We start from the raw sequence: 115,343 nt of genomic DNA on the forward strand, positions 1-115,343 counted from the left end.
TGGCTCCCACAGGGTATTTGTGGTTGCAGGAGCTGCAGTGTGGAGTCCAGCAGGTTGGCTCCCACAGGGTATTTGTGGTTGCAGGAGCTGCAGTGTGGATCCCAGCAGGCAGCCTCCCACAGGGTACTTGTGGTTGCAGGGGCTGCAGTGTGGAGTCCAGCAGGCTGGCTCCCACAGGGTATTTGTGGTTGCAGGAGCTGCAGTGTGGAGTCCAGCAGGTTGGCTCCTTCTACAGAATGGTGGATCAAAGGTGATCCCCTGTGGGAGCCAGCCTGCTGGCGATGAAGCCGACGCGGTGTATCAGTCTGGCTCACACCCTTTCAACACCAACCGGATAATCGTTTGCGCTGCGGCCTCGTAATCCGCTTCGTCGAGCTTCGCTTTGCCCGTCACTGCCGAAATCTGCCAGTCGAAGTCGGCGTAGGTCTGGGTGGCGGCCCAGATGCTGAACATCAAGTGGTTGGGGTCGATGGTGGCTATCTGGCCGCGGTCGATCCAGGTCTGGATGCAGTCGATGTTGTGCTTGGCCTGGCTGTTGAGTTGCTCGACCAGGTCGGGGCTCAGGTGCGGGGCGCCGTGCATGATTTCACTGGCGAACACCTTGGAGGCGAAGGGCAAGTCGCGCGAGATACGGATTTTCGAGCGGATGTAGCCACTCAGCACTTCGCTGGGTACGCCATCCGGGTTGAAAGGGGTCGAGGCCTGCAGAATCGGCTCGATGATACTTTCCAGGACCTCGCGGTAGAGGTTCTCCTTGGATTTGAAGTAATAGTAGACGTTGGGCTTGGGCAATCCCGCCTTGGCTGCGATGTCACTGGTTTTGGTCGCAGCGAAGCCCTTGTCGGCAAATTCTTCACTGGCGGCACGCAGGATCAGTTCTTTGTTGCGCTCGCGGATAGTGCTCATAAACCAGGTGGTTCCTTGCCTGTACTGGCGGTTGCGCATGGTAGCACCGGCCTCGCGCGGCGCTCAAGAATGCCTGGTCGGGCTGCTCGTCGTATCAGTCTGTCGCCCGCCTGAACAAACGTGCCGTCGATCTGGCTGCCATCGCAGGCGCTGCTAGAGTCTAGGCAGCGATCAGGTGGGAAGTGGCAGCGATGGATAAACGCAGGCGGGGCAAGTTCTTGCTGGTTATCGGCGTGCTGCTGTTATTGGCGCTTGCCTTGTGGTTGTACCTGATCAGCGCGCAGCACAAAACCAGACCACCGCCCCCCGCCGAACCGGTGGCTGCGGTCGCCGTCAAATTGCAGGACGTGCCGGTGTACATCGACGCGCTGGGCACGGTCACACCGACCCGCAGCGTGACGGTGATCAGCCAGGTCAATGGCATTCTCAGTTCAGTCGAATTCAATGAGGGCCAGCAAGTGCGCAAAGGCCAGGTCATCGCCCGCATCGATGACCGCGCACTCAAGGCGCAACTGGCGGTGGCCAAAGGCACGCTCATGCATGATCAGGCGCTGCTGAGCAATGCGATGCGCGATCTTGCGCGTTATCGCGAGTTGATCAAGGTTGGCTCCACCACCCAGCAAACCCTCGATACCCAAGCCTCCCTGGTGCAACAACTGCAAGGCACGGTCGCCTCGGATCAGGGTAGCGTGCAGAACCTTGAGGTGCAGGTCGGTTACTGCACAATTACCTCACCGGTCGATGGCGTGGTCGGCTTGCGCGGGGTAGATCCTGGCAACTACGTCACCACCAGCAGTACGACCGGTATCGCAGTCATTACCCAGATGACCCCGGCGACGGTGATCTTCGCCGTGCCCGAAGATGACTTGGGGGCGATCAATCAGGCGATGGCCAAAGGTGCGGTCACCGTGCTGGCCTACGATCGCAACAAGCACAGTTTGCTGGCGACCGGCAGCCTGCTGGCGCTGGACAATCTGGTGGACACCAGCACCGGCACGATCAAGGTCAAGGCCCAGTTCGATGATTCGGGCACGGCGCTGTTCCCCAATCAGTTCGTCAATGCCCGGCTCAAGGCCGACACGCTGGCACAAATCACCGTGGTCCCGACCCGGGCGATCCAGCACGGCAGCAAGGGCGATTTCGTGTTTGTGGTGGTCGACCCCGGCAACAAGGTCAGCCTGCGCAACGTCAAGACCGGGCCGGCCACGGGCGACGTCTCGGCGATTCTCGACAATGGCGTGAAGCAAGGCGAGCGGGTGGTCACCGAGGGTGCGGACAAACTGGATGACGGCTCGGCGGTGAAGGTCGTCGCACAGTGAGGAAGTGCCAGTCATGAACGTCTCGCGCCCTTTTATCGAACGCCCGGTGGCCACCACACTATTGATGGTGGCGGTGTTGTTACTCGGGTTGCTCGGTTATCACCTGCTGTCAGTGTCGGCGTTGCCAGAAGTCGATTACCCGACCATCCAGGTGTTTACCCAATACCCTGGCGCCAGCCCCGAGGTCATCAGTTCGTCGATCACCGCACCGCTCGAGCGTCAGCTCGGCGAGATGCCGGGGCTCAAGTCGATGAACTCCACCAGCTCCGACGGCGCATCGGTGGTGACCCTGCAATTCGATTTGTCGTTGTCACTGGACGTCGCCGAACAGGAGGTGCAGGCCGCGATCAACGCCGCCGGCACTTTCCTGCCGGCCAACCTGCCGTATCCGCCGGTGTACAGCAAGGTCAACCCGGCCGATGCGCCGGTGCTGACGCTGTCGCTGACCTCCGACGTGTTGCCGCTCACCAAGGTCGAGGACCTGGCGGACACGCGTCTGGCGCAGAAGATTTCGCAAATTACCGGCGTTGGCCTGGTGACCATCAGTGGCGGCCAGCGCCCGGCCGTGCGGGTCGAGGCCAACACCTCGGCGCTGAACAACCTGGGGCTGTCCATTGATGACCTGCGGACCTCGCTGGGCACTGCCAACGTCAACCAGGCCAAGGGCAACATTGATGGCAAATACCAGGCGTATTCCATCGGCAGCAACGACCAGTTGCAGTCAGCCGAGGAATACCGCGACCTGGTGATCGCTTACAAAAATGGCGCGCCAATCCGTCTGTCGCAGATTGCCACTTCCACCCAAGGCCCGGAAAACCCGCGTCAGGCTGCCTGGACCGACAGCACGCCGTCGATTGTGCTCAATATCCAACGCCAACCCGGCGCCAACGTGATCGACGTGGTTGATCGGGTGCAACAACTGTTGCCCAAGCTGCGCGCCAGCCTGCCGGCCACGCTCAAAGTCGCGGTGCTCACCGACCGCACGCAAACCATCCGCGCTTCGGTCACCGATGTGCAGTACGAACTGGGCGTGGCGGTGCTGTTGGTGGTGATCGTGATTTTCCTGTTCCTGCGCAATGTCCCGGCGACGATTATTCCTGCCGTGACGGTACCGCTGACGCTGGTGGGTACGCTGGCGGTGGCCTACGGCCTGGGGTTTTCCCTGAACAACCTGACGCTGATGGCGCTGACCATCGCCATCGGTTTTGTGGTCGATGACGCCATCGTCATGATCGAAAACATCACCCGCTACATCGAGGCCGGCGACTCACCGATGGAGGCCGCGCTAAAGGGCTCGGAACAGATCGGGTTCACCATTATTTCGCTGTCCATCGCACTGATCGCGGTGATGATTCCGCTGCTGTTCATGGGCGACGTCGTAGGGCGGCTGTTTCGCGAATTCGCCATGACCGTGGCGGTGACCATTGTTATCTCGGCCCTGATTTCCCTGACGCTGACGCCGATGATGTGTTCGCGGATGCTCAAGCACAAAAAGGAAGAACGCCGGGTCGACTTTTTCGATCGCATCAATGGCTATTACGTCAAAGGCCTGGATTGGGTGCTGCTGCACCGTGGCCTGACCCTGATTTCAGTGGTGCTCACCGCGCTCCTGACGTTGTTGATTATTGTGATCATGCCCAAGGGTTTTTTCCCCGCGCAGGACACCGGGCTGATCCAGGGTATTTCCCAAGCGTCGCCGACCATTTCCTTTCAGCAGATGCAAGTTGAACAACAGCGGCTGGCGGCGCGCATTTTGAAAGATCCGGCGGTGGCGAGCCTGTCGTCTTTCGTGGGTATCGATCAGACCAACCCGACCATCAATCAGGGCAACCTGCTGATCAACCTCAAGCCACATGGTGACCGTGACAGCAGTGCGGTGGTGATTCGTCGGCTGTCCGATGCCAACGATGACGATGCCGGGATTCGCCTGTACCTGCACAGCGTGCAAGACCTGACTCTCGATGCCACGGTGTCGACCACCAGTTATCGTTTGGGCCTGCAGGCCACCGATCCTGACGAACTGGAGTTATGGACCAACAAGCTGTTGGCGGCGATCAAGCAAGACCCGATGTTCACTGACGTGCAAAGTCAGGCAATGCAGTTCGGCAATCAGATTCAGCTGAACGTCGACCGTGCCACCGCTTCACGTTTGGGCGTCACGCCGCAGGCCATCGACGATGTGCTGTACGACGCTTTTGGCCAGCGTCAGGTGTCGACCATTTACACCCAGCTCAACCAATATCACGTGGTGATCGCCACCGATCACCCGCCGCGCAATCTGGCCGACCTGCTGACCGGGCTGTACGTCGACATCCCGTCGGGTGGCGTGGCGCCGCTGTCGAGTATGGCGACCATGCAAGTGATTCGGGCGCCGGTGACCCTCAATCGACTGGGCCAATTTCCCTATGCCGATGTGTCGTTCAACCTGGCGCCGCGCCAAACCCTGGGCGCTGCCGTAACGCGGCTTCAGGACATCGAAGCCAAGGCTGGCCTGCCGCTGTCGGTGCAGGCCAATCTGGAAGGGGCGGCGGCGACGTTTGAGGCGTCGCTGTCCAATCAGGTGTTCCTGGTACTGGCTGCTGTGATCGTGGTGTACCTGATGTTGGGGGTTCTGTATGAGAGTTTCGTGCACCCGGTGACGATTCTTTCCACCTTGCTATCGGCCGCGCTGGGCGCATTGCTGGCGTTGCTGATCACCGGTACGCAGTTCGACATCATCGGTTTGATCGGCATCGTGCTGCTGATCGGTATTGTCATGAAGAACGGCATCATGATGGTCGACTTCGCCCTGGAGCTAGAACGCAAGGGCGGGTTGGACCCGGTGGCGGCGATCCGTCAGGCCGCCGAGCTGCGATTCCGGCCGATCCTGATGACCAGCATGGCCTCGTTGTTCGGCGCCGTACCGTTGGCTCTTGGCACCGGGATCGGTTCCGAACTGCGGCACCCGCTGGGGATCGCGATCATTGGTGGCCTGCTCTTGAGCCAGTTGCTGACACTGTTTTCGACGCCGGTGATCTTCCTCGCGATGCACGGCCTGGAGCGGCGTTTCAGTCGTCGGCCGACTGCGGTTGAGGCCTACCGCGATGAACCTTAGCGCGCCGTTTATCCAACGCCCGATTGCCACCACGTTATTGGCGGTCGGGCTGGCGTTGTTTGGCGTGCTGGCGTTCAACCTGTTGCCGGTGGCACCGCTGCCGGAAGTGGATTTCCCCACCATCAGCGTGCGCGCCTCATTGCCGGGCGCCGACCCGAGTACCGTGGCGTCATCGGTGGCGACGCCGCTGGAGCGTCAGTTCGGGCAGATCGCCGGGGTCACCGAGATGACCTCCGCCAGTTCACTGGGGGCGACGCGCATCACGTTGCAATTTGACCTCAGTCGCGACATCGACGGTGCCGCCCGAGACGTTCAGGCCGCGATCAATGCCGCGCGCAGTAACCTGCCCAGCGATTTGTCCGGCAACCCGACCTATCGCAAGGTCAACCCGGCCGACTCGCCGATCCTGATCCTCGCCCTGACGTCGGACAGCGCTACTCGTGGCCAAATGTATGACGTGGCCTCGACCCTGCTGGAGCAACGTCTGTTGCAGACCACCGGCGTCGGCGACGTGACGGTTGGTGGCGCGTCATTGCCAGCGGTACGCATAGACCTCAACCCGGATCGGCTCAACCGATATGGCGTCAGCCTGGAGCAAGTGCGCCAGGTGATTCAGGCGTCCAACGTCAACTTGCCCAAGGGCTCCGTGTCGGTGGGCGACCGCTCCTATGGCCTGAAAGCCAACGACATGCTTTACCAGAGCACGGACTACGGGCCGCTGGTGGTCAAGCAAAGCCATGGCGATCTGGTGCGTATCTCGGACTTGGGCGAGGTCACCGAAGACGTCGAAGACCTGCGTAACTACGGCTTGTCCAACGGTAAACCGGCGGTGCTGCTGGTGGTGTTCAAGCAACCGGGGGCCAATGTGATTGATACGGTGGACGCGGTGAAGGCCGAACTGCCGTTCTTGCAAAGTTCGATTCCGTCGGCGATCAAGATCAACACCTTGATGGACCGCACCACCACCATTCGCGCGTCGTTACGTGACGTCGAGTTGACGTTGTTGATCTCGATTGTCCTGGTCACGCTGGTGACCTTCGCGTTTTTCCGCGACTGGCGCAGCACGCTGGTGCCGGCGATTGTTGTGCCGCTGTCGCTGCTCGGCACGTTTGGCGTGATGTATTTTCTGGGCTACAGCCTGAACAACCTGTCGCTGATGGCGCTGACCATTTCCACAGGTTTTGTGGTGGATGACGCCATCGTGGTGGTCGAAAACATCATGCGCCACCTGGAAAAGGGTGAAACCCGGGTGCAAGCAGCGCTGGCCGGGGCGCGGGAGGTCGGGTTCACAGTGATGACCATCAGCGTCTCGCTGGTGGCGGTGTTTATTCCGCTGCTGCTGATGGGCGGGATTGTCGGGCGCTTGTTTCGCGAGTTTTCCATTTCACTGTCGGTGGCTATCGTTATTTCGATGGTGGTTTCACTGACGGTCACTCCGATGCTCGCAAGCGTGCTATTGCGCACCAAGGGGCAGACGGACAGTGACAGCGAACACCCTGATTCACGTTTCCACCGCTTCTACGATCGCACGCTGGGCTGGGTGATCGAGCACTCGTTTTTGATGGGCCTGACCACGTTGCTGGTGATCGTATTGGCCTGTGTCCTCTATGTGCTGGTGCCCAAGGGCTTTTTTCCGCAGGAAGACACCGGACGCATGTCTGGCAGCATCATCGCTTCGCAGAGCATCTCGTTCGGCGCGATCCAGTCGAACTTCAGCGAGATCAATCGCAAGGTGCTGACCAACCCGAATGTCGCCACGGTCGGCGGCTTTGTCGGTGGTGGCGGCGGGATCGGCGGAGCGGTCAACAGTGCGCAGTTGTTCATCACCCTAAAACCCTTGTCCGACCGCCAGGACAGTGCCGATCAGGTCATCGCCCAGGTGCGCAAGACGCTCGGTGAGATGCCCGGCACGCGCCTGTACCTGCAGTCTGCTCAGGACATCATGGTGGGCGGCCGGCAGAGCGGGGCGCAGTACCAATACACCATGACCGCCGATGACCAGAGCACACTGGATGAGTGGGTGCCCAAAGTGGTGGCGGTGCTGCACACGTTGCCGCAACTGACCGACATCAACACCGACCAGCAAGACAACAGCCTGATGGCCAGCGTGACGGTCAATCGTGATGCGGCGGCGCGGTTGGGGGTGAGCATGTCGGCCATTGACCAGACGCTGTACGACGCCTTTGGCCAGCGACAAGTGTCGACCATTTACCGTTCCGCCAACCAGTACCACGTGGTGATGGAAGTCGCACCGCCGTATTGGTCCGATCCTGCGGCGCTCAAGGGAATCTATGTGCCGGTGGGCGCAGCTACCGCCACCACCCGAGGCAGTGCCGCGGCGCCCAATCTGGGTAACACCGCCAAGCAGTTGGTGCCGTTGTCGGCAATTGCCGATTACTCGGTGGGGCGCACGGCCATTTCCATCAGCCATCAAGGCACCTTTCCGGCGGTAACGGCTTCGTTCAACCTGGCGCCGGGCGTGTCTATCGGCCAGGCCACGGGGTTGGTGTCGAATGCCGTGGCGCAGTTACGAATGCCGGCCAGCGTCGTTGGCCAGTTTGCCGGCACGGCGCAGGTGTTTCAGTCGTCGGTGGCCAGCGAGCCGTTGCTGATCGTCGCCGCGCTGCTGTCGGTGTACATCGTGCTGGGCATGCTCTACGAGAGCCTGGTTCATCCGTTGACGATTCTTTCGACGTTGCCCTCGGCGGGCGTTGGCGCGCTGATCGCATTGCTGCTGACCGGTACCGAACTGTCGATCATTGCGCTGGTGGGGGTGATATTGCTGATCGGTATCGTCAAGAAAAACGCGATCATGATGATCGACTTCGCCATTACCGAACGCCGGGAGTTTGGCTTGACCGCCAAGGAAGCGATCCGCCGCGCCTGCCTGATTCGTTTCCGGCCGATCATGATGACCACGCTGGCGGCGATTCTTGGCGCATTGCCACTGGTACTCGGCACCGGATATGGCTCCGAACTGCGGCGGCCGCTGGGCATTTCGATTATTGGCGGGTTGGTGTTCAGCCAATTGCTGACGCTGTACACCACCCCGGTGATTTACCTCTGGCTCGACCGGGCGTCGCAACGCCTGCGGCGCAAGGAGCAATAAATGAATGGTCGTAAATCCCTTGTAGCAATGGCCGAAGCCCCTGTGGGTGCGGGCTTGCTCGCGAAGGCGTCAGGTCAGGCACTACCGAAGTTGAAGGTTGATCGGCATTCGCGAGCAAGCCCGTTCCCCCATTTGATGGCGCTGATTGTTGCGATCAGCTTGAGCGGCTGCATGGTCGGGCCGGACTACCAGAAGCCCACCATCGAGTTGCCGATGACGTTCAAGGAAGGCGCGCAATGGCAGCGTGCGCAGGCCAATCCGCAAGGGGCGCTGGACAGTCAATGGTGGCAGGCCTATCAGGATCCGGTGCTTAACAACCTGATCGTGCGCTCGGCCAAGGCCAACCAGTCGATCGTTGCTGCCGAGGCGGCTTATCGATTGGCGCAGGCGCAAGTGGCGTCGAGCCGTGCCGGGTTGTGGCCGACCGTTGGCGTAGGTTTGTCTGCCGCGCGCGGTGTCGGCGGGGGCGCAAGTGGCAGCACCACCAGCGGCCTGACCGGCGTCAGTACCGGCGGTGTCGAGCAGTCGGTGAGCGCCACACTGAGCGCCAGTTGGGAACCTGATTTGTGGGGCATGGTGCGCCGGGGTATCGAGTCGAGTAACGCAACGCTGCAGTCGTCCGATGCACTGCTGGCCGGCGTCCGGTTGTCTATTGACGCCAGTGTGGCCACCAACTATCTGGCATTGCGGCAACTGGACATCGACATCGACCTGTTGCAGAAGCAGCAAACCATCAACCAACAATTGCTGGAAATGATTCAGGCGCAAACCGTTCAGGGCACGGCAACCAACGACCAGTTGCTGGTCGCGCAAGATCAATTGGCAACCGTGATTGCCGACCTGCAAACCTCGCAACGTTCCCGTGAGCAGGCCGAGCATGCGCTTGCGGTGTTGGTGGGCGTTGCGCCGGCGCAATTCAATTTGCCTGCCTTGCACAGCTACAACTTTGTGCTGCCCATGCCGCCGCCCACCCTGCCGTCGAGCCTGTTGCAGCGGCGCCCGGATGTGGTCTCTGCCGAGCGCGTGGCGGCTGCGGCTAACGCGAAAATCGGTGTCGCCGAAGCGGCGTTCTTCCCGACGCTGGACCTGACCGCCGAAGGTGGCTACCGCGGCACCGCGCTGGGTGGCCTGTTTTCCTTGCCCAACCGAATCTGGACCCTTGGCCCGGCGCTGGCCGAAACCATTTTCGACGGCGGCGCCCGGGAAGCGGCGAAGCAACAGGCGCAAGCAAGCTACGATCAGGATGTGGCCAATTACCGGGGCACGGTGCTCAGCGCACTGCAAAACGTCGAGGACAATTTGTCGGCGATTAATCATCTGCACGTACAAGCGCAATCCTATCAACAGATGTATCAGCGCAATCAGCAACTGTTCGGCAGCCAGGAGGCGCAACTGAGTGCGGGTACGGTCAGCCGGCAAGCGGTACTGACCCAACAATTGGTGTTGCTGCAAGCCGAGCAGAACTGGCGTGATACGCAAGGCCTGCTCAGCCAGGGCAGTGTGGCGCTGTTCCAGAGCCTGGGCGGCGGGTGGCAGGTGTCGGCGGATCACTGAGGCGTCTGACTTTCAGTGACCTTATGTAACGGGCATCGGGCGCGTTATGCTCCGCGCACTTTATTTGTGTAGGGAAGCCTGACCATGGCAGGAAGCAGTTTGCTGGTGCTGATCGACGACATCGCCGCAGTGCTCGACGATGTGGCGCTGATGACCAAAATGGCCGCCAAGAAAACCGCCGGGGTGCTTGGCGACGACCTGGCGCTCAATGCCCAGCAAGTCAGTGGCGTGCGCGCCGAGCGGGAAATCCCGGTGGTGTGGGCGGTAGCCAAGGGCTCGTTTCGCAACAAACTGATTCTGGTGCCGTCCGCGCTGGCCATCAGTGCTTTTATTCCGTGGCTGGTCACGCCGTTATTGATGCTCGGCGGCGCCTACCTGTGTTTCGAAGGCTTTGAAAAACTTGCCCACACGTTTTTGCACAGTAAGCACGAAGACGAGACCGGGCATGCACAACGGGTTGAGGCGGTTGCCGACCCGGCCATCGATCTGGTGGCTTTTGAACGGGACAAGATCAAGGGCGCGGTGCGGACCGATTTCATCCTCTCGGCAGAGATTATCGCCATCACCCTCGGCACCGTCGCCGGTGCCTCGCTGACTCAACAAGTCATCGTGCTGTCGGGCATTGCGATCGTCATGACTGTCGGCGTCTACGGGTTGGTGGCCGGCATCGTCAAGCTCGACGATCTGGGCCTGTGGTTGACTCACAAGCCTGGTCAGATGGCCAAAAGCATCGGCGGCGCCATACTGCGTGCGGCGCCATACATGATGAAAAGCTTGTCGGTGATCGGCACGGCGGCCATGTTTTTGGTGGGCGGCGGAATTCTCACGCATGGCGTGCCGGTGATTCATCACTGGATCGAAAGTGTCAGCGCAAGTGCGGGTGGTGCCGGATTTATCGTGCCAACACTGCTCAATGCAGTGGCGGGAATTGTGGCAGGCGCGGTGGTGCTGGCCGGTGTGATGGTGGTTAGCAAACTTTGGAAAGCCGTAAAAAGTTGATAAGAGAAAGCTACATTCCTTTCAGAATCCTCCTACAGGGTGCTTTTTAGTGCTCTCGTAACATGCGCTCCGATGTTTGGGCCTCCCTCGTTGGAATTGTTATGTTCCTGATCTCGATGGGGACGCGCGGAACTATAGGTGTAAATCGCTACGGAGCGGATCCGCAAGAGCCGAAAATTGTCCACGGCTAAGTCAGTCAGTAGAAAAAAAGGCCATTCGATTTGCATCGAATGGCCTTTTTTTGTTGCCGATAAAGTTACTCGGCGATCTGCAGTTTGCGTGACTCGGTGTACACGTAGCGCACTTTCTCGTACTCGAACGGCGAGTTCAGCTGACCATAGCGGAAACTGGTCTGGTAGCGTTTGTCGACGCCACGCAAAACCCAGATTTCCGGATGGTTTTCGCTGACTTGCGAGACGTTCAGGAAGTTGATCGCCGATTCTGCGGTGAAGTCCACTGCCAGGCCTGCAGTGTCACGCAGGTTGGATGGGCCGAGGATAGGCAATACAAAGTACGCGCCGCCCGGTACACCGTAGAAGCCCAGTGTCTGGCCGAAGTCTTCGTTCTGGCGCGGCAGGCCCATGGCGGTAGCTGGATCCCACAGGCCGGCGATGCCAACGGTGGTGTTGAGCAGCAGGCGTGCAGTGGTCTCCATCGAACGCTGCCCTTTGAACTGCAGCAAGCTGTTCAACAGGTTCGGCACGTCGCCCAGGTTGTTGAAGAAGTTGCTGACGCCTGTGCGCAGGAAGCTCGGTGTGATGTAGCGATAGCCATCGACCACCGGCAGGAACACCCATTGGTCGAAGCGATAGTTGAAGTGGTAAACCCGACGGTTCCACTCCTCCAGCGGATCGTAGACGGCCAGCGCATTGAGCGTCGAGCGCTCAAACTCGCGCTGATCCAGGCCCGGGTTGAACTTGAGTTTGCTCAGCGGTTCCTTGAAGCCGTCACTGTCCACTACAACAGGTGCGTTGGCTTTGCTGTTGTCGGCATTCGCGACGCCTGCACAGAGTAACGCTGCGATAAGCAGGAGATATTTAGCCACGGAAGAACTCCAGCATGGCGTCGCTGTTGACGCGGTAGTTAAGGTTGCCGCAATGGCCGCCGTACGGGTAAACGGTCAAGCGATCACCAAACGTTTTGCGCAGGAAACCAAGGTCGCCAGGGCCCAGGATCACGTCATCGGCGTTGTGCATCACCGATATTTTAGGGCTGTCGTGCAGGTAATCCTTGAGTGCGTACAGGCTTACCTGGTCGATCAGTTGCAGCAGGCTGCCGCCGTCAGTGCGCGCGCGCCACATCGGGATCACCTGTTCGGTGATGTAGCAGTCGAAGTCGCATTGCAGCGCACGCTTGAGGAATGGCGTGAGGCTGGTGCCTTCGGTAATCGGGTATTTCGGTGGAGTGATCAGGCCGCGGCGGTTGATCAGGTCCGAAGTAAACGCAATGTCGGCCGCCGAGAAGCGGAACGACGTGCCAATCAGCATGGCCATTTGTTCATTGGTCAGGTGCTGTTTGGACTGCTGGAAGTCATACAGCAGTGCATCGTTGAGGTCGATGTAGCCTTTCTGCTGGAAGTAGCGGGTCAGCTTGTTCAACACCAGTTCATAAAAGGTGGTGCTGTTGTTGATGCCTTTAACCTCTGTTTGCACCAGCTTGTCGAGGTTGGTGATCGAGGTGTAGAGGTTGACCGGCGGATTGAGCAACAAGACTTTCTTGAAGTTGAAGCTGCGGCGGGTTTCATCCAGGTGCGCAACAAATGCGGCGTCCAGCGCGCCCAAGCTGTAACCCGTCAAGTAGTACTCGGTCACAGGTACGGTCGGGTTTTGTGCCCGCACGGCCTGCATCACGCGGTACATGTCTTCGGCATCTTCCTTGGTGATCCCAGGTGTAGCAAAGCGTGACGCGGCACTCATGAAGTCGAAGCTGGTCGGCGACGACAGCTGCACCACGTGATAACCGGCCTTGTAGTAGAGCTTTTTCAGGTATTCGTTGAGGCTGCTGTCATAGCGTGCGCCGGTGCCGGCAATCAGGAATATCAGCGGCGCCGGTTTATCTTGAGTGGCAATGCGATAGGTGAGCTTTTTCACGGGCCAGAAGTTGTCCGGCAGTTCGAATGCTCGCTCCGGACGCAAAGTGACGCTGCGGTCGGACTGGTGGATGTCGTCGTCCAGTGGCAGTTCCGGACGCAGGTCCGGTGGTGTCGTGGCAATGGTGGCCTCGAACGGGTTGGTCAAGGGATAGCCATAACTGGCAGCGTCGATGTCGACTGCCAGTGCGGACGCACTCAAAATAAGGCCGCCAAACAGGGCGGCGAAGCGCAAGGAACGGAGCATGACTAGATCCCTTAGAGAAAGGTGCCGAATGAAGTTCGCAGGCTATGACCACCGGGTATCCGCCAAAGTGCCATGCCTCGGCACCAATCAGGCCTAATTTGGGGTAATAGTAGCTGGACGATACACTTTGCGGCTGTTTAGTGAGCAATTATCTGTGACCGGCGTTTGCTTACCGCTGGCGGGGGATTAAGCTGGCCGCCGTTTTCGCTTATTGGAGTGCTTCATGTCCCGCCGCCTGCCCGTGATTTTGTTGATTGTCTTGCTGCCTTTATGGCTGGCCGCCAGTTATGGCGCACGTTATGGCTTCATGGAAGATGCACAGTGGGTCGGCATCTGCGTCGATGAAGCAAGCCGCTGGGAATGCCAGGTTCGCTCCAACCTTGGCTTGATGATCCACTTCCAGGTACTGGGCTGGGCAGCGGTGGCCACAGCGGTGATCAGCTTCGTGCTGCCGGGCCGGGCAGGGTGGTGGCTGGCCGTGCTGGCGTTAGTGTTCGGGTTTCCGGCATTGGCGTTGTACAACACCACGCTTGCGGTGTTTGCGGTGGTGATCGCCTGGTTGCGGTTAGTCAGGGCTTCCCGTAGCGCCTGAATAGTCCGTATTCGCGAACAAGCCCGCTCCCACAATGTGAGAGCGGGCTTGCTCGCGAAGTGGCCGGAAGCCGCGCGGATCAGTCCTTGCGGACTCGCAAACTGCGCCACAACGCCGCTACCATCAGCACACTCACCAGCGCCCAGCCCCAGGCTTGCTGGTTCTGCAAGCCTTCGCGGAACAGCTGCGGCGCAATGCCAGCGCCGATAATGAAGGTCAGCAGGGCGATTTCGCGGCGCGGCACGCTCACCGGGCGGCACAGGTAAACCAGCGCCGGCAGGATGAAAGCAACCGTGGCGAAGCTGCGATAACGCGGATCGAACACCATCTCAAGCATTATCACCGCAGCGGCAAACCCGGCCGCCGTCAGCATCCAGCCTGCCCGACGCTCCAGTGCGTTGAATGCCCGACCACGCCAGCCGTTGCGCGCGCTCAACGTCAGCGCGGCATGCGCCAGGATCAACACGTTCAACACGGTCAGCAAAGCGACCCATAACCACTCACTGGCAAAACGCGTGGTCACGCGCGCCAGGTCACCCCAGGCGCCGATTGAACACGCGGCCAATGCGCCCAGAAGGGGTAGAACCAGTGCAGCGCGAGTACTGCGCACGCGGCCACCGAGAATCAACGTGCCGAGGAAAATCAAACCGCCCACCGCCAGCCATTGCGACCAATACGGTACGTTCGACACCGGGCCTGCCAGCACGCCTTTGTCCTGACGATCCGCATCGAACAACCCCCAGTAACCACCCACCGCACCCTCGCTGGCGCGTTTCCATGGCTGGTCAAAGGCTTCGATCAGGTTGTAATGCCAGCCGCGCTGTTCAGCCATGGCTACAAAACCACGAATGAACTTGGCTTCGTTAACCCGGCTCGGCAATGCTGTTTCACGCTGGCGGCCTTCGCTTGGCCAGCCGGTTTCGCCAATCATCACGTCCTTGGGCGCAAATTTATTACCGAACACCTGGCGCACTTCGGCTACATGTTGCAGAGCGGCATCGATATTCGACGGATCATCTTCCCAATACGGCAGCAAATGGATGGTCAGGAAATCGACCGCCGGCGCGACTTCCGGGTGCTTGAGCCAGAACTCCCAGACGTCGGCATAAGTGACAGGCTGCTTGATCTGGCTTTTGACCTTGTTGATCAGCGTCGCCAATTGCGCGCCAGTGACTTCTTTACGCAGCAAGGCTTCGTTGCCGACGATCACGGAAGTGACGACATCCGGGTTGGCATTGGCCGAGGCAATCAGCAAGTCGACCTCTTTGGCCGTGTCCACCGGGTTGCTGTTGACCCATGCGCCGATCATCAGCTTCAGCCCGTGCTTGCGTGCCAGGTCTGGCAGGGCTTCGAGACCGGTCATGGAATAGGTGCGGATGCATTCGAAGCGCGTCGCCAGCAACGCGAGGTCAGCGTCCATGCGTTCGGGGCGCAATTTGAACGGGACGTCGAACGGCGACTGATCCTTGTCAAACGGGGTGTACGAAGCACATTGCAATTTGTGCGTCGCGCTGGCCACGTCTGGCAGGATCACCGGTTTGCCGAGGCTATACCAGAAGCCACCCAAGGCAAAAAGCCCAAGCAGGCAAGCGAACAGATAAGCAAAAAAAGGAAAGCGTGATGTCGCGGGCATGGTCAGGCCGTCTGGGAGCAAAGCCGGGCATGTTACCTGTATTTGTCATGGGCTTGGTGCCCCGCATGATTTTGACATGCAAAGTTCGGGCGGATTGGCCGGGGTATTTTTAGTGATCGCCGTTAATGGCTTTCTGATGTCGTTTCTCGATGGCTTGAGGTCGCTGACAGAGCAGGTCGTGCGTGGCGTGAGGTTGATTATCGGGGCGTCAGTGTTCTCATTGATAAATCGCGCTAAGTATCGAACAGGTTTGCGCTGAGGTGATGGGCGCGCTGTGCACCATAACAATACGTTGACGTCGCTCGGCATCCGTCGGGCGCAGCACTTTCGGGGAAGTAACGATGAAGATGCGACGACTTTTAGGCGCAAGTGCCGCACTGGTACTTGCGATGGGCTCCACATTCGCGAATGCCGAGAGCAAAACCCTGAGCATCGGTTACGTTGACGGTTGGTCCGACAGCGTTGCTACCACTCACGTGGCCGCTGAAGTGATCAAGCAAAAACTCGGTTATGACGTGAAGCTGCAAGCCGTCGCGACCGGGATCATGTGGCAAGGTGTGGCCACCGGCAAACTCGACGCCATGCTGTCTGCCTGGTTGCCAGTAACCCATGGCGAGTACTGGGCGAAGAACAAGGACCAGGTCGTCGATTACGGCCCGAACTTCAAGGATGCAAAAATCGGCTTGATCGTGCCCGAGTACGTCAAGGCCAAGAGCATTGAAGACCTGAAAACCGACGACAGCTTCAAAGGTCGTATCGTTGGCATCGACGCTGGTTCAGGCGTCATGCTCAAGACCGACCAGGCCATCAAGGACTACGGCCTGACCAATTACACCCTCAAAGCCAGTTCCGGCGCCGGCATGATCGCCGAGCTGACCCGTGCCGAGAAGAAAAACGAATCCATCGCGGTGACTGGCTGGGTGCCACACTGGATGTTCGCAAAATGGAAGCTGCGCTTCCTGGACGACCCGAAAGGCGTTTATGGCGCTGCTGAAACCGTAAACAACATCGGCAGCAAAGAGCTGGCAACCAAAGCACCGGAAGTGGCCAAGTTCCTGAAAAACTTCCAGTGGTCGTCGAAAGACGAAATCGGCGAAGTCATGCTGGCTATTCAGGACGGCGCCAAGCCTGAAGCCGCCGCCAAGGATTGGGTGGTAAAACACCCGGATCGCGTTGCCGAATGGATCAAGTAATTTGATCTAAGGCCTCTAGTCCGCACCTTTTAAGGCCCCTTGGCATTTATGCCCGGGGGCTTTTGCGTTTTTATGTGGGAGCGGGTTTGCTCGCGATGGGGCCGTTGCATTCAACATCATCGTTGACTGTCACATTGCCTTCGCGAGCAAACCCGCTCCCTCATTTATTTATTGTGTGCTTGAAAGTGGCAAAACTGTCATGTCGTTCTAATACTAAGGTCGTCTGGAACCAGTTCCGCAGCCGCATAAAGTGGATACGTTCTAACAATAATCTGTGCTGCGAGGATAAAAACAATGAACGACAGCATTTACCTCTCGATTCAAAACAGCCCGCGCTTCAAGGAGCTGGTTAGTAAACGAGAAAAGTTCGCCTGGATTCTTTCAGCGATCATGCTTGGGCTTTACTCCGGATTCATCCTTTTGATTGCCTACGGGCCGCATATACTCGGGGCCAAAATCAGTCCTGAGTCGTCGATTACCTGGGGGATACCGATTGGTGTCGGGCTGATTCTTTCGGCCTTTGTCCTGACTGCAATCTACGTACGACGCGCCAATGGCGAATTCGACGACCTGAACAATCTGATTCTCAAGGAGGCTCAGCAATGATCCGGCGTCTATTGGCTCTATTGAGCATCGCGGCCTTCGCGCCGGGCGTCTGGGCCGCTGAAGCCCTGACTGGCGAAGTTCACAAACAACCGCTTAACGTTGCCGCGATCCTGATGTTCGTGGTGTTCGTGGGCGCAACCTTGTGCATCACTTACTGGGCTTCCAAGCGCAACAACTCGGCGGCCGACTACTATGCGGCCGGCGGCAAGATCACCGGGTTTCAGAACGGTCTGGCGATTGCCGGTGACTACATGTCCGCGGCGTCCTTCCTGGGTATTTCCGCGCTGGTGTTCACCTCTGGCTACGATGGCTTGATCTACTCGATCGGCTTCCTGGTGGGCTGGCCGATCATTCTGTTCCTGATCGCCGAACGTCTGCGTAACCTGGGCAAATACACCTTTGCCGACGTGGCGTCTTACCGCCTCGGGCAAACCCAGATCCGCACGCTGTCCGCCTGCGGCTCGTTGGTAGTGGTTGCGTTCTACCTGATTGCGCAGATGGTTGGCGCCGGCAAGCTGATTCAGCTGCTGTTCGGTCTCGACTATTACGTCGCGGTGATCCTGGTCGGTATCCTGATGTGCATGTACGTGCTGTTTGGCGGCATGTTGGCGACGACCTGGGTGCAAATCATCAAGGCAGTGTTGTTGCTGTCCGGGGCCTCGTTCATGGCGCTGATGGTGATGAAACACGTCAACTTTGACTTCAACATGCTGTTTTCCGAGGCGATCAAGGTTCACCCTAAAGGTGAGGCGATCATGAGCCCGGGCGGTCTGGTGAAAGATCCGATTTCGGCGTTTTCGCTTGGCCTGGCGCTGATGTTCGGTACCGCTGGCCTGCCGCACATTCTGATGCGCTTCTTCACCGTGAGTGACGCAAAAGAAGCTCGCAAGAGTGTGCTCTATGCAACCGGCTTCATTGGTTACTTCTACATCCTTACCTTCATCATCGGCTTCGGCGCGATCTTGCTGGTGAGCACCAACCCTGCCTTTAAAGATGCTGCTGGCGCGCTGTTGGGCGGCAACAACATGGCGGCGGTGCATTTGGCCGATGCAGTGGGCGGCAGTATTTTCCTGGGCTTCATCTCGGCAGTAGCGTTCGCGACGATTCTGGCAGTGGTGGCTGGCTTGACGCTGGCCGGTGCTTCGGCGGTGTCGCATGACCTTTATGCCAGCGTGATCAAGAAGGGCAAGGCCAACGACAAGGACGAGATCCGTGTCTCGAAAATCACCACCATTGCCTTGGCAGTATTGGCGATTGGCCTGGGCATTCTGTTCGAAAGCCAGAACATTGCGTTCATGGTCGGCCTGGCGTTCTCCATCGCGGCGAGCTGTAACTTCCCGGTGCTGCTGCTTTCCATGTACTGGAAGAAGTTGACCACGCGCGGTGCGATGATTGGTGGCTGGCTGGGACTGGTGAGTGCCGTGGGCCTGATGATCCTGGGCCCAACCATCTGGGTGCAGATCCTGCATCACGAGAAGGCGATCTTCCCGTATGAATACCCGGCGCTGTTCTCAATGGCGATTGCCTTTGTCGGGATCTGGTTCTTCTCGATCACCGACAAGTCTGCTGCCGCTGATAAGGAACGGGCATTGTTCTTCCCTCAGTTTGTGCGTTCGCAGACTGGTTTGGGGGCGAGCGGGGCGGTTTCGCACTAAGGGTTCGCAGATTCATCTTTAAGCTGCACTAACGCTCAAATGCCCTGGTCGAGAGACCGGGGCATTTTTTTGCTCGCCGTTGACTGCCGGTGCTTTTGCGACACCCCACAGGTGTGTTCCACGCAACACACTTTACCCCAAGCCTGTATAGTCCTCGGCTGTCCGTGTCAGCGCCTTCGGTTTCTGATGCAGGACTCATCTTCCGGTTATTGACCGGCTCTTGCTGCAAGCACCCGGTAAGACGTGCTAGCGCACGCCTTACCTGCAGACATGGAGCGCTCGTTGCGCGCCGTCTCTTGTCAGCCTTCACGATACCAACCCCTCGGACCTCTGTTCGATGTTACCTGCCTGTCAGGACTCCGGGTTGTTCGCGCCCTGCCGCTATCGGACTGTCGTCCCCTCTGCAGTGGCTATGGCGCGTAAAAAAGGAGAAAGGAATGTTCCAACTTTCCACCCCCACCGTTTTGCTGCTTCTGTTCTGTTTTTATGGCCTGACCTTTTTGGTGTCGTTGCGCGTGGGTCGCAAAGACGAAAACGTCGATGGCTATATGGTTTCCAATAACTCAATTGGCTTTGGCATGGCGGCTGCCAGCATGACCGCCACCTGGATCTGGGCTGCCTCATTCTATGCTTCAGCCAGTTCCGGCTATAAATTTGGTATTTCCGGAGCGTTGCATTACGGCTTCTGGGGGGCGTTGATGATTTTGTTCATCTACCCTTTTGGCCGACGCTTTCGCGCACTGGCACCCAAAGCTCATACCCTTGCAGAGATCATGCACGCCCGTCACGGGCGCTCCAGCCAGATGATTCTGGCGGGATCCAATATCGTTGGCAGCATGATCAGTTTGATGGTCAATTTCACGGCTGCCGGCGCTTTGGTAGCAGTGCTCTCGCCACTGAGCTTTATTCATGGCGTTCTAATCGCGGGTTGCGGGGTGCTCGGTTACACCATTTGGTCAGGCTTTCGCTCGTCGGTCATGACCGATTTTGGCCAACTGATCGCCATGATCTTCGCCGCAGTGGTCATCATTCCGATGATCTTCTTCCAGTTAGGTGGTCCGGAAATATTCGCCCAAGGCATGCCGAACATTACTGCGGAGCAAGCAAGTTTCTATTCGAAAACCGCCATTTTGGAGCAGGGCGCTCCCTATTTTGTTGCGGTCTTGGCCTACGCCATCGGTAATCAAACGATAGCCCAACGGCTGTTTGCGGTGCGTGAAGACTTGATGAAGTCGACCTTTATCACGGCCACTATTGGTTATGCATCGATTGTGATTGGCCTGGGTATGCTCGGCTTTCTGGCATTGCTGGCGGGTGTGCAACCCGTGGGCGGTGACTTGAACAACCTGATCCCGCAAATGGCCTCGACTTACCTGCCGCCGTTTGCCGTCGGCTTGTTTTTCATCATGGTGATTGGTTCGTTATCGTCGACTGCTGATTCGGACTTGTCAGCGCTGTCCGCGCTGGTAATGACTGACGTGTATGGGAAAAACCTGGCCAACGGCAAACCTGACCCCAAAACCATGCTGTTTGTCGGGCGCTTGACCATGGTCGTAGCAACGTTGCTGGCCGTGGTGTTTGCCAGTCTCAAGCTGGACATTCTGACCATGCTTATTTTTGTCGGCGCGTTATGGGGCGCCATCGTGTTTCCGGTCATTGCCAGCCTGTATTGGGGGCGCATCACCAACGCCGCTTTCACCAGTGCAGCCATTGCGGGTTTCTTGATGTTTTTGATTGCGCGCTTTGAGGTTCTCGAACTGGAAGGCGCGGTCGCATTGTTTTTCGAGCTGTTTGCCTCTATCGGAGGCGGCGTAGTGATTGGGTTGATGGCCTTCGGTTTCTTTGGGCGCAAAGTGGGACTCACCCTGGGCGGGCTTGCGTTCTTGGCTCTAGCGCCGTTTGCGTTCGGCTTTTTGCGAGATTACCCGGTATTGCTTAGTTCACTGACCGCCTATGGCGTCAGTACGGTGGTTTGCGTCGTGGTGAGTTTGTTGTCTGACGAAACGTTCGATTTTGACTGCATCGGCGAGCGCGTCGTGGCCTTTCACTACAACACCGATTCCGCTACTGAAGACAAAGGAGTTTCCCCATGTCCAACTTCGCATTAACCCTCTACGTATTGATCTGGCCGGCCATTGCGGCGCTGGTGATGATCACTTTGTGCGTCAGCGTGTACCGCGACATGCGAAAGGCCCGACGTAACGGCACCGATCTGGTGTAGGTCTTTTCAACGCACGCGAGCTTGAAGCGCGTCTGTTTGCGCAGCGCACAAATCAAAACGGCCTCTTCTCTTATATAAGAGTCAGAGGCCGTTTGCGTTGCAGCTTAAGACATTATCGCAAGACAGGTCTTATTTGCGGTCTTCCAGCTTGGTGATGTCACGCGACTCGTAGCCGGTGTACAGCTGGCGTGGGCGGCCAATCTTGTACGGGCTGGAGAGCATTTCTTTCCAGTGGGAGATCCAGCCAACGGTCCGCGCCAAGGCGAAGATCACGGTGAACATGCTGGTTGGAATGCCGATCGCCTTGAGGATGATCCCCGAGTAGAAGTCGACGTTCGGGTACAGCGAGCGTTCGATGAAGTAAGGGTCGGTCAGAGCGATCTCTTCCAGGCGCATGGCCAGTTCGAGTTGCGGATCGTTCTTGATGCCCAGTTCCTTCAGTACTTCATCACAGGTCTGCTTCATCACGGTGGCGCGCGGGTCACGGTTTTTGTAAACGCGGTGACCGAAGCCCATCAACTTGAACGGATCGTTCTTGTCCTTGGCCTTGGCGATGAACTTGTCGATGTTCGACACGTCGCCGATTTCATCGAGCATGCTCAACACGGCTTCGTTCGCGCCGCCGTGGGCAGGTCCCCACAGAGCAGCGATACCGGCAGCGATACAGGCGAACGGGTTGGCGCCCGAAGAACCCGCCAGACGTACGGTAGAGGTCGAAGCGTTTTGCTCGTGGTCGGCGTGGAGGATGAAAATCCGGTCCATGGCCTTGGCGAGTACCGGGCTGATCGGTTTGATCTCGCACGGGGTGTTGAACATCATGTGCAGGAAGTTTTCCGCGTACGTCAGGTCGTTGCGCGGGTACATCATGGGTTGTCCCATGGAGTACTTGTAAACCATCGCTGCCAGGGTCGGCATCTTGGCAACCAGGCGGATCGCGGAAATTTCGCGATGCTGCGGGTTATTGATGTCGAGCGAGTCGTGGTAGAAGGCCGAGAGGGCGCCGACTACGCCGCACATGACGGCCATCGGGTGGGCGTCGCGACGGAAACCGTTGAAGAAGGTCTTCAGCTGCTCGTGAACCATGGTGTGGTTCTTCACGGTGCTGACGAACTGGGCCTTCTGTTCTGCGGTCGGCAATTCGCCGTTCAGCAGCAGATAGCAGGTTTCCAGGTAGTCCGACTTTTCAGCCAGCTGTTCGATCGGGTAGCCGCGGTGCAGCAGAATGCCGTTGTCGCCGTCGATATAGGTGATTTTCGACTCGCAGGAAGCGGTCGACATGAAACCAGGGTCAAAGGTGAAACGGCCCGTGGCCGTCAGGCCCCGAACGTCGATAACATCGGGACCAACGGTGCCGGTTAAAATGGGCAGCTCGACGGGGGCTGCGCCCTCGATGATCAACTGCGCTTTTTTGTCAGCCATGTGGCCTCCTATTTATGCTTGAAATCATCAGACAGACCCCCCACGCAGGGCCCGCACCACTATAGTGAGATAAATTCGAATGTCAATTTGCCTAAAGTCTTGCTCCAGAAGGCTTTAACCGGACTTTTTCCTCGAATTTGTCTGCCATTTACGCCTTTTATCCAACTTGTGCAATGAGCTATTTGGGGTAGGTCTACGCGTTGTCATTAGTAGCCTAACTGTCTATACTCGGCCTCCGACCGCCAGGGGCTTTTGGGCCTGCTTTATTGGGGGTCGCACTCCCTGGGTGGTGGGTACCTGACCAGTGCACTCCCCAACAACTTTGCCCTGATTGTTAGGGGCTCTTCAGTGTGAAAAAAAGCCGTGAATAGCCAACGACCTGTAAACCTAGACCTAAGGACCATCAAACTCCCAGTCACTGCTTACACGTCCATTCTTCACCGAATTTCCGGTGTCATCCTCTTTGTCAGCCTGGCCATCATGCTTTATGCATTGGACAAGTCGCTGAGCTCAGAAGAAGGCTTCGGTCAGGTGAAAGCGTGTCTGACCAGTCCGCTAGCCAAGCTAGTGATTTGGGGAATCCTGTCCGCCTTGCTGTATCACTTGGTAGCCGGTGTGCGCCATTTGATCATGGACATGGGCATCGGTGAGACGCTTGAAGGCGGCAAACTGGGCTCGAAAATCGTTATCGCCGTTTCCGTGGTGGTAATCGTTCTGGCAGGAGTTTGGATATGGTAACTAACGTCACGAACCTGTCGCGTTCGGGCCTCTATGACTGGATGGCACAACGTGTGTCTGCGGTCGTTCTCGCGGCTTACTTCATTTTCCTGATCGGATACGTCGTCGCCCATCCTGGCCTCGGCTACGCCCAATGGCATGAACTGTTCGCAAACAACTGGATGCGTATTTTCAGTCTCCTGGCCCTTGTTGCCCTCGGCGCTCACGCCTGGGTCGGCATGTGGACCATCGCGACCGACTACCTGACGCCAATGGCGTTCGGCAAGTCTGCGACTGCAATACGTTTCCTCTTCCAGGCGGTATGCGGTGTCGCGATGTTCGCGTACTTCGTCTGGGGTGTGCAGATTCTTTGGGGTATCTGATTCATGTCTACTACTGTTAATACGCTTTCGTTCGACGCCATCATCATTGGCGGCGGCGGTGCTGGCATGCGCGCTGCGCTGCAACTGGCACAGGGCGGTCACAAGACTGCCGTTGTCACCAAGGTTTTCCCGACTCGCTCGCACACTGTATCCGCTCAGGGTGGCATCACCTGCGCCATCGCCTCGGCAGATCCGAACGATGACTGGCGCTGGCACATGTACGATACCGTCAAGGGTTCCGACTATATCGGTGACCAGGACGCTATCGAATACATGTGTTCCGTAGGCCCGGAAGCAGTTTTCGAGCTCGAGCACATGGGTTTGCCTTTCTCCCGTACAGAACAGGGCCGCATCTATCAGCGCCCGTTCGGCGGTCAGTCGAAAGACTTCGGTAAGGGTGGCCAGGCTGCACGTACGTGCGCCGCTGCCGACCGTACCGGTCACGCATTGCTGCACACCCTGTACCAGGCCAACCTCAAGGCTGGCACCGTGTTCCTCAATGAATACTACGGTGTCGACCTGGTCAAGAACGAAGACGGTGCCTTTGTCGGCATGATCGTCATCTGCATTGAAACCGGTGAAACTTCCTACGTCCGCGCTAACGCCACCGTATTGGCGACCGGCGGTGCAGGTCGTATCTACTCGTCCACCACCAACGCCTTGATCAACACCGGTGACGGCGTTGGCATGGCTCTGCGTGCTGGCGTGCCGGTACAAGACATCGAAATGTGGCAGTTCCACCCAACCGGCATCGCCGGCGCCGGTGTACTGGTTACCGAAGGCTGCCGCGGTGAAGGCGGTTACCTGATCAACAAGCACGGCGAGCGTTTCATGGAGCGTTATGCTCCGAACGCGAAAGACCTTGCCGGTCGTGACGTTGTTGCGCGTTCGATGGTTAAAGAAATCATCGCCGGTAACGGTTGCGGTCCGGATGGCGACCACGTGATGCTGAAACTCGATCACCTCGGTGAAGAAGTTCTGCACAGCCGTCTGCCAGGCATCATGGAATTGTCCAAGACCTTCGCTCACGTCGATCCTGCCGTAGCGCCGATCCCGGTAGTTCCAACTTGCCACTATATGATGGGCGGCGTTGCCACCAACATTCATGGCCAGGCAATCACTCAGGACGCTGAAGGCGTTGACCAGATCATTCCAGGCCTGTTCGCTGTAGGCGAAGTGGCTTGCGTATCGGTTCACGGTGCCAACCGTCTGGGCGGTAACTCGCTGCTCGACCTCGTGGTATTCGGTCGCGCTGCCGGTCTGTTCCTGGAGCAGACCCTGAAAGAAGGCGTTGATTACGCTCGTCCTCGCCAGTCCGACATCGACGCTGCCCTGGCACGTCTCGATGGCCTGAACTCGCGCACCGACGGCGAAGACGTCGCTACCCTGCGTAAAGAACTGCAAAGCTGCATGCAGAACTACTTCGGTGTGTTCCGTACCGGCGAATACATGCAGAAGGGTATCGCTCAATTGGCTGATCTGCGTGGCCGTATCGCCAACGTCAAGATCAACGACAAGAGCCAGGCGTTCAACACTGCTCGAATTGAAGCCCTTGAATTGCAGAACCTGCTGGAAGTGGCTGAAGCAACGGCCATCGCCGCAGAAATTCGCAAAGAGTCCCGCGGTGCTCACGCTCGTGAAGACTTTGAAGAGCGCGACGACGTTAACTGGCTGTGCCACACCCTGTACTTCCCGGGTGAGAAGCGCGTTGCCAAGCGTGCCGTCAACTTCTCGCCAAAAACAGTCCCGACGTTTGAACCAATGATTCGGACTTATTAAGGGTGGCCGCCATGTTGCAAGTCAGTGTTTATCGCTACAACCCTGATCAGGACGCTGCGCCGTTCATGCAGGAATTCCAGGTCAATACCAATGGTAAAGACCTGATGGTGCTGGATGTACTGGCCCTGATCAAAGAGCAGGACGAAGGTTTTTCCTATCGTCGCTCTTGCCGTGAAGGTGTGTGCGGTTCCGACGGCATGAACATCAACGGCAAAAACGGGCTGGCCTGCGTCACGCCGTTGTCTTCTGTCGTAAAAGGTAACAAGTTGATCGTTCGTCCGCTGCCAGGTTTGCCGGTTATCCGTGACCTGGTCGTCGATATGAGCATCTTCTACAAGCAATACGAGAAGGTTAAGCCATACCTGCAGAACGACACGCCGGCTCCGGCCATCGAGCGTCTGCAGTCCCCTGAAGAGCGTGAAAAGCTCGACGGTCTGTACGAGTGCATCCTGTGCGCTTGCTGCTCGACCTCTTGCCCGTCCTTCTGGTGGAACCCGGACAAGTTCCTGGGTCCAGCCGCTCTGCTGCAAGCGTATCGCTTCCTGGCAGACAGCCGTGACACCAAGACTGCCGAGCGTCTGGCTTCGCTGGATGACCCGTTCAGCGTATTCCGCTGCCGCGGGATCATGAACTGCGTCAACGTCTGTCCGAAAGGCCTGAACCCGACTAAGGCCATCGGTCACGTACGTAACATGTTGCTGCAAAGCGGCGTGTGATACAGCTGTTGTACTGCAACACCGTTGCACCGTAGATGCTACGGCGCAGGCTTCAACCGGCGCCGTAGTTTTAACCTGAGCAGCAGCCCATAAAGCTGCGGCTCTTATTTTGAAGAAATGAGACAAGCAGGGGCATCCGGGCTGGTACCCGGACTATCAGCGTGATCCTAGGTGGCTTGTTTTAGTCGCTGCATTCGGACTTCTGCAAGCGTGCTCGGTGTCGACGCCGGTGGTGTTCCCCTAACCGAGGGTGACCAAGCATGCAAGAAAGCGTGATGCAGCGCATGTGGAACAGCGCCTACCTATCCGGTAGTAACGCTGCCTATGTGGAAGAGCTCTACGAGCTCTACCTGCACGACCCTAACGCTGTGCCAGAAGAGTGGCGCACCTACTTCCAGAAGTTGCCTGCTGATGGCAACACTGCCACCGATGTTTCGCACTCCACAATTCGCGATCATTTCGTCTTGCTGGCAAAGAACCAGCGCCGCGCACAACCGGTTTCCGCCGGCAGCGTGAGCAGTGAGCACGAGAAGAAGCAAGTTGAAGTGCTGCGATTGATCCAGGCCTACCGTATGCGTGGCCACCAGGCAGCCCAGCTTGACCCGCTGGGGCTGTGGCAGCGTCCTGCACCTGCAGACCTGTCGATCAATCATTACGGCTTGACCAATGCCGATCTTGATACGACCTTCCGTGCCGGCGACCTGTTCATCGGCAAAGAGGAGGCGAGCCTACGCGAAATTCACGAAGCGTTGCAGCAGACATATTGCCGCACCATCGGCGCTGAATTTACGCACATCGTCGATTCCGAGCAGCGCCACTGGTTCCAGCAACGTCTGGAAAGCGTACGCAGCCGCCCGACGTACTCTGCCGACATCAAGAGCCATTTGCTTGAGCGCGTTACCGCCGCTGAAGGCCTGGAAAAATACCTGGGCACCAAATACCCGGGCACCAAGCGTTTCGGTCTGGAAGGTGGCGAGAGTCTGATTCCGCTGCTTGACGAGCTGATCCAGCGTTCCGGTTCCTACGGCACCAAGGAAATCGTTATCGGCATGGCCCACCGTGGCCGTCTGAACGTGCTGGTCAACACCTTCGGCAAGAACCCGCGTGAGCTGTTCGACGAGTTCGAAGGCAAGAAGAAGGTCGAGCTGGGTTCCGGTGACGTTAAATATCACCAGGGCTTCTCGTCCAACGTGATGACCACCGGCGGTGAAGTTCACCTCGCCATGGCGTTTAACCCGTCCCACCTGGAAATCGTTTCTCCAGTGGTCGAGGGTTCGGTTCGCGCCCGTCAGGATCGTCGTAACGACCCTACCGGTGAAAAAGTACTGCCAATTTCCATCCACGGTGATGCTGCGTTCGCAGGTCAGGGTGTGGTCATGGAAACCTTCCAGATGTCGCAAACCCGCGGCTTCAAGACTGGCGGTACGATCCACCTGGTCATCAACAACCAGGTCGGTTTCACCATCAGCAATCCGGAAGACTCGCGTTCTACCGAGTATTGCACCGACGTTGCGAAAATGATTCAGGCTCCGATTCTCCATGTGAATGGCGATGATCCGGAAGCCGTATTGTTCGTGACCCAGCTGGCCATCGATTACCGCATGCAGTACAAGCGCGACGTGGTAATCGATCTGGTTTGCTACCGTCGTCGTGGTCACAACGAAGCTGACGAGCCTAGCGGCACCCAGCCTCTGATGTACCAGCAGATCGCCAAGCAGCGCACGACACGTGAACTGTACGCCGAGCGCCTGATTCAGGCCGGTGTTGTTGACGATGAGCGCGTTCAGGCCAAGATCGACGAATATCGCAACGCGCTGGACAACGGCCTGCATGTTGTGAAAAGCCTGGTCAAAGAGCCGAACAAAGAGTTGTTCGTGGACTGGCGTCCGTATCTGGGCCATGCCTGGACTGCACGTCACGATACGACGTTCGACCTCAAGACCCTGCAGGAACTGTCCGCCAAGCTGCTGGAAATTCCAGAAGGCTTCGTGGTTCAGCGCCAGGTCTCGAAAATCTACGAAGACCGTCAGAAAATGCAAGTCGGCGGCCTGCCGATCAACTGGGGTTACGCCGAAACCATGGCGTACGCGACCCTGGCGTTCGAAGGTCACCCGATTCGCATGACTGGCCAGGACATCGGTCGCGGTACGTTCTCGCACCGTCACGCTGTCTTGCACAACCAGAAAGACGCAGGCAGCTACATTCCGCTGCAGAACCTGTACAAAGGTCAGCCACGTTTCGACCTGTACGATTCGCTGCTCTCTGAAGAAGCGGTTCTGGCGTTCGAATACGGTTATTCGACCACCGAGCCAAATGCCCTGGTTATCTGGGAAGCGCAGTTCGGCGACTTCGCCAACGGTGCCCAGGTGGTTATTGACCAGTTCATCACCAGCGGTGAGCACAAGTGGGGCCGTCTTTGCGGTCTGACCATGCTGCTGCCGCACGGTTATGAAGGTCAGGGCCCGGAGCACTCCTCGGCTCGTCTGGAGCGTTACCTGCAGCTGTGCGCTGAGCACAACATTCAGGTAGCCGTACCGACTACGCCGGCTCAGATCTACCACTTGCTGCGTCGTCAGGTGATTCGCCCGCTGCGCAAGCCGTTGATCGTTCTGACTCCGAAGTCGTTGCTGCGTCATAAGCTGGCCGTGTCGACCCTGGAAGATCTGGCCGAAGGTTCGTTCCAGACCGTTATTCCGGAAATCGATGTTCAAGACCCGAAAAAGGTCGAGCGCATTGTTCTGTGTAGCGGCAAGGTCTACTACGACCTGCTGGAAAAACGCCGTGCCGAAGGTCGTGATGACATCGCCATCGTGCGTATCGAGCAGCTGTACCCATTCCCTGAGGACGACTTGAACGAAGTCCTGGCTCCGTACACCAACCTTAAACATATCGTTTGGTGTCAGGAAGAGCCGATGAACCAGGGTGCCTGGTACTGCAGCCAGCACCACATGCGCCGCATCGTTGGCAATCACAACAAGTCTCTCGTACTGGAGTACGCGGGCCGTGATGCCTCTGCTGCACCTGCTTGTGGTTATGCATCGATGCACGCTGAGCAGCAGGAAAAACTGCTGCAAGACGCCTTTACTGTTTAAAGCCTTCGCGCTGACTGAAACCGAATTTTAAGGACCCACAGATAATGGCTATCGAAATCAAAGCCCCGTCATTCCCGGAATCGGTTGCCGATGGCACCGTTGCCACCTGGCACAAGAAACCAGGCGAGGCCGTCAAGCGTGACGACCTGATCGTCGACATCGAAACCGACAAAGTCGTGCTCGAAGTGTTGGCTGAAGCTGACGGCGTGCTGGGCGCAATCGTTGCCAATGAAGGCGACACCGTCCTGTCCAACCAGGTATTGGGCTCCATCGAAGCAGGCAGCGCTGCTGCCGCTCCAGCTGCTGGCGCTGCTCCGGCCGCTGCACAGGGCGCGGCTCCTGCCGCTGAAGGCGAAGACGATCCTGTTGCTGCACCGGCTGCTCGCAAGCTGGCTGAAGAAAACGGCATCAACATCGCCTCCGTTGCCGGCACCGGCAAAGGTGGTCGTGTGACCAAGGAAGACGTCGTCGCTGCCGTTGCTGCCAAGAAAGCCGCACCTGCCGCCGCGCCAGCCAAGGCTGCTGCACCTGCTGCTGCCGCTCCGGTGTTCGCTGCTGGCGATCGCATCGAGAAACGCGTACCGATGACTCGCGTACGTGCCACCGTTGCCAAGCGTCTGGTTGAAGCTCAATCGAACATGGCGATGCTGACTACTTTCAACGAAGTCGACATGACCGAAGTCATGGCTCTGCGTTCGAAGTACAAAGACCTGTTCGAGAAGTCCCACAACGGCGTGCGCCTGGGCTTCATGTCGTTCTTCGTCAAGGCTGCCACCGAAGCGCTGAAACGCTTCCCGGCTGTCAACGCGTCGATCGACGGTGCAGACATCGTTTACCACGGCTATGCCGACGTCGGTGTAGCGGTTTCCAGCGATCGCGGCCTGGTTGTTCCGGTTCTGCGTAACGCCGAACTGATGAGCCTGGCTGAAATCGAAGGCGGCATTGCCACCTTCGGCAAGAAAGCTCGCGACGGCAAACTGTCGATGGACGAAATGACCGGTGGCACGTTCACCATCACCAACGGTGGTACCTTCGGTTCGATGATGTCGACCCCGATCGTCAACCCGCCGCAAGCCGCTATCCTGGGCATGCACAACATTCTGCAGCGCCCGATGGCGATCAACGGTCAAGTCGTTATCCGTCCGATGATGTACCTGGCTCTGTCCTACGATCACCGTCTGATCGATGGCAAAGAAGCTGTGACCTTCCTGGTTACCATCAAGAACCTGCTGGAAGACCCGGCTCGTTTGCTGCTGGATATTTGATAGAAGCAGCTGCAAGTCTCACGCTAAAAGCTGCAGGTAACAGCAGCTGGGTTTGAGGCTTGCGGCTTCATGCTTGCCGCAAAAAAGAGGATTTTTGAATGTCGCAGAAATTTGACGTAGTAGTGATCGGTGCGGGCCCTGGCGGCTACGTGGCTGCCATCAAAGCAGCGCAGCTTGGTCTTACGACTGCCTGCATCGAAAAATACACCGACAAGGAAGGCAAACTGGCACTTGGCGGTACTTGCCTGAACGTCGGCTGCATTCCATCCAAGGCGCTGCTGGACAGCTCCTGGAAGTACAAGGAAGCCAAAGAAGGCTTCGCGATCCACGGTATCAATCACGCTGGCGTGACCATGGACGTGGCCGCAATGGTTGGCCGCAAAGCCAACATCGTCAAAGGCCTGACCTCCGGCGTTGCGACCCTGTTCAAGGCTAACGGCGTCACTTCCCTGCAAGGCCACGGCAAACTGCTGGCCGGCAAGAAAGTTGAACTGACCAAGCCAGACGGCACCGTCGAAATCATCGAAGCCGAGAACGTGATTCTGGCTTCGGGCTCGCGTCCTATCGACATTCCACCGGCTCCGGTTGATCAGAACGTGATCGTCGATTCGACTGGCGCTCTGGAATTTGCATCCGTACCCAAGCGTCTGGGCGTGATCGGCGCTGGCGTGATCGGTCTGGAACTGGGTTCGGTCTGGTCGCGTCTGGGTTCCGAAGTCGTGGTTCTGGAAGCCCTGGAGAAATTCCTTCCAGCGGCTGACGAAGCAGTCTCCAAGGAAGCCTACAAAACCCTGACCAAACAAGGTCTGGACATCAAGTTGGGCGCACGTGTCACCGGTTCCAAAGTGAACGGTGAAGAAGTCGTGGTCAACTACACCGATGCCAATGGCGAACAAAGCATCACGTTCGACAAGTTGATCGTTGCCGTTGGTCGCCGTCCAGTGACCACCGAACTGTTGGCTGCCGACAGCGGTGTGAACATCGACGAGCGCGGCTTCGTCTTCGTTGACGACCAGTGCGCGACCAGCGTTCCGGGCGTTTTCGCCATCGGTGACGTGGTTCGCGGCATGATGCTGGCACACAAGGCATCCGAAGAAGGCATCATGGTTGTTGAGCGCATCAAGGGCCACAAAGCTCAAATCAACTATGACCTGATCCCGTCTGTTATTTATACTCACCCGGAAATCGCGTGGGTGGGTAAAACCGAGCAGACCTTGAAAGCAGAAGGCGTTGAAGTTAACGTCGGCACTTTCCCGTTCGCAGCTTCCGGCCGTGCCATGGCCGCCAACGATACCGGTGGTTTCGTCAAGGTCATCGCAGATGCCAAGACCGACCGCGTATTGGGCGTTCACGTTATTGGTCCGAGCGCTGCAGAACTGGTTCAGCAGGGCGCGATCGGTATGGAATTCGGCACCAGCGCTGAAGACCTGGGCATGATGGTTTTCTCCCATCCGACCCTGTCTGAAGCCTTGCACGAAGCAGCTCTGGCAGTGAATGGCGGCGCCATCCACATTGCCAACCGCAAGAAGCGTTAAGCAAAGACAATAAGAAACCACGGCGGTAGCGGCCCGTCGTGAGCCTTGCATGCAAGACTCACCGCGGAAAGTCCGCTGGACGCAGTCTTGCGTAGCCACACCGGTTGTCCGCGAAGGCTACGCAAGCAGCAGTCACAGGTGGTGCGGCACTGAACAAGTGCAGCACCGAATGCGCAGTACCTAACGAAGACGGTAATAAGCATGAATCTTCACGAGTATCAGGGTAAGCAGCTGTTCGCTGAGTACGGCCTGCCAGTATCCCAGGGTTTCGCCGTAGACACCCCGGAAGCAGCAGCAGAAGCTTGCGACAAAATCGGTGGCACCGAATGGGTTGTCAAAGCCCAGGTCCACGCTGGTGGTCGCGGTAAAGCGGGCGGCGTTAAGCTGGTTCGCAGCAAAGAAGACGCTAAAGCATTTGCACAGCAGTGGCTGGGCAAGCGTCTGGTGACTTACCAGACTGATGCCAATGGCCAGCCAGTCACCAAGATCCTGGTTGAATCGTGCACTGATATCGCTAAAGAGCTGTACCTGGGCGCTGTCGTTGACCGTTCGAGCCGTCGCATCGTGTTCATGGCTTCCACCGAAGGTGGCGTGGACATCGAGAAAATCGCTCACGATACCCCTGAGAAAATTCTCAAGGCCACTATCGATCCACTGGTTGGCGCTCAGCCATTCCAGGGTCGCGAGCTGGCATTCCAGTTGGGTCTGGAAGGTAAGCAAGTCACTCAGTTCGCCAAGATCTTCGTAGGTCTGGCCAAACTGTTCAAGGATCACGACCTGGCTCTGCTGGAAGTGAACCCGCTGGTGATCAAGGCTGACGGCGATCTGCATTGCCTCGATGCCAAGATCAACATCGACGCCAACGCCATGTACCGTCAGCCTAAGCTGAAGACTTTCCACGATCCGTCGCAAGACGATCCGCGCGAAGCGCACGCTGCCAAGTTCGAACTGAACTACGTAGCACTGGAAGGCAACATCGGTTGCATGGTCAACGGTGCTGGCCTGGCCATGGGTACCATGGACATCGTCAACCTGCACGGCGGCAAACCAGCCAACTTCCTCGACGTGGGCGGCGGTGCTACCAAAGAACGCGTTACCGAAGCGTTCAAGATCATCCTGTCCGACACTAACGTCGCTGCAGTATTGGTCAACATCTTCGGCGGCATCGTTCGTTGCGACATGATTGCCGAAGGCATCATCGGCGCTGTGAAAGAAGTCGGCGTGAAAATCCCGGTTGTTGTTCGCCTTGAAGGCAACAACGCTGAGCTGGGCGCTAAAGTGCTGGCAGAGAGCGGTTTGAACATCATCGCTGCTACCAGCCTGACCGACGCTGCTCAACAAGTCGTTAAAGCTGCGGAGGGCAAGTAATGAGCGTCCTGATCAATAAAGACACCAAAGTTATCTGCCAGGGTATTACCGGTTCGCAAGGTAGTTTCCACACCCAGCAAGCCATCGAATACGGCACCAAGATGGTGGGTGGCGTTACCCCTGGCAAAGGCGGCACCGAACACCTGGGTCTGCCAGTGTTCAACACCGTGAAAGATGCTGTAGCTGCCACTGGCGCCACCGCCAGCGTGATCTACGTTCCAGCTCCTTTCTGCAAGGACTCCATCCTGGAAGCAGCATTCGGCGGCATCAAGCTGATCGTTTGCATCACTGAAGGCATTCCTACCCTGGATATGCTGGATGCCAAGGTCAAGTGCGACGAACTGGGCGTAGTCCTGATCGGTCCTAACTGCCCAGGCGTGATCACTCCAGGCGAATGCAAGATCGGCATCATGCCAGGTCACATTCACTTGCCAGGCAAGGTCGGTATCGTTTCCCGTTCCGGCACCCTGACTTACGAAGCTGTCAAGCAAACTACTGACGCCGGTTTCGGTCAGTCGACTTGCGTCGGCATCGGCGGTGACCCGATCCCGGGTTCGAACTTCATCGACATCCTGAAGCTGTTCCAGGAAGACCCGAAGACCGAAGCGATCGTTATGATCGGTGAGATCGGCGGTTCGGCTGAAGAAGAAGCGGCTGCCTACATCAAGGCACACGTGACCAAGCCAGTTGTTTCCTACATCGCTGGTGTGACTGCCCCTGCAGGCAAGCGCATGGGCCATGCAGGCGCAATCATCTCTGGCGGCAAAGGCACTGCAGACGAGAAGTTTGCTGCCCTTGAAGACGCAGGCGTTAAAACCGTGCGTTCGCTGGCAGACATCGGCAAGGCATTGTCCGAGCTGACTGGTTGGGCAATCAAATAAGCTTCGTGCTTATCTGACGCTTCACTAAACAAAGGCCACCTTCGGGTGGCCTTTGTCGTTTCCGGGGTTTGTACTGGGCCTTTGCGGTGAGGGGATTTATCCCCGTTCGGCTGCGTAGCAGTCGTCAAGTCAGCAATGTAGTGGGCCTGACGTACTGCACGTCATTTTGGGGTCGCCTCGCGACCCAACGGGATAAATCCCCTCGCCACGGGGTTCTGTTCAAGTAAATTTAATACGTAAACGCGACACAAAAATGTCGTAGATCGGATAGTCAGCCCGCTAACGGTGCGTTTATCGCCCAATTTCGTTAGGCTAGCAGCCATTTTTGCGTCCGCTGCCCACAAGGCAGTAACGCGCTAAACGGGTCAGCCTTATACGGGCCGACAGCATTTCCCTCACCCATAGGGAAATCCCCCTCTAAATTCCGATTCAGTAGTGTGGTATTTCCTTAATGAAAGTGTTGAAAGGCCAGGACATTCTGGCACTTGGTTTTATGACGTTTGCCCTGTTTGTCGGGGCTGGCAACATCATCTTCCCGCCTATCGTCGGTTTGCAGTCCGGGCCTCATGTCTGGATGGCGGCGCTGGGTTTTCTGATCACTGCCGTCGGTTTGCCGGTGATCACCGTTGTTGCGCTGGCCAAAGTCGGTGGCGCAATGGACGCCCTGAGCAGCCCGATCGGTAAAATCGCTGGTGGTTTGCTGGCCGCCGCGTGCTACCTGGCCGTGGGCCCATTGTTCGCAACACCGCGTACCGCAACCGTGTCGTTCGAAGTTGGTTTGGCGCCACTGACCGGCGAAAGCCCGCTGGCGTTGTTCCTTTATAGCTCCGTGTATTTCCTGCTGGTGTTCTTTATCTCGCTCTATCCGGGCCGTTTGCTGGATACCGTAGGACGTTTCCTCGCTCCGCTGAAGATCATTGCCTTGGCCGTGCTCGGTATCGCAGCCTTCGCATTGCCAGCCGGCGACATTGGCGTGGCGACTCCGGAATATGTAGCCGCGCCGTTCTCGCAAGGCTTCATTAGTGGTTACCTGACCATGGATACCTTGGGGGCACTGGTGTTCGGCATTGTGATCGTCAACGCCATCCGCTCGCGCGGTGTCGAGTCGCCTGCGCTGATCACGCGTTACGCGATTATTGCGGGGTTGATTGCCGGCGTGGGCCTGGCGCTGGTTTACATCAGCCTGTTCCGCCTGGGGTCGGGCAGCCATGAAGTGGCTGCCGGTGCTACGAACGGTGCGGCGGTATTGCACGCCTATGTTCAACACACCTTTGGATCATTGGGCAGTGGCTTCCTCGCGGTGCTGATTTCATTGGCCTGTCTGGTGACAGCGGTGGGTTTGACGTGCGCCTGCGCTGAATACTTCAGCCGAGTATTGCCACTGTCCTACAAGACGCTGGTGATTATCCTTGCCGCTTTTTCGCTGCTGGTGTCCAACCTGGGCCTCACCAAACTGATCGCGTTTTCGATACCGGTACTGACGGCGATTTATCCGCCGTGCATTGCGCTGGTCGCCTTGAGCTTCTGCAAGGATTTCTGGCGTGAACAGGGTCGTATCGTTGGTCCGGTGATGCTGGTGTCGTTTATCTTTGGCCTGATCGACGCCCTCAAGGGTGCGGGTCTGGCGGACTGGATGCCGGCGCAACTGTCGCACCTGCCGTTGAGCGAGCAAGGTCTGGCGTGGCTGGTACCGTCGGTGATGACTCTGGTGTTGGCCGCCGTGTGCGACCGCATGCTTGGCAAACGCGCCGAAGCGTTGGCGTAACTAGCAGCAGGGCTCGCCACAAGCGACTTCTTGAGCGATAACAGAAATGCCCCGTATCAATCGATATGGGGCATTTTTTATGGGCGTCATGCAGTGTCTTTTTCCTTAAACTGACGTCGAAACACTGCAAATCCCATGTGGAAGCGAGCCTGCTCTCCATAGCAGAGTTTCAGCCAGCACAGAGGTTACTGACCTACCGCTATCGCAAGCAGGCTCCGTCCCACAGGGGTTTGATACCGCGCACCTACATCACAAGGAATTGCATGTCGTTCATCCACGCCAACCTGATTCACCTGCTTGCCGCGTTATGGTTTGTCATCTGTTGGGGTGGCTATACCCGCTACGCCACCTGGAAGGGCCGCGATACCGCGTGCCTGGCCAGTGTGCTGCACCTGTACCGCAAAGACTGGATGCGTCGCATGCTGTTACGCGATAACCGCATCGCCGACGCCAGTGTGATCGGTAACCTGGAGCGCAACGCGTCGTTCTTCGCGTCCAGCACGCTGATTATCCTGGCGGGCATTCTCACCGTGCTTGGCGCCTCCGAGCGTGCAGTGTCTCTGCTGGCAGACATCCCGATGGTGCAACAGGCTTCGCAGGGCATGTCCGAGATCAAGTTGCTGTGCCTGGCGATGGTATTCGTCTATTCCTTCTTCACCTTCAGTTGGTGCATGCGCCAATACAACTTCGCGGCAATATTGGTGGGCTCGGCGCCGATGGTGGGTGAGCGTCACGTTTCCGAGCTGGAGCGCAAAGCCTTCGCCGGCCGTGCGGCAAGGGTTATTTCGATGGCCGCCAACCAGTTCAACTTCGGGCTGCGCTCTTATTACTTCGGCATGACCATGCTGGCCTGGTTCGTCAGTCCATGGCTGTTCATGCTCTTGAGTACCGGTGTGGTGCTGGTGTTGTATCGCCGGGAATTTCACTCAGACGTTCTCGACGTTATGGTCTATACCCCTACAGAGGCGCCATTGCCTGAAGCAAACAAAGAGGCTGTTTGATGAGTATTCCGTTCTGGTGTGTATTTATCAGTGCACTGTTGATCTACGTCGCTCGCCTGCCCGTGGCCAAAGCGATGAAAGAGCAGGGCGGTTACGACAACCACTTGCCGCGTCAGCAACAGGCTCAACTAACAGGCTTCGGTGCGCGTGCACTTGCCGCTCATCAAAACAGTATTGAAGCCTTCATCTTGTTTGCGGTAGGGGTGTTAATGGCCCACACCACGCAAACAGTCGGTTGGCTCATCGACTTGTTGGCGATCATCTTTGTGATTGCGCGGGTTATTTACTTGCTGTGTTACTGGCGTGACTTGCCAACGGCGCGGAGTCTCGTGTGGCTGGTCGGTTTAATCTGTTCTTTACTGCTGATGATTAGTCCGACTTTTAAAACGATTTTGCTGTAACGGTGCAAATCGCAGGCAAAAGAAAACCCGCTCTTGGCGGGTTTCCTTTTGTCACGCTAAAAACGATCTTAGTTTTTAGGTGCTTCTTTTGCGGCTGCTTCGTTCGATTCAGCCTGATCTTTGGCGGCTTCGGCGTTTTCTTTCGCCGCGTCGTTCACTTTATCCTGAGCTTCGTTCATTTTTTGCTGGGCTTGCTCAGCATGTTGGTTAGCATCTTGAGCTTTGTCCTCGGATTTTTTATCGCAGGCTGCGAGACCGAGGGAAGCGGTCAACATCAAGGCAATAGCTAAAGTCTTACGCATGGGGTGTTTCTCCTTATGGAATATATCTACTGGCCTTTCGAGCATGGTCCTCAGCGTTAAGTTCCTCAATTCGCACAGATATATAAGATTATTCCTTCAGGAACTTTTAGCTGACATGCCTAGTGCCATGTCCGGACATTAAGAAGAGTTTTTATAAAATGGCTGAAAACCCCGTTTTTGAGCGTGCCACGCGATTTCTCTCAGCACTGCGCCATTGCCAGGTCCTTGGGTTGCGCGTTCACAGCGCCAGCAGTGAAGGGCTGACGGTTATTTTGCCGTACAGCCCGCAAATCGTCGGCAATCCCAAAACCGGTGTCATTCACGGCGGGGCACTGACCGCGCTGATGGATACCGCTTGCGGCATGTCCACCCTGTGTGTGCTGCCGGAATTTGAGGTGTGCCCGACGCTCGATTTGCGCATCGATTACATGCACGCCGCCGAACCGCATAAAGATGTCTACGGTTTTGCCCAATGCTACCGCGTCACCACCGATGTGATTTTCGCGCGAGGCTATGCCTACCAGGACGATCCCGAGCAGCCGATTGCCCACGTGGTCGGCACATTCATGCGCATGGGCACGCAAATCAAGGGCACCAAGGGTTTCGGCGGAGTGATTGCGGGAGCTGCAAAATGAGTGACGCTTTCAAGGACCAGATTCAACAGGCGCATGAGCAAGGTGACTACACGGCGCTGCTGGACATCATTCCCTACGCCAAGCTGATCGGTGTCGAGTGTTCGCGGGGCGGCGATGAGCTGCTGTTCCGCTTGCCGGCCAACAAGGACAACATTGGTAACCCTTTACTGCCGGCCATTCACGGTGGCGTCATTGCCGGGTTCATGGAGCTGGCGGCGGCCCTGCATTTGTTGATTGGCACCGGCGCGCCGGGGATACCGAAAATCATCGACTTCTCACTGGATTACCTGCGTGCCGGGCAGTTTCGCGACACCTGGGCCAGGTGTCAGGTGTGCCGTCAGGGACGCCGGGTCGCCAACGTAGCCATTACGGCCTGGCAAAGCACTGAAGCAGAACCCATTGCCACCGCCCGCGCACATTTCAAAATTGATGACCCCTTGAAATCCGAGTCATAGCCCCAACCTTGATGACATCCCGCCGCCAACCCTTTTCGGGCGCGGCCAATGCCATCCAATTGGAGTTTGATGACCATGAGCGTGGAAACTCAAAAGGAAACCCTGGGCTTCCAGACCGAGGTAAAGCAACTGCTGCACCTCATGATCCATTCGCTGTATTCCAACAAGGAAATTTTCCTTCGCGAATTGATCTCGAACGCCTCTGACGCTGTCGACAAATTACGTTTCGAAGCCCTGTCCAAGCCTGAACTGCTGGAAGGCGGCGCCGAACTGAAAATCCGCGTTAGCTTCGACAAAGACGCCAAAACCGTCACCCTCGAAGACAACGGCATCGGCATGAGCCGTGAAGATGTGATCACCCACCTGGGTACCATCGCTAAATCCGGCACCGCCGACTTCATGAAAAACCTGTCGGGCGATCAGAAGAAAGATTCTCACCTGATCGGCCAGTTCGGTGTGGGCTTCTATTCTGCGTTCATCGTGGCTGACAAAGTCGACGTGTTCAGCCGTCGTGCCGGCGCACCTGCCAGCGAAGGCGTGCACTGGTCGTCGAAGGGTGAAGGTGACTTTGAAGTTGCCACTGTCGAGAAAGCCGATCGCGGCACGCGCATCGTTTTGCACCTCAAAGATGCTGAAGACGAATTCGCCGATGGCTGGCGTCTGCGCAACATCATCAAGAAGTACTCTGACCACATCGCCTTGCCAATCGAGTTGCCGAAAGAAGTGGCAGCTGTCGAAGGCGAAGAGAAACCGGCTGTTGAGTGGGAAACCGTCAACCGTGCCAGCGCCTTGTGGACTCGTCCTCGTACCGAAGTCAAAGACGGGGAGTACCAGGAGTTTTACAAACACATCGCTCACGATTTCGAAAACCCGCTGAGCTGGAGCCATAACAAGGTTGAAGGCAAGCTGGAATACAGCTCGCTGCTTTACGTGCCGGCGCGTGCTCCATTCGATCTGTACCAGCGTGAAGCGCCAAAAGGCCTGAAGCTGTACGTGCAGCGCGTGTTCGTTATGGATCAGGCTGAGTCGTTCCTGCCGCTGTACCTGCGCTTCGTCAAAGGCGTGGTCGATTCCAACGACCTGTCGCTGAACGTATCGCGTGAAATCCTGCAGAAAGACCCGATCATTGATTCCATGAAGTCGGCGTTGACCAAGCGCGTTCTGGACATGCTGGAAAAACTGGCGAAGAACGAGCCTGAGCAATACAAAGGCTTCTGGAAGAATTTCGGTCAGGTCATGAAAGAAGGCCCGGCAGAAGACTTCGCCAACAAAGAGAAGATCGCTGGCCTGCTGCGTTTCGCATCGACCAACGGTGATGATGGCGAGCAAGTGGTCGGTCTGGCTGAATACCTGGCTCGCGCCAAGGAAGGTCAGGACAAGATCTACTACCTGACCGGCGAAACCTACGCACAGGTTAAAAACAGCCCGCACCTGGAAGTCTTCCGCAAGAAAGGCATCGAAGTGCTGTTGCTGACCGACCGCATTGACGAGTGGCTGATGAGCTACCTCAGCGATTTCGACGGCAAGAGCTTTGTCGACGTGGCGCGCGGTGACCTGGACCTCGGCAATCTGGATTCGGAAGAAGACAAGAAGGCCGCGGAAGAAGTCGCCAAGTCCAAAGAAGGTCTGGTTGAGCGTCTGAAAGCTGCGCTGGGCGATTCGGTTGCTGAAGTGCGCGTGTCGCACCGCCTGACCGATTCGCCGGCGATCCTGGCCATTGGCGAGCAGGACCTGGGCATGCAGATGCGCCAGATTCTTGAAGCCAGCGGTCAGAAGGTTCCGGATTCGAAGCCAATTTTCGAGTTCAACCCGGCTCACCCGCTGATCGAGAAACTCGATAGCGAGCAGAGCGAAGAGCGCTTCGGCGACCTGTCGCACATCCTCTTCGATCAGGCGGCCCTCGCGGCCGGCGACAGCTTGAAGGACCCGGCCGCCTATGTGCGCCGTCTGAACAAGCTGTTGGTTGAACTGTCGGTTTAACTGCGTTGTAAAAAAACCCGCTTCGGCGGGTTTTTTCATTCTTGATTCCCAGGAGTTTGAAATGAGCCAGATTACTGTTCGTTCCGTCGCCTACCAGATCGATGGCCAGGCTTATGAAAGCCGTCTGGCATTCGATACCGATCATAAGGGCCCGCGCCCGGGATTGCTGATGGCGCCGAACTGGATGGGTATCAGCGCCGGTGCCGAAGAAATTGCCAAATCAGTGGCAGCCAAGGGTTATGTGGTGTTGATCGCGGACCTGTACGGTCAATCGGTTCGTCCGCAGAGTGGCGATCAGGCTGGCGCGGCGATGATGCCATTGAAAAATGACCGGGGCGTGTTGCGTAAACGTATGCAGGCAGCTTTCGAACAGTTGCAAGGGCAGGGCGAAGCGGCGGTAGATACCTCGAAACTGGCAACGTTTGGCTTCTGTTTTGGCGGTTGCTGCGCGCTGGAACTGGCTCGCACCGGTGCTCCGGTTAAAGCGGTGATTTCGTTCCATGGCTCGCTCGATACGCCTAATCCCGGCGATGCCAAAAACATCAAGGGCTCGGTGCTGGTGTTGCATGGCGCCTCTGACCCATTGGTGCCGAAAGAACAGCTGCCAGCGTTTGAAGATGAAATGAATGCGGCGGGTGTGGATTGGCAACTGTTGAGCTACGGCGGTGCGGTGCATTCTTTCACTGACCCGCATGCCAATGTGCCAGGCAAGATGATGTATGACGCGAAGACCGCGGCGCGGGCATTCGTGTCGATGCATAACTTGCTGGATGAAGTGTTTAAAGACTAGATACTGCTTTCTCTACGTATTACATCGCTGCTAGTTACACCGCTATCGCGAGCAGGCTCGCTCCCACATTGGAATGCATTCCCTTGTTGGTGTCGGGGCTGGCCTCTTCGCGAGCAGGCTCGCTCCCACATTGGAATGCATTCCGCTGTTGGTGTCGGGGCTGGCCTCTTCGCGAGCAGGCTCGCTCCCACATTGGAATGTATTCCGCTGTTGGTGTCGGGGCTGGCCTCTTCGCGAGCAGGCTCGCTCCCACATTGGAATGTATTCCGCAGTTGGTGTCGGGGCTGGCCTCTTCGCGAGCAGGCTCGCTCCTATATTGGAATGCATTCCGCTGTTGGTGTCGGGGTTGGCCTCTTCGCGAGCGGGCTCGCTCCCACATTGGAATGCATTCCCCCTGTGGGAGCGAGCCTGCTCGCGATAAGGCCGGTACTGAATGCGAAGATCTCAAGGCAATTCAATCCGTTCGTTTTCGCCCGGCACCGTCGGCCAATCGCCAGCCGCCCAGCGCCGGCGTGCTTCATCGATAGCCGCCGGGTCGCTCGCGACGAAATTCCAGTTGATGCGACGCGGACCGTCCAATGGCGCACCACCGATCAACACGGCATGACAGTCGCTCTCGGCGAATAACGTCATCTGTTCGTCTTCAGGCAGCACCACCAGCGTATTCAGCGCAAGCGATTCGCCGTCCAGCTGCGCCTCACCGCGCAGCACATACAGAGCGCGCTCCGGGTGTTCGGCGGGTATCAACAACGTGGTCGCCGTTTGCATCTGTAATTCTGCATACAACGTGGGCGAGAGCACCGGCACTGGCGATTCCAGGCAAAACCCGGTTCCCGCAATCATCCTGATGTTCACCCCAAGATTATCGCTGACCGGCAACGTAGCCTTCGGGTGATGGCTGTAGTGTCCTGGTCCCTGTTCATGATCCTTGGGTGAGGCCAACCAGACCTGTAAACCGTCCATCGTGAATCCGCTCGCCTTCAGTGCATCAGGCGTGCGCTCAACGTGCGCAATTGCGCTGCCAGCAGTCATCCAGCTGACATCACCCGCATCAACTACCTGATCGGAACCAAGGCTGTCCTTGTGCCGGATTTGCCCTTGAAACAAGTAAGTGAGGGTGGACAGGCCAATGTGCGGATGTTGTCGGATGTTCATGCCTTTTCCCGGCGGATAGCGGGTTTCGAGCATGTGATCAAAAAATACGAAGGGCCCGACGCTGCGGCATTTGGCTGACGGCAACGGGCGAAGAATGGGTTGGCCTTCTACATCTTCGGCGCGGGGACGGATCACGAGTGGCGTGTTCATGTTGCATTCCAGGCTGAGCGGGTCATGCGTGGAGCATAACCCGCTTGCGCAGCCCTTGCCGCTATTGGCTGAACGCGCCTTCAGACAAGTGGGTTTCGATGCTGACGTCGGTCGTCGTCATGAGTTTGTGAATCGGGCAGCGATCGGCCACGCGGTGCAATTCATCGCGTTGCGCATCGGTGAGCACGCCTTTTAGCGTCAGCTTTACGTGCAGGGCGTATTTGCCTTGCTGTTCTTCGCTGTTATCGCGTTTTACTTCCACCGTGACCCCAGTGAGCGGAATGTTTTTCTTCTTCGCGTACATCTTCAGTGTCAGGGCTTTGCAGGCGCCGAGCGCGGCGTCGAAGTAGTCGTGAGGTTCTGGCGCCGAGCCTTCGCCACCTGCTGAGGTTGGCACGTCGGCAAATAATTCATGGTCGTCGATCTGCACGCTGTGGCGAAAACCTTCGGCGGAAACGGTATTGACGGTGACAGTCATGGGGAAACCTCGCAGGCAGTAGGAAAAGTCATTCAATCAAAAGGACCTTGAAGTTATAGAGCATTCCTGCGGCAGCGCGTTCCACTGTGTGGGTGGCTGAACCGGCGCCAGTGCCCCGAGGTCTACCGTTTCCTGTCTCCGGAGATTGCCTGTGCCACTGTCCCGCTTGAGTCTTGCCTGGCTGCTGGTGTTTTCCAGCGGTTACGCCAATGCCCGTGAATATGCCTACAGTGATGCGCACCTGCATTACGTGGATTTTTTCCAGGAAACGGCTGGCATGCCGAAGTTGCTGCAGGCCATGGACGACAATCAGATTGAACACGTGATGATTTCCGGTATTCCGGTGGCCAAGAAATGGCATGAAGACGAACCCAAGCGCCCACGCTATTACGCCGGAGATGACGCTGACGCGTATTGGTACAGCGCGACCGATGTCATCGTCGCTGCTGCTATCAATAAACTTGCACCTGAGCAGCGCCAGCGTTTTCACCCGTTTCTGTCCGGGTTCAATCCGAATGACAAAAACTCGGCTGCGCACATACAGCGCATGCTCGATTTGAATCCGGGTCTGTGGCAGGGGATTGGTGAAGTGTTCACCCGGCATGATGACCTTACGGCGCTGACCTCCGGCGACACACCGCGGGCAAATAACGAGGCCATGACGCGGATCTATCACCTCGCCGCCGAAAATGACCTGCCGGTAATGCTGCATTCAAACATCACTTCCAAGCGTGAGAAAAACCCGTTGTACCTGTCGGAAGTTGAGCAGCCACTGCGTAATCATCCCCATACGCGGTTTATATGGGCGCATGCCGGCACGAGCGCCGAGATTCATCGGCACCAGACCCAAATGGATTTTCTGCTGCCAACGCTGACGCGCATGCTGGAGGCTTACCCCAACCTCTATATCGACTTGTCATGGAGCATGCTCACGCCTTATCTGCTGGATGAGCAAGGCAAACCGCGCGCCGAATGGTTGCAGTTGGTAGAGCGATTCCCGGAGCGCTTCATGCTGGGCTCGGACGTTGTAGGACGTTTCAATAAGCTCGGTCAGGAAATGCACAGTTTTGACCCTTTTCTCAATGCCCTGCCGGAATCAGTGGCGCGCAAGGTCGCGAGGGATAACTTTCTGGCGATCCTGCCGCGCAGTGTTCGCTGAGCCGTCAGCGTTAAGGGATCGAAGTAGCCAGGCAGTTTGATAGTGCGTTTTGGTCTTACGCAAATTTTCAACGGGCCGATAACTTCAAATAGCCCGCTGCAGGTTTGATGCAGCGCTTTTGGAAGGAACCAAAGCAATGAGTATCAGAAATCTCAATATTGCCCCGCGTGCGGCGTTGGGTTTTGGACTGCTCGCGTTGATGGTGTTTGGATTGGGTGCCTTCGCCCTGCTGCAAATGTCGAATATGCGCGCGCAGTCCGATCAGGTTGATAACAACTGGCTGCCGAGCGTGATGGCGGTCGGTGACATGAGTCAGGACCTGTTGCGTTTGCGCGCGCTGACCATGCGCTTGTTGCTCAATCGCGATCCGCAGGCGCTGGCGCAAAATGTCGGCAAGATCAATGAACTCAAGGGCGTGCTCGAAGAGGCACAACAGCGTTATGACACGCTGATCGTGTTGCCCGAGGAGCGTACGCTGTTCGATCGCTTCAAAGCTTACGAACAGAAATACTTGCAGTTCCAAAGTCAGGTGATGACGCTCTCCAGTCAGGGGCGTGTCGAAGATGCGGCAACCATTCTCAATGCCGAAATGAGTCCGCTGGCGGATGAAATCGCTGTCACGCTTAAAGAATTGGTTGAGTTGAACAAGCACCACGCCAACCTGGCGACCGAAGCGGGGCGCCTGGTGTTCAGCAGTTCGCGGGTTTGGGTGGGCGTGATGATTGCGCTGACAGCGCTGATTACCATTGGCCTGGCGCTGTTGTTGACGCGCAGCATTGTGTTACCGCTGTCGCAATCGTTGAGCGTCGCTGAGGTGGTGGCTGGCGGTGATCTGACTGGCGAAATCACCATCACCGGCAAGGACGAGCCCGCGCGACTGCTGCACGCGCTCAAGAGCATGCAACAGAATTTGCGCGACACGATCCGACGCATTTCCGACTCCTCGAACCAACTGGCTTCGGCCTCCGAAGAGCTCAGTTGTGTCACGGAAGACGCGACCCGTGGTTTGCACCAGCAGAGCCTGGAAATCGAACAGGCCGCCACGGCGGTCAATCAGATGACGGCGGCGGTTGAGGAGGTCGCGAGTAATGCAGTGGCCACGTCCGAAGCGTCTCGGGAGTCAGACCGGATCGCCCGGCATGGCCGCGAGCAAGTGCAGCAGACGGTGATGTCCATCGAGTTGCTGGCTGACAATGTCACCGCCAATGCGTCGCAGGTCGAGGACCTGGCACACAGGGTTCACGGCATCAGTAAGGTGCTGGATGTGATTCGCTCGATTGCCGAGCAGACCAATCTGCTGGCACTGAATGCGGCCATCGAGGCGGCAAGGGCGGGGGATGCGGGGCGCGGGTTTGCCGTGGTGGCCGATGAGGTGCGCGCGCTGGCTTATCGAACTCAGCAGTCGACCCGGGAAATAGAAGAAATGATCGCGGGCATCCGGCAAGGCACCGACTCTGCCGTCAGCTCGATGCAACTCAGCAATACCCGGGCACGCTCGACGCTTGCGGTGGCGAAAACTGCGGGCATTGCGCTGGAGGACATTGCCTCGGCGTTCACGTTGATCAACGAGCGCAACATGGTCATCGCCAGTGCTTCGGAGCAGCAGGCGGCAGTAGCGCGGGAGGTGGATCGCAACCTGATGAATATCCGTGATCTGGCGCTGCAAACGTCAACGGGGGCGAATCAGACCAGTGCCGCCAGCCAGGAGCTTTCGCGGCTGGCGGTGGACCTGAACACCATGGTGGCGCGGTTCTCGGTCTAGCCCGCTCGCCACAGGTTATCTATTGTTCATTCAATCGCATGGCTCGCCTACAAGGACATCAGGCAAAAAAAGCCCCGCGTTGGCGGGGCTCCTTATGTGAAACCGGATCAGCTGCCTTTGACAGCCTTGCCGTTGACCGTGCCGTCGAGGAGCATGATGTTGTACTCCTTGCCGTCAGTTTCAACTTGTTGCAGGCGGACCAGCAGGTAATCCCAGTCCTTGGCAAACCACAGCACAGTGGTGCGTTTGCTCTGTGTCGGGTCACGTACACGCTCAACCTTGATCGCGTCGATCCGGCCAGCCTTGGTGTCGACTTTTTCCGGGCCCAGCACGCGGAAGTCATAAGTATCTACTTCGCCATCATCGACGACCTGATAGCTCATGCTTTTCCTGCCGGCGGCGACGTCATGCTGCAGCGCCAACTGATAAGTGGATTTGTCGACCATGCCGCGATTGAGCGGCAGTTTGACCGGGTCACCGCGATCGGTGCCGGTGACCATTTTGGTGGTCCAGTCGAAATCCAGATCAGCTTTTTTGGCTTTACCCAGCCCACCGCGCTCGAAGTGGTAGGACTGTGGCAGCAATGTGTCTTTGTCCAGGGTCAGGGTGCTTTCCTCGGACAGGCTGGCAATCATCATCGAAGCTTTGAAGCTGAGCTTCCAGACGCCGTTGGCATCTTTGGTCAGGCTGCGTTCAGCGGTGCCGCTCATTGGAAGCTGTTTCCAGTCGGCGGTGTAGCTGGCGGAGAAAGGTTGAAGTTCGCCAGCCTGCGCAAACGGCAGGGCGAACAGAGCGCAAGCGAAGAGCAGGGCGCGACGCATAAAATCTCCTAGGGTCGAATCAAGTGGCCGCTGGCCGCGAGTAACTTGCCGTCCAGTAAAGCACCTTGTTCGCCGAGTGATACACGACCTTCGGCAAACCAGCGCACGGCCATCGGGTAGATCAGGTGTTCCTGGGTGTGAACTCGCTGCGCCAGACTGTGCGGCGAATCGTGTAACTCTACCGGTATTACTGCCTGTACGACCAGTGGTCCGCCATCGAGTTCCTCGGTGACGAAGTGCACGGAGCAGCCGTGCTCGGTATCGCCAGCGTCCAGCGCGCGCTGATGGGTGTGTAACCCTTTGTACTTGGGCAGCAGCGAGGGATGGATGTTAAGCAGGCGACCCTGATAGTGACGCACGAAATCAGCGCTGAGAATGCGCATGAAACCGGCGAGTACCACGAGTTTGGGGTTGAAGGCGTCGATCAGTTCGATCAACGCGGCATCGAAGGCCTCGCGGCCTTCGAAAGCCTTGTGATCCAGGGAGCGGGTTTCGATACCCGCATCCCTGGCGCGTTGCAAACCGTAGGCGTCGGCGCGGTTGGAAATCACCGCAGCGATGCGGACCGGGCTGTTGCCGATCCGCGTGCTGTCGATCAAGGCCTGCAAGTTACTGCCGGTGCCGGAAAGCAGCACCACGACATCACAGGTGGCGGGCATCCGCTCTTGCATTAGTGTGCCTTGAGGTTATTCAGTACGACCGAAGCTGCGCCTTCGGCAGCGGTAGAGATCTGGCCGATGACCCAAGGCTGCTCGCCGGCTTCACGCAGTACATTCAACGCGGTTTCGACGTGCTCTTGAGCGACGCAGATCACCATGCCAACGCCGCAGTTCAGTACGCGGTGCATTTCGTTTTCGTCGACGTTGCCTTTTTCTTGCAGCCAGTCGAACACGGCAGGGCGCGTCCAGCTAGCCACATCAACCACCGCTTGAGCGCCTTTTGGCAGTACGCGCGGGATGTTGTCCAGCAGGCCGCCACCGGTAATGTGGGCCATGGCTTTGACCGCGCCGGTGTCTTTGATCAGCTTGAGCAACGGCTTCACGTAGATACGGGTTGGGGCCATCAGCAGGTCGGTCAGCGGTTTGCCGTCGAGCTGGATGTTTTCGATGTCTGCACCGGACACTTCGATGATCTTGCGGATCAGCGAGTAGCCGTTGGAGTGCGGGCCGGAAGAAGGCAGGGCAAGCAGGGCGTCGCCGGCAGCCACTTTGGAGCCGTCGATGATTTCGGATTTCTCCACGACGCCAACGCAGAAACCAGCCAGGTCGTAGTCTTCGCCTTCGTACATGCCTGGCATTTCAGCGGTTTCGCCGCCGACCAGGGAGCAACCGGACAGTTCGCAACCCGCGCCAATGCCGGTCACCACTTGGGTGGCGGTTTCGACGTTCAGTTTGCCGGTGGCATAGTAGTCGAGGAAGAACAGCGGCTCGGCGCCACACACCACCAGGTCGTTGACGCACATGGCAACCAGGTCGATGCCGATGCTGTCGTGTTTGTTCAGGTTCAGCGCCAGGCGCAGCTTGGTGCCGACGCCGTCAGTGCCGGAAACCAGCACGGGCTGCTTGTAGCCGGCCGGGATTTCGCAGAGGGCGCCGAAACCGCCCAGGCCGCCCATGACTTCCGGGCGCGCAGTGCGCTTGGCGACGCTCTTGATGCGTTCGACCAATGCTTCACCGGCGTCGATGTCTACACCGGCGTCCTTGTAGCTCAGGGAGGGTTGCTTGCTCATGATCCAGGCCTTTAGGGGGGATTCAGGGGTAACGACCGAGTCCAGTGGGACCGCCGAAACAGACGAAGGCGAGAGCCATGCGCGAATTCCGGGGTGCCCGGCTGTTGCCGGTCTGCGAAGGCGCGCGATTTTATCAGGCTTGAGGGGCAGCGGCCATCCTCAGGCCGACGGCAGGGGCATATCGTAATAAAAAAAATGATATTGCCCGTGTTGGTCGCCACTTCCATGGCTGTATAAGGTATCGCTATTAACCGTCTATCGTTATGACAGTGCTAAAAACTCTCGAGGTCGTGTGAATGTTTTGCGTCGGGTGATGGTCACAGCCTTGCTCGATCGTATTCATGCGGTCAGTTCCAGCCGCTTTTTGTTGCCAGGAATCTTTCATGCGTTTTTTTTCTAAATTCATCTTCGCGGGCTGCTTGTCGCTTGTCAGCCTGGCAAGTCACGCCGAAGCCGTGAAAAATCTGTATCAAGTGCGCCAGCCTGTCAGTGGTCAGTCCACTGAAGTGCGCGATCAAGCTACACAAGAGGCGCTCGATACTCTGGTGCTGCGCCTCACTGGTGATCCCAAGGCCGCGCAAAATCCGGGGTTGGCCGCCATTCGCAAAGACCCGCAACAGATCATCAGTCAATACGGCTTCGATGCCGGCCCGCCTGAAGTGCTGAAGGTTGATTTCGACCCGGCCAGCACCGAGCAGGCCTTGCGCCGTGCCGGGCTGTCGCTGTGGGGAGCCAATCGGCCTTCGATTCTTGCCTGGTGGCTGAACGACGCCACCGAGGGTTCAAACCTGGTCGGTGATGCTCAGTCCGGTGCGGCGCCGCTACGTCGTGCGGCGCAACATCGCGGCTTGCCATTGCGTTTACCGTTGGCGGACCTCAGTGAGCAATTGGTTGCCACGGCGCCGAATCTTGAAGGCAACGATGCGACCCCATTGCGCGCCGCGTCGGAACGTTACAACGCTGATGCCTTGCTGGCAGTGCATGCCCGCGAAGAGGGCGGCCAGTGGCAGGCCAAGTGGCATTTGTGGCTAGGCGATCAGAAAGAGGCCGGCAGCGTACAAGGCGCCGATCAGGCCGCAGTCACTGATGCGGTAATGCTGGCCGTCAGCGAGCGTTTGGCACCACGGTTTGTGGTAAAGCCAGGAGCGTCGGGTGAGCAACTGCTGGAAGTGCAAGGCATGAATCTGGAACGTTACGCAGCACTGGGCCATTTGCTGGAGCCTTTTAATGCGCGCCTGCAAAGCGTCGACGGTGACCGCATTCTTTATCGGGTCAATGGCAGTCCCGAACAGTTGAAGTCGCAATTGTCGCTGGCCAAATTGCAGGAGGTGCCTGCAGGTGAAGCACCTGCGCCTTCGACGTCAGTGCAACCGGTCGCCGATGGCTCCGCGCCTGTCGCCGCGCCAACCCCAGCCCCAACGCCGCAATTGCGGTTTCGCTGGTAAGTTTTCTTTCCTTATATAGAAGCAGGAGTGATACATGGCCGATACGCGGCGTTGGTTCTGGTTGGGTGGGGTGGTCCTGCTCTGCGCGTTTGTCTGGCTGTTGCATCCGATCCTGACGCCGTTTCTGGTGGCGTTGTTGCTGGCCTACCTGTTCGACCCATTGGTTGACCGGCTGGAGAGGGCCGGGCTGTCGCGGACCTGGGGTGTGGTCGCAGTCTTTGCGTTGTTCACCTTGATCTTCACCACGCTGTTGCTGGTGTTGGTGCCGATGCTCGCCAAGCAATTATTCCGATTGTATGAGCTGGCGCCGCAGATGCTTGATTGGTTGCAGCACACTGCATTGCCGTGGGCGCAATCGAAGTTCGGGCTGTCGGATGGCTTCTGGAAGTTCGACAAGCTCAAGGCCGCGATCAGCGAGCACATGGGACAGACCACTGACATTGTCGGTGTGGTGCTGAGCCAGGCCACGGCGTCGAGCCTGGCGGTGATTGGCTGGTTGGCGAACCTGGTGCTGATTCCGGTGGTGAGCTTCTATCTGCTGCGGGACTGGGACGTGATGATGGCTAAGATCCGCAGCCTGCTGCCGCGTGATCGTGAAGAGCGCATTGTGTCGCTGGCCGGTGAATGTCACGAAGTGCTCGGCGCGTTCGTGCGCGGGCAATTGTTGGTGATGCTGGCACTGGGTGTGATTTATGCCGCCGGACTGATGCTGGTAGGGCTGGAGTTGGGACTGCTGATCGGCCTGATTGCCGGTTTGGCGGCCATCGTGCCGTACATGGGGTTCGTGATCGGGATTGGCGCGGCGTTGATTGCCGGGTTGTTCCAGTTCGGTGGTGACCTGTACCCGATGATTGGCATCGTCGCGGTGTTCATGGTGGGTCAGGCACTTGAAGGCATGGTGCTGACACCGCTATTGGTAGGTGACCGGATTGGTTTGCATCCCGTGGCAGTGATCTTCGCGATTCTTGCGGGCGGCGAACTGTTCGGTTTCACCGGGGTGTTGCTGGCGCTGCCGGTGGCGGCAGTGATCATGGTGCTGGTGCGCCATATGCATGATTTGTATAAAGATTCTGATATGTACAGCGGCACTGATGAGCCTGAGCTGTAACCATTGACGACAGTGCCTTGCGGGCGACCCGGTTAGACCCCGGGTTGGCCCACAAGCGTTGTACAGACCGCCAAATTTACTGTCATAAAACCAGTGTGTTAACGCAAACCTTTGATTTTGCTTGTGGTCTGTCGCATTGTGCGGCCAGCTTCACGGGTATAAACTTCGCAAACTTTACACAGAGGCCACTAACGGTTCCGTAGGAACTGTTCAGTCAGCATGAAACCGATTCAGCTGCCCCTAGGTGTGCGTCTGCGTGATGACGCTACCTTTATCAACTACTACCCAGGCGCCAATGCCGCTGCACTCGGCTATGTCGAGCGTCTCTGCGAAGCCGACGCCGGCTGGACCGAGAGCCTGATTTACCTGTGGGGCAAGGACGGGGTAGGGCGTACACATCTATTGCAGGCTGCCTGCCTGCGCTTCGAACAACTTGGCGAGCCTGCGGTATACCTGCCGCTGGCCGAGTTGCTGGACCGCGGTATTGGTATTCTCGATAACCTCGAACAATACGAACTGGTTTGCCTGGATGATTTGCAGGCAGTCGCCGGCCGTGCGGATTGGGAAGAGGCGCTGTTCCATCTGTTCAATCGGTTGCGTGATAGCGGTCGACGTCTGTTGATTGCGGCTTCGACTTCCCCGCGCGAATTGCCGGTGAAGCTGGCAGACCTCAAATCCCGCCTGACCCTGGCACTGATCTTCCAAATGCGCCCGCTCTCCGACGAAGACAAGCTGCGTGCACTGCAACTGCGCGCCTCTCGCCGTGGATTGCACCTGACGGACGAAGTGGGGCATTTCATCCTGACCCGTGGTACGCGCAGCATGAGCGCACTTTTCGAGCTGCTTGAACGCCTCGATCAGGCGTCCCTTCAAGCTCAGCGCAAGCTGACGATCCCTTTTTTGAAAGAAACCCTGGGCTGGTAGCTACGTCGCAAACCGCCGGTTTTATTGGGTTTCGGCATATTCCAGGCGTCAGAAAACCCGCTTTCCTGAAGGTTGCAGGGCGCGTAACAGTTTAAAAGGGGCTTAAGCGCTTAGATGTAAACGGGAAACCGATAAGTCACATAAAGTTCGATTGAATTTGCAAATGAGGTTGATAGCGGGCATAGTCTCGGCTTCTTTACAACTTTCAGCCACGGTCGTGCCCATGCTAAATCGCTTCGCACCCCTCGTGCCTCTCGCACTCGTCACCCTGTTGTTCGGTTGCGCCGCTCACTCTCCAGTGTCCGAGCAAGCGCCCCAGCAGCAGGTTAAAAACACCGCTACCGCTCAATCTTCCGCTCTCTATCAGAAAGATCTCGAGCAAGAAGAAAAGGCCACCGAAAACGAGCTCGCAGACTTCGCCGATGGCAAGTCCTACAAGCTTCCGGTTCTGGCCGACAGCATTCTCGAACGTGGCATGTCCCTGATCGGTACCCGTTACCGTTTCGGTGGTACCTCTGAAGCCGGTTTCGACTGCAGCGGTTTCATCGGTTACCTGTTTCGTGAAGAAGCCGGCATGAACTTGCCACGCTCCACGCGCGAAATGATCAACGTTGATGCGCCGCTGGTTTCACGCAGCAACCTCAAACCTGGCGACTTGCTGTTCTTCGCAACCAACGGTCGTCGCGGTCGTGTCAGCCATGCGGGTATCTACCTTGGCGATGACCAGTTCATCCACTCCAGCAGCCGCCGCAGCGGTGGTGTCCGGGTCGATAGCCTGGGCGACAGCTACTGGAGCAAGACCTTCATTGAAGCCAAACGGGCCCTCGCCATGGCACCGACCGTGGTCACTGCTCGCAAGTAAGCACACTGAAAGTAAGGTGAAGTTAAAGTCTTACTTGAAGTTTGGCGCGTAGCCGCTAGAATCCATATCTATTATTGATGGCAAACCGCCTGCGCAACGCGCAGGCGGTTTTCTTTTCTGTCTTCCTGACGGAAAAAGCCGCAGTTAGATCAGGATGTTCTGCTTATGACGACCTCGGCCCGCCTCACAATCATGTTCTTCGCAGCGCTGCTCAGCGCTTGTGCCAGCCGCACACCGCCACCTGCGCCGGTGATTCGTGCGCCCATCGTTTTCAGTCCTGCCCAACCGTTTTCGCCCGAAGCGCAAGACGTGCTTTTTCGCGCGCTTGGCCTGGTGGGCACGCCTTACCGTTGGGGCGGCAACACGCCTGATTCCGGCTTCGATTGCAGTGGCTTGATCGGCTACGTCTATCACGACGTCGCGGGCATCACGCTGCCACGCTCCACGCGCGAGATGATCGGCATGCAGGCGCCAGATGTCGGCAAGGATGGTTTGCAAACCGGTGACCTTATCTTCTTCGCCACCAATGGCGGCTCACAAGTCAGTCATGCCGGGATCTACGTTGGCGAAGGGCGCTTTGTGCATGCGCCTGCCACTGGCGGTACGGTGAAACTCGACAGTCTGTCAAAAGCCTATTGGCAGAAAGCCTACCTGAGCGCCAAACGCGTTCTGCAACCAGAGCATCTGGCACGTAATCCATAGGCTCCGGTTGCGCTGACGTTGACGTTATCGGGTTGTTGAAACGCGCCACACCTTGTTGCCAACATCGTCGGCAACCAGCAAATCACCTTGCTTATCGATCACCACACCGACGGGACGGCCCATGGCTTTCTCGTCGGCGCTGAGGAAACCGGTCAGCACGTCCACCGGTTGCCCATTCGGCTTGCCGGCAGCGAACGGTACAAAAATTACTTTATAGCCACTGTGCGGTTTACGGTTCCAGGAACCGTGCTGGCTTACAAATGCGCCTTGGGTAAAGGGTGCCGGCAGTGTGCTGCCTTCGGCAAAGGTCATACCCAGTGAGGCGGTATGCGGGCCGACGGCATAGTCCGGAGCGATTGCCTTGGCGACAAGGTCCGGGTTTTGCGGTGACACACGCACATCGACATGCTGCCCGTAATAGCTGAACGGCCAGCCATAGAATGCCCCGTCCTTGACCGACGTAATGTAGTCCGGCACCAGATCGCTGCCAATCTCGTCACGCTCGTTGACCGATGTCCACAATGCGCCGCTGGTGGGTTCCCAGCCCATGCCGTTAGGGTTGCGCAGGCCGGAGGCGAAAATCCGGTGATTGCCGGTAGCGCGATCCACTTCCCATATTGCTGCCCGACCTTCCTCGGCAGCCAGGCCGTTTTCGCCTACGTTGCTATTGGAGCCCACCGTCACGTACAGCTTGCTGCCGTCCTTGCTGGCAATTACGTTTTTGGTCCAGTGATGGTTGATCGTGCCACCCGGTAAGTCGACGACTTTGGTCGGTTGTGCGGTGATCGATGTTTCGCCGTCCTGATAGGGAAACCGGATCAACTTGTCGGAGTCGGCGATGTAAAGGTCATTGCCGACCAGTGCCATGCCAAAAGGCGAATTCAGGTTTTCCAGGAACACGGTGCGCGTTTCGGCGATGCCGTCGTGGTCCTTGTCTCGCAGCAGTGTGATTCGGTTGGCACTGGGCACACCGGCGCCAGCACGGCCCATCACTTTTTTCATGACCCAACCACGGATGCCGCTCGAGTCGTCGGGTTTGGGCGGGGCGTTGGTTTCTGCCACCAGCACATCGCCATTGGGCAACACGTACAGCCAGCGTGGGTGGTCGAGGTTCTCGGCAAATGCACCCACTTTCATGCCCGCCGCTGCGGTTGGCATGGCGCCATCGCTCCAGCCAATCGCCGGCGCGATGTTCACCGTCGGGATAAGTGTTTTGTTCGGCTCTGGCAGTTTGGGTGACGGCCCGGTGCCGTCGGAGACCTGAAGCCCGGAGGATTCACCGCAGGCGGCAAGCCCTCCGGCGAGCACGATGACAAAAACGAGCTGGGGCTTGCGCATGCTGATCTTCCCTATGAGTGCACTGGAGTGTTCAGTAGAGAAGTTTCACGGCGCGATGGTTCCACCTGTCAGCCCCGTGCTTCCTTGAAGAGTACGGCGATGCCCGGATGATACTGGCCAGCTTCGTTGCGCAACTTGCGATAGGCGTAGGGGAAATACCAGGCGACGGCGCAGGTGTTTTCTTTTTGCAGGTCATCGACCATGTCCTGGAGTTCTTCCGGGGTCGTGCTGTGTTGGGTTTTTTGTGGGGCCACAAACAGGCAACCCAGTTTCAGGTCGCTGGCGTAGCTGATTCTTTTTGCATCGCTGGTGATGTCGGCCAACGCCTGAGTCACATTCAAACCATTGACCCGTGGCCAGCGTTGCGTGGTCTGAAGGTAAGCGCGTTGTTCGCTGCTGGCGATCAACAAATCGGCACGACCGTTGCGCTCGCCATCTTCGGTTTGTTTGCGGGTAGGTGTGTGTTGCAGGGTGACCATTTCTGCCATCCAGGCAGCCGCCGAAAGCAAACCCAGATTGGCTTTTTCATCATGCCAGTACGGCGCATCGTTATCGCCGCGCACAGCGTTGTAACGGTCGATGCAGTCGAACCAACGCTCCAGCATCGGACGCAGGAATTCCAGCTTCGGATTGCTGATGATCATGCCTTGCATGTTGCTCACCCTTATTATTGTGTGTTGATGTATGGCTATTTGATATCACTGCGCAGAGTGTGGCACAAGATTGGCGTCAGATAATTGATTAGGGGCAGTTATTCGCTCAGCGGTCGCCCGGCTTTAATTGACGCTCCATCCCCAACCCTCTAACCTTCGCGGCTTGTTTCAGGTGCTCTGTGGCCTTGGTCGACAGAGTGAAACAGGGAAGCCGGTGAGTCGCTTTTTCAATTGAAGAAAGGGTCACGATCCCGGCGCTGCCCCCGCAACGGTAAATGAGTGAAAACTGTGCTTTAAGCCACTGTGTCGATTACCGATGCGGGAAGGCGCGCAGTCAGGCCGCGAGCCGCTCATGAGCCCGGAGACCGGCCTGATCCATCCAGCGGCATCACGGTGGGCGATGCCAGGCTTCACGCCATCTATTCTTGTGCCTGCCCGCCGTTATCCAGCCTCAACGGAGAGCTCCCCCAATGACTGACACCCCCGATCGTGACGAACGCCATTTGGCGCGCATGTTGCGCAAGAAAGCCGTGATTGACGAACGAATCGCCAACTCCCCGAATGAATGCGGGCTGCTGCTGGTGTTGACCGGCAACGGCAAAGGCAAAAGCAGCTCGGCCTTCGGCATGCTGGCGCGCTCGATGGGCCACGGCATGCAGTGCGGCGTCGTGCAGTTCATCAAGGGCCGTAACAGCACTGGCGAAGAGCTGTTCTTTCGGCGGTTTCCCGAGCAGGTGCGGTTTCATGTGATGGGCGAGGGCTTCACCTGGGAAACCCAGGATCGTCAGCGTGATATCGCTGCCGCCGAGGCTGCGTGGGTCGTTTCCCGTGAACTGCTCAGCGACCCGTCCATCGGCCTGGTCGTGCTGGATGAGCTGAACATCGCGCTGAAGCACGGTTACCTCGACCTCGATCAGGTGCTCAGTGATTTGCAGGCGCGACCGCCGATGCAGCATGTGGTTGTGACCGGTCGTGGCGCGAAGCCGGAAATGATTGAGCTGGCCGACACAGTCACCGAAATGGGCGTGATCAAACATGCCTTCCAGGCCGGGATCAAGGCGCAAAAAGGCGTAGAACTGTGAGCCAACCACGTCATTGCCCGGCGGTATTGATTGCCGCGCCGGCCTCCGGTCAGGGCAAGACCACCGTTACTGCTGCGCTGGCCCGTTTGCATCGCAATCAGGGGCGCAAGGTTCGCGTGTTCAAATGCGGACCCGATTTTCTGGACCCGATGATTCTCGAGCGCGCCAGCGGTGCGCCGGTCTATCAGCTGGACATGTGGATGGTCGGCGAGCAGGAAAGTCGCCGACTGTTGTGGGAAGCGGCCGCTGAGGCCGACCTGATTCTTATCGAAGGCGTGATGGGTTTGTTCGACGGCACGCCGTCCAGCGCAGACCTCGCGCGGCATTTCGGGGTACCGGTGCTGGGTGTGATCGACGGCACCGCAATGGCCCAGACGTTCGGTGCGCTGGCCTTGGGGTTGGCGCGTTATCAACCGGACTTGCCGTTTGCCGGTGTGTTGGCCAACCGCGTTGGCACTGTGCGCCATGCACAATTGCTGGAAGGCAGCCTGACCGAAGGTTTGCGTTGGTATGGCGCCTTGTCGCGAGAAACCGGGATCGAGTTGCCAAGCCGCCACTTGGGTCTGGTTCAGGCCAGCGAACTCAACGACCTCGACCTGCGCCTCGATGCCGCCGCCAATGCGCTGGCCAGCAGCTGTGAGGTAGCGCTACCACCGGCCGTCGAGTTTGCGGCGCCGGATGTAATCGCCGCCGAACCGTTGTTGGCCGGCGTGCGTATCGCGGTGGCGCGTGACGAAGCCTTTGCCTTTACCTATGGCGCAAGTCTGGATCTGCTGCGAGCGATGGGCGCCGAGTTGGTGTTTTTCTCGCCGATCCGTGATGCGCAATTGCCCCAGGCCGACAGCCTTTATCTGCCTGGCGGCTACCCGGAATTGCACCATGTGGCGTTGTCGCAGAACCTCACGATGCTGCAGGCGATTCGTGCACACCATGCGGCGGGCAAACCGTTGTTGGCAGAATGTGGCGGCATGCTTTACCTGCTGGATTCGCTGACCGATGTCGAAGGTACCCGCGCACAATTGGTCGGTTTGCTGGCCGGGGATGCGGTGATGCAAAAGCGCCTGGCCGCGTTGGCGCTGCAAGCGGTCGAACTGCCCGAAGGCTCCCTGCGCGGTCACACCTACCATCACTCGTTGACCACGACCGAACTTGAACCCATTACCCGAGGCTTGAGCCCGAATGGCGGGCGCGGCGCCGAGGCGGTTTATCGCGAAGGGCGGATGACCGCGTCCTATGTGCACTTCTATTTTCCGTCGAACCCGAGCGCTGTAGCCGCATTGTTTGTGCCTGATCATGAGGCCGACTTGCTCGCGAAGAGGCCATGATCGACAACGCATTTTCCGAAGCCGAACGCGCGGCTGTCTACCGAGCCATCGCCGAACGCCGCGACATGCGTCACTTCAGCGGCGGCAGCGTCGAGCCCGAGTTGCTTCGGCGCCTGCTCGAAGCTGCGCATCAGGCGCCAAGTGTCGGCCTGATGCAGCCTTGGCGGTTCATCCGCATCAGTGATCGCGGCTTGCGCAGCAAGATTCAGGCGTTGGTCGAGGAGGAGCGCGTCCGCACCGCCGAAGCGCTCGGGGAGCGTACAGATGAATTTATGAAGCTCAAAGTCGAAGGCATCAACGATTGCGCCGAAGTGCTGGTGGCTGCGCTGATGGACGATCGCGAGCGGCATATCTTCGGCCGTCGTACATTGCCCGAAATGGACATTGCTTCGCTGTCCTGCGCCATTCAAAACCTGTGGCTGGCGTCCCGCGTTGAAGGTTTGGGCATGGGTTGGGTGTCGTTGTTCGAGCCACAGGCGTTGGCGGATTTGCTGGGATTGCCCGCGGGTGCCAAACCGGTGGCGGTACTTTGCCTGGGGCCGGTCAAAGCGTTTTATCCGGCGCCGATGCTGGTACTTGAAGGTTGGGCGCAGGCGCGTCCGCTGAGCGATTTGCTGTATGAGAATTACTGGGGAGAGAGTCAATGAGTGTGGCGTTATTGAGTGTCGCTGCAGTTGCGCTGGATGCGCTGCTGGGTGAGCCCAAACGCTGGCATCCGCTGGTGGCGTTCGGCCGTTTTGCCGACCGCATCGAGCAACGTTTCAACAGTGGTGGTCGTGGCTGGCGCAGTCACGGTGTCACAGCCTGGGTGATTGCCGTGTTGCCGCTGACCTTGCTGGCCACGGCGTTTTCCTGGGCGCCTTACGTCGGTTGGATCGTCGAGATTCTTGCGCTGTATTGCGCGCTCGGCATGCGCAGCCTCGGTGAACATGTCGAACCGGTTGCCAAGGCGTTGCGCAGCGATGATCTTGACGAGGCGCGCAAACGCGTGGGTTATCTGGTCAGCCGTCAGACCAGTGAACTGGATAAGACCGAAGTCGCCCGTGCTGCCACCGAATCCGTGTTGGAAAATGGCAGTGACGCGGTGTTTGCGGCGTTGTTCTGGTTTGCCGTGGCCGGCGTGCCGGGTGTGGTGCTCTACCGGTTGAGCAATACGCTGGATGCGATGTGGGGTTATCGCAACGAACGTTTCGAGCGTTTCGGCTGGGCAGCGGCAAAAATCGATGATGTTCTTAACTACATTCCTGCACGATTGGTGGCGTTGACCTACGCGTTGCTGGGCAAGACTCGACTCGCACTCAAATGCTGGCGCACTCAAGGCCCGACCTGGGACAGCCCGAATGCCGGTCCGGTCATGGCTGCAGGTGCCGGTGCGCTTGGCGTCGAGTTGGGCGGGGCGGCGATTTACCACGGTGAACTGCACCAGCGCCCGCAATTGGGTGAAGGTGTTCCGGCAGATGCAGATTCCATCGACCGAGGCTGGCAATTGGTTCAGCGCGGGGTATGGTTATGGCTGCTAATTCTGTGTGTGGGGTCTGAATTCTATGCTTGAACACGGTGGTCGGTTGCGTCAGGCGGCGCTCGATTACGGCATCGCCGAAGCAGATTGGCTTGACCTCTCTACTGGCCTGGCGCCATGGCCATTTGCGGTTCCGCAGATTCCACTGCGGGCGTGGGCGAGATTGCCGGAAACCGACGACGGTCTGGAGCAGGCCGCGTGTGAGTATTACGGCGCGGCCCATGTGCTGCCGGTGGCCGGTTCGCAAATGGCCATTCAGTTGCTGCCGCGTTTACGTCGCGCCGGCAAGGTGGGTGTGTTGTCGCCGTGCTATGCGGAACATGCGCAAGCGTGGCGACGTAATGGCTACGTCGTGCGCGAAGTGCTTGAGCAGGAAGTCGACTTTTTCATCGACAGCCTTGATGTTCTGGTAGTGGTCAATCCGAATAACCCTACTGGACTGAGCGTCGATCCAGATCGTCTGCTCGACTGGCACGCGCGTCTGGCGCAGCGCGGTGGCTGGTTGGTGGTAGACGAGGCATTCATGGACAACACGCCTGCTCTCAGCGTGGCGCCGTTTGCCAATCGCGTGGGTTTGATTGTGTTGCGCTCGTTCGGCAAATTTTTCGGCCTGGCCGGTGTGCGGTTGGGGTTTGTGCTGGCCGAGCGCAAGTTGCTGAAGTTGCTCGCCGAACAAGTCGGGCCCTGGGCTATCAGCGGCCCGACACGCGTGCTGGGGCAGGCCTGCCTGCTGGATACCGAAGCGCAGGCCCGGCAGCGGATTCGCACGCAGCAGGCCAGCGAACGCTTGGCCATCCTGCTCGAACGTTTTGGCTTCACGCCTCATGGCGGTTGCGCGCTGTTTCAATGGCTGATTGCCGACGACGCGGAGCAATTGCATCAATTCATGGCCCGGCGCGGCATCCTGCTGCGTTTGTTTGCGCACAACAGCAGCGTGCGATTTGGCCTGCCCGCCGATGAAGCAGATTGGGCACGCCTCACTCAAGCCTTCGAGGCCTATGCCAAGGAAAGCCAATGACAACGTTGATGGTGCAGGGCACCACGTCCGACGCCGGTAAGAGCACGCTGGTGACAGCTTTGTGCCGTTGGGTATTGCGTCAGGGCGTGCCCGTGGTGCCATTCAAGCCGCAGAACATGGCCCTCAACAGCGCAGTGACCGCTGACGGCGGCGAGATTGGCCGCGCGCAGGCCGTGCAGGCCCAGGCTGCAAACCTCGCGCCGCACACCGACATGAACCCGGTGTTGCTCAAGCCCAACAGTGACACGGGTGCTCAAGTGATCATCCACGGGCGTGCGGTCACGACCATGAACGCCGTTGCCTACCACGATTACAAAGCGATCGCGATGCAAGCGGTGCTGGCCTCGCATCAGCGGCTGAGTGCGGCGTATCCGGTGGTGATGGTCGAAGGCGCCGGCTCGCCTGCCGAGATCAACCTGCGTGCCGGTGACATCGCCAACATGGGCTTCGCCGAAGCGGTGGATTGCCCGGTGGTGCTGATTGCCGACATTAATCGCGGTGGGGTTTTCGCCCATCTGGTCGGCACCCTGGAGCTGCTTTCGGCCAGTGAGCAGTCGCGGGTCAAAGGCTTCATCATCAATCGCTTTCGCGGCGACATCGCGCTGCTGCAACCTGGCCTCGATTGGCTGCAGCAGCGCACCGGCAAACCGGTGATCGGTGTGCTGCCGTATGTGATGGACCTGCACCTGGAGGCCGAAGACGGTATCGATCAGCGGCAGACCGCCAAAGCCGATCAAGTGCTGAAAGTGGTGGTGCCGGTGCTGCCGCGCATCAGCAACCACACCGATTTCGATCCGCTGCGCTTGCACCCGCAAGTCGACCTGCAATTTGTCGGCCCCGGACAGCCAATTCCGGCGGCGGACCTGATCATTCTTCCCGGCTCGAAAAGCGTGCGCAGCGATCTTGCGTACCTGCGGGCAAATGGTTGGGAAGCGGCGATCACGCGTCATCTGCGTTATGGCGGAAAAGTGCTGGGGATTTGCGGTGGCCTGCAAATGCTCGGCCAGCAGGTGCACGATCCTTTGGGCCTTGAAGGCGCGCCGGGCTCCAGCCCGGGTTTGGGCTTGCTGGCGTTCCAGACTCAGCTTGAAGAAGAGAAGCAACTGCGCAATGTTCGCGGTCGTTTGGCGCTGGAAGATGCAGAGGTCAGCGGTTATGAAATTCATGCGGGCGTGACCAGCGGTCCTGCCCTGGAAAATGCTGCAGTGCACCTGGATGACGGTCGCTGCGACGGTGCGCAAAGTGACGACGGGCAAATTTTTGGCACCTACCTGCATGGCTTGTTCGAGTCACCTGCGGCGTGCTCCGCATTGTTGCGCTGGGCGGGATTGCAGGATGTAACGGAGGTGGATTACCACGCGTTGCGTGAGCGCGATATCGAACGGCTCGCAGATCTGGTGGAGCAGCATTTGGATACCGCGCTGTTGCGTGAGCTCTGTGGGTTTTAGGCTGGATTTGATGGCCTCATCGCGAGCAGGCTCGCTCCCACATTGGAATGCGATCAACTGTGGGAGCCTGCTCACGATGACTTCCACATTGGAATGCGATCAACTGTGGGAGCTTGCTCACGATGACTCCCACATTGGGATGCGATCAACTGTGGGAGCGAGCCTGCTCGCGATGACTGAAGTCGCCACGCCGCTTATTAAAAGGTTGAAACCATGCTGCAACTGATCCTCGGCGGTGCCCGTTCCGGCAAAAGTCGCCTGGCAGAAAACCTCGCCATCGGCACGGGCCTGGCCGTCACCTACATTGCCACCAGCCAACCGCTCGACGGCGAAATGAACGAACGCGTCGCCCATCACCGCGCCCGCCGCCCAACCGAGTGGGCGTTGATCGAAGAGCCACTCGAACTCGCCCGCGTGTTGCGTGAAAACGCCTGTGCCGACCAGTGCTTGCTGGTGGACTGCCTGACGCTGTGGATGACCAATCTGCTGATGCTCGACAATGCCGAGCGCCTGATAGCTGAACGCGAAGCCGTGCTCGATTGCCTCGCCTCATTGCCGGGGAACATTATTTTTGTCAGCAACGAGACCGGAATGGGTGTCGTGCCGCTGGGCGAATTGACTCGCCGCTATGTCGATGAAGCCGGTTGGCTGCATCAAGCTTTGGCCGAGCGTTGTCAGCGTGTAGTCCTGACCGTTGCCGGCCTGCCCCTGACTTTGAAAGGAACTGCGATATGACTCAATCCTGGTGGCTAAACCCTTGTAAGCCGATTCATGCGCAAGCGACAGACGAGGCTAATGCTCGGCAACAGCAACTGACCAAACCCGCCGGTTCACTCGGGCGGCTGGAATCTATTGCGCTGCAATTGGCGGGTTTGCAAGGCCAGGTCAAGCCAAGCCTGAATGAGGTGTGGATCGCGATTTTTGCCGGTGATCACGGTGTGGTTGCTGAAGGCGTGTCGGCGTTTCCTCAGGAAGTGACCGGGCAGATGTTGCACAACTTTGTCAGCGGTGGCGCGGCGATCAGCGTGCTGGCGCGTCAGCTTGGCGCTTCGCTTGAAGTGGTTGACCTGGGCACGGTTAACCCGACGCTTGACTTGCCCGGCGTGCGCCATCTGAACGTTGGGCCGGGTACCGCCAATTTTGTCGAAGGCCCGGCGATGACACCGGCTCAGGGCGAACACGCCTTGCAGGCCGGACGCGACAGCGTGCAGCGCGCTATTGCGGCCGGTGCTCAATTGTTCATCGGTGGTGAGATGGGCATCGGCAATACCACCGCGGCCAGTGCACTGGCCTGCGCGTTGCTCGATTGCCCGGTGGTGCATCTGACCGGGCCGGGCACGGGGCTTAATGCGGCGGGCGTGAGCCATAAGGTTCAGGTCATCGAACGCGCGTTGGCGTTGCACAACGCATCGCGCGGCGATTCCTTGCAGACCCTGCTCAACCTCGGTGGTTTTGAAATCGCAGCCTTGGTGGGCGCGTACCTGGCGTGTGCGCAACAGGGTGTTGCGGTGCTGGTGGATGGCTTCATTTGCAGCGTTGCCGCGTTGGTGGCAGTACAGTTGAATCCTGAATGCCGGCAGTGGTTGCTGTTCGGTCACCGTGGCGCCGAACCGGGTCATCGGCATGTGCTGGAAACGCTGAACGCGGAGCCTGTTCTGGACCTGGGCTTGCGTTTGGGCGAAGGCAGCGGTGCTGCGTTGGCCGTGCCGTTGCTGCGTCTGGCGTGCGACCTGCACGGGCAAATGGCGACGTTCGCCGAAGCAGCGGTGGCGGATCGCCCACAATGACGTTGCGCCTGGACCTCCTGCGCCACGGTGAAACCGAGTCCGGCGGCGGCTTGCGTGGCAGCATTGACGATGCCCTCACCGACAGTGGCTGGGCGCAGATGCGGGCAGCGGTGATGGACCAAGGACCGTGGGATCGCTTGGTCAGTTCGCCGCTGCAGCGTTGTGCGCGTTTTGCCGAAGCGCTGGGGGCGCAACTGCGGTTGCCGGTGCAGCTGGATAAAGATTTGCAAGAACTGCACTTCGGAGCCTGGGAAGGACAAAGCACCTTGGCACTAATGGACACCGATGCTGAGGCGCTGGGCCTGTTTTGGGCTGATCCATACTCGTTTACACCACCGGAAGGGGAGCCGGTTGCCGACTTTTCAAATCGCGTGACTGCGGCAGTCGAACGTTTGCACGCAACGTATGCGGGTGAGCGCGTGCTGCTGATCAGCCATGGCGGGGTGATGCGTTTACTGCTGGCCCGGGCGCGCGGTTTGCCGCGTGAGCAGTTGCTGAATGTCGAAGTTGGGCACGGGGCACTGTTTTCGCTGACAGTCGAGCCTGCAGGCGTGTTGAAGGAAGTCATCTGACCATGTTGCCGTTCTGGATCGCCCTGCAATTTTTGAGCAGCCTGCCGGTTGGTCTGCCCGGCATGCCGGCCCCCCAGGAAATGGGCCGTTCACTGCTGTTCTATCCGCTGGTGGGGTTGTTGTTCGGCGTGCTTCTGTGGGCGTGCAACGCGGTGTTATCGGGCACGCCATTGATGCTGCATGCGGCGTTGTTGATGATGGTATGGGTGTTGCTCAGCGGCGCCTTGCACCTTGATGGCCTGGCCGACAGTGCCGACGCATGGCTCGGCGGGTTTGGCGACCGCGAGCGCACGCTGACGATCATGAAAGACCCGCGCAGCGGACCTATTGCCGTGGTAACACTGGTGTTGGTGTTGCTGCTTAAATTCGCCGCACTACTGGCGGTGATCGAGCAGCAGCACAGCGTTTTCCTGATCATTGTTCCGCTGATGGGTCGCAGTGCGTTGTTGGCGTTGTTCCTGACCACGCCTTATGTGCGTGCCGGTGGATTGGGCCAGGCACTGGCTGATCATCTGCCACGCCTGGCCGGTAAACGGGTGCTGGTGGTCAGCGCGCTGGCCTGCGTGCTGATAGCCGGGCTGAGCGGTGTATGGGCATTGCTGTTGGCGAGTGCGGTGTTTGTAGCGTTGCGGCGGGTGATGTTGCGACGGCTGGGCGGGACCACGGGTGACACGGCGGGCGCATTGCTTGAGTTGCTGGAGATGGCCGTTCTCACAGGCTTGGCGATCTTTTAAATGTCGAACATCATAAAGTCACTTGATTTAACACAACCGCGGGTATATACACGCACCATGCTTGATTCCCAGTGTTTATGCATCAACCTGCGTCGCGCCGCTCGTGGCGTCAGCAGGCATTACGACGGCGCTCTCGATGGCTTCGGGATCAACGTTGCGCAGTATTCTTTGCTGTGCAATCTGCAGCGCTTGAACGAACCGAGTATTTCTACCTTGGCCGAGGCCATGGGCCTGGACCGCAGCACCTTGGGGCGCAATCTACGGGTGCTGGAAGGCGAGGGTCTGGTGATGCTGGTGGAAGGCGAAGACATGCGCAACCGCATCGTTCGGCTGACCGACGCCGGCGCTGAACGCTTGACGGCGGCACTGCCAGCTTGGGAAGCGGCGCAACAGCGGTTGGTTGATCGCCTGGGTGCCGAAAAACGCGAAACCTTGCTGAAGCTGCTGGACGAACTGGCTTGATGCCGGTTTGTACGATTTCAAGCGGGTATATACCCGCACCCGGAGAATAAGAATGACATCGATGTGGCGTACGTGCGGTTGGGTGTTAGTGGGCAGTGCGCTGATTTTGGCGTTGTCACTGGGTGTGCGACACGGCTTCGGCCTGTTTCTGGCGCCGATGAGCGCTGAATTCGGCTGGGGCCGTGAGACGTTTGCCTTTGCCATTGCCTTGCAAAACCTGATCTGGGGCTTGGCACAGCCGTTCACCGGTGCCTTGGCCGACCGCTTTGGCGCGGCCAAAGTGGTGCTGGTCGGCGGTGTTTTGTATGCCGCAGGCCTGGTGTGCATGGGGATGTCTGATTCGGCAATGACGTTGTCCTTGAGCGCAGGTTTGTTGATCGGTATCGGCTTGTCGGGCACCTCGTTCTCGGTGATCCTCGGCGTGGTAGGGCGCGCGGTGCCGCCAGAAAAACGCAGCATGGGCATGGGCATTGCGAGTGCCGCCGGCTCCTTCGGACAGTTCGCCATGTTGCCCGGCACGCTCGGGTTGATCGGCTGGCTTGGCTGGTCCGCCGCGTTACTGGTACTGGGGCTGTTGGTGGCGTTGATCGTGCCATTGGTGAGCATGCTCAAGGACAAGCCGTTGCCGGTGCTTGGGCATGAGCAGAGCTTGTCTGAAGCCCTGCGCGAGGCGTGTTCACATTCGGGTTTCTGGCTGCTGGCGTTCGGCTTTTTTGTCTGCGGTTTCCAGGTAGTGTTCATCGGCGTGCATTTGCCGGCCTACCTGGTTGATCAGCACTTGCCCGCCACCGTCGGCACCACGGTGCTGGCGTTGATCGGATTGTTCAATATCTTCGGCACTTACATCGCGGGCTGGCTCGGCGGGCGGATGTCCAAGCCGCGTTTACTCACCGGTTTGTACCTGCTGCGGGCGGTCGTGATCGGTTTGTTCCTGTGGGCGCCGGTCACGACGACCACTGCCTACTTGTTCGGTATGGCGATGGGCTTCCTGTGGCTGTCGACCGTGCCGTTGACCAACGGCACCGTGGCAACCTTGTTTGGCGTGCGAAATCTGTCCATGCTCGGTGGCATCGTTTTCCTGTTTCACCAGCTCGGTTCTTTTCTGGGTGGTTGGTTGGGCGGGGTGGTGTATGACCGTACCGGGAGTTATGACTTGATCTGGCAGGTGGCCATTCTATTGAGTTTGTTGGCGGCAGCACTCAACTGGCCGGTGCGCGAGCAACCGGTTGCGCGTCTGCAAACCCGAATGAGTGCGGCATGAACACGCTCTGGCCACGCATCGTCCTGATCGTCGGCGGCGCACTGTTGTTGGCGATGGTGTGGTGGGGCTGGCAACGAAGCGGGCTGGCGTTGATGCAGTTGGGCATGGGTGCTTGCTAGCGAGGCGGCAGGGCGAGTAACTTCGTTTTGACGATCTCTCAAGGATGCCCCGACATGCTCATGCGCTGGCTTGCAGTACCCGCGTTACTGATAGCGTTTACCGGATTAGCAGCTGCCGCGCAGTGCCCCGAACTGCTGCAGAGCTCTTTGCCAAAGCTGCATGCCAAGGAGTCGATAGACCTGTGCCAACGCTTCGCCGGCAAGCCGTTAGTCGTGGTCAATACCGCTAGTTTCTGTGGCTTTGCCCCGCAGTTCAAAAGCCTTGAGGCGCTGTATCAGCGTTACAAAGGGCAAGGGCTTGAGGTCATCGGTGTTCCCTCCAATGACTTCAAGCAAGAAGCCAAGGACGGTGCTGAAACGGCCAAGGTCTGCTACGTGAACTACGGCGTGACCTTCACCATGACCGAACCGCAAAAAGTCCGCGGCGATGATGCGACTCACTTGTTTAAAGTCCTCACCCAGCAGACCAGCGCGCCGAAGTGGAATTTCTACAAGTACGTCGTTGATCGCCAGGGCAAGGTGATCGCCAATTTTTCCAGTCTGACCAAGCCCGATGACCCTCAATTCATCGAAGCGGTCGAGAAGGCGCTGGCGTCCAAACCCTGATCCGCGCCCACTAAAAAGCCCCGCCTCTGTGCAAGAGTGCGGGGCTTTTTCAATTCAGGCGGCGAGGGGTTCAGGCTCGCCGTGAATCATCAGAAGCGGTAGGTAGCACCGATGCCGAAGCCGCTCGCCCAGTTTTGATACTCGGCGCTGTAGGCCTGACGGCCGTTGTTATCGTTAACCTTCACCGACTCTTCACGCAGGTACGAGTAAGCGAGATCGATGGTCAGGTCGTCGGTCGGGCTCCAGCCAGCGCCGAAGCTGATGGCCTTGCGGTCGCCAGTCGGGATGCGTGGGGAACGATTGGTATTGTTGGTTGGCGACTGGTCAACGGACAGACCGGTGCGCAGTACCCATTGCTTGTTCAGCTGGTACGAGGCGCCGATAGCGTGAGCCCAGGTGTCGTGCCAATTCTGCTCTTCGGTGATGGTGCCGAACTGGCCGTTCAGGGCTGCTGGAACGCCGCTGTTTTCAACGGTGATTTCTTTCAGGCGGCTCCAACGGGTCCAGGTGCTACCTGCGTACAGGGTCCACTGGTCGTCCAGTTGATGAGTTACCGAGAAATCGACCGACTCAGGCGTGGTCAGGTCCAGCGAAGCGTCGTAACGCTGGTTTGGATTCTGGCGTTGCAGCGCGAGTACTGCGTAATCGACCGACGTATTGCCGTCGAGCTTGTACTTCACTTTCGAGTGGTAGGTCAGGCCGACGCGCGTGCTGTCGGTGGCTTGCACCAGAACGCCGACGTTGAAGCCCAGCGCAGTGTCATCACCCTTGATCTTGACCTTGCCGTCCGGCGCCAGCGGGGTCACCGACAGGTTCGATTCCAGCGTGCCGTCGATACGGTTGATGGTCGGGCCAAAACCGATCGACACCTTGTCGTTGAAGGCATAGCTGACGGTTGGTTGCAGGGTGACGACTTTTACGTCGCTCTTGCTGCCGAAGTAACGGCCAGCGAAGCCGCCTTCGTAATCAGTCACCAGGCCGAACGGTGCGTACATGCCAATGCCGACCGCCCATTGGTCGTTGATCGGTTTGACGTAGTAGCCCATCGGCACGGCGATGAACGGCACCATGTCGCCGTCGTTGCTGCCGCCGTTAGGGCGAGAGCTGGCTTTGCTGATGTCGGTGTGAGCGTCGAGCAGTGCAGCGCCGCCGGTCACTTGTTCGCGCTTGATGCGCGACATGCCGGCAGGGTTGCCAAAAATGGTGCTTGCGTCATCGGCAGATGAAGATCGCCCGGCAAAACCTGTACCCATCCCGCTGATACTTTGTTCGTTGATGGCAAAGCCAGCTGCGAAGATCTGGGTGGATGCCAAGGCAACGGCGAGGCTAAGTGTGGTTTTGAGCATTACTTTTTTCATTATTAGAACTCCTGATGATCACCGGGGCGAAAATTACCAACATTTTCGTCTCAGCGCTATAGGCTGTATTAGCTGATTTAGAGCGGTTTTGTAGGACAATCCGACCAGATTCGCGACCTGTTGTAGGATCTTTCGGAAATGGAGGGATCAACAGGCAACCTGATTCATGGTTGATACACAGGATTGCCAGGCGTAGGTAAAGTCTCTGAGTCGTCCTTGTGGCTGGAATGTCTGACGCCAGATTCTGGCCATTCCCAGCACGTCATCGGCTTCGGGTAGCGGGGTGTTCTGTTCCTCCACCAGCAGCCAGGCAATGGCAGTGGCGTAACGCAGGTTTACGGTCAGTTCGAGGTGCGGGCTGCTGAGAAAAGCGTGTTGGCTGGCGAGCCCGCGAACCAGGCTCGCGCGTTCGGGATCGAGCGCCAGGTAATGGTCCCAGAGCGCCTTGTGGCGGGGCTCGGCGATCCGGTACAGGCCGTGTCCACGGCGATCATGCAAAGCGGAGCCAAGGGCGGATTGACTGGCGGCGATACCCAGCAACAGGGATTCTGCAGTTGCGCTATGGCGCCCGAGATAAATCAGCGTCGGGCGGATGACATAACGGCACAGTTCGCTGGCAGCGATACCCATAAAACCCTCGAAACGGAAAATGGGCGGCTACACCTGAAAGGCCTTGGCAGCTGTGGATAGACTCAGGCTCGCCGCAAGCGGGTCAAGCCGCTTGAGTTGAAGTGTAGTGTCATATTCAGGCTGTAAAGGACTGTTTTTAAAATATTTCCGGCAGCTCGTTATAAGCGTTATATCAGTTGGTACTTAGGCGGGATTAGGCAAAAGAGAAATATGGGGCAATAAAAAGCCCCGCTTTTTGAGCAGGGCTTTTGAGGTTTTCAGTCTTTCTGGCGTTTCAGGCAACCAGTGCCTGACGAGTGCGATCAATGACTGCCTGCAGCGGTTCGGCGCTGGAGTATTGATCGGGGTACAAGCGTTCGCTGTGACGAGCGATGCCGTGTTCGTTGACCAGGGTGAAGCTGAAGCAGCCTTTGCGAGCGGCCATGATCAGGCAGTTCATTGGTGCAAAAGCGTTGGTTAGGGTGCGGATAGCATCCTGGGTGTGGATTTGAGTAGTCATTATTGGGTGTTCCTACAAGCGACACGGATAAGAGCCGTGCAAAATTAAAACGTTCCAGTGACGTCGACCACCGTTGGTCGAACGAAGAACCCGACTGAAACAAAGCAGCCAGTTTGAAGCGCTAATTAGTTTGGCGCGCTTGGGCTGGCAGGTAGGTACTTAGGAGGGCAGGCAACACATCAAGGGCAAAGGTTCTGGGCCCGGGGTGAAGATCCTGATCAATTTGCAGGCTGGTTCGGTCAGAGTAAGTGAGCTTCGCAACACCCTTTGCTTTCGTTTCAAAGGCTGTGTTGGAGGAAGGTTTACCTGGAAACCATCGAGGTGGTCGATCCTGCTTTGTCGGTAGAGGCTTCCTTGAGGAAGGCTGACCGGGAGGATTTGTTCGACCAGAATTGACTTTCAGCTTGGTACTAACGCCGCGGATACTAACCGAACGAATCGCCAAGGGGAAGTGTGTCCGCAAATTAATTGACAGACGGCGCCAGGTGCACTCATCGACAGCACAGTTTTCGAGCACCATTGGTCGATGTTCATCTTCCTGCAATGGGCCGTGAATCATGGGTTAGCCCAGAGTTATCCCCAAGATTTGGCCAGCAGTGCGCCTAAAAAGCGCATTGATATAACCGCTTCAAAGGCACTTGTGCACATTAGTTGCGCAGACTGTAACCGCGCTGTCATCTTGCCTACAGACGCAGTGGGTGCCTGTAACCAAAATTTAAGTCAATGAAAAACATCGCTTTTTTTAACTGGTGAAAAAATCGTCAGTTTGACTGCGAGCCCCATTCCACTGGGGTTTGAGAGAGTTCAAGGGCGGTTGTCCACTGAGTTATCCACAGCTTCTGTGGATTGTCCCAAGCGCTTGCTCTAGCACGGGCGTGCCGGGTTTTTTCGGCTTTACCTGTAGGAAAAAAAGAGTAGAGTGGCGCGCCTTCTGATCTGCCCTACAGTGCTTTATGAAGTTTCGCTCAGTATCAAATTCTGTTACCGCACCATCCTCCAGTGTTACCCCACCCAAGCGATTTTCGATGCGGGTGGCCGAGTGGCTCCTGGACAGCCCGCGCCTGGGCGAAAACCGCAACATCAAACACTTTGCCGGGCATTTGCTCAAGCAACCTGCGCGTGAAGGTGTGGTGGCTGCGCAAAGTCGTTTGGGCCAGTTGATATGCCGCGAATGCGGGAATGCCCGTGATCGGCGCATTGGTCAAGACCTGTTGCGCCAAGCTGCACGGGCGGGCGACAAACGCGCCCTGCAAGAACTCGGGCTGAGCGAAGACTAAGCTGTCCAAGACCTGACGCCTTGGTTAACCTTCAAGCTTTACCGAATGGGCAGGAGTGGCTATGGCTATGGACTTGACCAGCATATTGCTGGGTCTGGCGGGTGCTGCGCTGCCGTTATTGGTGTTGGCCTGGCAACTTCAGCGTCGGGCAAGTGCCGCGCAATCAGACCTCGCTTTACTGGAAGAACGGCTGGCCACGGCGCAATTGGCTCAGGATGGATTGAACGCACAACTCGACGCTTGTCGCGATGAAATGGCTGATTTAAGCCAGGCCAACGCGGCAAAACAGGCTGATTTGGCGGCCGTACGGCGTGAAGTCGAACTGCTGCAGATCGAACGCGATGACGCCCGCGACGCCTCCCACGCCTGGAATATCGAACGCGCCGGCAAAGAGGCTGAGTTGCGTCGTCTTGACGCGCAAGCCGCTTCGCTCAATGCCGAGCTGCGTGAACAGCAGGAAAGCCACCAACAGCGTCTTAGCGACTTGCAGGGCTCGCGTGATGAGTTGCGAGCGCAATTCGCCGAGTTGGCGGGCAAGATCTTTGATGAACGTGAGCAGCGCTTCGCTGAAACCAGTCAGCAGCGGCTGGGGCAGTTGCTTGACCCGTTGAAGGAGCGCATCCAGTCCTTCGAAAAACGGGTCGAGGAGAGCTACCAGGCTGAGGCGCGCGAACGTTTCTCGCTGGCTAAAGAGCTGGAGCGGTTGCAGCAACTCAACTTGCGCCTGAGCGACGAAGCCAACAATCTCACCCGTGCTCTGAAAGGGCAGAAAACCCAAGGCAACTGGGGCGAGCTGATTCTGGAGCGGGTGCTTGAACACGCAGGGCTGGAGAAGGGCCGCGAGTACCAGACCCAGGTCAATCTGAAGGGCCCGGACGGCGAGCGTTTCCAACCGGATGTGATCATCTATCTGCCGGGCGACAAGCAAGTGGTGGTCGACTCTAAGGTCAGCCTCACGGCGTATCAGCAATACGTGGCGGCCGACGATGATGCTATCGGCCAGATCGCCCTCAAGCAGCACGTGGTGTCGCTGCGCAATCACGTCAAAGGCCTGGCCGGTAAGGATTACAAGCGCCTGGATGGCCTGCACAGCCTGGATTTCGTGTTGCTGTTCGTGCCGATCGAGGCTGCGTTTTCTGCGGCGTTGCAGGCCGAGCCGACGTTGTTCCAGGACGCGTTCGACCGCAACATCGTGATCGTCAGCCCAACCACTTTGCTGGCGACTTTGCGTGTTATCGACAGCCTTTGGAAACAAGAGCGCCAGAGCCAGAATGCCCGGGAAATCGCCGAGCGGGCCGGTTGGCTGTACGACAAGTTCGTGTTGTTTATTCAGGATCTGGACGAGGTCGGTAATCGCTTGCAGCAACTGGATAAGGCCTACAGCTCGGCGCGCAATAAGCTGACAGAAGGCCGAGGCAATCTGGTCAGCCGTAGCGAGCAATTGAAGCTGTTGGGTGCCCGCGCAAGCAAGAGTTTGCCGGCAGACCTGCTGGAGCGCGCAATGACCGACGTCGATGGATTGGCCGAATTACCCGAGTAAACGAAAAATTTCGCGAGCAGGCTCGCTCCCACAGTTGACCGATGTCTGTCGCAAAACCAAGCAACAGCAAACATCCCTGTGGGATCAATGTCTGTCGCAGAACCAGGCAACGCCAAACATCCCCTGTGGGAGCGAGCCTGCTCGCGATGGCGTCAGCTCAAACACTGCAAATCAGCTTACAGCGGCAAATGCCGGCTGAGCAGCGCTCGCAGCGCCGCAGGTTTCACTGGTTTGGCCAGATAATCCAGTCCCGCCGCGTGTACCTGTGCCACCATTTCCGGGCGGCCATCCGCGCTGATCACCACGCCAGGCACCGGCTCACCGAGGCTGGTACGTAACCAGGCCATCAATTCAGTGCCGGTTTCGCCGTTGTCGAGGTGGTAATCCACCAGCGCCAATTGCGGGCGAATCCCCTCACCGAGTAGCGCCATGCATTCCTCCCTATTACGCGCAGTCCAGACCTGGCAACCCCATCGGGTCAGCAGGCTGTTCATGCCAATCAGGATGCTGTCTTCGTTATCCACACACAGAACCTGCGCACCGCTCAGCAGTTTGCCATTGAGTTCGGCGGCCTTCGCCGGCATCGCGGTTTGTGCCTTGGCCAATGGCACGCTGACGCTGAACACACTGCCACGGCCCGGCCACGAACGAACCTGTAACGTATGGCCGAGTACGCGACACAAGCCGTCCGCAATCGCCAGTCCCAACCCGAGGCCTTTTTCGGCGCGAGTCTGATGACTGTCGAGCCGTTTGAATTCTTCGAAAATCACCTGCTGCTTATCTTCGGGAATACCCGGGCCACGGTCCCAAACCTCAAGGCACAGTTCGCCGTTACGCCGGCGCACGCCCAACAACACCGGGCCTTTGGCGTAGCGGAAGGCGTTGGTGAGGAAGTTCTGCAAAATTCGCCGCAACAGTTTTATGTCGCTGTTTACCCGCAGCGTGCTGCCTCTCACGCGAAATTTCAGGCCTTGTTCACCGGCCAGCGCCTTGAACTCCGCACCGAGGATATCGAACAGCTCATTGAGCGCGAATGGCTTCGGATCAGGATTGATCTTGCCGTTTTCCAGACGTGAGATGTCCAGCAAATCACTGATCAAATCCTCGGCCGAGCGCAATGAGCTGTCGAGGTGCTGCACCAGTTTTTGCGCCTCGCCAGACAAGCTGTCTTCCTGGTGCGAGAGCGCTGCGGAGAACAATCGCGCCGCGTTCAGAGGCTGCATCAGGTCATGGCTGACGGCAGCCAGAAACCGGGTTTTCGACTGATTCGCCGATTCCGCTGTGCCCTTGGCATCGGTCAGGGCAACGTTCAGTTGCGACAGTTCGTGGGTGCGCTCGGTAACCCGGCGTTCAAGGCCTTCGTTGGCTTCGGTCAGCGCTTGTTCGGCCTCGCGGAACGCGGTGATGTCGGTGAAACTCATGACAAAACCGCCGCCCGGCATCGGATTGCCGATCAATTCGATAACGCGGCCGTTCGGGAACAATCGTTCGGAGGTGTGCGCGCGGCCCTGGCGCATCCAGTGCAAACGGCGGGCGACGTGCACTTCGGCTTCACCGGGGCCACACAGACCGCGCTCGGCGTTGTAGCGAATGATGTCGGCAATCGGGCGCCCGACGCTGATCAAGCCATCCGGGTAGTTGAACAGCTCCAGGTAGCGACGGTTCCACGCCACCAGTTTCAGCGATTGATCCACCACGCTGATGCCTTGGGTGATGTTCTCGATAGCGCCTTGCAGCAGTGCGCGGTTGAACTGCAGCACTTCCGAGGCTTCGTCGGCGATCCGCACGACATCCTCCAACTGCATTTCCCGGCCTTCGATCGCGGCTTTTACCACCGCGCGTGTCGACGAGGCGCCCAAGACACCGGCCAGCAAGCGCTCGGTGTGAGCGATCCATTCACCATCAGCGTTCTGATTTGGATTGAAGCCTTTGCCTTGACGGTAAGCGAAGCGAATAAAGCTTTGGCGTGCGCGTTCTTCGCCGACAAAACGTGCGGCCAGTTGCAGCAAATCGTCGATTTGTACGGCCAGCATCGACCGTGCACTCGGTCGGGCACTGATTTCCTGGCCGATGAAACGGCCGGCCTGCCAGTGCTCCGACACCCGGGTGCGGGACAACACCGAGACCCAGGCGAACAGCGTGAAGTTGGCTGCCAGTGACAGCATCACACCTTGAGTCAGCGGCGTGAGCGGCAGTTTCAACGGGTTGCTGTGCAACCAGGCAAGGCCAGGAAAACTGCTCAACGACCAGCCGAGGCTGTGTGCGGCAATCGGCAGTATCAACGTGTAAAACCAGAGAAACGTTCCTGCGGCCAGGCCAGCGAATACTCCGCGACGGTTGGCCTGTTTCCAGTACAGCGCACCGAGCATCGCCGGGGCCAGTTGAGTGACGGCGGCGAAGGCGATCTGGCCGATGGTTGCCAGGCTGGCGGTCGAGCCCAACAGGCGATAGCTGACATAGGCCAGTAGCAAAATCACGACAATCGTGACCCGCCGCACCGAGAGCATCCATTGACGGAACACCTCGAATGGCCGCTCGGCGTTGTTGCGTCGCAGCAACCACGGCAACAGCATGTCGTTGGAAACCATGGTCGACAGCGCCACGCTGGCCACAATCACCATGCCGGTTGCCGCCGACGCACCGCCGATAAACGCCAACACTGCAAGCGCCGGGTGGGCCTGGGCCAACGGTAAGCTGATGACGAAAGAATCGGGCAATACCGAACTCGGCAGCAACATCTGACCGGCCAAGGCGATCGGGACTACAAATAAAGCGGCCAATGCCAGGTAGGCAGGGAACACCCACTTTGCCAGGCGCAAATCCTGCGGATCGATGTTCTCGACCACGGTCACGTGAAATTGGCGCGGCAGGCAAATGATCGCCATCATCGCGACGCCGGTTTGCACCACCATCGACGGCCAGTTGATGGTTTCCTTCCAATACTCTTCGAGGCGCGGCGCGAGCATCGCCTGGCTGAACAGGTCATCAAAACCGTCGTACAGGCCGTAGGTGACGAACGCGCCAACCGCGAGAAACGCGAACAGCTTGACCAGCGACTCGAACGCAATCGCCAGCACCATCCCACGGTGGTGCTCCGTGGCATCGAGATTGCGGGTACCGAAGACGATGGTAAATAACGCCAACACCAGCGACACGATCAGCGCCGTGTCTTGCGCCCGTACGCCCATGGCGTCGGCCCCGGCGCCGATCAGCAGGTTCACCCCAAGCACGATGCCCTTGAGTTGCAAGGCAATGTAGGGCAATACGCCAACCAGGCAGATCAGTGCCACCACCACGGCCAGCGATTGTGATTTGCCGTAGCGCGCAGCAATGAAGTCGGCGATGGAAGTGATGTTCTCCTGCTTGCTGATCATCACCATTTTTTGCAGGACCCACGGCGCGCACACCAGCAGCAGGATCGGCCCGAGGTAGATCGGCAGGAAAGACCAGAGCTGTTCGGCGGCCTGGCCGACAGCGCCAAAGAATGTCCAACTGGTGCAATAGACTGCCAGTGACAAGCTGTACATCCAGGCACGCACGCGCGGCGGCAACGGCGCGCTACGACGGTCGCCGTAGAAGGCGATGGCAAACATGATGGCCATATAGGCCAGGGCAACGGCGGCAATCAGCCCGCTGGACAGCGACATGGGAACTCCCGACAAAAAACTCCCGGGACTTCCGCCCGGCCACACAGTCTCGCACGACCGCCGGGGTTAGTCAGTGTCGACCAAGGTCGAGGCGCGGCGCGGTGTCGCAGGCAGTGATAGCGGTGTGTCAGGATGGATAATTGTGCTTGAAGACCCCTCGCGAGCAGGCTCGCTCTCACCCTGGTTTTGCAGTGCCTGCAGGAGGTGCGATCGACCAGAGTTTGCGGGGGGGAGAGAGCCTGCATCGCGATGCGCTATCACATTCGAAAGTGATAGCAGTGCGGCAGGCGAGCGCCTTATTGGCTGAACGCGATATCCAGCAGCTGATGCAGCTCTTCAACGTCCAGTGCTGCCGCCGAGAACAGGATGCGGAACACGGTGGGCGCCGCGACCAGGTTGATCAACCGGTCGACACTCGGCTTTGGCTCGTCGGGGTAACGGTCCAGAATGGTCTGCAACTGCGCGCCGATGATCGTGACGCAATAACCCGGCGAGGCGCAGGCTTGTACGTCGCGCAACATGTTGCGACCGGGTTCGGAACTCATTTCGTCCAAGTATTGCTCGGCCCAGGCCCGCACATCGCCGCGCAGGCTGCCCGTACTGACGGGTTCACTGTCAGGCCGCATGCGGGCGATTGCGACATCGGCCAGCAGCGCCGACAAATCGCCCCAGCGTCGGTAAATGGTCGACGGCGTAACCCCCGCGCGCGCAGCGATTTGCGGGACAGTCACGGTGCTGCGGTCCTGCACTTCGAGAAGTTCGCGGACTGCACAATGAATCGACTCTTGCACCCGGGCGCTTCTGCCGCCGGGGCGTAAACCTTCTTTAATAGCCATGTGGCGGACCTTAACACAAAGAATTTGCTTTAAGCAGCGTCCGGTAGCACACTCCGCAAAAGCAAAAAATTAGCTTTTGCGGAGTGTGCAGATGTCCAGTTCAGTATCAAACCGTACCAGCCTGTGGTTCCTTGCGTTCACCTTGCTCAGTTTTCTGGCTGCCTCCACGGCGCCAACGCCGCTGTACCACTTGTACCAGGAACACCTGCAGTTTTCGGCCGCGACCTTGACTCTGATTTTCGGCGTGTACGCTATCAGCTTGTTGGCTGCGCTGCTGACAGTCGGCTCACTGTCGGATTACCTGGGGCGCAAACCGGTGATCTTCACGGCTGTGCTGATGAACATGCTCGCGATGCTCTTGTTCATCAACGCCGACAGTGTGGCCTGGCTGATCAGCGCACGTGTGCTTCAGGGATTTGCGACGGGGATGGCCACTGCGGTACTGAGTGCGGCGTTACTCGACACCGATCGTCAGCAAGGTCCGCTGGTCAACAGCGTTGCGCCGCTATTGGGAATGGCGCTCGGTGCAATGGGCTGCGGCTTGCTGGCGGAATTTGCGCCATTGCCATTACAGCTAACCTTTTGGGTGCTGTTTGCCCTGTTCGTCATGCAAGCACTGTTCATCTGGCGCCTGCCGGAAAGCGTCAGCCGGCAACCGGGAGCGTGGGCTTCTTTGCGTCCGACCCTGCATGTGCCGGTCCAGGCACGCCGCACATTGTGGCTGGTGCTGCCGATCGACATTGCCGTGTGGGCGCTCGGCGGGTTTTTTGCTTCGCTGGCGCCGTCGCTGGTGCGAACCGCCACCGGATCGACCTCCAACCTGATTGGCGGCGCAACAGTGGCTGTTTTGACGTTGACCGGCGCGATGATGATCTACACCCTGCGCAATCGCCCGGCCGATAAAGTCCTGCAACTGGGCGGCATCCTGCTGCCGATTGGCGTGGCGTTGATACTGCTCGCGGTACACAGCGCCAGTCTGCCGCTGTTTTTTCTCGGCACGCTGATCGCCGGCAGTGGTTTCGGTGCCGGTTTTCTCGGCGCATTGCGTAGCGTTGTGCCCTTGGCCTTGCCCCACGAGCGCGCCGGGTTGATGTCGGCGTTTTATGTGCTCAGCTACCTGGCCTTTTGTTTGCCGTCGCTGTTGGCGGGTAGTCTGACGCGGACGTTCGGTTTGGTGGCGACCACGGACGGTTACGGTGCGGTATTGATCGTATTGTCAGTGGGCGCATCGTTGGCATTGCTGCGCCAGCGGTCCTATATCTGCAAAACAGATAACAGTTAGAGATATTACCCGTTATATAGATATTCGATTCAGATCTATCATTAACTCCACCTCACCAGAGGACTGGAGTTCCTTATGAAATGCCCCAACACTGCCCCACGCGGCATTAAACCGCTCAGCCATTTACAGCACCCGCGAGAGGTCATTCGCCAGTTCACTCCGAACTGGTTCGCAGCCACCATGGGTACCGGCGTATTAGCGCTGGCGTTGTCGCAGTTGCCGGTTGCGATTCCCGGTGTGAACGCAATTGCGGAAGGCCTGTGGCTGTTCAACATCTTTCTATTCCTGGTGTTTACAGCGGTGTATGCCGCGCGCTGGGTCATGTTTTTCGACGAGGCTCGGCGCATTTTTGGGCATTCGACGGTGTCGATGTTCTTCGGCACCATCCCCATGGGCCTCGCCACCATCATCAACGGTTTCCTGCTGTTCGGCCTGCCGCGTTGGGGCAGTGGCGTGATTCATCTCGCTGAGGTGTTGTGGTGGCTGGACGTGGCGCTGTCGTTGGCCTGCGGTGTACTGATTCCCTACCTGATGTTTACACGTCAGGAACACAGCATCGACCAAATGACCGCCGTCTGGCTGTTGCCGGTGGTGGCTGCAGAAGTCGCGGCGGCCAGTGGTGGTTTGCTGGCGCCGCACCTCGCGGATGCTCATTCGCAACTGGTGATGCTGGTGACCAGTTATGTGCTGTGGGCGTTTTCGCTGCCAGTAGCGTTCAGCCTGCTGACCATTCTGTTGCTGCGCATGGCGCTGCATAAATTGCCCCACGAAAACATGGCGGCCTCGAGCTGGCTGGCGCTGGGCCCGATTGGTACCGGCGCATTGGGCATGCTGCTATTGGGCGCCGACGCACCGGCCATCTTCGCCGCGAACGGTTTGCCTGGCATCGGTGAAATCGCCGCCGGCCTGGGGTTGATCGCCGGGATTACCCTGTGGGGATTCGGTTTGTGGTGGATGCTGCTCGCCCTGCTGATTACCGTGCGTTACCTGCGTGCCGGCATCCCGTTCAATCTGGGCTGGTGGGGTTTCACCTTCCCGTTGGGCGTGTATTCCCTGGCGACGCTGAAACTGGCCAGCACCTTGCACCTGACTTTCTTCAGTGTTTTCGGCAGCGTTTTGGTGGTGATGCTGGCGGTGATGTGGCTGATCGTTGGCAAACGAACAGTGCGAGGCGCATGGCGTGGCGAGTTATTTGTCTCACCTTGTATTGCAGGATTAAAAAAATAAACGGCAAAGTTTAGGTAATGTGTGGCTTGGGTCGACGTTCGACATTCCAATAATGGTACCCATGCCACTCACTGCCCAACATGCTCAGGGGAAACACGGAAGATGAGTCACCCCTCACAGTTCACCTTGCTTCGCACGCGGCGCTTCCTGCCGTTTTTCGTCACGCAGTCCCTCGGGGCGTTCAACGACAACATTTTCAAGCAGTCGCTGATTCTCGCCATCCTCTACAAGCTGACCCTCGACGGTGATCGTTCGATCTGGGTCAACCTGTGTGCGCTGTTGTTTATCCTGCCGTTCTTTCTATTCTCGGCGCTGGCCGGGCAGTTTGGCGAAAAATTCGCCAAGGACGCGTTGATTCGCCTGATCAAACTCGGCGAAATCGCGATCATGGCCGTCGGCGCGGTCGGCTTCATGTTCGATCACTTGTCGCTGATGCTGGTCGCGTTGTTCGCCATGGGCACGCACTCGGCGCTGTTCGGGCCGGTCAAATACTCGATTCTTCCGCAAGCCCTGCGTGATGAAGAACTGGTGGGCGGCAACGGCCTGGTGGAAATGGGCACCTTCCTGGCCATCCTTGCCGGGACCATTGGCGCCGGCATCATGATGTCGTCCATTCATTACGCGCCCATTGTTTCTACGGCGATCATCGGCGTGGCGGTGTTGGGTTATCTGGCCAGTCGCAGCATCCCGCGTGCCGCCGCTTCCTCCCCCGAAATGCGCCTCAACTGGAACATCTTCAGCCAGTCCTGGGCCACGTTGAAGCTCGGCCTCGGGCAAACGCCCGCGGTGTCGCGTTCGATTGTCGGCAACTCGTGGTTCTGGTTTGTCGGGGCAATTTATCTGACGCAGATCCCGGCGTATGCCAAGGAATGGATGCACGGCGATGAGACCGTGGTCACGCTGATTCTGACGGTGTTCTCGGTCGGCATCGCGCTGGGTTCGATGCTTTGCGAGAAACTCTCGGGGCGTAAGGTCGAGATCGGCCTGGTACCGTTCGGCTCATTCGGCCTGACAGTGTTTGGTCTGCTGTTGTGGTGGCATTCCGGCGGGATTCCCGACAGCGCCGTAGGCCATGGCTGGCTTGCGATTTTGGGGTTTGGTCATACCTGGCTCGTGCTGCTGGATATCCTTGGCCTGGGGATTTTCGGTGGTTTCTACATCGTGCCGCTGTACGCGTTGATTCAGTCACGCACCCCGGAAAACGAACGGGCGCGGGTGATTGCCGCCAACAACATTCTCAATGCGTTGTTCATGGTGGTGTCAGCGATTGTCTCGATCGTTTTGCTGAGCATGGTCAAGCTGTCGATTCCACAGCTATTCCTGGTGGTGTCGCTGCTGAACATCGGCGTCAACGCCTACATTTTCAGCATCGTTCCCGAGTTCAGCATGCGCTTCATGATCTGGCTGCTCAGCCATTCCATGTACCGCGTGGAGCATCGCAATCTGCAGTTGATTCCCGATGAAGGCCCGGCGCTGCTGGTGTGCAATCACGTGTCGTTCGTCGATGCGTTGCTGATTGGTGGCGCGGTACGGCGGCCGATTCGCTTTGTGATGTACTACAAGATTTACAACTTGCCGGTGCTTAACTTCATCTTCCGAACGGCCGGAGCGATTCCGATTGCCGGGCGTCAGGAAGACATTCAGATCTATGAAAAAGCCTTTACCCGAATCGCCAGGTACCTGAAGGAGGGCGAGTTGGTGTGCATCTTCCCGGAAGGCAAACTGACCGCCGATGGCGAAATGAGCGAGTTCCGTGGTGGGTTGAAGCGGATTCTTGAGGAGACGCCAGTGCCGGTGATTCCGATGGCATTGCAGGGTTTGTGGGGCAGTTTCTTCAGCCGCGATCCGAACAAGGGCTTGTTTCATCGGTTGTGGTCACGGGTGACGCTGGTGGCGGGGCCTGCGGTGACCGCCGAAGAGGCTGAACCGGCCAGGCTGCAAAGTCTGGTAGGGGAATTGCGCGGCGCTGTCAGATAGCGCCGAATACTGCGGGCCGCTGACTGAGCGTGCCCGCGCTGGAAGGCATCAGCCCGCCATCGCCAACCGGTTGCGTCCTTCGCGTTTGGCCACATACAGCGCACTGTCGGCTCGGCGCAACAAGCTCTCGGCCGATTCGCCCGGCAGCAAGGTCGAGCAGCCGAGGCTGACGGTCAATTCAATGGAATGGCCATCGGCCGAGTAGTTCTGCGCTTGCGCCGCGAATCGCAGGCGTTCACCGATCATCGCCGCCGTCTCGCGGCCGGTGTTGGACAGCAGAATCAAAAACTCCTCCCCGCCAAAACGAAACACCATGTCGACATTGCGCAGTTGACCTTTTATAGCCGCCGCAACGGCTTTCAACACGTCATCGCCTGCGCTGTGGCCGTGGCTGTCGTTGATGTGCTTGAAGTGGTCGATGTCCAGCATCAAAAGCGACAAGGGTTGGACGTGTCGGCGTGACATGTCGATTTCCCGTTGCAGCGTCTGATCCATGGCAATGCGGTTACCGGTATCGGTCAGCGGGTCGCGCAGTGCACTTTGCGTGGCAGCGCGGTAGAGCAGGGCATTGCGCATTGGAAACAACAACGCCGACAACAGTGATTCGAGGTGGCCTTGTTCCTGTTCGCTGAACCGTTGGTTACGTCGAAAAACCAGCTCGCCGAGGTGCTCGCCTTCGTGACTCAGGCTATAGCTGAGCGAATGATGCCCGCGCTTGCCGAACTCCATACGCAAATCACTGGACTTGTGCTGGTACGTCAACGATTCGAGCGGTACAAGGCGCTGAATATCACGGAAGAACAATCCCAGAATGCGTTGCGGCTCCAGGCTGGTCTGTAACTGCAGACTCAGTTGCTGGCGCAATTGCGCAAGGCTCACCGGTCTTTGTAGAAGGGGCGACTGCTGACCAAAGCCCAGGCGTTGCAATTTGGCGCTATCGAAGTCAATTGCGTTGGTCTGGGAAGGTGATTTCATATGGCATGCGCCCCTGAGCAGTAAGGCTGTCTTACAGGCTGGGTGAGAGCGGCTTTCGGGCTGCGCATCGTACTGGTCCATAGTCCCGTAGGACATCTGTTCCGAGTTTAATCCGCTTTGTCGACGTTGAGTAACCTATCGATACAAAGCGTCGCTCCGTTCGCTTTCACACGATGTGTGTTAGCAAATTTAGAGCGAAAGTCATGCCATTCGGTTCACTTCAATAAAAAGCTATTAAAATCAGTTGATTAAAGGCTCTTATAGTGATTTTCGGCAAAAACTGCGGCAGTTGTTTGACTGCACAAAGCCTCAGTTACGAGGCTTATGCGGTGCCGCGACGGTAAAACGCCACGGCACAAAAGCGACGCACGGCGCTATTGAGCGTCAAACGCCTGGCCGTTGATGCCGGTGCTGTCAGGGCCCATCAAGTACAGGTAAACCGGCATGATTTCTTCGGGTGTCGGGTTGTTCTGCGGGTTCTCGGCCGGATAAGCCTGCGCACGCATGCTGGTACGCGTGGCGCCGGGGTTGATGCTGTTGGAGCGCACCGGGGCGACGGTATCAACTTCGTCGGCAAGTGTTTGCATCAAGCCTTCGGTGGCGAATTTGGAGACGCCGTACGCGCCCCAATACGCACGTCCCTTGCGCCCAACACTGCTGGAGGTGAACACCACCGAAGCATCCACAGACAGTTTCAGCAGCGGCAGCAACGTGCTGGTGAGCATGAACATGGCGTTGACGTTGACCTGCATGACGCGCATGAAGTTTTCGCCGGATAACTGCTCGATGGGCGTGCGCGGGCCAATGATCGAGGCGTTGTGCAGCAGCCCGTCGAGATGGCCAAACTCGGTTTCGATCATCGCTGCCAGCTCATCGTATTGATGGGGCAGGGCGGTTTCCAGGTTGAACGGGATCACCGCCGGTTGCGGGTGGCCAGCGGCTTCGATTTCGTCGTAAACCTGGGTCAGGTTGGCTTCGGTCTTGCCCAGCAACAATACAGTTGCACCGTGTGCGGCGAACGTTTTCGCGGCGGCGGCGCCGATGCCACGACCGGCACCCGTCACCAGAATGACCCGGTCCTTGAGCAATTCGGGGCGGGCGGAATAATCAAACATAAAAAAACCTCAACAAAATCGTGCATCGAAACAGTGGCGAGGGGACTGCCGTGGCGAGGGGATTTATCCCCGTTCGGCTGCGCAGCAGCCGCTAATCATTGCACGCAGCAGAGCCGGCTCACCTCAATTGATGGTGGGAGGCGCTTCGCGACCCACGGGGATAAATCCCCTCGCCACAGTGTTCTCGGCAAGTCATCACTGTGTTTTTGCCGGCCATCACAATATTTTCAGCCAGCCCATCAGGTCAGCAGCTACAAAGAGCGCTATCGAGCACCTTGCGCAACTCCAGCGGATGATCGACCACGACATCCGCGCCCCAGTTCCTTGGGTTATCGTCCGGGTGGATATAACCGAAAGTCACCGCCGCAGTTTTGGTGCCGGCATCGCGCCCGGACTCGATATCGCGCAGGTCATCGCCCACGAACAACACGCTGGCCGGGTCCAGGTCGAGCATCTTGCACGCCAGGATCAACGGCTCCGGGTCGGGTTTGCTGTTTTTTACGTGGTCCGGGCAAATCAACAGCGCCGACCGCTCGGCCAGCCCCAACTGCTGCATGATCGGCTCGGCAAAGCGCAACGGCTTGTTGGTGACCACGCCCCAGATCAGGTTGGCTTTTTCGATGTCGGCCAGCAACTCGCCCATGCCGTCGAACAGCTTGCTGTGCACCGCGCAACCGACCAGGTAACGCTCCAGGAACTCCAGGCGCAGGGCTTCGAAACCCGGTGATTCCGGGTCCATGGCGAAGGTCACTGCGACCATCGCCTTGGCGCCACCAGAAATCTCGTCGCGAATGTGTTTGTCGTTCATCGGTGGCAAACCACGTTCGGCGCGCATCGCCTGGCAAATCGCGATGAAGTCGGGCGCGGTGTCGAGCAGCGTGCCATCCATGTCAAAAAGGACCGCTCTGATACGCATCGGCTTACTCCTCTCGCAGCGTCTGGATCATGTAGTTGACGTCCACGTCGCTGGCCAGTTTGTAGTGCTTGGTCAGCGGGTTGTACGTCAGGCCGATGATGTCCTTGACGGTCAGGCCGGCCATGCGGCTCCAGGCACCCAGTTCGGATGGGCGGATGAATTTCTTGAAATCGTGAGTGCCGCGTGGCAGCAACTTCATGATGTATTCGGCGCCGATAATGGCGAACAGGTAAGCCTTCGGGTTGCGGTTGATGGTGGAGAAAAACACCTGGCCGCCAGGTTTGACCATGCGGAAGCAGGCGCGGATCACCGAGGACGGATCGGGCACGTGCTCGAGCATTTCCAGGCAGGTGATCACGTCGAATTGCTCGGGCATTTCTTCAGCCAGCGCTTCGGCGGTGATCTGGCGGTACTCGACGCTGACGCCGGATTCCAGTTGATGCAGTTGCGCGACGGCCAGCGGCGCTTCGCCCATGTCGATGCCCATCACGGTCGCGCCGCGCTGAGCCATGGCCTCGCTGAGGATGCCACCGCCGCAACCGACGTCGAGCACTTTTTTGCCGGCCAGGTTAACGCGCTCGTCAATCCAGTTGACCCGCAGCGGGTTGATATCATGCAGCGGTTTGAACTCGCTCTCGCGATCCCACCAGCGGTGAGCCAGGGCTTCGAATTTGGCGATTTCGGCGTGGTCGACGTTACTCATGTTTAAGTCCTCTGAAACTTGAAAAATCCTGTTGCCCCGGCGTTGAGTCCGGGGGGGCTTACGATTCGGTGTGACCGCTGATGCGTTGGCCCCAGGCCTTGGCGGTGGCGCACAGCTGTTGTTCGTCGAGACGGGTCAGGCGACGATCGTCCAGCAAGTGTTTGCCGGCGACCCATACGTGTTTAACGCAGTCGCGTCCCGTGGCGTATATAAGCTGCGAAACCGGGTCGTACACCGGTTGCTGTGCCAGGCCTGACAGGTCGAAAGCGACGATGTCGGCGGCTTTACCGATCTCCAGCGAACCGGTTTCAGCTTCTATGCCCATCGCGCGAGCCCCATTCAGTGTGGCCATGCGCAACGCCCGGTGGGCGTCGAGTGCGGTGGCCGAACCTGCGACAGCTTTGGCCAACAGTGCGGCGGTGCGTGTTTCACCCAGCAGGTCGAGGTCATTGTTGCTGGCCGCGCCATCGGTGCCGACGGCCACGTTCACGCCAGCCTGCCACAAACGCTCAACCGGGCAAAAGCCACTGGCCAGCTTCAGGTTCGACTCCGGGCAATGAATAACGTTGGTATTGCTTTCTACCAGCAACGCCAGGTCTTCATCGCTGATCTGGGTCATGTGAACGGCCTGGAAACGCGGCCCCAGCAGGCCCAATCGGCCGAGACGGGCCAATGGGCGCTCGCCGCGCTGCTCGACGGCTTGCTGCACTTCGAACGCAGTTTCATGCACATGCATGTGAATTGATGCATCGAGTTCTTCGGCGATCACCCGGATTTTTTCCAGGTTTTCATCGCCCACGGTGTAGGGTGCGTGAGGGCCGAAGGTGATTTTGATCCGGTCGTGATGCTTCAAATCGTTGAACAATTCAACGCCCTGACGAATGGCTTCGTCCGCGGTACTCGCGCCCGGGATCGGGAAATCGAGGATCGGAATGGCGATTTGAGCGCGAATGCCACTGTTATGAACGCGCTCGCTGGCAACCTTCGGGAAGAAGTACATGTCAGAAAAACAGGTGATGCCACCTTTAAGCTGTTCGGCGATTGCCAAGTCGGTGCCATCACGGACGAAGGTTTCATCGACCCATTTGGCCTCGGCGGGCCAGATGTGGTTTTCGAGCCAGGTCATTAGCGGCAGGTCATCGGCCAGGCCCCGGAACAGTGTCATCGCGGCATGCCCGTGAGCATTGATCAGCCCCGGTGTGAGCAGCATGTCCGGCAATTCGCGGACTTCTGTTGCGTCAAGCTTCAGCGCCGCCTCGCGCGGGCCGATAAACACAATGTGCCCGTCACGAATGCCTACGCCATGTTCCTTGAGCACCACACCGGCGGGTTCGACGGGTACCAGCCAGGTCGGCAGCAACAACAGGTCGAGCGCAGCAGCAGTGTTCGGCATTTGAAGGTCGGTTCCAGAGCTTTTGTAAAGGATGGCGAAGTATACCCGAGCGTCTTGGCGGGGGGATCGCTATAATCGGCGGCTTTTGTTCATGAGTGCGGGGTGAGGGATGCGCGATCGACTGTTGGCTGCGGAGAAAGTGAAGGCCATCGATTGGCGTGATGGCGCCCTGTACCTGCTTGATCAGCGCGTTTTGCCGTTCGAGGAAACCTGGATTGCCTACACCAGCGCAGCCGGTGTGGCCGAGGCCATTCGCTCGATGGTGGTGCGTGGCGCGCCTGCGATTGGCATCAGTGCCGCCTACGCCATGGTGTTGTCGGCGCGGGCCCGAATTGCCGAGGGCGGTGACTGGCAGGCGGAGTGGGAAGAAGATTACGCGTTGCTCGCCGATTCTCGCCCAACGGCGGTCAATCTGTTCTGGGCCTTGAGCCGCATGCGTGATCGTCTGGACCGCCTCAAAGGCGATGCAGACCCTTTGGCGGCGCTGGAGGCGGAAGCTATCGCCATTCACGAGAGTGATCGCGAAGCCAACCTGACCATGGCGCAACTGGGTGTGGATCTGATCCGCAAGCATCAGGGCAATGCCCAGGCCATTCTGACCCACTGCAACACCGGCGCACTGGCGACTGGCGGCTTCGGCACGGCGCTGGGGGTTATTCGCGGGGCGTTCATCGAAGGCATGGTCGAGCGCGTGTATGCCGACGAAACCCGTCCGTGGTTGCAGGGCTCGCGGCTGACCGCGTGGGAGTTGGCTAACGAAGGCATCCCGGTGACGTTGAATGCTGACTCCGCGGCCGCGCACATCATGAAGACCAAAGGCATTACCTGGGTGATCGTCGGCGCCGACCGCATCACGGCCAATGGTGACGTGGCGAACAAGATCGGCACTTATCAGTTGGCGGTGAATGCCATGCACCACGGCGTGCGTTTCATGGTGGTGGCACCTAGCTCGACCATCGACATGAACCTGGCCAGCGGCGACGACATTCCAATCGAAGAGCGCGATGGTCGCGAGTTGCTGGAGATTGGCGGCAAACGAGTGGGCGCGGATGTGGATGCGTTCAACCCGGTGTTTGACGTCACTCCTGCGGACCTTATCGATGCAATCGTCACCGAAAAAGGCATCGTCGAACGCCCGGATACCGCGAAAATGGCGCAGTTGATGTGCCGTAAGCGCTTGCATTGATGAGGTGAGTTGTCTGGTAAACGGCTATCGCCAGCAGGCTGGCTCCCACACGGTGTGTGAACACATCAAAACCTGTGGGAGCCAGCCTGCTGGTGATAAGTCGCTTAAAGTCAATAAACATCGGCAATTCATCCCCGAATTCTACATTTGGAGCGGCTCTAAGCCTCTCTCGTCCCCGTTAAGCCTGTCATCGGTCAACTAACTATGCTCCATGCGCATCTGGGGGATAGGTGCGTGGCGGCTCTTGTGATAACATCCGGCGTTTTCCGAGGCAGTCCCACGGGGTTGTCTTTACTGCGCAAATCCATGGCATAACTCGTTGATTTGTCGTAAGTCGGTGCATGGCACTCAGCCTGCAGCGGCGAGCTTCGTTCGTCCCATATGGATGTGACGAAGTTTCACCAGAAAAAGGAATCGAGCTTCTCATGGGCGAACTGGCCAAAGAAATCCTACCGGTCAATATCGAAGACGAGCTGAAGCAGTCCTACCTCGACTACGCAATGAGCGTAATTGTCGGGCGGGCCCTGCCGGATGCGCGCGATGGCTTGAAGCCCGTGCACCGGCGCGTGCTGTTCGCGATGAGCGAGCTGGGCAACGACTTCAACAAGCCGTACAAGAAATCTGCCCGTGTTGTCGGTGATGTAATCGGTAAGTATCACCCGCACGGTGATACGGCGGTTTACGACACCATCGTTCGGATGGCGCAGCCATTCTCGCTGCGTTACCTGCTGGTAGACGGTCAGGGCAACTTCGGTTCGGTGGACGGCGATAACGCCGCCGCCATGCGATACACCGAAGTGCGCATGACCAAGCTGGCGCACGAGTTGCTGGCTGACCTGCACAAAGAAACCGTGGACTGGGTGCCGAACTACGACGGCACCGAAATGATCCCGGCCGTCATGCCGACCCGTATTCCCAACCTGTTGGTCAACGGCTCCAGCGGTATCGCCGTGGGCATGGCCACCAACATCCCGCCACACAACCTCGGTGAAGTCATCGACGGTTGCCTGGCACTCATCGACAACCCCGAGTTGACCATCGATGAGCTGATGGCCTACATCCCGGGCCCGGATTTCCCGACCGCTGCGATCATCAACGGTCGCGCCGGCATCATCGAAGCCTACCGCACCGGTCGTGGCCGCATTTACATGCGCGCCCGCTCGATGATCGAAGACATCGACAAGGTCGGTGGTCGCCAACAGATCGTCATCACCGAACTTCCGTACCAGCTGAACAAGGCCCGTCTGATCGAGAAGATCGCCGAGCTGGTTAAAGAGAAGAAGCTGGAAGGCATCACCGAACTGCGCGACGAGTCCGACAAGGACGGTATGCGCGTGGTTATCGAACTGCGTCGTGGCGAAGTGCCGGAGGTGATCCTCAACAACCTCTACGCCCAGACCCAGTTGCAAGCCGTATTCGGTATCAACATCGTTGCGCTGATTGATGGCCGTCCGCGAATCCTGAACCTCAAGGACTTGCTGGAAGCCTTCGTACGTCACCGTCGCGAAGTGGTTACCCGCCGTACCGTGTTCGAGCTGCGTAAAGCACGCGAGCGTGGCCACATCCTTGAAGGTCAAGCGGTTGCCCTGTCGAACATCGACCCGGTCATCGCCTTGATCAAAGCCTCGCCGACACCGTCGGAAGCCAAGGAAGCGCTGATCAAGACTGCGTGGGAATCTTCCGCCGTGGTTGCGATGGTGGAACGTGCCGGCGCCGACTCGTGTCGTCCAGAGACCCTGGACCCGCAATACGGTCTGCGCGAAGGCAAGTACTTCCTGTCGCCAGAACAGGCGCAAGCGATTCTGGAACTGCGTTTGCACCGCTTGACCGGTCTGGAGCACGAGAAGCTGCTGGCCGAGTATCAAGAGATCCTCAACCAGATTGGCGAACTGATCCGCATCCTCAGCAGCGCAACGCGCCTGATGGAAGTGATCCGCGAAGAACTGGAAGTCATCCGCGCCGAATACGGCGACGTGCGCCGCACCGAAATCCTCGATGCCCGTCTCGACCTGACCCTGGGCGACATGATCCCGGAAGAAGAGCGCGTCGTGACCATTTCCCACGGTGGCTACGCCAAGACCCAGCCATTGGCTGCGTACCAGGCTCAGCGTCGTGGCGGTAAAGGCAAGTCGGCAACCGGCGTCAAGGATGAGGACTACATCGCTCACCTGTTGGTCGCCAACAGCCACACCACGCTGCTGCTGTTCTCCAGCAAAGGCAAAGTGTACTGGCTGAAAACCTACGAAATTCCGGAAGCTTCGCGCGCCGCTCGTGGTCGTCCGCTGGTCAACCTGCTGCCGCTGGACAGTGATGAATACATCACCACCATGCTGCCGGTCGATGAATACACCGAAGGTCACTTCATCTTCATGGCCACCGCCAAAGGCACCGTGAAGAAGACCCCGCTGGAATCCTTCAGCCGTCAGCGCAGCGTTGGTCTGATCGCGCTGGAGCTGGACGAAGGCGACGTGCTGATTTCTGCTTCCATTACCGATGGCAGCCGCGAAGTCATGCTGTTCTCCGACGGTGGCAAGGTCACTCGCTTCAAGGAAACCGACGTTCGTGCCATGGGCCGTACCGCTCGCGGTGTTCGCGGCATGCGTCTGCCAGAAGGCCAGAAGCTGATTTCCATGTTGATCCCGGAAGAGGGCAGCCAGATCCTTACGGCTTCGGCTCGCGGTTTCGGCAAGCGCACGGCGATCACCGAGTTCCCTGAGTACAAGCGTGGCGGTCAGGGCGTTATCGCCATGGTCAGCAACGACCGTAACGGCCGTCTGGTCGGCGCGGTTCAGGTGCTCGACGGCGAGGAAATCATGCTGATTTCCGACCAGGGTACCTTGGTCCGCACGCGTGTCGACGAAGTCTCAAGCCTGGGTCGTAATACCCAGGGCGTAACCCTCATCAAACTGGCCAGCGATGAAACGCTGGTAGGTCTGGAGCGGGTTCAGGAGCCATCGGAAGTCGAAGGCGAAGAGCTTGAAGGTGAAGAGGGCGAAGAAGGTGCAGTGTTCGACGGTGAAGTCGTGAATGACGACGTAATCGAAGACCAGCAACTCGACGCCGCCGCCGACGAAGAGCCACAAGAGTAAGCGGACAAACAGGGGGCGGATGAGAATTCGCCCCCTTGTTGTTTGTACGGTAAGAAAATCTCGACACCTTTGTAGGTCCCTTGTGGGAGCGAGCCTGCTCGCGATGCAGGCGCCGCGGCAAACCTGAATCACCGCGATGATTGAATCGCGAGCAGGCTCGCTCCCACAAATGTTTGCTTCAGCGGGGACCTTGTGTCGACTGATAATGCGATTTACTGCGTGATACCACCAAATCAGAGCGAGATTGGATGTGAGCAAGAGAGCCTATAACTTCTGTGCCGGTCCTGCGGCGCTTCCCGAAGCTGTCCTGAAGCGCGCTCAGGGTGAACTGCTTGATTGGCACGGCAAAGGCCTGTCAGTTATGGAAATGAGCCATCGTAGTGATGAGTTCGTGTCCATCGCCACCAAGGCTGAGCAGGATCTGCGTGATCTGCTGAATATCCCCTCGAACTACAAAGTGCTGTTCCTGCAAGGTGGCGCCAGCCAGCAATTTGCTCAGATTCCTCTGAACCTGTTGCCGGAAGACGGCACTGCCGACTATATCGACACCGGTATCTGGGGGCAGAAGGCCATTGAAGAAGCTTCGCGTTACGGCAACGTCAATGTTGCCGGTACCGCCAAGCCGTACGACTACTTCGCCATTCCAGGCCAGAACGAGTGGAAGCTGTCCAAGGATGCCGCTTACGTTCACTACGTGGCCAACGAAACCATCGGTGGGCTGGAATTCGACTGGGTGCCTGAAGTGGGCGACGTGCCGCTGGTGTGCGACATGTCCTCGGACATCCTTTCGCGCCCGATCGACGTGTCCCGGTACGGCATGATCTACGCCGGCGCGCAGAAGAACATCGGCCCGAGCGGCATTCTGGTCAACATCGTCCGTGAAGACCTGCTGGGGCGTGCCCGTTCGCTGTGCCCGACCATGCTCAACTACAAGGTTGCGGCCGATAATGGCTCGATGTACAACACCCCGCCGGCATTTTCCTGGTACCTGTCCGGCCTGGTCTTCGAGTGGCTGAAAGAGCAGGGCGGTGTGGCTGCCATGGGCAAGCTCAACGAAGAGAAGAAGCGCACCCTGTACGACTTCATCGACGCCAGCGGCCTGTACAGCAACCCGATCAACCTGACCGACCGCTCGTGGATGAACGTGCCGTTCCGCCTGGCTGACGATCGTCTGGACAAGCCATTCCTGGCCGGTGCCGACGAGCGCGGTTTGCTGAACCTCAAGGGTCACCGTTCGGTCGGTGGCATGCGCGCCTCCATCTACAACGCTGTCGATATCAACGCCATCAGGGCGCTGATTGCCTACATGGCAGAGTTCGAAAAGGAACACGGCTAATGTCTGAGCAAGAACTCAAGGCACTGCGCGTTCGCATTGATGCCCTGGACACCAAGGTCCTGGAGCTGATCAGCGAGCGTGCACGCTGCGCCCAGGAAGTTGCGCGAGTAAAGATGGCTTCGCTGGCCGAAGGCGAAGTGCCGGTGTTCTATCGTCCCGAGCGTGAAGCTCAGGTGCTCAAGCGCGTGATGGAGCGTAACCAGGGCCCGTTGGGTAACGAAGAGATGGCGCGGTTGTTCCGCGAAATCATGTCCTCGTGCCTGGCGCTCGAACAGCCGCTGAAAGTGGCTTACCTCGGCCCTGAAGGTACTTTCACCCAAGCGGCGGCCATGAAGCATTTCGGCCACGCGGTGATCAGCAAGCCGATGGCGGCGATTGATGAAGTGTTCCGCGAAGTGGCGGCGGGCGCGGTGAATTTCGGCGTGGTACCGGTGGAAAACTCCACCGAGGGCGCGGTCAATCACACCCTCGACAGCTTCCTTGAACACGACATGGTCATCTGCGGCGAAGTAGAGCTGCGGATTCACCATCACCTGTTGGTCGGTGAAAACACCAAGACCGACAGCATCAGCCGCATCTACTCCCACGCTCAGTCGCTGGCGCAATGCCGCAAGTGGCTGGATGCGCATTACCCGAATGTCGAGCGCGTGGCGGTTTCGAGCAACGCCGAAGCAGCCAAACGGGTCAAGGGTGAGTGGAATTCGGCGGCGATTGCCGGCGACATGGCTGCAGGCTTGTACGGGCTGACCCGTCTGGCCGAGAAGATCGAGGATCGCCCGGACAACTCCACGCGATTCCTGATGATCGGCAGCCAGGAAGTGCCGCCAACCGGCGACGACAAGACGTCGATCATCGTTTCGATGAGCAACAAACCCGGCGCGCTTCACGAGTTGCTGGTGCCGTTCCACGATAACGGTATCGATTTGACGCGCATCGAAACGCGTCCGTCGCGCAGCGGTAAGTGGACCTACGTGTTCTTCATCGACTTCGTCGGCCATCACCGTGATCCGCTGGTAAAAGGTGTGCTGGAAAAGATCAGTCAGGAAGCAGTAGCACTCAAAGTGCTGGGTTCCTACCCGAAAGCAGTTCTTTAAGGGGTAGCAAATGAGTGGTGACTTCCTCGCTCTGGCACAGCCAGGCGTGCAACAACTTTCGCCTTACGTCCCAGGCAAACCTGTGGACGAACTGGCGCGCGAGCTGGACCTCGATCCGGCCAGCATCGTCAAACTGGCGAGCAACGAAAACCCTCTGGGCCCGAGCCCGAAGGCGTTGGCAGCGATCCGTGACGAGTTGGCGGAGCTGACCCGCTACCCGGACGGCAACGGTTTTGCGCTGAAAACCCTGCTGGCCGATCAGTGCCGCGTCGAGCTGAATCAAGTGACGCTGGGCAACGGCTCTAATGACATTCTGGAGTTGGTGGCGCGCGCCTACCTGGCGCCGGGCCTGAATGCTGTGTTCAGCGAGCACGCGTTTGCGGTGTACCCGATCGTCACGCAAGCCGTGGGCGCAGAGGCGCGCGTTATCCCGGCCAAAGACTGGGGCCACGACTTGCCGGCCATGCTCGCGGCCATCGATGCCGACACCCGTGTGGTGTTCATCGCCAACCCGAACAACCCGACCGGCACCTGGTTCGGCGCGCAAGCGCTGGATGACTTCCTGCAGGACGTACCGGCCCACGTGCTGGTGGTGCTGGACGAGGCCTACATCGAATACGCCGAAGGCAGCGATTTGCCGGATGGCCTGGATTTCCTGGCAGCCTATCCAAACCTGCTGGTGTCGCGCACCTTCTCCAAGGCGTATGGCCTGGCGGCGTTGCGCGTTGGCTACGGTTTGTCCACCGCTGTGGTCGCCGACGTGCTGAACCGCGTGCGCCAGCCCTTCAACGTCAACAGCCTGGCTCTGGCCGCGGCGTGCGCGGCGTTGCAGGATGCCGAATACCTGGCCGAAAGCCGTCGTCTCAATGAGGCGGGCATGCAACAGCTGCAAGCGGGTTTCCGTGAGCTGGGGCTGGGCTGGATCGAGTCCAAGGGCAACTTCATTTGCGTTGACCTGGCTCGCGTTGCGGCGCCGGTGTTTCAGGGTTTGCTGCGCGAAGGCGTGATCGTGCGCCCGGTGGCCAACTACGGCATGCCGAACCACTTGCGCATCACCATCGGTCTGCCGTCTGAAAACAGCCGCTTCCTTGAGGCGCTGACCAAGGTTCTGGCTCGTGGGTGATGTCACTGCACTGCAATCTGCTGCACCTATGATCGGTCGCCTGGTGGTGGTCGGTCTGGGTTTGATCGGCGGCTCATTTGCCAAAGGCTTGCGTGAAAGCGGTCTGTGCCGCGAAGTGGTCGGGGTTGATCTCGACCCGCAATCGCGCAGGTTGGCGGTTGAGTTGGGCGTGGTTGATCGCTGCGAAGAAGACTTGGCAATCGCTTGCCAAGGCGCGGACGTGATCCAGCTCGCCGTACCGATTCTGGCCATGGAAAAAATGCTGGTGCGCCTGGCTGCGATGGAATTGGGTTCGGCAATTCTCACCGACGTCGGTAGCGCCAAAGGCAATGTGGTGCGGGCGGCGACCGAAGCGTTTGGCGGCATGCCGTCTCGTTTTGTGCCCGGTCATCCGATCGCTGGCTCCGAGCAGAGCGGGGTAGAAGCCTCCAATGCCGACCTGTTCCGCCGCCATAAAGTGATTTTGACGCCACTGGATCAAACCGATCCGGCAGCGCTGGCAGTGATCGACCGCTTGTGGCGCGAATTGGGCGCCGATGTCGAACACATGCAAGTCGAGCGTCACGACGAAGTGCTGGCCGCGACCAGCCATCTGCCGCACCTGCTGGCGTTTGGTTTGGTCGACTCGTTGGCCAAACGCAATGAAAACCTTGAGATCTTCCGTTACGCTGCCGGCGGTTTCCGCGATTTCACAAGAATCGCGGGTAGCGACCCGGTCATGTGGCACGACATCTTCCTCGCCAACCGCGAAGCTGTCCTGCGTACACTCGATACATTTCGCAGCGATCTCGACGCCTTGCGCGACGCGGTCGATGCAGGGGATGGGCACCAATTATTGGGCGTGTTCACGCGCGCCCGGGTTGCCCGCGAGCATTTCAGTAAAATCCTGGCCCGCCGGGCCTATGTGGACGCTATGAACTCCAACGACCTGATTTTCCTGGCACAACCTGGTGGCCGCCTGACTGGGCGGATCCGTGTACCGGGCGACAAATCCATTTCTCACCGCTCGATCATGCTTGGCTCCCTGGCCGAAGGCGTCACCGAAGTTGAAGGTTTCCTTGAGGGCGAAGACGCCCTGGCGACCTTGCAGGCTTTCCGCGACATGGGCGTGGTGATCGAAGGTCCGCACCACGGACGCGTGACCATTCACGGCGTCGGCCTGCATGGCTTGAAACCAGCGCCGGGCCCGATCTATCTGGGCAACTCCGGTACGTCGATGCGTCTGCTGTCTGGCCTGTTGGCTGCGCAGAACTTCGACAGCACGCTGACCGGTGACGCTTCACTGTCGAAGCGCCCGATGAACCGCGTGGCCAATCCATTGCGTGAAATGGGCGCGGTGATCGAGACCGCGGCTGAAGGCCGTCCGCCGATGGTCATCCGTGGTGGTAACAAGCTGAAAGGCCTGACCTACACCATGCCGATGGCCAGTGCCCAGGTTAAATCCTGCCTGCTGTTGGCTGGCCTGTATGCCGAAGGCAAAACCACCGTGACCGAGCCGGCCCCGACTCGCGACCATACCGAACGCATGCTCCGTGGTTTCGGCTACCCGGTCACCGTCAACGGCGCCACGGCGTCGGTCGAGTCCGGCCACACGCTGACCGCAACCCACATTGAAGTGCCGGGCGATATCTCGTCCTCCGCGTTCTTCCTGGTGGCGGCGTCGATTGCCGAAGGCTCCGAACTGGTGCTGGAGCACGTCGGCATCAACCCGACCCGCACCGGTGTCATCGATATCCTGCGCCTGATGGGCGCTGACATCACCCTGGAAAACCAGCGTGAAGTCGGCGGCGAACCGGTAGCAGACTTGCGCGTACGGGCAGCTAAACTCAAAGGTATCGAGATTCCGGAAGCGCTGGTGCCACTGGCCATCGACGAATTCCCGGTGTTGTTCGTTGCAGCAGCTTGTGCCGAAGGGCGCACCATCCTGCGCGGCGCCGAAGAGCTGCGCGTCAAGGAGTCGGACCGGATTCAGGTCATGGCCGATGGCTTGCTGGCGCTGGGCGTCAAATGCGAGCCGACTCCGGACGGCATCATCATTGATGGCGGCCTGATCGGCGGCGGCGAAGTGCACGGTCACGGCGATCACCGAATTGCCATGGCATTCAGCGTCGCGTCATTGCGCGCCACTGCGCCCATCCGCATCCATGATTGCGCGAACGTTGCGACCTCGTTCCCTAACTTCCTTGCGCTGTGCGCGCAGGTCGGTATCCGCGTTGCCCAAGAGGCTCAGTCGTGAACATCAAGCCACCGGTCATCACCATCGACGGCCCAAGCGGGTCGGGCAAAGGCACTATCGCCGGCATTTTGGCCAAGCGTCTGGGCTGGTGCCTGCTGGATTCCGGTGCGCTTTACCGTCTGCTGGCATTCGCGGCGCGCAACCATGGCGTCGACCTGACCAACGAAGAATCGCTGAAACTGCTGGCTGCTCATCTGGACGTGCAGTTCGTCGGCGCGACAGAAGGTCATCCGCAGCGCATCATCCTAGAAGGTGATGATGTTACCGACGATCTGCGCAATGAACAGGTTGGTGCCTGGGCTTCGCAAGTGGCCGCATTACCGGCTGTGCGTGATGCTCTGCTGCAGCGCCAGCGGGCGTTTCAAGAGCAGCCGGGCCTGGTCGCCGATGGTCGCGACATGGGCACTGTTGTTTTTCCGGATGCGCCGCTGAAGATATTCCTGACTGCCAGTGCCGAGGAGCGTGCGCGCCGTCGTTACTTGCAGTTGAAGGGCAAAGTCGATGGTGTTAGTCTGTCGAGTCTGCTAGATGAGATACGTGTGCGCGATGAGCGTGACACCCAGCGAGCGGTAGCCCCGCTTAAGCCGGCGGCTGACGCCATTCAGCTGGATTCCACGGAATTATCCATCGATCAGGTGTTGCAACGCATCATGAGCGAGATCGCCATTCGCGATATCGCCGGGTGACCAAGAGGCTTCGCAGGGGACCAGTCATAGTCTTGCGAAGCTTCTTCTAATGAACGTAACCCACGTCGTCTGGGATGTGGAGATGGGCGTATCCTTCGCCCTTATTCAACAGGAATTAAAATGAGCGAAAGCTTTGCGGAACTCTTTGAAGAAAGCCTAAAAACCCTGAACCTTCAGGCAGGCTCCATCATCACCGGTGTTATCGTTGATATCGATTACCAAGCTCGCTGGGTAACCGTTCACGCTGGCCTGAAGTCTGAAGCACTCATCCCGCTTGAGCAGTTCTACAACGATGCTGGCGAACTGACTATCAACGTCGGTGACGAAGTTCACGTTGCTCTGGACTCGGTTGAAGACGGCTTTGGTGAAACCAAGCTGTCCCGTGAAAAAGCCAAGCGCGCTGAATGCTGGATTGTTCTGGAAGCAGCCTTCGCAGCCGAAGAAGTGGTCAAGGGCGTTATCAACGGTAAGGTTAAAGGCGGCTTCACAGTCGACGTTAACGGCATCCGTGCGTTCCTGCCAGGTTCTCTGGTTGACGTTCGTCCAGTGCGCGACACCACGCACCTGGAAGGCAAAGAGCTGGAATTCAAGGTCATCAAACTCGACCAGAAACGCAACAACGTTGTCGTTTCCCGTCGTAGCGTCCTCGAAGCCGAGAACTCCGCTGAGCGTGAAGCTCTGCTGGAATCCCTGCAGGAAGGTCAACAAGTCAAAGGTATCGTCAAAAACCTCACCGATTACGGCGCATTCGTCGATCTGGGTGGCGTCGATGGCCTGCTACACATTACCGACATGGCTTGGAAGCGTATCAAGCATCCTTCCGAAATCGTCAACGTTGGCGACGAGATCGATGTCAAGGTTCTGAAGTACGATCGCGAACGCAATCGTGTTTCCCTGGGCCTGAAGCAGCTGGGCGAAGATCCATGGGTTGCTATCAAAGCCCGTTACCCAGAAAGCACTCGCGTTACCGCTCGTGTAACCAACCTGACCGACTACGGCTGCTTCGCTGAGCTGGAAGAAGGCGTTGAAGGCCTGGTACACGTTTCCGAAATGGACTGGACCAACAAGAACATCCACCCTTCGAAAGTCGTACAAGTCGGCGACGAAGTGGAAGTTATGGTTCTGGACATCGACGAAGAGCGTCGTCGTATCTCCCTCGGCATCAAGCAGTGCAAATCTAACCCATGGGAAGATTTCTCTGGCCAGTTCAACAAGGGCGATAAAATCTCCGGCACCATCAAGTCGATCACCGATTTCGGTATCTTCATTGGTCTGGACGGCGGCATCGACGGTCTGGTTCACCTGTCCGACATCTCCTGGAACGAAGTGGGCGAAGAAGCCGTTCGCCGCTTCAAGAAGGGCGACGAGCTGGACACCGTTATCCTGTCGGTTGACCCAGAGCGCGAGCGCATCTCCCTGGGTATCAAGCAACTGGAAAGCGATCCGTTCTCCGAGTACGTTCAAGAGAACGACAAAGGCGCAATCGTTAAAGGCATCGTGAAAGAAGTTGACGCTAAAGGCGCCATCATCACTCTGGCCGACGATATCGAAGCGACTCTGAAAGCCTCTGAAATCAGCCGTGACCGCGTTGAAGACGCGCGCAACGTTCTGAAAGAAGGCCAGGAAGTAGAAGCCAAGATCATCAGCGTTGACCGCAAGAGCCGCGTAATCCAGCTCTCCATCAAGTCGAAAGACGATGCTGAAGAGAAAGAAGCAATCCAAAGCCTGCGCGACAAGCCAGCTGCTTCGGAACCTGCTGCTGGTCCTACCACTCTGGGCGACCTGTTGCGTGCACAAATGGAAAAACAGAACTAAGTTCTGTCAGACCATAGAAAAAGGGCGACTTCGGTCGCCCTTTTTTGTGCCCGCGATTTGGTGATGTCTTCAAAGCCACTCCCACTATCTGCTTTATGTGGGAGCGAGCCTGCTCGCGATGGACGACAACGAAAACTCTCCCTTCCTTAATACGCCACCACTCTCAAATTCCGCATCTGTCCCTCAACGAAACAAACCCCCAATCAAACTGTCTGTTTCTTTAACAGGATCAATCGGTTATTTGCAGCTAGTCTGTAGCTTGAAGTAACCACAGCCGGGCAGGGCGCCCAGCCTAAGGACGTTAATGAACAAGCTCATTGTCGTAACAGCCGCAATCGCGTTGTTGGCAGGCTGCGGCACCAATGCCAAAACTCACGCCGTTCGCGGCGTCAGCGGTATCGAAATTGATTGTTCGGGTTTAGGCTCCGGCTGGGAAAAATGCCGCAAAAGGGCGGACAAGGAGTGTAAGACCGCAGGTTACAAAGTCATCGCCAGGTCTGATAACGCCAAGGATGAAGACGAATACCCCTTCGGCTTCAACCCCGCGGGTTACCTGACTCGTACGATGCTTGTCATGTGCAGGTGATTCGCTGGTCATGATCAGTGTTCCAGCGCCCTTAATCAGGGCATACAAAGCCTGTTGAAAGTATGTGAAAGCTTGGGCTGTTCAAAATCATCCGGGCATGCTAAAACCTTTGAAGCGCTGATCTAGCTGCTTGAAAAAGAAGGGAAAAATATGACGAAGTCGGAGTTGATCGAACGAATTGTCACCCATCAAGGGCTGCTCTCATCCAAGGATGTGGAGCTGGCCATCAAGACCATGCTTGAACAAATGTCCCAATGCCTGGCCACCGGTGATCGCATCGAGATCCGTGGTTTCGGCAGCTTCTCTTTGCACTATCGCGCACCGCGTGTAGGTCGCAACCCAAAAACCGGTCAGTCCGTCAGTCTCGACGGCAAGTTCGTGCCGCATTTCAAACCAGGCAAAGAACTACGCGACCGCGTAAACGAGGAAGAAGAGGAAGGGTTTTGACAGCCCTCGCCATTCAAGGAGCTAACCATGCGTAATCTCAAGCGCGTACTACTCGCCGTTTTCGTCCTGTTGCTGATTTTGGCGATCCTGGCGTTCGTCCTTGAGAATCAGCAATCGGTTTCGCTGCTGTTCCTTGGCTGGGCCGGGCCTCAATTGCCCGTGTCGCTAGTGATGGTTATTGCGCTGCTGATCGGCATGATAATCGGGCCGATCCTGGGCTGGTTTCTGGGGCGTGGGTCCAGGGCTTCGCGCAAGCGGCTTGTCTGATCGCGACAAGCCTCTACGCACACGTCAAATTTGCGCCACGGCTTGTCTATATCCATTAGTAAAACTCTCATTAAGCTGTAAAATGCTGCGCTTATCCGATAGTGGCAAATTCCCACTTTGGATCAACTGACTTCGTCAGAAGCCTCAGCGAATTTGACGGCTTTTGCTTTCATGGATTAGACAGCGCTCGGTTGGCGGCCCTGTCAGTAACTCAAGGGTATGGTTTCGCGTGAAAATTCTAGTAACCGGCGGCGCCGGGTTTATCGGTTCGGCAGTCATCCGTCACATCATCTCCAACACCACTGACTCTGTCGTCAACGTCGATAAGCTTACTTACGCAGGCAATCTTGAGTCGCTGGCCGAGGTCAGTCAAAACTCACGTTACGCCTTCGAGCGCGTCGATATCTGCGACCGCGAACAAATCGACCGCGTCCTGCGCGAGCACCAGCCTGATGCGATCATGCACCTGGCCGCTGAGTCCCACGTAGATCGCTCGATCTCCGGACCGTCTGAGTTCATCCAGACCAACATCATCGGCACTTACACCCTGCTCGAAGCGGCGCGCCACTACTGGGCGGCGTTGGATGATGCGCGCAAAGCCAGCTTTCGTTTCCACCATATTTCGACCGACGAAGTGTACGGCGACCTCGAAGGGCCTGAAGATCTCTTCACCGAAACCACGCCATACCAGCCAAGCTCGCCTTACTCAGCCAGCAAGGCCAGCTCCGATCATTTGGTTCGCGCCTGGGCTCGCACCTACGGCCTGCCGACCCTGGTCACCAACTGCTCGAACAACTACGGTCCGTGCCACTTTCCAGAGAAGCTGATCCCGCTGATCATTCTCAATGCACTGGAAGGCAAGCCGCTGCCGGTCTACGGCAAAGGCAATCAGGTCCGCGACTGGCTCTACGTCGAAGACCATGCCCGTGCTCTGTACAAAGTCGTGACCGAAGGCGTTATCGGCGAGACCTACAACATTGGCGGCCATAACGAAAAACAAAACATCGAAGTGGTGCACACCCTCTGCGCGCTGCTCGACGAGTTGCGCCCTGACTCCACTCATCGTCCTCACGCAAGTTTGATCACCTACGTACAGGACCGCCCGGGCCATGATCAGCGTTATGCGATCGATGCCAGCAAGATCCAGCGTGAATTGGGTTGGGTGCCGGAAGAGACCTTCGAGACGGGTATTCGCAAGACCGTTGAGTGGTACTTGAACAACACTGAATGGGTGGCTCATGTGAAGAGCGGTAGCTACCAGCAGTGGATCGATCAGAATTACGCAGACCGTTCGACCAAGGCATGAAAATCCTACTGCTAGGCAAAAATGGCCAGGTAGGTTGGGAGCTGCAACGCTCCCTCGCGCCACTGGGTGAGTTGATCGCTTTAGATCGCCACACGGTAGAAGGTTTGAGTGGAGACCTCTCCGACCTTGAAGCATTGCGCGCAACGATCCGCCAGGTAAAACCTGACGTCATCGTTAACGCGGCTGCTTACACAGCTGTCGACAAAGCAGAATCCGAGACCGAGCTAGCCGACCGTGTGAACGGTCAGGCGAGTCAGGTCATGGCTGAAGAGGCCAAGCATCTTGGAGCTTGGCTGATTCACTACTCGACTGACTACGTCTTCAGCGGTCAGGGTGCAAAGCCATGGCAAGAGACAGATGCTGTCGCACCCGTTAACCACTATGGCGCCAGCAAATTAGCCGGTGAACAAGCGATAACTGCATCTGGCTGCAAGCATCTGATCTTCCGCACAAGTTGGGTCTATGGTGCTCGCGGTAATAACTTCGCTAAAACCATGTTGCGGTTGGCCAAAGATCGCGAAGTCCTGAGTGTCATCGCCGACCAAGTCGGAGCACCTACCGGTGCAGATTTGATCGCGGATGTGACTGCTTCGGCCATTCAAAAAGTAATGCAGTGCCCTGAACTGGCTGGCGTTTATCATTTGGCAGCCAGTGGTGAAGTTTCCTGGCACGGCTATGCTAGCCATGTAATCGGATTCGCTAAGGCCAACGGCGAACAGCTCGCCGTGAATGCGATCAATCCGATTGAAACCACTGCCTATCCAACGCCTGCACGTCGCCCTTTGAATTCCCGCTTGAATACTAAGAAGCTGCGTGACAATTTTTCTCTACACTTGCCGGATTGGCAAAGTGGTGTAACCCGAATGCTTATGGAAGTTCTGAATAAATGACCACGACAAATCGTAAAGGCATCATCCTTGCCGGCGGCTCGGGCACGCGTTTGCACCCGTTGACCCTGGGTGTGTCGAAGCAGATGTTGCCAATCTACGACAAGCCGATGATTTTCTACCCGCTCTCAGTGCTGATGCTCGCGGGCATGCGTGAAATCTTGATTATTTCTACGCCCGAAGACCTGCCGTGTTTCCGCAAGTTGCTGGGTGATGGGAGCCTGTACGGCATCAAGCTGACCTACGCCGAGCAACCTAGTCCAGATGGACTGGCACAAGCCTTCATCATTGGCGAAGAGTTCATCGGCGAGGATCCATGCTGCCTGATCCTGGGCGACAACATCTTCTACGGCCAGCACTTCTCAGACAACCTGCGTTCCGCGAGCTCTCAGCAGCACGGCGCTACTGTATTCGGCTATCACGTCTCCGATCCGGAGCGTTTTGGTGTGGTTGAGTTCGACAATTCAGGTCGCGCTTTAAGCATTGAAGAGAAACCGCTGAAGCCAAAATCCAACTATGCGGTGACCGGCTTGTATTTCTACGACAACGATGTTGTCGAGATCGCCAAGAGTATCAAGCCGTCCGAGCGTGGCGAGTTGGAAATCACCGACGTTAACCGTGCGTACCTCGAGCGGAAGACGCTCAATGTCGAAATGCTGGGCCGTGGCTTCGCCTGGCTCGATACCGGCACCCATGATTCTCTGCTGGAAGCTAGTCACTTCGTACATACCATTGAGAAGCGCCAAGGCTTGAAAGTGGCTTGCCTGGAAGAGATTGCCTACCACAATGGTTGGATCACTGCCGAGCAGCTTGGCGCTCAAGCAAACGCTCTGAAGAAGACTGGATACGGTCAGTATCTACAGAAGTTATTGGACATGCCGTCCCTCTGATTCGAGTATCCGTTTTTTCGAATACAGACGCGTTGATTGATGCAAGCAAGGAATGGCATGCCAGTAAGACGTCCCCGAGTTGCAGTTTTGCTGGCTGCCTTCAACGGTATGCGGTGGATCGAAGAGCAGTTGACTTCGATCCTCGGCCAGACAGCTGTCGATGTAGACATTCATATCAGTATCGATCCTTCGACAGATGGTACGGAAGCTTGGTGCGCGGCATTTGCTGATCGGCATGACACGGTTTCGGTCTTGCCGGCAGCAGGAAAGTTTGGTGGTGCTTCCCGTAATTTCTTCCGGTTGATCCGCGATGTCGACTTTGAAAGCTACGATTTCATTGCTTTCGCCGATCAGGATGATGTTTGGAACGATGATAAATTGCAGCGTGCGGTTCACGTCATTCGGGCCCGTCATGTCGATGGATATTCCAGTAACGTCACGGCTTTTTGGTCAGATGGTCGAACTCATCTGCTGGACAAGGCGCAGCCGCAAGTCGAATGGGATTTCTTGTTCGAGGCTGCGGGGCCGGGCTGTACATATGTGATGGGGAGGCACCTTGTCGACTCGCTCAAAAAATCGATGCTCGAAAATTGGCACGCGCTGCAGGATGTCAGCCTGCATGACTGGTATTGCTACGCGTATGCGCGGAGTCATGATTATCGCTGGTTCATTGATCCGGAGCCGTCAATGAAGTATCGCCAACATGAACGCAATCAGGTGGGCGCTAACAAGGGGCTCAGTCCGTTGATTGCCCGCTATAAAACCATCCATGATGGTTGGTGGTTCAATCAGGTACGGCTGATAGCGCGTCTGGTTGAGAAGGGGGACCACTCGTTCGTCCGAACCTGGCTGCAATTGAGACGCATACACCTTTTGCGGCTTTCATTCAGTGCCTGGCATTGTCGGCGACGGATGCGCGATAAATTGTTTTTCTTCGGTATTTGCTGGGTAACCGCGTTGATTGGGAATAAGGCTAGATGACCGCCCTAAAAGTATTGGTTACGGGCGCAAGCGGTTTTGTCGGTGAGGCAGTAGTCTTCAAGTTGTTGCTGGACAAACAATTCCAGCCAATCGCTGCAGCACGAGGCGCTACACGCTTGCATGGTCTGTGCCCCGTGCGTGCGTTCGACCTGACTGGCCCCGACGCGGTGCCTGCACTCGATGATGTCGCGGTCATCGTGCATGCTGCTGCCCGCGTGCATGTCATGAATGAAACCGCGGTTGACGCCTTGGCCGAGTTCCGCAAGTTCAATGTAGAAGGCACTCTAAAATTGGCGCGGCGTGCTGCTGCGTCAGGCGTACAACGCTTTATTTTCGTCAGCTCGATCAAGGTCAATGGCGAATATACCTTGGCGGGTAAACCGTTCGACGCCGATGATCTACCCGATCCGCAAGATCCCTATGGCGTGTCCAAGTACGAAGCTGAAGAAGGCCTGAAGAGCTTAAGTCGAGATACCGGTATGGAAGTGGTGATCATTCGGCCTCCATTGATCTACGGTCCTGGCGTAAAAGCCAATTTCCTGAGTATGCTCCGGTGGCTGGACAAAGGCATTCCGCTGCCACTGGGTGCGATTGCAAACCAGCGAAGTCTGGTGTCGATAGGAAATCTGGTCAGCTTGATTATCACATGCATCGATCATCACGCAGCTTCCAACCAGACCTTTTTAGTAAGCGATGGCGAAGACCTTTCAACGACTCAACTGCTGCGACGTCTTTGCGTTGCGTTAGGCAAGTCGACAAGGCTCTGGCCCATACCTGAATCATGGTTGAAGACGGCCGCATTAATGTTGGGAAAAAAGGACGTCGCCATCCGGATCTGTGGTTCGCTGCAGGTCGACATTGGTAAAAATCGTGAATTATTGGGGTGGAATCCACCTGAAGACATGGGAACGGCCATGGGCCAGACCGCCAGCTACTACATGGAAAAGCAAAAGAAATGACTGTTTGGTGGCTGTTACTCCTCGTGTTTGCTGTTTCCTGGGTATTGACGCTTGTCCTGCGCCGTTACGCCTTAGCAAAGAGAATGATGGATGTACCGAACAGCCGTAGTTCTCATTCGGTCCCGACACCGCGTGGGGGAGGGGTGGCAATTGTCGTTTCTTTCCTGCTTTCGCTTCCCGTTCTGGGATTTTTGGGCCTGCTGAGCCAGCATGCTATGTATGGGCTGCTTGGATCAGGATCGCTCGTCGCGGTTATCGGATTCGCCGACGACCATGGGCATATCGCTGCCAGATGGCGACTGCTGGGACACTTCATCGCGTCTGGCTGGGCGTTGTTCTGGATGAACGGACTTCCTCCAATTGATCTGTTCGGCGCGGTGATTGACCTAGGATGGTATGGCAGCATTCTGGCTCTGATTTACCTCGTCTGGATGCTGAACCTCTATAACTTCATGGACGGTATCGATAGCCTTGCCAGTGCGGAAGCCATATGTGTATGCCTCGGAAGTTGTGTCGTCTACAGCATGACCGGGCATATCGACCTGATGTGGGTAGTCTTGATGCTGTCGGCTGCAGTAGGAGGGTTTTTATATTGGAACACCCCGCCCGCTCGCATTTTCATGGGGGATGCCGGGAGCGGCTTTCTCGGTTTGATTTTGGGCGTGATGAGCCTCGTCGCTGCTTGGGATTCACCTGTGTTGCTCTGGAGTTGGCTCATACTCTTAGGTGTATTCATTGTTGATGCCACATGGACTCTTGCCCGACGCTTGTTGAACGGTGATAAGTTCTACGAGGCGCATAGGAGCCATGCATATCAGTACGCCTCACGTAAATATGGCAGCCACAAGGTTGTGGCATATTCGGTAATTGGAATAAATGTGGTTTGGCTGTTTCCAATGGCCGTTTTCGTCGGCTGCGGCTTTATTTCTCCGGTATCGGGAGCGATCATCGCTTATATCCCATTATTCATACTCTCGTTCGTGTTCCGTGCTGGAGTACGTGAACACACACCGCTCTAATTAATTTGTTTTGATAATGGTCACAGGCGGAGCGGGTTTATTGGCGCGAACATTGTGCTGGCTTCATCGCCTGGAATTTGAATTGAGAGTTTAATTAATATCGTGTTAAACGGTTATTTCTCAGGAGACTGCTCCCCCTAGGAAACCAATGGATTAGCAAAAATTAAAAGTGTGTGAAACGAGTCAATGTCAATCCTGAGTTTTTTGAGTCGGGGGACTGACTGCTCGATAATTAGATAATAACCGAAGTCATCGTAGGCGAAAAGTAAAGTTATCAAATAGCTCGACGACGATGTTAGTCGAGGAGCTCTTGAAGTCGGAATTACCAAGTATCTTGATTACTACAACAGCGTAGAATGTTGCCAACGCTACCGCAATGTACGTAACGGCGTTTATAATGGGAAAGTCCCAAAAGACTCGCCCTAAAGCCGCGCCACGAATTTTAGGAACCAACATCCTCGCTTCGAGAAAAATTGTTTATCTCGTATGAAAACATTGGTGATATGGGCTCATAAGTCCCACACTTTATGACGCGTTTACGTTACTTATGCTTTTTTTAAAATCTGGGGATTTTTACAGTTAAAGCATCCTCAGCAGTCGTGATCGATTTCTACAACGTAAAAAATCTCTGAACTGAAAAGGTATTCCATAACCCACGATATCAAAGTTTACGTCTCAATAGTTTTTCGTTTTTATTTTATCTTAAGAGCTCGACACTAGTCCACTTCGATTATCTGATAGCTTTCTCGGGTGACTCTAATGGTTCGTTTACCTTCCCATTGGTTATAATAATACAGCGTACCATCCTTTTTCTGCTGTGGTCGACTGCGATGGGACTTACAATTGCAAGTATACGAAAAGCGGACTACGTAAAAAACTGCCCGAAGGCAGTTTGTAGTTGATAGTTTTTGATGGTCAGAAAGCGAGTTCTTCGTCGGAAAGGTTTGAGTAAAAAAAATCCGGATACATAGCACGAACTTGACGAAGGCCCAGACTCTCTAAAACTGGGACTACAACACCAGTTTGCTCCTTATAAATCTCAACCTGTACAATCACCTTATTGTTTGCGATTAAGTTTTTCATGCCAAGCAGTGCACGGTCTTCATGCGCCTCGACATCCATCTTGATAACTACGTGCGCATCTCGAATATCAAGTATTTCATCGACTGCTATAGCTTTTACTATTCTTGATGCTCCGCCAGAAGAAAGTTCTGACTCGCTCAGTATCCTAGTCGCTCCACGATTTCCATCGTCATGTGACCGACTATTTTGGACAGTCACGTTGCCAGCAATATCACTCACTGCCACATGCTGAGCGATAATGACTCCATCCAGTTTATTAAGAAATATGTTTGCCTGAAGCTGCGAAAAGTTATACGCATCCGCGTCGAATGCATAAATTTTGTCGAATATGCCTGTGCTTTGTAGCATTAGGGAGTAGTAACCCCAATAGGAACCCAAGTCCAAAAAAACCGGGTTTTTTTTACCGCGAAACAGTTCCGATAGCTTCATAAGATAGCGAACCTGCTCACCCTCCCACTCCCCCTGTTCGATTACCAAACGATCAACGAGCGAGCTCCGATCAAGCATCAACCGAAAACCATTCAGCTCGTAAATTGACACGTCTTGTACCGCCTCGGGCGGCAAGGCTCTCCGAGCTAATATTGAGAGTTCCTGTATCGACGAGTTTATAGCGAAAAGTTGATCTTTAATCGCTTCCTGTCGAGTCCGTTCAGAGATATGCTGCAGCGATGCTGCTATGCCGAGAAGCGCAGAATAAAGCCCCGCTATTTGCCTGAAAGGGGCTATTTTTTCAGTTCCATATCTTTCCTTGCAAGGTCGCTTGATAAGTTCTTCGTAGCAAATCATACCTGATCATTCATAAATATAAAAGTAAACGCTCCATAAGCCTTTACAGTTTTACGGTGGGCGCGTTCAGTTAGACAATACGCATAGCATTCAGCAAGGCCGCGGTATAAAGTTAGGTGATAGGGCTGGGTACATACCAAGCCTGAGTTCCCATCTAAAATAACCGTTAGGCTATCTGCTGACATATCTCCCTTCCTTCCATAATCAGTGAGTTCACATCTTCTTATCCATGGAATCACTGATTAACGCATATTTATATAATCGATTATGATCTCGAAGTCGAACGAATTATTCACATTAGCAGTATCTGAGCTGAAGGTTGCCAAAGATGCAACAACGGTGCTTTCAATAATTTTTTTCGTATTCGATGATTGTCGCTCAGCTAACATCTACCAGAAGTCGTCGAGTTTTCGGATGGTTAATCTATAGGACCCACCAACGTTGATCTAAGATGTGCGCCCAGTTAAGCGATATCCGCAGGACAATTCCTTGACAATAAAGCTGGGTAATCCTGAACCGAGTTCGTGGTTGGCAGGCGTTCGAGTCCGTCGCTTAATGCCCATAGGGTTCTAGCAGCTTGCTTCAGCGCCTTGATCAAGCTGTAAAGTAACACGTTGGGATATGTGGACGTGCATGCCAAGATTTTAGCTATTCGATGACCTCTTCAGCAATGGCGAGTTCGCGTCAGCCTTATAGGCATGTTAGATCATGCTAGAAAAGGTCGTTGATAACCTCGATGCACAGCAAATCAGCATGCAACAGCTTGCGTTTGTCGCGGTGCTTGGCAAGGTGAGGGATTCTGCTGCAGCTTCCTCAGTTTCTTCGGTGACGGATTCGGCGTTGCTGGCCGAATCCTTGAAACGGAAAGGCTGCGGCATCGCCGGGTCGGGCCGTTTGCCTGGGACTGCTTCCAAAAAGCTGGAGAGGCAGCGCAAACTCGCGCAACTCGCAGTTTCGGTACGTGACCAAAGCGATTTCCCGGCTATGAAAACCGTTACACTCCGTGCTATTTTCTCAACGCTTGTCCTCGATCGCAAAATGATATCAAGTCAAAAACAATATACGCGAGAGCATTATGGACGACAGATCGGAGATATTGAAAGACGAGTACCAGGCAAGGTTTGAAGGGAATGTGAAATATCGAGACTCGGTTTGGAGGCTTCTCTGTTCTGAGATATTTTCAGAATATATAAAACCTGAGCATTCAGTACTTGATCTTGGAGCCGGTTGGGGGGAGTTTACAAGAAATATTCAAGCATCCAATAAATACTCAATGGACCTTAATCCAGATTGCGGAGAGAGGGTTTCTGGTTTTTCAAAGTTCTTGCATCAAGACTGCTCAACTCCTTGGCCGATAGAACCTGGCTCTCTAGATGTAGTCTTCACAAGTAATTTCTTAGAGCACCTTCCCGACAAAGGTCTTATAGATAAAACCTTAAGGGAGGCCCATAAATCGCTGAAAAAAGGTGGTCTCATTATCTGTGTAGGTCCCAATATTCAGTATCTTCCGGGACTTTACTGGGAATATTGGGACCATTACACGCCAATAACTGGCGCATCCATGGCAGAAGCTCTAATGCTTCAGCGATTCTCGATAATTCGGCGCACAGATCGATTCCTACCATACACAATGTCCAGCGGTAGAAACCCACCATTAATGGCTGTTGTGGCCTATCTTAGAATGCCATTTTTTTGGAGGTTTTTTGGAAAACAGTTTTTTGTCATAGGACAAAAATAGAAAATGAACGAAGTCGTGAAGTTTATAATTGTTGGGGGGATATCAGCGTTACTAAATTGGTCGTCGAGATTTATTTTTTCGATATGGCTGACCTATGAATTATCCATAATTTTATCTTTTTTTGTTGGCCTGATATCAGGTTTCATACTCATGAAGATTTTTGTTTTTCACAAGAGTGGGAAACCTTTTTTTCAGCAAGCTATATATTTTTTGGGAGTAAATATGTTTGCACTAGTGCTTACATTGATTATCAGTGTATTTCTAGCTAAAACCTTATTTCCAGCTATAGGATTTAGAGAAGGGGCAGAAGCGGTGGCTCATCTTATAGGGATTTCTGCCCCAATAGTGACAAGCTACTTCGGCCACAAGTATTTAACATTCAAATAGCTGATTAGTATGGCATCTAGATGGACGTACCGATGTTGATCCACACAGCCCCCAAGGATTGCCCTCTACGGTCCCTACACCCTATTGCCTAGGTCTGGTAGGGGACAACGATGCGGCGCCTTAGTACATATGTAAGCGCTCCATGAGGCCCCGCATACAAAGCGACCACCTGATCCTCGATGCTGTGCTCCCGATACTTTTCCGGAGCCAGCACCTCATGATGTTTCCCGACGCAAAAGCCGAAAAAGTCTATCTCTACTCGAAGCCCGTCGACTTCCGAAAATCCATCGATGGCCTCGCTGCGCTATTCAAACTGAACATCAATGTCGTGGTGTTTGACCCAGTGCTTTCGTGTTGCTCTACAAGCCTCGAAACCGAGTGAAGATTTTGTATTGGGAGCGCGCTGGCTCTTTCATTACCTGTATACAGATTTCGTCCCATTGACCACGCGACTTCCCAGAACCTATCGCGCATTAGGTTGAACAACGGTTGCTGGTGGTTATCGCACTGGATCATCGGCTAATATTTTGACCGGGTGCTAACTTTTGTAGAGACAACCAAGGAAAAGAATAATATAAGTTATTGTTAGTTTAGGATTATGTTTACTCAAGAGTTTGGTGTGAGGCTCTAAAATGAATCCCCTCAACAGACATTTGTGAAAAAAATTCCACGAAGTAATCGAAAAATTCATTAGAGTAAAATTAACATGTTTGTACTTTGTGAGCTCTATTGATTGTATCCATAGTTTGTGCGTGTAAGGTGGTTTCATTTAAAAGACCACTTGGTATGCCCAAGATAACTCGTGAAAACTGGGAATATAACGCCGATAGCATGGGAGATTTCATTAACATAAGAACCAACACCCGCTGCTGGTAAGATGTAATAAGCTAGCCCCATGCTAATTAACCAAGTTTGCAGAGCGGCGCCAAGATTAACAAGTACAAAAAAAGCGGCAGAATGATGTATAGGTTGTTCTGATTCATTAAACACAAAAAATCTTGCCAGAATGAATGCAGTGACCATTCCAGTAATATATGCAAGGATCACCGCGATGGAAAAACTAGTCCATTGGTTGTAAAGTAAACGAGATCCAAAGTTTACTATTGCCGCCGTTCCTCCTGCTATGAGAAAGATAAAAAACTGTTTAGTTAAAAACTTATTAATCACAGTACCGCGTCCTTCGCCAGTTTTCTTCCATAATCAATACTCTCAGAGATGCCACGATCTTCTGGATAATAGTACGATGTATCGGCCACCCAAAGTCCCCCTATAGGAAGTTTCGCAGGTGGAAGTGTATCAAGATATCCAGGCTCGCAGATTGGTTGGGCATAGCGGTAGCGACTAGCACGTATATCAATAAAGTCTTCGTCGGATAATTCGGGGTTGATTTTTTGTAAATACGAACGGACCTTGCCAATGAAGTTTTCATTCGGCTCGGCGAATTTAGGATGTTCGCTTGGAATATAAAACGGCACATATACAATATGGTGGCCGAGTGGTCGAAGATTTGTATATTCAACTAGACCGGGAATATCCATATCAGGATCGTTGGTGTTTAACCAGAAGTTTTCTGTTACGGCTTTACGAAGTTTAGCAATAACACAAACAACTGCGATATTTTTTATTGTGCTGAATTTTTTTAGTACGTCGGAAGGGAGCTGCGGTATAATTGATGGAATGTAAGGTAAAGGTATGGTGCTCACAATTTTATTGAATTGTAAAATATCCCCATCTACTTCAAGTCCACGGACTTTATCATCTTCGATAATGACTTTTTTAACAGCCGATTTAAGGCGAATTTCTCCGCCATTAGCTAATATGTAGTCGCGCATCGCGTTTAGTAGAGTTTCGGAACCACCCTCCAAGTAACCTAGCTTTTCGCTGAACAAGCTATAACGTGATCGACCTATGCGCCGGATACGGCTCCAGATCCAAGCAGCGGACAGATTGTCTTTATAATCATAAAATTTGTAATCAAAAAGCCTGCGCCATAGGACTTCATATGCCTCTTTTCCAACCCAGCGTCGGATCCAACCTATCGCTTCGACATGGTCCAGCGGTTTCCAGTTATCCCGTTTTGTTGATAGAAACGCATGCAAACCATAACGAAACTTGGCCACGAGGCTCAACCCCCGAAACCTAAGCAACGCTAACGGGTTACCCCATGGTTGTAGCTCATTGTTATACCAATAGCCCATTTTTGTTTCGACCCACCGCATTTGGTCGGCCAAATCAAGCTCTTCTAACACTTTGAGGAATGCATGATCTGAAATACAGTGGAAATGATAATAACGTTCGATGCATAAACCGGAGAAATCAAATGCTGCGGTCATGCCCCCGATGCGATCATCGGCTTCAAAAACTACTGGAGTATAACCGTCACGTGATAGCTGATAAGCGACAGCAAGCCCCATGGGACCCGCACCTAACACTGCAATACGATTGTCCATTATTAAAACTCCAGGACTATTTTGCTGTAAGTTGGGTCATTAAATGTTTCGTCAATGGCATCCGAAAATTTAGTGTAGTTTACTCCAAATATTTTAGGCCAATCAATTACTTCAAATTCGTCTTTGGCACTCAGCGCCGAGAGTTGTTGTGTTGTAAATGGCGGAGTTTTGTCAAAAAGCGACCAAGTCCATATCATAAAATAAAATAAATTATATGGGATTTTTGCAATGACGGTCCGCGCCTTTGTAGCGCGCCTAATTTCTTTTATAATATCTATGTAGTCAACCTTCTCGTGTCCTGAAATATTGTAAACTCCATTATGTGCACGATTTTCTATACAGCTAATAATCACATTACAAAAGTCCCCTACATATAGAGGCTGGCGCATATAACGTCCGTTTCCTGGAATTGGGAAAATTGGAACTTTTTTCATGAGCCGGGATAACCATCCCAAGTGCTTGCGATCAAACCAGCCAAACATTAGTGTTGGACGAAGGATAGGGCATAAAATTCCGCTTTCAACAACCATTTGCTCCTGCGTTTTTTTTGTTTCAGTATAATAATCTTCAGCTATCGACTCGACAACTGACGAACTTATATGAACCAAAAAGGGGGCGCCACACGATTTGATCGTATCAAGGATAAGGCGTGTTGCGTTCACATTGTTTTGCACAAACTCTTGGTAATCGTTACCACCGATTTGCGCTTGCAACATAACTATGATGTTTGCATCGGAAAAATGCTTTTGCCACTCGCCTGGTTTAGCTAGGTCTGCAAATTCCACTGTGATATCTGGGTGCAGCTTCGCAAGAATTTTTATATTGGCTTTATGCTTATCGAGGATAACAATATTTTTGTAACCTCTAGTCTTAAGCCTTGCGACTAAATTCTGACCAACCAAACCAGCGCCACCCGGAAGAACAATTTTATCTTTCATAACGTAATTCCGCTATCTAATCTGTTGAGGCAATAAATCAGCCTTTGTAAGGTCGTATAGTGATTGAAATTTTGAATCAGAGAGAAAGCCTTTTAAAAATTATACTTGGGATCATTCGTATAACAAACATTACAGCCGCCCAAATTCCGGGGGTATAGAGAGTATCAACGTTTTTCTGAACTCCTCTAATGATTTGCAACGCCACCTTGTCTGGGCTAGCTACGAGACGAGGAGGCAATGACAACTCTTTTGTCATCGGGGTGTCAACGAAGCCAGGCTTGATCGTCATCACATGCACACCTACTTTAAAGAGCCGGACTCGTAATCCTTCGCAAAACGTAGAAACTGCTGCTTTTGCCGTACCATAAAGATAATTTGATTGACGACCTCGGTCCCCGGCAACGGAGGAGATGACAGCTACAGTGCCACATCGCTGTAACTCAAAATGATTAGCCAGCAAGGTCAGAAGAGAGATGACGGATGTGCAATTAGTAATAAATTGCTGCAACGCGGTGTCTACATTCTGCTCACATGCTTTTTGATCGGGAAGGGTTCCGTGAGCTATGAACGCAATATCGATCTGCCGAAAAGCTAATAAACATGCATCCAGCATTTGACCGTGCGCGAAAAAATCAGCAGCGTCCATAGTATAAGTTGTTACATTTTTTGCGCCGCGGACCTTCAAATCTACAGCGGTCTGCTGCAGTTTTTCGTCATTACGGCCAACCAAAAAAAAATTTGCGCCTTGCTCGGCCCATA

At 56.9% G+C, this 115,343-nt stretch carries 101 protein-coding genes and 1 riboswitch (1 of these 102 running past the window's edge); of the genes, 73 read left to right on the plus strand and 28 right to left on the minus strand.

Features of this window, described 5'->3' with window-relative positions:
- Positions 1-300: 300 nt before the first annotated feature.
- Positions 301-906: a TetR/AcrR family transcriptional regulator gene (locus ACQR3R_RS00645; RefSeq protein WP_259500846.1), complete on the minus strand. Its 606-nt coding sequence runs from the start codon at positions 904-906 to the stop codon at positions 301-303.
- Between the two features lie 191 nt (positions 907-1,097).
- Between ACQR3R_RS00645 and ACQR3R_RS00650 the strand changes: the two genes are divergently transcribed.
- The 5 genes from ACQR3R_RS00650 (at position 1,098) to ACQR3R_RS00670 (ending at position 10,981) form a co-directional block, all read left to right on the plus strand.
- A complete protein-coding gene (locus tag ACQR3R_RS00650; protein WP_428269975.1) occupies positions 1,098-2,225 on the plus strand; it encodes an efflux RND transporter periplasmic adaptor subunit in 1,128 nt (375 codons plus the stop codon).
- Between the two features lie 13 nt (positions 2,226-2,238).
- Positions 2,239-5,319 (plus strand): efflux RND transporter permease subunit, encoded by a 3,081-nt coding sequence (locus tag ACQR3R_RS00655; RefSeq protein WP_428269976.1) that lies wholly within the window; start codon positions 2,239-2,241, stop codon positions 5,317-5,319.
- Positions 5,309-8,428: an efflux RND transporter permease subunit gene (locus ACQR3R_RS00660; protein ID WP_428269977.1), complete on the plus strand. Its 3,120-nt coding sequence runs from the start codon at positions 5,309-5,311 to the stop codon at positions 8,426-8,428. The genes ACQR3R_RS00655 and ACQR3R_RS00660 overlap by 11 nt, the downstream gene beginning before the upstream one ends.
- Positions 8,429-9,982 carry an efflux transporter outer membrane subunit gene (locus tag ACQR3R_RS00665; protein ID WP_428269978.1) on the plus strand — a complete coding sequence of 518 codons (1,554 nt, stop codon included), beginning with the start codon at positions 8,429-8,431 and terminating at the stop codon, positions 9,980-9,982.
- An 84-nt stretch (positions 9,983-10,066) separates the two neighbouring features.
- A complete protein-coding gene (locus ACQR3R_RS00670; protein WP_428269979.1) occupies positions 10,067-10,981 on the plus strand; it encodes a DUF808 family protein in 915 nt (304 codons plus the stop codon).
- Between the two features lie 256 nt (positions 10,982-11,237).
- Here the strand turns inward: ACQR3R_RS00670 and ACQR3R_RS00675 are convergent, their stop codons facing one another.
- Together ACQR3R_RS00675 and ACQR3R_RS00680 are read right to left on the minus strand one after the other, a co-directional pair.
- The gene (locus tag ACQR3R_RS00675) at positions 11,238-12,026 is read right to left on the minus strand and encodes an MlaA family lipoprotein (protein WP_428269980.1); all 789 of its coding nucleotides are present in this window, start codon (positions 12,024-12,026) and stop codon (positions 11,238-11,240) included.
- The gene (locus ACQR3R_RS00680; RefSeq protein WP_428269981.1) at positions 12,019-13,317 is read right to left on the minus strand and encodes a hypothetical protein; all 1,299 of its coding nucleotides are present in this window, start codon (positions 13,315-13,317) and stop codon (positions 12,019-12,021) included. The genes ACQR3R_RS00675 and ACQR3R_RS00680 overlap by 8 nt, the downstream gene beginning before the upstream one ends.
- A gap of 223 nt (positions 13,318-13,540) precedes the next feature.
- On the opposite strand from ACQR3R_RS00680, the gene ACQR3R_RS00685 reads away from it, so the two are divergent.
- Positions 13,541-13,909 (plus strand): hypothetical protein, encoded by a 369-nt coding sequence (locus ACQR3R_RS00685; protein WP_428269982.1) that lies wholly within the window; start codon positions 13,541-13,543, stop codon positions 13,907-13,909.
- 79 nt (positions 13,910-13,988) lie between these two features.
- Here the strand turns inward: ACQR3R_RS00685 and ACQR3R_RS00690 are convergent, their stop codons facing one another.
- Positions 13,989-15,542: a glycosyl hydrolase family 17 protein gene (locus tag ACQR3R_RS00690; protein ID WP_428269983.1), complete on the minus strand. Its 1,554-nt coding sequence runs from the start codon at positions 15,540-15,542 to the stop codon at positions 13,989-13,991.
- A gap of 341 nt (positions 15,543-15,883) precedes the next feature.
- On the opposite strand from ACQR3R_RS00690, the gene ACQR3R_RS00695 reads away from it, so the two are divergent.
- From ACQR3R_RS00695 to ACQR3R_RS00715, 5 genes are all read left to right on the plus strand, one after another.
- Positions 15,884-16,735 carry a glycine betaine ABC transporter substrate-binding protein gene (locus ACQR3R_RS00695; protein WP_428269984.1) on the plus strand — a complete coding sequence of 284 codons (852 nt, stop codon included), beginning with the start codon at positions 15,884-15,886 and terminating at the stop codon, positions 16,733-16,735.
- Positions 16,736-17,029: 294 nt separating this feature from the next.
- Positions 17,030-17,341, plus strand: a complete 312-nt coding sequence (locus ACQR3R_RS00700; protein ID WP_131061562.1) for a DUF485 domain-containing protein — start codon at positions 17,030-17,032, stop codon at positions 17,339-17,341.
- On the plus strand, positions 17,338-18,996 hold the full coding sequence (locus tag ACQR3R_RS00705; protein ID WP_428269985.1) for a cation/acetate symporter ActP: 1,659 nt from the start codon (positions 17,338-17,340) through the stop codon (positions 18,994-18,996). The genes ACQR3R_RS00700 and ACQR3R_RS00705 overlap by 4 nt, the downstream gene beginning before the upstream one ends.
- Before the next feature lie 437 nt (positions 18,997-19,433).
- Positions 19,434-21,104, plus strand: coding sequence for a sodium:solute symporter family transporter (locus ACQR3R_RS00710; protein ID WP_428269986.1), 1,671 nt, complete (start codon positions 19,434-19,436; stop codon positions 21,102-21,104).
- Complete coding sequence (locus tag ACQR3R_RS00715) at positions 21,086-21,217, plus strand: putative transporter small subunit (RefSeq protein ID WP_428269987.1); 132 nt, start codon at positions 21,086-21,088, stop codon at positions 21,215-21,217. Before ACQR3R_RS00710 ends, ACQR3R_RS00715 begins: the two co-directional genes overlap by 19 nt.
- Positions 21,218-21,346: 129 nt before the next feature.
- On the opposite strand, the gene gltA is transcribed toward ACQR3R_RS00715, so the two are convergent.
- On the minus strand, positions 21,347-22,636 hold the full coding sequence (gene gltA / locus ACQR3R_RS00720; protein ID WP_123510544.1) for a citrate synthase: 1,290 nt from the start codon (positions 22,634-22,636) through the stop codon (positions 21,347-21,349).
- Between the two features lie 363 nt (positions 22,637-22,999).
- Between gltA and sdhC the strand changes: the two genes are divergently transcribed.
- The 12 genes from sdhC (at position 23,000) to ACQR3R_RS00780 (ending at position 37,539) form a co-directional block, all read left to right on the plus strand.
- Positions 23,000-23,374 (plus strand): succinate dehydrogenase, cytochrome b556 subunit, encoded by a 375-nt coding sequence (gene sdhC, locus ACQR3R_RS00725; RefSeq protein ID WP_054615726.1) that lies wholly within the window; start codon positions 23,000-23,002, stop codon positions 23,372-23,374.
- Complete coding sequence (gene sdhD, locus ACQR3R_RS00730) at positions 23,368-23,736, plus strand: succinate dehydrogenase, hydrophobic membrane anchor protein (protein ID WP_047531886.1); 369 nt, start codon at positions 23,368-23,370, stop codon at positions 23,734-23,736. The genes sdhC and sdhD overlap by 7 nt, the downstream gene beginning before the upstream one ends.
- A gap of 3 nt (positions 23,737-23,739) precedes the next feature.
- Positions 23,740-25,515, plus strand: a complete 1,776-nt coding sequence (sdhA, locus tag ACQR3R_RS00735) for a succinate dehydrogenase flavoprotein subunit (RefSeq protein ID WP_428269988.1) — start codon at positions 23,740-23,742, stop codon at positions 25,513-25,515.
- An 11-nt stretch (positions 25,516-25,526) separates the two neighbouring features.
- Positions 25,527-26,231 (plus strand): succinate dehydrogenase iron-sulfur subunit, encoded by a 705-nt coding sequence (locus ACQR3R_RS00740; protein ID WP_428269989.1) that lies wholly within the window; start codon positions 25,527-25,529, stop codon positions 26,229-26,231.
- A 260-nt stretch (positions 26,232-26,491) separates the two neighbouring features.
- Positions 26,492-29,323, plus strand: a complete 2,832-nt coding sequence (locus ACQR3R_RS00745; RefSeq protein WP_428269990.1) for a 2-oxoglutarate dehydrogenase E1 component — start codon at positions 26,492-26,494, stop codon at positions 29,321-29,323.
- Between the two features lie 44 nt (positions 29,324-29,367).
- Positions 29,368-30,588 carry a 2-oxoglutarate dehydrogenase complex dihydrolipoyllysine-residue succinyltransferase gene (gene odhB / locus ACQR3R_RS00750; protein WP_428269991.1) on the plus strand — a complete coding sequence of 407 codons (1,221 nt, stop codon included), beginning with the start codon at positions 29,368-29,370 and terminating at the stop codon, positions 30,586-30,588.
- A gap of 98 nt (positions 30,589-30,686) precedes the next feature.
- On the plus strand, positions 30,687-32,123 hold the full coding sequence (gene lpdA, locus ACQR3R_RS00755; RefSeq protein ID WP_428269992.1) for a dihydrolipoyl dehydrogenase: 1,437 nt from the start codon (positions 30,687-30,689) through the stop codon (positions 32,121-32,123).
- A 201-nt stretch (positions 32,124-32,324) separates the two neighbouring features.
- Positions 32,325-33,491: an ADP-forming succinate--CoA ligase subunit beta gene (gene sucC / locus ACQR3R_RS00760; protein ID WP_103498765.1), complete on the plus strand. Its 1,167-nt coding sequence runs from the start codon at positions 32,325-32,327 to the stop codon at positions 33,489-33,491.
- Positions 33,491-34,372, plus strand: a complete 882-nt coding sequence (gene sucD / locus ACQR3R_RS00765; protein ID WP_008148605.1) for a succinate--CoA ligase subunit alpha — start codon at positions 33,491-33,493, stop codon at positions 34,370-34,372. The genes sucC and sucD overlap by 1 nt, the downstream gene beginning before the upstream one ends.
- Before the next feature lie 451 nt (positions 34,373-34,823).
- Complete coding sequence (gene brnQ / locus ACQR3R_RS00770) at positions 34,824-36,137, plus strand: branched-chain amino acid transport system II carrier protein (RefSeq protein ID WP_428269993.1); 1,314 nt, start codon at positions 34,824-34,826, stop codon at positions 36,135-36,137.
- A gap of 263 nt (positions 36,138-36,400) precedes the next feature.
- Positions 36,401-37,138, plus strand: coding sequence for a DUF599 family protein (locus ACQR3R_RS00775; RefSeq protein ID WP_428269994.1), 738 nt, complete (start codon positions 36,401-36,403; stop codon positions 37,136-37,138).
- Positions 37,138-37,539, plus strand: coding sequence for an MAPEG family protein (locus ACQR3R_RS00780; protein ID WP_428269995.1), 402 nt, complete (start codon positions 37,138-37,140; stop codon positions 37,537-37,539). Before ACQR3R_RS00775 ends, ACQR3R_RS00780 begins: the two co-directional genes overlap by 1 nt.
- A 68-nt stretch (positions 37,540-37,607) precedes the next feature.
- Here the strand turns inward: ACQR3R_RS00780 and ACQR3R_RS00785 are convergent, their stop codons facing one another.
- Positions 37,608-37,841, minus strand: a complete 234-nt coding sequence (locus ACQR3R_RS00785; RefSeq protein ID WP_428269996.1) for a hypothetical protein — start codon at positions 37,839-37,841, stop codon at positions 37,608-37,610.
- Between the two features lie 158 nt (positions 37,842-37,999).
- On the opposite strand from ACQR3R_RS00785, the gene ACQR3R_RS00790 reads away from it, so the two are divergent.
- From ACQR3R_RS00790 to ACQR3R_RS00805, 4 genes are all read left to right on the plus strand, one after another.
- A complete protein-coding gene (locus ACQR3R_RS00790; RefSeq protein WP_428269997.1) occupies positions 38,000-38,476 on the plus strand; it encodes a hotdog fold thioesterase in 477 nt (158 codons plus the stop codon).
- Positions 38,473-38,931, plus strand: a complete 459-nt coding sequence (locus ACQR3R_RS00795; protein ID WP_428269998.1) for a hotdog domain-containing protein — start codon at positions 38,473-38,475, stop codon at positions 38,929-38,931. The genes ACQR3R_RS00790 and ACQR3R_RS00795 overlap by 4 nt, the downstream gene beginning before the upstream one ends.
- 75 nt (positions 38,932-39,006) lie before the next feature.
- A complete protein-coding gene (gene htpG / locus ACQR3R_RS00800) occupies positions 39,007-40,911 on the plus strand; it encodes a molecular chaperone HtpG (protein WP_428269999.1) in 1,905 nt (634 codons plus the stop codon).
- 61 nt (positions 40,912-40,972) lie between these two features.
- On the plus strand, positions 40,973-41,701 hold the full coding sequence (locus ACQR3R_RS00805; RefSeq protein ID WP_428270000.1) for a dienelactone hydrolase family protein: 729 nt from the start codon (positions 40,973-40,975) through the stop codon (positions 41,699-41,701).
- A gap of 444 nt (positions 41,702-42,145) precedes the next feature.
- Here the strand turns inward: ACQR3R_RS00805 and ACQR3R_RS00810 are convergent, their stop codons facing one another.
- Together ACQR3R_RS00810 and ACQR3R_RS00815 are read right to left on the minus strand one after the other, a co-directional pair.
- A complete protein-coding gene (locus ACQR3R_RS00810) occupies positions 42,146-43,006 on the minus strand; it encodes a pirin family protein (RefSeq protein WP_428270001.1) in 861 nt (286 codons plus the stop codon).
- 61 nt (positions 43,007-43,067) lie between these two features.
- A complete protein-coding gene (locus tag ACQR3R_RS00815) occupies positions 43,068-43,484 on the minus strand; it encodes an OsmC family protein (protein WP_428270002.1) in 417 nt (138 codons plus the stop codon).
- A gap of 151 nt (positions 43,485-43,635) precedes the next feature.
- Here ACQR3R_RS00815 and ACQR3R_RS00820 point away from each other — a divergent pair, with 151 nt between their 5' ends.
- A complete protein-coding gene (locus ACQR3R_RS00820; RefSeq protein ID WP_428270003.1) occupies positions 43,636-44,643 on the plus strand; it encodes an amidohydrolase family protein in 1,008 nt (335 codons plus the stop codon).
- Positions 44,644-44,779: 136 nt separating this feature from the next.
- Positions 44,780-46,405, plus strand: a complete 1,626-nt coding sequence (locus ACQR3R_RS00825) for a methyl-accepting chemotaxis protein (RefSeq protein WP_428270004.1) — start codon at positions 44,780-44,782, stop codon at positions 46,403-46,405.
- Between the two features lie 107 nt (positions 46,406-46,512).
- Here ACQR3R_RS00825 and ACQR3R_RS00830 read toward each other — a convergent pair whose 3' ends face one another.
- From ACQR3R_RS00830 to purM, 3 genes are read right to left on the minus strand one after another with little or no spacing between them, the layout of a single operon-like run.
- The gene (locus ACQR3R_RS00830) at positions 46,513-47,226 is read right to left on the minus strand and encodes a DUF3108 domain-containing protein (RefSeq protein ID WP_428270005.1); all 714 of its coding nucleotides are present in this window, start codon (positions 47,224-47,226) and stop codon (positions 46,513-46,515) included.
- 8 nt (positions 47,227-47,234) lie between these two features.
- Positions 47,235-47,885 (minus strand): phosphoribosylglycinamide formyltransferase, encoded by a 651-nt coding sequence (gene purN / locus ACQR3R_RS00835; protein WP_428270006.1) that lies wholly within the window; start codon positions 47,883-47,885, stop codon positions 47,235-47,237.
- Between the two features lie 11 nt (positions 47,886-47,896).
- Complete coding sequence (purM, locus tag ACQR3R_RS00840) at positions 47,897-48,955, minus strand: phosphoribosylformylglycinamidine cyclo-ligase (RefSeq protein ID WP_428270007.1); 1,059 nt, start codon at positions 48,953-48,955, stop codon at positions 47,897-47,899.
- Between the two features lie 383 nt (positions 48,956-49,338).
- Between purM and ACQR3R_RS00845 the strand changes: the two genes are divergently transcribed.
- The 5 genes from ACQR3R_RS00845 to ACQR3R_RS00865 all read left to right on the plus strand — a co-directional run bounded on the left by ACQR3R_RS00845 (position 49,339) and on the right by ACQR3R_RS00865 (position 53,996).
- Positions 49,339-50,400, plus strand: a complete 1,062-nt coding sequence (locus ACQR3R_RS00845) for a DUF2066 domain-containing protein (RefSeq protein ID WP_428270008.1) — start codon at positions 49,339-49,341, stop codon at positions 50,398-50,400.
- Positions 50,401-50,434: 34 nt separating this feature from the next.
- Positions 50,435-51,508 (plus strand): AI-2E family transporter, encoded by a 1,074-nt coding sequence (locus ACQR3R_RS00850; RefSeq protein WP_428270009.1) that lies wholly within the window; start codon positions 50,435-50,437, stop codon positions 51,506-51,508.
- A 219-nt stretch (positions 51,509-51,727) separates the two neighbouring features.
- Positions 51,728-52,432: a DnaA regulatory inactivator Hda gene (gene hda / locus ACQR3R_RS00855; protein WP_150581685.1), complete on the plus strand. Its 705-nt coding sequence runs from the start codon at positions 51,728-51,730 to the stop codon at positions 52,430-52,432.
- Positions 52,433-52,655: 223 nt separating this feature from the next.
- Positions 52,656-53,294, plus strand: coding sequence for an NlpC/P60 family protein (locus ACQR3R_RS00860; protein WP_428270010.1), 639 nt, complete (start codon positions 52,656-52,658; stop codon positions 53,292-53,294).
- Positions 53,295-53,459: 165 nt separating this feature from the next.
- On the plus strand, positions 53,460-53,996 hold the full coding sequence (locus ACQR3R_RS00865) for an NlpC/P60 family protein (RefSeq protein WP_428270011.1): 537 nt from the start codon (positions 53,460-53,462) through the stop codon (positions 53,994-53,996).
- Positions 53,997-54,020: 24 nt separating this feature from the next.
- Here the strand turns inward: ACQR3R_RS00865 and ACQR3R_RS00870 are convergent, their stop codons facing one another.
- Positions 54,021-55,334 (minus strand): PQQ-dependent sugar dehydrogenase, encoded by a 1,314-nt coding sequence (locus tag ACQR3R_RS00870; protein ID WP_428270012.1) that lies wholly within the window; start codon positions 55,332-55,334, stop codon positions 54,021-54,023.
- 68 nt (positions 55,335-55,402) lie between these two features.
- Positions 55,403-55,987 (minus strand): hypothetical protein, encoded by a 585-nt coding sequence (locus ACQR3R_RS00875; protein WP_428270013.1) that lies wholly within the window; start codon positions 55,985-55,987, stop codon positions 55,403-55,405.
- Between the two features lie 153 nt (positions 55,988-56,140).
- Positions 56,141-56,375: riboswitch (cobalamin riboswitch) on the plus strand.
- 82 nt (positions 56,376-56,457) lie between these two features.
- Between ACQR3R_RS00875 and cobO the strand changes: the two genes are divergently transcribed.
- The 14 genes from cobO to ACQR3R_RS00945 all read left to right on the plus strand — a co-directional run bounded on the left by cobO (position 56,458) and on the right by ACQR3R_RS00945 (position 67,920).
- The gene (gene cobO, locus ACQR3R_RS00880) at positions 56,458-57,069 is read left to right on the plus strand and encodes a cob(I)yrinic acid a,c-diamide adenosyltransferase (RefSeq protein WP_428270014.1); all 612 of its coding nucleotides are present in this window, start codon (positions 56,458-56,460) and stop codon (positions 57,067-57,069) included.
- Positions 57,066-58,394 carry a cobyrinic acid a,c-diamide synthase CobB gene (locus ACQR3R_RS00885; RefSeq protein ID WP_428270015.1) on the plus strand — a complete coding sequence of 443 codons (1,329 nt, stop codon included), beginning with the start codon at positions 57,066-57,068 and terminating at the stop codon, positions 58,392-58,394. Before cobO ends, ACQR3R_RS00885 begins: the two co-directional genes overlap by 4 nt.
- Positions 58,391-59,041 (plus strand): 5,6-dimethylbenzimidazole synthase, encoded by a 651-nt coding sequence (gene bluB, locus ACQR3R_RS00890; protein WP_428270016.1) that lies wholly within the window; start codon positions 58,391-58,393, stop codon positions 59,039-59,041. Before ACQR3R_RS00885 ends, bluB begins: the two co-directional genes overlap by 4 nt.
- Positions 59,038-59,946 carry an adenosylcobinamide-phosphate synthase CbiB gene (gene cbiB / locus ACQR3R_RS00895; protein ID WP_428270017.1) on the plus strand — a complete coding sequence of 303 codons (909 nt, stop codon included), beginning with the start codon at positions 59,038-59,040 and terminating at the stop codon, positions 59,944-59,946. Before bluB ends, cbiB begins: the two co-directional genes overlap by 4 nt.
- Positions 59,939-60,931: a threonine-phosphate decarboxylase CobD gene (gene cobD, locus ACQR3R_RS00900; protein ID WP_428270018.1), complete on the plus strand. Its 993-nt coding sequence runs from the start codon at positions 59,939-59,941 to the stop codon at positions 60,929-60,931. The genes cbiB and cobD overlap by 8 nt, the downstream gene beginning before the upstream one ends.
- Complete coding sequence (locus ACQR3R_RS00905) at positions 60,928-62,379, plus strand: cobyric acid synthase (RefSeq protein WP_428270019.1); 1,452 nt, start codon at positions 60,928-60,930, stop codon at positions 62,377-62,379. The genes cobD and ACQR3R_RS00905 overlap by 4 nt, the downstream gene beginning before the upstream one ends.
- A 213-nt stretch (positions 62,380-62,592) precedes the next feature.
- On the plus strand, positions 62,593-63,114 hold the full coding sequence (gene cobU, locus ACQR3R_RS00910) for a bifunctional adenosylcobinamide kinase/adenosylcobinamide-phosphate guanylyltransferase (RefSeq protein WP_428270020.1): 522 nt from the start codon (positions 62,593-62,595) through the stop codon (positions 63,112-63,114).
- Positions 63,111-64,166, plus strand: coding sequence for a nicotinate-nucleotide--dimethylbenzimidazole phosphoribosyltransferase (gene cobT, locus ACQR3R_RS00915; RefSeq protein ID WP_428270021.1), 1,056 nt, complete (start codon positions 63,111-63,113; stop codon positions 64,164-64,166). Before cobU ends, cobT begins: the two co-directional genes overlap by 4 nt.
- On the plus strand, positions 64,163-64,738 hold the full coding sequence (gene cobC / locus ACQR3R_RS00920; RefSeq protein WP_428270022.1) for a histidine phosphatase family protein: 576 nt from the start codon (positions 64,163-64,165) through the stop codon (positions 64,736-64,738). The genes cobT and cobC overlap by 4 nt, the downstream gene beginning before the upstream one ends.
- A gap of 2 nt (positions 64,739-64,740) precedes the next feature.
- On the plus strand, positions 64,741-65,472 hold the full coding sequence (locus ACQR3R_RS00925; protein ID WP_428270023.1) for an adenosylcobinamide-GDP ribazoletransferase: 732 nt from the start codon (positions 64,741-64,743) through the stop codon (positions 65,470-65,472).
- 57 nt (positions 65,473-65,529) lie between these two features.
- Positions 65,530-65,934: a MarR family transcriptional regulator gene (locus tag ACQR3R_RS00930; protein WP_428270024.1), complete on the plus strand. Its 405-nt coding sequence runs from the start codon at positions 65,530-65,532 to the stop codon at positions 65,932-65,934.
- A 52-nt stretch (positions 65,935-65,986) separates the two neighbouring features.
- Positions 65,987-67,195, plus strand: a complete 1,209-nt coding sequence (locus ACQR3R_RS00935; RefSeq protein ID WP_428270025.1) for an MFS transporter — start codon at positions 65,987-65,989, stop codon at positions 67,193-67,195.
- Positions 67,192-67,314, plus strand: coding sequence for a hypothetical protein (locus tag ACQR3R_RS00940; RefSeq protein WP_428270026.1), 123 nt, complete (start codon positions 67,192-67,194; stop codon positions 67,312-67,314). The genes ACQR3R_RS00935 and ACQR3R_RS00940 overlap by 4 nt, the downstream gene beginning before the upstream one ends.
- A gap of 54 nt (positions 67,315-67,368) precedes the next feature.
- Complete coding sequence (locus tag ACQR3R_RS00945) at positions 67,369-67,920, plus strand: glutathione peroxidase (RefSeq protein ID WP_428270027.1); 552 nt, start codon at positions 67,369-67,371, stop codon at positions 67,918-67,920.
- A gap of 89 nt (positions 67,921-68,009) precedes the next feature.
- Here the strand turns inward: ACQR3R_RS00945 and ACQR3R_RS00950 are convergent, their stop codons facing one another.
- The 3 genes from ACQR3R_RS00950 to ACQR3R_RS00960 all read right to left on the minus strand — a co-directional run bounded on the left by ACQR3R_RS00950 (position 68,010) and on the right by ACQR3R_RS00960 (position 70,407).
- Complete coding sequence (locus ACQR3R_RS00950; protein WP_428270028.1) at positions 68,010-69,278, minus strand: outer membrane protein transport protein; 1,269 nt, start codon at positions 69,276-69,278, stop codon at positions 68,010-68,012.
- A 147-nt stretch (positions 69,279-69,425) separates the two neighbouring features.
- A complete protein-coding gene (locus tag ACQR3R_RS00955) occupies positions 69,426-69,908 on the minus strand; it encodes a hypothetical protein (protein ID WP_428270029.1) in 483 nt (160 codons plus the stop codon).
- A 274-nt stretch (positions 69,909-70,182) separates the two neighbouring features.
- Positions 70,183-70,407, minus strand: a complete 225-nt coding sequence (locus ACQR3R_RS00960) for a hypothetical protein (protein ID WP_162436092.1) — start codon at positions 70,405-70,407, stop codon at positions 70,183-70,185.
- Between the two features lie 1,031 nt (positions 70,408-71,438).
- Between ACQR3R_RS00960 and ACQR3R_RS00965 the strand changes: the two genes are divergently transcribed.
- The gene (locus ACQR3R_RS00965; RefSeq protein WP_428270030.1) at positions 71,439-71,684 is read left to right on the plus strand and encodes a hypothetical protein; all 246 of its coding nucleotides are present in this window, start codon (positions 71,439-71,441) and stop codon (positions 71,682-71,684) included.
- Positions 71,685-71,745: 61 nt separating this feature from the next.
- Positions 71,746-73,224 carry a DNA recombination protein RmuC gene (gene rmuC / locus ACQR3R_RS00970; protein WP_428270031.1) on the plus strand — a complete coding sequence of 493 codons (1,479 nt, stop codon included), beginning with the start codon at positions 71,746-71,748 and terminating at the stop codon, positions 73,222-73,224.
- A 176-nt stretch (positions 73,225-73,400) separates the two neighbouring features.
- Here rmuC and ACQR3R_RS00975 read toward each other — a convergent pair whose 3' ends face one another.
- Both ACQR3R_RS00975 and ACQR3R_RS00980 read right to left on the minus strand, forming a co-directional pair.
- Entirely contained in the window at positions 73,401-76,871 is a 3,471-nt protein-coding gene (locus ACQR3R_RS00975; protein ID WP_428270032.1) for a NahK/ErcS family hybrid sensor histidine kinase/response regulator, read from the minus strand.
- Between the two features lie 296 nt (positions 76,872-77,167).
- Entirely contained in the window at positions 77,168-77,707 is a 540-nt protein-coding gene (locus ACQR3R_RS00980; protein WP_428270033.1) for a TetR family transcriptional regulator, read from the minus strand.
- Between the two features lie 91 nt (positions 77,708-77,798).
- On the opposite strand from ACQR3R_RS00980, the gene ACQR3R_RS00985 reads away from it, so the two are divergent.
- From ACQR3R_RS00985 to ACQR3R_RS00995, 3 genes are all read left to right on the plus strand, one after another.
- Complete coding sequence (locus ACQR3R_RS00985) at positions 77,799-78,989, plus strand: MFS transporter (protein ID WP_428270034.1); 1,191 nt, start codon at positions 77,799-77,801, stop codon at positions 78,987-78,989.
- 75 nt (positions 78,990-79,064) lie between these two features.
- Entirely contained in the window at positions 79,065-80,216 is a 1,152-nt protein-coding gene (locus ACQR3R_RS00990; protein ID WP_428270035.1) for an SLAC1 family transporter, read from the plus strand.
- A gap of 102 nt (positions 80,217-80,318) precedes the next feature.
- On the plus strand, positions 80,319-82,193 hold the full coding sequence (locus ACQR3R_RS00995) for an MFS transporter (protein ID WP_428270036.1): 1,875 nt from the start codon (positions 80,319-80,321) through the stop codon (positions 82,191-82,193).
- Positions 82,194-82,241: 48 nt separating this feature from the next.
- Here the strand turns inward: ACQR3R_RS00995 and ACQR3R_RS01000 are convergent, their stop codons facing one another.
- The 5 genes from ACQR3R_RS01000 to ACQR3R_RS01020 all read right to left on the minus strand — a co-directional run bounded on the left by ACQR3R_RS01000 (position 82,242) and on the right by ACQR3R_RS01020 (position 87,295).
- Complete coding sequence (locus ACQR3R_RS01000; protein ID WP_428270037.1) at positions 82,242-83,168, minus strand: diguanylate cyclase; 927 nt, start codon at positions 83,166-83,168, stop codon at positions 82,242-82,244.
- A gap of 374 nt (positions 83,169-83,542) precedes the next feature.
- Positions 83,543-84,283, minus strand: coding sequence for a YciK family oxidoreductase (locus ACQR3R_RS01005; protein WP_428270038.1), 741 nt, complete (start codon positions 84,281-84,283; stop codon positions 83,543-83,545).
- Between the two features lie 244 nt (positions 84,284-84,527).
- Positions 84,528-85,199, minus strand: a complete 672-nt coding sequence (gene mupP / locus ACQR3R_RS01010) for an N-acetylmuramic acid 6-phosphate phosphatase MupP (protein WP_428270039.1) — start codon at positions 85,197-85,199, stop codon at positions 84,528-84,530.
- Positions 85,200-85,203: 4 nt separating this feature from the next.
- Positions 85,204-85,902 (minus strand): bifunctional 2-polyprenyl-6-hydroxyphenol methylase/3-demethylubiquinol 3-O-methyltransferase UbiG, encoded by a 699-nt coding sequence (ubiG, locus tag ACQR3R_RS01015; RefSeq protein WP_428270040.1) that lies wholly within the window; start codon positions 85,900-85,902, stop codon positions 85,204-85,206.
- A 58-nt stretch (positions 85,903-85,960) separates the two neighbouring features.
- On the minus strand, positions 85,961-87,295 hold the full coding sequence (locus ACQR3R_RS01020) for a TRZ/ATZ family hydrolase (RefSeq protein WP_428270041.1): 1,335 nt from the start codon (positions 87,293-87,295) through the stop codon (positions 85,961-85,963).
- Between the two features lie 109 nt (positions 87,296-87,404).
- Between ACQR3R_RS01020 and mtnA the strand changes: the two genes are divergently transcribed.
- From mtnA to ACQR3R_RS01105, 17 genes are all read left to right on the plus strand, one after another.
- Complete coding sequence (mtnA, locus tag ACQR3R_RS01025; protein ID WP_428270042.1) at positions 87,405-88,481, plus strand: S-methyl-5-thioribose-1-phosphate isomerase; 1,077 nt, start codon at positions 87,405-87,407, stop codon at positions 88,479-88,481.
- A 425-nt stretch (positions 88,482-88,906) separates the two neighbouring features.
- Complete coding sequence (gyrA, locus tag ACQR3R_RS01030; RefSeq protein ID WP_428270043.1) at positions 88,907-91,570, plus strand: DNA gyrase subunit A; 2,664 nt, start codon at positions 88,907-88,909, stop codon at positions 91,568-91,570.
- 250 nt (positions 91,571-91,820) lie between these two features.
- Entirely contained in the window at positions 91,821-92,906 is a 1,086-nt protein-coding gene (gene serC / locus ACQR3R_RS01035) for a 3-phosphoserine/phosphohydroxythreonine transaminase (RefSeq protein ID WP_428270044.1), read from the plus strand.
- Positions 92,906-94,000 (plus strand): prephenate dehydratase, encoded by a 1,095-nt coding sequence (gene pheA / locus ACQR3R_RS01040; protein ID WP_029298704.1) that lies wholly within the window; start codon positions 92,906-92,908, stop codon positions 93,998-94,000. The genes serC and pheA overlap by 1 nt, the downstream gene beginning before the upstream one ends.
- 10 nt (positions 94,001-94,010) lie before the next feature.
- A complete protein-coding gene (gene hisC / locus ACQR3R_RS01045) occupies positions 94,011-95,123 on the plus strand; it encodes a histidinol-phosphate transaminase (protein WP_428270045.1) in 1,113 nt (370 codons plus the stop codon).
- Positions 95,116-97,359: a bifunctional prephenate dehydrogenase/3-phosphoshikimate 1-carboxyvinyltransferase gene (locus ACQR3R_RS01050; RefSeq protein WP_428270046.1), complete on the plus strand. Its 2,244-nt coding sequence runs from the start codon at positions 95,116-95,118 to the stop codon at positions 97,357-97,359. Before hisC ends, ACQR3R_RS01050 begins: the two co-directional genes overlap by 8 nt.
- Complete coding sequence (gene cmk, locus ACQR3R_RS01055; protein WP_428270047.1) at positions 97,356-98,045, plus strand: (d)CMP kinase; 690 nt, start codon at positions 97,356-97,358, stop codon at positions 98,043-98,045. The genes ACQR3R_RS01050 and cmk overlap by 4 nt, the downstream gene beginning before the upstream one ends.
- Positions 98,046-98,165: 120 nt before the next feature.
- Complete coding sequence (gene rpsA / locus ACQR3R_RS01060) at positions 98,166-99,860, plus strand: 30S ribosomal protein S1 (RefSeq protein WP_428270048.1); 1,695 nt, start codon at positions 98,166-98,168, stop codon at positions 99,858-99,860.
- A 304-nt stretch (positions 99,861-100,164) separates the two neighbouring features.
- Complete coding sequence (locus ACQR3R_RS01065) at positions 100,165-100,446, plus strand: hypothetical protein (protein WP_428270049.1); 282 nt, start codon at positions 100,165-100,167, stop codon at positions 100,444-100,446.
- A gap of 150 nt (positions 100,447-100,596) precedes the next feature.
- A complete protein-coding gene (gene ihfB, locus ACQR3R_RS01070; RefSeq protein WP_020299643.1) occupies positions 100,597-100,893 on the plus strand; it encodes an integration host factor subunit beta in 297 nt (98 codons plus the stop codon).
- 27 nt (positions 100,894-100,920) lie between these two features.
- Complete coding sequence (locus ACQR3R_RS01075; protein ID WP_428270050.1) at positions 100,921-101,160, plus strand: lipopolysaccharide assembly protein LapA domain-containing protein; 240 nt, start codon at positions 100,921-100,923, stop codon at positions 101,158-101,160.
- Between the two features lie 229 nt (positions 101,161-101,389).
- Positions 101,390-102,466: a dTDP-glucose 4,6-dehydratase gene (rfbB, locus tag ACQR3R_RS01080; RefSeq protein WP_428270051.1), complete on the plus strand. Its 1,077-nt coding sequence runs from the start codon at positions 101,390-101,392 to the stop codon at positions 102,464-102,466.
- Positions 102,463-103,356, plus strand: coding sequence for a dTDP-4-dehydrorhamnose reductase (gene rfbD / locus ACQR3R_RS01085; protein ID WP_428270052.1), 894 nt, complete (start codon positions 102,463-102,465; stop codon positions 103,354-103,356). The genes rfbB and rfbD overlap by 4 nt, the downstream gene beginning before the upstream one ends.
- Positions 103,353-104,243, plus strand: coding sequence for a glucose-1-phosphate thymidylyltransferase RfbA (rfbA, locus tag ACQR3R_RS01090; RefSeq protein WP_428270053.1), 891 nt, complete (start codon positions 103,353-103,355; stop codon positions 104,241-104,243). The genes rfbD and rfbA overlap by 4 nt, the downstream gene beginning before the upstream one ends.
- A 57-nt stretch (positions 104,244-104,300) precedes the next feature.
- Positions 104,301-105,224, plus strand: coding sequence for a glycosyltransferase (locus ACQR3R_RS01095; protein ID WP_428270054.1), 924 nt, complete (start codon positions 104,301-104,303; stop codon positions 105,222-105,224).
- On the plus strand, positions 105,221-106,183 hold the full coding sequence (locus tag ACQR3R_RS01100; RefSeq protein ID WP_428270055.1) for an NAD-dependent epimerase/dehydratase family protein: 963 nt from the start codon (positions 105,221-105,223) through the stop codon (positions 106,181-106,183). Before ACQR3R_RS01095 ends, ACQR3R_RS01100 begins: the two co-directional genes overlap by 4 nt.
- Complete coding sequence (locus ACQR3R_RS01105; protein ID WP_428270056.1) at positions 106,180-107,202, plus strand: MraY family glycosyltransferase; 1,023 nt, start codon at positions 106,180-106,182, stop codon at positions 107,200-107,202. The genes ACQR3R_RS01100 and ACQR3R_RS01105 overlap by 4 nt, the downstream gene beginning before the upstream one ends.
- Before the next feature lie 915 nt (positions 107,203-108,117).
- Here ACQR3R_RS01105 and ACQR3R_RS01110 read toward each other — a convergent pair.
- Complete coding sequence (locus ACQR3R_RS01110) at positions 108,118-109,071, minus strand: FkbM family methyltransferase (protein ID WP_428270057.1); 954 nt, start codon at positions 109,069-109,071, stop codon at positions 108,118-108,120.
- 708 nt (positions 109,072-109,779) lie between these two features.
- Between ACQR3R_RS01110 and ACQR3R_RS01115 the strand changes: the two genes are divergently transcribed.
- From ACQR3R_RS01115 to ACQR3R_RS01125, 3 genes are read left to right on the plus strand one after another with little or no spacing between them, the layout of a single operon-like run.
- Positions 109,780-110,196 carry a hypothetical protein gene (locus ACQR3R_RS01115; RefSeq protein ID WP_428270058.1) on the plus strand — a complete coding sequence of 139 codons (417 nt, stop codon included), beginning with the start codon at positions 109,780-109,782 and terminating at the stop codon, positions 110,194-110,196.
- Positions 110,147-110,809 (plus strand): methyltransferase domain-containing protein, encoded by a 663-nt coding sequence (locus ACQR3R_RS01120; protein ID WP_428270059.1) that lies wholly within the window; start codon positions 110,147-110,149, stop codon positions 110,807-110,809. The genes ACQR3R_RS01115 and ACQR3R_RS01120 overlap by 50 nt, the downstream gene beginning before the upstream one ends.
- A gap of 3 nt (positions 110,810-110,812) precedes the next feature.
- The gene (locus tag ACQR3R_RS01125; protein ID WP_428270060.1) at positions 110,813-111,196 is read left to right on the plus strand and encodes a GtrA family protein; all 384 of its coding nucleotides are present in this window, start codon (positions 110,813-110,815) and stop codon (positions 111,194-111,196) included.
- A 765-nt stretch (positions 111,197-111,961) separates the two neighbouring features.
- On the opposite strand, the gene ACQR3R_RS01130 is transcribed toward ACQR3R_RS01125, so the two are convergent.
- The 4 genes from ACQR3R_RS01130 to ACQR3R_RS01145 all read right to left on the minus strand — a co-directional run.
- On the minus strand, positions 111,962-112,363 hold the full coding sequence (locus tag ACQR3R_RS01130) for a GtrA family protein (protein ID WP_428270061.1): 402 nt from the start codon (positions 112,361-112,363) through the stop codon (positions 111,962-111,964).
- Positions 112,360-113,646 carry an FAD-dependent oxidoreductase gene (locus ACQR3R_RS01135; RefSeq protein ID WP_428270062.1) on the minus strand — a complete coding sequence of 429 codons (1,287 nt, stop codon included), beginning with the start codon at positions 113,644-113,646 and terminating at the stop codon, positions 112,360-112,362. The genes ACQR3R_RS01130 and ACQR3R_RS01135 overlap by 4 nt, the downstream gene beginning before the upstream one ends.
- Positions 113,647-113,648: 2 nt before the next feature.
- Complete coding sequence (locus ACQR3R_RS01140; protein ID WP_428270063.1) at positions 113,649-114,584, minus strand: NAD-dependent epimerase/dehydratase family protein; 936 nt, start codon at positions 114,582-114,584, stop codon at positions 113,649-113,651.
- A gap of 76 nt (positions 114,585-114,660) precedes the next feature.
- A protein-coding gene (locus ACQR3R_RS01145) for an SDR family oxidoreductase (protein ID WP_428270064.1) crosses the window boundary here: on the minus strand, positions 114,661-115,343 show its 3' portion. 58 nt of this gene lie beyond the right edge of the window; 683 of the gene's 741 nt are visible here — the last part of the coding sequence; its start codon lies beyond the right edge, outside the window; the stop codon is at positions 114,661-114,663.

This window comes from Gordonia sp. IEGM753 (assembly GCF_050321825.1).
Lineage (GTDB): Bacteria > Pseudomonadota > Gammaproteobacteria > Pseudomonadales > Pseudomonadaceae > Aquipseudomonas.

Coding starts and splice junctions, on each gene's coding strand:
- ihfB (WP_020299643.1), top strand. CDS start 100,597: ATGACGAAGTCGGAGTTGATCGAACGAATTGTCACCCATCAAGGGCTG.
- ACQR3R_RS00795 (WP_428269998.1), top strand. CDS start 38,473: ATGAGTGACGCTTTCAAGGACCAGATTCAACAGGCGCATGAGCAAGGT.
- htpG (WP_428269999.1), top strand. CDS start 39,007: ATGAGCGTGGAAACTCAAAAGGAAACCCTGGGCTTCCAGACCGAGGTA.
- ACQR3R_RS00985 (WP_428270034.1), top strand. CDS start 77,799: ATGTCCAGTTCAGTATCAAACCGTACCAGCCTGTGGTTCCTTGCGTTC.
- ACQR3R_RS00660 (WP_428269977.1), top strand. CDS start 5,309: ATGAACCTTAGCGCGCCGTTTATCCAACGCCCGATTGCCACCACGTTA.
- ACQR3R_RS00865 (WP_428270011.1), top strand. CDS start 53,460: ATGACGACCTCGGCCCGCCTCACAATCATGTTCTTCGCAGCGCTGCTC.
- gltA (WP_123510544.1), bottom strand. CDS start 22,636: ATGGCTGACAAAAAAGCGCAGTTGATCATCGAGGGCGCAGCCCCCGTC.
- cobT (WP_428270021.1), top strand. CDS start 63,111: ATGACTCAATCCTGGTGGCTAAACCCTTGTAAGCCGATTCATGCGCAA.
- purN (WP_428270006.1), bottom strand. CDS start 47,885: ATGCCCGCCACCTGTGATGTCGTGGTGCTGCTTTCCGGCACCGGCAGT.
- cobU (WP_428270020.1), top strand. CDS start 62,593: ATGCTGCAACTGATCCTCGGCGGTGCCCGTTCCGGCAAAAGTCGCCTG.
- pheA (WP_029298704.1), top strand. CDS start 92,906: ATGTCTGAGCAAGAACTCAAGGCACTGCGCGTTCGCATTGATGCCCTG.
- ACQR3R_RS00780 (WP_428269995.1), top strand. CDS start 37,138: ATGAGTATTCCGTTCTGGTGTGTATTTATCAGTGCACTGTTGATCTAC.
- sdhA (WP_428269988.1), top strand. CDS start 23,740: ATGTCTACTACTGTTAATACGCTTTCGTTCGACGCCATCATCATTGGC.
- ACQR3R_RS00995 (WP_428270036.1), top strand. CDS start 80,319: ATGAGTCACCCCTCACAGTTCACCTTGCTTCGCACGCGGCGCTTCCTG.
- ACQR3R_RS00785 (WP_428269996.1), bottom strand. CDS start 37,841: ATGCGTAAGACTTTAGCTATTGCCTTGATGTTGACCGCTTCCCTCGGT.
- ACQR3R_RS00945 (WP_428270027.1), top strand. CDS start 67,369: ATGCTCATGCGCTGGCTTGCAGTACCCGCGTTACTGATAGCGTTTACC.
- ACQR3R_RS00975 (WP_428270032.1), bottom strand. CDS start 76,871: ATGTCGCTGTCCAGCGGGCTGATTGCCGCCGTTGCCCTGGCCTATATG.
- hisC (WP_428270045.1), top strand. CDS start 94,011: ATGAGTGGTGACTTCCTCGCTCTGGCACAGCCAGGCGTGCAACAACTT.
- ACQR3R_RS00875 (WP_428270013.1), bottom strand. CDS start 55,987: ATGCAAGGCATGATCATCAGCAATCCGAAGCTGGAATTCCTGCGTCCG.
- ACQR3R_RS01105 (WP_428270056.1), top strand. CDS start 106,180: ATGACTGTTTGGTGGCTGTTACTCCTCGTGTTTGCTGTTTCCTGGGTA.
- ACQR3R_RS00680 (WP_428269981.1), bottom strand. CDS start 13,317: ATGCTCCGTTCCTTGCGCTTCGCCGCCCTGTTTGGCGGCCTTATTTTG.
- ACQR3R_RS00695 (WP_428269984.1), top strand. CDS start 15,884: ATGAAGATGCGACGACTTTTAGGCGCAAGTGCCGCACTGGTACTTGCG.
- ACQR3R_RS01110 (WP_428270057.1), bottom strand. CDS start 109,071: ATGATTTGCTACGAAGAACTTATCAAGCGACCTTGCAAGGAAAGATAT.
- odhB (WP_428269991.1), top strand. CDS start 29,368: ATGGCTATCGAAATCAAAGCCCCGTCATTCCCGGAATCGGTTGCCGAT.
- ACQR3R_RS00950 (WP_428270028.1), bottom strand. CDS start 69,278: ATGAAAAAAGTAATGCTCAAAACCACACTTAGCCTCGCCGTTGCCTTG.
- ACQR3R_RS01095 (WP_428270054.1), top strand. CDS start 104,301: ATGCCAGTAAGACGTCCCCGAGTTGCAGTTTTGCTGGCTGCCTTCAAC.
- ACQR3R_RS00990 (WP_428270035.1), top strand. CDS start 79,065: ATGAAATGCCCCAACACTGCCCCACGCGGCATTAAACCGCTCAGCCAT.
- ACQR3R_RS00690 (WP_428269983.1), bottom strand. CDS start 15,542: ATGCCCGCGACATCACGCTTTCCTTTTTTTGCTTATCTGTTCGCTTGC.
- ACQR3R_RS00715 (WP_428269987.1), top strand. CDS start 21,086: ATGTCCAACTTCGCATTAACCCTCTACGTATTGATCTGGCCGGCCATT.
- ACQR3R_RS01020 (WP_428270041.1), bottom strand. CDS start 87,295: ATGCCGAACACTGCTGCTGCGCTCGACCTGTTGTTGCTGCCGACCTGG.
- ACQR3R_RS01065 (WP_428270049.1), top strand. CDS start 100,165: ATGAACAAGCTCATTGTCGTAACAGCCGCAATCGCGTTGTTGGCAGGC.
- ACQR3R_RS00960 (WP_162436092.1), bottom strand. CDS start 70,407: ATGACTACTCAAATCCACACCCAGGATGCTATCCGCACCCTAACCAAC.
- mupP (WP_428270039.1), bottom strand. CDS start 85,199: ATGCGTATCAGAGCGGTCCTTTTTGACATGGATGGCACGCTGCTCGAC.
- ACQR3R_RS00700 (WP_131061562.1), top strand. CDS start 17,030: ATGAACGACAGCATTTACCTCTCGATTCAAAACAGCCCGCGCTTCAAG.
- ACQR3R_RS00775 (WP_428269994.1), top strand. CDS start 36,401: ATGTCGTTCATCCACGCCAACCTGATTCACCTGCTTGCCGCGTTATGG.
- ACQR3R_RS01100 (WP_428270055.1), top strand. CDS start 105,221: ATGACCGCCCTAAAAGTATTGGTTACGGGCGCAAGCGGTTTTGTCGGT.
- ACQR3R_RS00815 (WP_428270002.1), bottom strand. CDS start 43,484: ATGACTGTCACCGTCAATACCGTTTCCGCCGAAGGTTTTCGCCACAGC.
- rfbA (WP_428270053.1), top strand. CDS start 103,353: ATGACCACGACAAATCGTAAAGGCATCATCCTTGCCGGCGGCTCGGGC.
- ACQR3R_RS00930 (WP_428270024.1), top strand. CDS start 65,530: ATGCTTGATTCCCAGTGTTTATGCATCAACCTGCGTCGCGCCGCTCGT.
- sucD (WP_008148605.1), top strand. CDS start 33,491: ATGAGCGTCCTGATCAATAAAGACACCAAAGTTATCTGCCAGGGTATT.
- ACQR3R_RS00925 (WP_428270023.1), top strand. CDS start 64,741: ATGTTGCCGTTCTGGATCGCCCTGCAATTTTTGAGCAGCCTGCCGGTT.
- ACQR3R_RS00825 (WP_428270004.1), top strand. CDS start 44,780: ATGAGTATCAGAAATCTCAATATTGCCCCGCGTGCGGCGTTGGGTTTT.
- ACQR3R_RS00740 (WP_428269989.1), top strand. CDS start 25,527: ATGTTGCAAGTCAGTGTTTATCGCTACAACCCTGATCAGGACGCTGCG.
- cobO (WP_428270014.1), top strand. CDS start 56,458: ATGACTGACACCCCCGATCGTGACGAACGCCATTTGGCGCGCATGTTG.
- ACQR3R_RS00745 (WP_428269990.1), top strand. CDS start 26,492: ATGCAAGAAAGCGTGATGCAGCGCATGTGGAACAGCGCCTACCTATCC.
- ACQR3R_RS01005 (WP_428270038.1), bottom strand. CDS start 84,283: ATGTTTGATTATTCCGCCCGCCCCGAATTGCTCAAGGACCGGGTCATT.
- ACQR3R_RS01000 (WP_428270037.1), bottom strand. CDS start 83,168: ATGAAATCACCTTCCCAGACCAACGCAATTGACTTCGATAGCGCCAAA.
- ACQR3R_RS00670 (WP_428269979.1), top strand. CDS start 10,067: ATGGCAGGAAGCAGTTTGCTGGTGCTGATCGACGACATCGCCGCAGTG.
- ACQR3R_RS00860 (WP_428270010.1), top strand. CDS start 52,656: ATGCTAAATCGCTTCGCACCCCTCGTGCCTCTCGCACTCGTCACCCTG.
- ACQR3R_RS00655 (WP_428269976.1), top strand. CDS start 2,239: ATGAACGTCTCGCGCCCTTTTATCGAACGCCCGGTGGCCACCACACTA.
- hda (WP_150581685.1), top strand. CDS start 51,728: ATGAAACCGATTCAGCTGCCCCTAGGTGTGCGTCTGCGTGATGACGCT.
- ACQR3R_RS00685 (WP_428269982.1), top strand. CDS start 13,541: ATGTCCCGCCGCCTGCCCGTGATTTTGTTGATTGTCTTGCTGCCTTTA.
- rpsA (WP_428270048.1), top strand. CDS start 98,166: ATGAGCGAAAGCTTTGCGGAACTCTTTGAAGAAAGCCTAAAAACCCTG.
- lpdA (WP_428269992.1), top strand. CDS start 30,687: ATGTCGCAGAAATTTGACGTAGTAGTGATCGGTGCGGGCCCTGGCGGC.
- sucC (WP_103498765.1), top strand. CDS start 32,325: ATGAATCTTCACGAGTATCAGGGTAAGCAGCTGTTCGCTGAGTACGGC.
- ACQR3R_RS01115 (WP_428270058.1), top strand. CDS start 109,780: ATGCTAGAAAAGGTCGTTGATAACCTCGATGCACAGCAAATCAGCATG.
- bluB (WP_428270016.1), top strand. CDS start 58,391: ATGATCGACAACGCATTTTCCGAAGCCGAACGCGCGGCTGTCTACCGA.
- ACQR3R_RS00810 (WP_428270001.1), bottom strand. CDS start 43,006: ATGAACACGCCACTCGTGATCCGTCCCCGCGCCGAAGATGTAGAAGGC.
- ACQR3R_RS00830 (WP_428270005.1), bottom strand. CDS start 47,226: ATGCGTCGCGCCCTGCTCTTCGCTTGCGCTCTGTTCGCCCTGCCGTTT.
- ACQR3R_RS00845 (WP_428270008.1), top strand. CDS start 49,339: ATGCGTTTTTTTTCTAAATTCATCTTCGCGGGCTGCTTGTCGCTTGTC.
- ACQR3R_RS01125 (WP_428270060.1), top strand. CDS start 110,813: ATGAACGAAGTCGTGAAGTTTATAATTGTTGGGGGGATATCAGCGTTA.
- ACQR3R_RS00705 (WP_428269985.1), top strand. CDS start 17,338: ATGATCCGGCGTCTATTGGCTCTATTGAGCATCGCGGCCTTCGCGCCG.
- rfbD (WP_428270052.1), top strand. CDS start 102,463: ATGAAAATCCTACTGCTAGGCAAAAATGGCCAGGTAGGTTGGGAGCTG.
- sdhD (WP_047531886.1), top strand. CDS start 23,368: ATGGTAACTAACGTCACGAACCTGTCGCGTTCGGGCCTCTATGACTGG.
- ACQR3R_RS01120 (WP_428270059.1), top strand. CDS start 110,147: ATGGACGACAGATCGGAGATATTGAAAGACGAGTACCAGGCAAGGTTT.
- brnQ (WP_428269993.1), top strand. CDS start 34,824: ATGAAAGTGTTGAAAGGCCAGGACATTCTGGCACTTGGTTTTATGACG.
- ACQR3R_RS00790 (WP_428269997.1), top strand. CDS start 38,000: ATGGCTGAAAACCCCGTTTTTGAGCGTGCCACGCGATTTCTCTCAGCA.
- ACQR3R_RS00870 (WP_428270012.1), bottom strand. CDS start 55,334: ATGCGCAAGCCCCAGCTCGTTTTTGTCATCGTGCTCGCCGGAGGGCTT.
- ACQR3R_RS00650 (WP_428269975.1), top strand. CDS start 1,098: ATGGATAAACGCAGGCGGGGCAAGTTCTTGCTGGTTATCGGCGTGCTG.
- ACQR3R_RS00665 (WP_428269978.1), top strand. CDS start 8,429: ATGAATGGTCGTAAATCCCTTGTAGCAATGGCCGAAGCCCCTGTGGGT.
- ACQR3R_RS00980 (WP_428270033.1), bottom strand. CDS start 77,707: ATGGCTATTAAAGAAGGTTTACGCCCCGGCGGCAGAAGCGCCCGGGTG.
- ACQR3R_RS00645 (WP_259500846.1), bottom strand. CDS start 906: ATGAGCACTATCCGCGAGCGCAACAAAGAACTGATCCTGCGTGCCGCC.
- ACQR3R_RS00805 (WP_428270000.1), top strand. CDS start 40,973: ATGAGCCAGATTACTGTTCGTTCCGTCGCCTACCAGATCGATGGCCAG.
- cobD (WP_428270018.1), top strand. CDS start 59,939: ATGCTTGAACACGGTGGTCGGTTGCGTCAGGCGGCGCTCGATTACGGC.
- mtnA (WP_428270042.1), top strand. CDS start 87,405: ATGCGCGATCGACTGTTGGCTGCGGAGAAAGTGAAGGCCATCGATTGG.
- cbiB (WP_428270017.1), top strand. CDS start 59,038: ATGAGTGTGGCGTTATTGAGTGTCGCTGCAGTTGCGCTGGATGCGCTG.
- purM (WP_428270007.1), bottom strand. CDS start 48,955: ATGAGCAAGCAACCCTCCCTGAGCTACAAGGACGCCGGTGTAGACATC.
- ACQR3R_RS01140 (WP_428270063.1), bottom strand. CDS start 114,584: ATGAAAGATAAAATTGTTCTTCCGGGTGGCGCTGGTTTGGTTGGTCAG.
- ACQR3R_RS00850 (WP_428270009.1), top strand. CDS start 50,435: ATGGCCGATACGCGGCGTTGGTTCTGGTTGGGTGGGGTGGTCCTGCTC.
- cobC (WP_428270022.1), top strand. CDS start 64,163: ATGACGTTGCGCCTGGACCTCCTGCGCCACGGTGAAACCGAGTCCGGC.
- gyrA (WP_428270043.1), top strand. CDS start 88,907: ATGGGCGAACTGGCCAAAGAAATCCTACCGGTCAATATCGAAGACGAG.
- ACQR3R_RS00955 (WP_428270029.1), bottom strand. CDS start 69,908: ATGGGTATCGCTGCCAGCGAACTGTGCCGTTATGTCATCCGCCCGACG.
- ACQR3R_RS00710 (WP_428269986.1), top strand. CDS start 19,434: ATGTTCCAACTTTCCACCCCCACCGTTTTGCTGCTTCTGTTCTGTTTT.
- ACQR3R_RS00935 (WP_428270025.1), top strand. CDS start 65,987: ATGACATCGATGTGGCGTACGTGCGGTTGGGTGTTAGTGGGCAGTGCG.
- ubiG (WP_428270040.1), bottom strand. CDS start 85,902: ATGAGTAACGTCGACCACGCCGAAATCGCCAAATTCGAAGCCCTGGCT.
- ACQR3R_RS00905 (WP_428270019.1), top strand. CDS start 60,928: ATGACAACGTTGATGGTGCAGGGCACCACGTCCGACGCCGGTAAGAGC.
- ACQR3R_RS01075 (WP_428270050.1), top strand. CDS start 100,921: ATGCGTAATCTCAAGCGCGTACTACTCGCCGTTTTCGTCCTGTTGCTG.
- ACQR3R_RS00940 (WP_428270026.1), top strand. CDS start 67,192: ATGAACACGCTCTGGCCACGCATCGTCCTGATCGTCGGCGGCGCACTG.
- rmuC (WP_428270031.1), top strand. CDS start 71,746: ATGGCTATGGACTTGACCAGCATATTGCTGGGTCTGGCGGGTGCTGCG.
- ACQR3R_RS01135 (WP_428270062.1), bottom strand. CDS start 113,646: ATGGACAATCGTATTGCAGTGTTAGGTGCGGGTCCCATGGGGCTTGCT.